Source organism: Mesorhizobium sp. B2-5-3, assembly GCF_006441005.1.
Lineage (GTDB): Bacteria > Pseudomonadota > Alphaproteobacteria > Rhizobiales > Rhizobiaceae > Mesorhizobium.
This window is the reverse complement of sequence record NZ_VFUS01000013.1, coordinates 1-114,318: the sequence shown is the minus strand read 5'-3', so window position 1 is coordinate 114,318 and position 114,318 is coordinate 1. Positions and strand designations below refer to the sequence as shown.

99 protein-coding genes and 1 pseudogene (1 of these 100 only partly in view) are annotated in these 114,318 nt (G+C 63.4%); 43 read left to right on the top strand and 57 right to left on the bottom strand.

Annotated elements, in window-relative coordinates:
• The 8 genes from FJ867_RS24650 to FJ867_RS24615 form a co-directional block, all read left to right on the top strand.
• Positions 1-80, top strand: partial view of an SRPBCC domain-containing protein gene (locus FJ867_RS24650; protein ID WP_140686315.1) — the 3' end only. The gene continues 424 nt to the left of window position 1, outside the view; the window shows 80 of its 504 coding nt (coding positions 425-504); its start codon lies beyond the left edge, outside the window; its stop codon occupies positions 78-80.
• Between the two features lie 31 nt (positions 81-111).
• Positions 112-717 (top strand): ATP-dependent Clp protease proteolytic subunit, encoded by a 606-nt coding sequence (locus tag FJ867_RS24645; protein ID WP_140818825.1) that lies wholly within the window; start codon positions 112-114, stop codon positions 715-717.
• Positions 718-812: 95 nt separating this feature from the next.
• The gene (locus tag FJ867_RS24640) at positions 813-1,094 is read left to right on the top strand and encodes a hypothetical protein (protein ID WP_140818833.1); all 282 of its coding nucleotides are present in this window, start codon (positions 813-815) and stop codon (positions 1,092-1,094) included.
• 709 nt (positions 1,095-1,803) lie between these two features.
• Positions 1,804-4,725 (top strand): excinuclease ABC subunit UvrA, encoded by a 2,922-nt coding sequence (gene uvrA / locus FJ867_RS24635; RefSeq protein WP_140515305.1) that lies wholly within the window; start codon positions 1,804-1,806, stop codon positions 4,723-4,725.
• Between the two features lie 28 nt (positions 4,726-4,753).
• Positions 4,754-5,224: a GNAT family N-acetyltransferase gene (locus tag FJ867_RS24630; RefSeq protein WP_140498852.1), complete on the top strand. Its 471-nt coding sequence runs from the start codon at positions 4,754-4,756 to the stop codon at positions 5,222-5,224.
• A 42-nt stretch (positions 5,225-5,266) separates the two neighbouring features.
• On the top strand, positions 5,267-6,079 hold the full coding sequence (locus tag FJ867_RS24625) for a DUF72 domain-containing protein (protein ID WP_140515303.1): 813 nt from the start codon (positions 5,267-5,269) through the stop codon (positions 6,077-6,079).
• A 138-nt stretch (positions 6,080-6,217) separates the two neighbouring features.
• Positions 6,218-6,475 carry a hypothetical protein gene (locus FJ867_RS29175; protein ID WP_140564488.1) on the top strand — a complete coding sequence of 86 codons (258 nt, stop codon included), beginning with the start codon at positions 6,218-6,220 and terminating at the stop codon, positions 6,473-6,475.
• A gap of 112 nt (positions 6,476-6,587) precedes the next feature.
• The gene (locus FJ867_RS24615; protein WP_140525359.1) at positions 6,588-7,739 is read left to right on the top strand and encodes a GGDEF domain-containing protein; all 1,152 of its coding nucleotides are present in this window, start codon (positions 6,588-6,590) and stop codon (positions 7,737-7,739) included.
• Positions 7,740-7,790: 51 nt separating this feature from the next.
• Here the strand turns inward: FJ867_RS24615 and FJ867_RS24610 are convergent, their stop codons facing one another.
• From FJ867_RS24610 to urtA, 6 genes are all read right to left on the bottom strand, one after another.
• Entirely contained in the window at positions 7,791-7,967 is a 177-nt protein-coding gene (locus FJ867_RS24610; protein ID WP_140818823.1) for a hypothetical protein, read from the bottom strand.
• Between the two features lie 230 nt (positions 7,968-8,197).
• Positions 8,198-8,893 carry an urea ABC transporter ATP-binding subunit UrtE gene (urtE, locus tag FJ867_RS24605; RefSeq protein WP_140818821.1) on the bottom strand — a complete coding sequence of 232 codons (696 nt, stop codon included), beginning with the start codon at positions 8,891-8,893 and terminating at the stop codon, positions 8,198-8,200.
• 69 nt (positions 8,894-8,962) lie between these two features.
• Complete coding sequence (gene urtD, locus FJ867_RS24600) at positions 8,963-9,709, bottom strand: urea ABC transporter ATP-binding protein UrtD (protein WP_140564487.1); 747 nt, start codon at positions 9,707-9,709, stop codon at positions 8,963-8,965.
• A 6-nt stretch (positions 9,710-9,715) separates the two neighbouring features.
• Positions 9,716-10,945 (bottom strand): urea ABC transporter permease subunit UrtC, encoded by a 1,230-nt coding sequence (gene urtC, locus FJ867_RS24595; RefSeq protein WP_140818819.1) that lies wholly within the window; start codon positions 10,943-10,945, stop codon positions 9,716-9,718.
• Positions 10,942-12,558 (bottom strand): urea ABC transporter permease subunit UrtB, encoded by a 1,617-nt coding sequence (gene urtB / locus FJ867_RS24590; RefSeq protein ID WP_140818817.1) that lies wholly within the window; start codon positions 12,556-12,558, stop codon positions 10,942-10,944. Before urtB ends, urtC begins: the two co-directional genes overlap by 4 nt.
• 106 nt (positions 12,559-12,664) lie before the next feature.
• Positions 12,665-13,975, bottom strand: a complete 1,311-nt coding sequence (gene urtA, locus FJ867_RS24585) for an urea ABC transporter substrate-binding protein (protein WP_140498870.1) — start codon at positions 13,973-13,975, stop codon at positions 12,665-12,667.
• A gap of 313 nt (positions 13,976-14,288) precedes the next feature.
• On the opposite strand from urtA, the gene FJ867_RS24580 reads away from it, so the two are divergent.
• Positions 14,289-14,687 carry a hypothetical protein gene (locus FJ867_RS24580; RefSeq protein WP_140498872.1) on the top strand — a complete coding sequence of 133 codons (399 nt, stop codon included), beginning with the start codon at positions 14,289-14,291 and terminating at the stop codon, positions 14,685-14,687.
• Between the two features lie 66 nt (positions 14,688-14,753).
• Here the strand turns inward: FJ867_RS24580 and FJ867_RS24575 are convergent, their stop codons facing one another.
• From FJ867_RS24575 to FJ867_RS24565, 3 genes are all read right to left on the bottom strand, one after another.
• A complete protein-coding gene (locus tag FJ867_RS24575; RefSeq protein ID WP_140656363.1) occupies positions 14,754-16,325 on the bottom strand; it encodes a GMC family oxidoreductase in 1,572 nt (523 codons plus the stop codon).
• Positions 16,326-16,373: 48 nt separating this feature from the next.
• Complete coding sequence (locus FJ867_RS24570; protein ID WP_140818815.1) at positions 16,374-16,904, bottom strand: gluconate 2-dehydrogenase subunit 3 family protein; 531 nt, start codon at positions 16,902-16,904, stop codon at positions 16,374-16,376.
• A gap of 72 nt (positions 16,905-16,976) precedes the next feature.
• Positions 16,977-17,372, bottom strand: coding sequence for a VOC family protein (locus FJ867_RS24565; RefSeq protein WP_140498876.1), 396 nt, complete (start codon positions 17,370-17,372; stop codon positions 16,977-16,979).
• A 246-nt stretch (positions 17,373-17,618) separates the two neighbouring features.
• On the opposite strand from FJ867_RS24565, the gene FJ867_RS24560 reads away from it, so the two are divergent.
• Positions 17,619-17,924 (top strand): ribbon-helix-helix domain-containing protein, encoded by a 306-nt coding sequence (locus FJ867_RS24560; protein ID WP_140498878.1) that lies wholly within the window; start codon positions 17,619-17,621, stop codon positions 17,922-17,924.
• Between the two features lie 70 nt (positions 17,925-17,994).
• On the opposite strand, the gene FJ867_RS24555 is transcribed toward FJ867_RS24560, so the two are convergent.
• The 3 genes and pseudogenes from FJ867_RS24555 to FJ867_RS24545 form a co-directional block, all read right to left on the bottom strand.
• The gene (locus FJ867_RS24555; protein ID WP_140557778.1) at positions 17,995-18,717 is read right to left on the bottom strand and encodes a DeoD-type purine-nucleoside phosphorylase; all 723 of its coding nucleotides are present in this window, start codon (positions 18,715-18,717) and stop codon (positions 17,995-17,997) included.
• A 143-nt stretch (positions 18,718-18,860) separates the two neighbouring features.
• Positions 18,861-19,073, bottom strand: a pseudogene (locus FJ867_RS24550) (transposase); the annotation flags it as partial.
• An 82-nt stretch (positions 19,074-19,155) separates the two neighbouring features.
• Complete coding sequence (locus FJ867_RS24545; RefSeq protein WP_140515294.1) at positions 19,156-19,998, bottom strand: oxidoreductase; 843 nt, start codon at positions 19,996-19,998, stop codon at positions 19,156-19,158.
• Positions 19,999-20,047: 49 nt separating this feature from the next.
• Between FJ867_RS24545 and FJ867_RS24540 the strand changes: the two genes are divergently transcribed.
• On the top strand, positions 20,048-20,674 hold the full coding sequence (locus FJ867_RS24540) for a TetR/AcrR family transcriptional regulator (protein WP_140498884.1): 627 nt from the start codon (positions 20,048-20,050) through the stop codon (positions 20,672-20,674).
• Between the two features lie 55 nt (positions 20,675-20,729).
• Here FJ867_RS24540 and FJ867_RS24535 read toward each other — a convergent pair whose 3' ends face one another.
• On the bottom strand, positions 20,730-23,306 hold the full coding sequence (locus tag FJ867_RS24535) for a response regulator (protein WP_140515292.1): 2,577 nt from the start codon (positions 23,304-23,306) through the stop codon (positions 20,730-20,732).
• A gap of 244 nt (positions 23,307-23,550) precedes the next feature.
• Between FJ867_RS24535 and FJ867_RS24530 the strand changes: the two genes are divergently transcribed.
• Positions 23,551-24,285 (top strand): flagellar biosynthetic protein FliO, encoded by a 735-nt coding sequence (locus FJ867_RS24530; protein ID WP_181168436.1) that lies wholly within the window; start codon positions 23,551-23,553, stop codon positions 24,283-24,285.
• A gap of 133 nt (positions 24,286-24,418) precedes the next feature.
• Here the strand turns inward: FJ867_RS24530 and dksA are convergent, their stop codons facing one another.
• Positions 24,419-24,835: an RNA polymerase-binding protein DksA gene (gene dksA / locus FJ867_RS24525; RefSeq protein WP_140498888.1), complete on the bottom strand. Its 417-nt coding sequence runs from the start codon at positions 24,833-24,835 to the stop codon at positions 24,419-24,421.
• Between the two features lie 271 nt (positions 24,836-25,106).
• Here dksA and FJ867_RS24520 point away from each other — a divergent pair, with 271 nt between their 5' ends.
• From FJ867_RS24520 to FJ867_RS24505, 4 genes are all read left to right on the top strand, one after another.
• Positions 25,107-25,610, top strand: coding sequence for a histidine phosphatase family protein (locus FJ867_RS24520; RefSeq protein WP_140498890.1), 504 nt, complete (start codon positions 25,107-25,109; stop codon positions 25,608-25,610).
• Between the two features lie 62 nt (positions 25,611-25,672).
• The gene (locus tag FJ867_RS24515; RefSeq protein WP_140818813.1) at positions 25,673-27,151 is read left to right on the top strand and encodes a YcjX family protein; all 1,479 of its coding nucleotides are present in this window, start codon (positions 25,673-25,675) and stop codon (positions 27,149-27,151) included.
• Positions 27,148-28,269 carry a YcjF family protein gene (locus FJ867_RS24510; protein WP_140498894.1) on the top strand — a complete coding sequence of 374 codons (1,122 nt, stop codon included), beginning with the start codon at positions 27,148-27,150 and terminating at the stop codon, positions 28,267-28,269. Before FJ867_RS24515 ends, FJ867_RS24510 begins: the two co-directional genes overlap by 4 nt.
• Positions 28,270-28,359: 90 nt before the next feature.
• Positions 28,360-28,911, top strand: coding sequence for a hypothetical protein (locus FJ867_RS24505; protein ID WP_140498896.1), 552 nt, complete (start codon positions 28,360-28,362; stop codon positions 28,909-28,911).
• Between the two features lie 86 nt (positions 28,912-28,997).
• On the opposite strand, the gene FJ867_RS24500 is transcribed toward FJ867_RS24505, so the two are convergent.
• Positions 28,998-29,264 (bottom strand): hypothetical protein, encoded by a 267-nt coding sequence (locus tag FJ867_RS24500; protein WP_140498898.1) that lies wholly within the window; start codon positions 29,262-29,264, stop codon positions 28,998-29,000.
• 263 nt (positions 29,265-29,527) lie between these two features.
• Between FJ867_RS24500 and FJ867_RS24495 the strand changes: the two genes are divergently transcribed.
• Positions 29,528-31,363 (top strand): monovalent cation:proton antiporter-2 (CPA2) family protein, encoded by a 1,836-nt coding sequence (locus tag FJ867_RS24495; RefSeq protein WP_140498900.1) that lies wholly within the window; start codon positions 29,528-29,530, stop codon positions 31,361-31,363.
• 12 nt (positions 31,364-31,375) lie between these two features.
• Positions 31,376-31,921, top strand: a complete 546-nt coding sequence (locus FJ867_RS24490) for a DUF924 family protein (protein WP_140498901.1) — start codon at positions 31,376-31,378, stop codon at positions 31,919-31,921.
• On the opposite strand, the gene folK is transcribed toward FJ867_RS24490, so the two are convergent.
• Genes folK through folP form a run of 3 tightly spaced genes read right to left on the bottom strand, consistent with a single transcriptional unit; the run spans position 31,913 to position 33,638 of the window.
• Positions 31,913-32,440 (bottom strand): 2-amino-4-hydroxy-6-hydroxymethyldihydropteridine diphosphokinase, encoded by a 528-nt coding sequence (gene folK, locus FJ867_RS24485; protein ID WP_140498903.1) that lies wholly within the window; start codon positions 32,438-32,440, stop codon positions 31,913-31,915. The genes FJ867_RS24490 and folK overlap by 9 nt on opposite strands.
• Complete coding sequence (gene folB / locus FJ867_RS24480) at positions 32,424-32,783, bottom strand: dihydroneopterin aldolase (RefSeq protein ID WP_140498905.1); 360 nt, start codon at positions 32,781-32,783, stop codon at positions 32,424-32,426. Before folB ends, folK begins: the two co-directional genes overlap by 17 nt.
• Before the next feature lie 3 nt (positions 32,784-32,786).
• Positions 32,787-33,638, bottom strand: coding sequence for a dihydropteroate synthase (gene folP, locus FJ867_RS24475; protein ID WP_140498907.1), 852 nt, complete (start codon positions 33,636-33,638; stop codon positions 32,787-32,789).
• Between the two features lie 103 nt (positions 33,639-33,741).
• Between folP and FJ867_RS24470 the strand changes: the two genes are divergently transcribed.
• The gene (locus tag FJ867_RS24470; RefSeq protein WP_181168435.1) at positions 33,742-34,359 is read left to right on the top strand and encodes a DUF922 domain-containing protein; all 618 of its coding nucleotides are present in this window, start codon (positions 33,742-33,744) and stop codon (positions 34,357-34,359) included.
• Between the two features lie 237 nt (positions 34,360-34,596).
• Complete coding sequence (locus tag FJ867_RS24465) at positions 34,597-36,072, top strand: MDR family MFS transporter (protein ID WP_140525375.1); 1,476 nt, start codon at positions 34,597-34,599, stop codon at positions 36,070-36,072.
• Positions 36,073-36,083: 11 nt separating this feature from the next.
• On the opposite strand, the gene FJ867_RS24460 is transcribed toward FJ867_RS24465, so the two are convergent.
• The 3 genes from FJ867_RS24460 to FJ867_RS24450 all read right to left on the bottom strand — a co-directional run bounded on the left by FJ867_RS24460 (position 36,084) and on the right by FJ867_RS24450 (position 38,239).
• Positions 36,084-37,118 (bottom strand): NAD(P)/FAD-dependent oxidoreductase, encoded by a 1,035-nt coding sequence (locus FJ867_RS24460; RefSeq protein WP_140525376.1) that lies wholly within the window; start codon positions 37,116-37,118, stop codon positions 36,084-36,086.
• A 333-nt stretch (positions 37,119-37,451) separates the two neighbouring features.
• Positions 37,452-37,772, bottom strand: a complete 321-nt coding sequence (locus tag FJ867_RS24455; RefSeq protein ID WP_137931040.1) for a 2Fe-2S iron-sulfur cluster-binding protein — start codon at positions 37,770-37,772, stop codon at positions 37,452-37,454.
• Between the two features lie 98 nt (positions 37,773-37,870).
• On the bottom strand, positions 37,871-38,239 hold the full coding sequence (locus FJ867_RS24450; protein WP_140525377.1) for an Hpt domain-containing protein: 369 nt from the start codon (positions 38,237-38,239) through the stop codon (positions 37,871-37,873).
• Between the two features lie 272 nt (positions 38,240-38,511).
• Between FJ867_RS24450 and FJ867_RS24445 the strand changes: the two genes are divergently transcribed.
• Both FJ867_RS24445 and FJ867_RS24440 read left to right on the top strand, forming a co-directional pair.
• Entirely contained in the window at positions 38,512-44,664 is a 6,153-nt protein-coding gene (locus FJ867_RS24445; RefSeq protein WP_140818811.1) for a kinesin, read from the top strand.
• A gap of 96 nt (positions 44,665-44,760) precedes the next feature.
• Positions 44,761-45,375: a 3'-5' exonuclease gene (locus FJ867_RS24440; protein WP_140818809.1), complete on the top strand. Its 615-nt coding sequence runs from the start codon at positions 44,761-44,763 to the stop codon at positions 45,373-45,375.
• Between the two features lie 32 nt (positions 45,376-45,407).
• Here the strand turns inward: FJ867_RS24440 and FJ867_RS24435 are convergent, their stop codons facing one another.
• From FJ867_RS24435 to FJ867_RS24420, 4 genes are all read right to left on the bottom strand, one after another.
• Entirely contained in the window at positions 45,408-46,007 is a 600-nt protein-coding gene (locus tag FJ867_RS24435) for an ABC-type transport auxiliary lipoprotein family protein (RefSeq protein WP_246675105.1), read from the bottom strand.
• Between the two features lie 94 nt (positions 46,008-46,101).
• A complete protein-coding gene (locus FJ867_RS24430; protein WP_140498920.1) occupies positions 46,102-47,475 on the bottom strand; it encodes an MlaD family protein in 1,374 nt (457 codons plus the stop codon).
• A 14-nt stretch (positions 47,476-47,489) separates the two neighbouring features.
• Positions 47,490-48,308 carry an ABC transporter ATP-binding protein gene (locus FJ867_RS24425; RefSeq protein WP_140498922.1) on the bottom strand — a complete coding sequence of 273 codons (819 nt, stop codon included), beginning with the start codon at positions 48,306-48,308 and terminating at the stop codon, positions 47,490-47,492.
• 1 nt (position 48,309) lies between these two features.
• The gene (locus tag FJ867_RS24420; protein ID WP_140633128.1) at positions 48,310-49,497 is read right to left on the bottom strand and encodes an ABC transporter permease; all 1,188 of its coding nucleotides are present in this window, start codon (positions 49,495-49,497) and stop codon (positions 48,310-48,312) included.
• 77 nt (positions 49,498-49,574) lie between these two features.
• On the opposite strand from FJ867_RS24420, the gene dgcA reads away from it, so the two are divergent.
• Entirely contained in the window at positions 49,575-50,558 is a 984-nt protein-coding gene (gene dgcA, locus FJ867_RS24415; RefSeq protein ID WP_140515276.1) for an N-acetyl-D-Glu racemase DgcA, read from the top strand.
• Here dgcA and FJ867_RS24410 read toward each other — a convergent pair.
• Both FJ867_RS24410 and FJ867_RS24405 read right to left on the bottom strand, forming a co-directional pair.
• Positions 50,529-51,743, bottom strand: coding sequence for an MFS transporter (locus FJ867_RS24410; protein WP_140515275.1), 1,215 nt, complete (start codon positions 51,741-51,743; stop codon positions 50,529-50,531). The two genes, dgcA and FJ867_RS24410, sit on opposite strands and share 30 nt — an antisense overlap.
• A gap of 129 nt (positions 51,744-51,872) precedes the next feature.
• Entirely contained in the window at positions 51,873-52,688 is an 816-nt protein-coding gene (locus tag FJ867_RS24405; protein WP_140818807.1) for a UDP-2,3-diacylglucosamine diphosphatase, read from the bottom strand.
• Between the two features lie 117 nt (positions 52,689-52,805).
• Here FJ867_RS24405 and FJ867_RS24400 point away from each other — a divergent pair, with 117 nt between their 5' ends.
• The 3 genes from FJ867_RS24400 to FJ867_RS24390 all read left to right on the top strand — a co-directional run bounded on the left by FJ867_RS24400 (position 52,806) and on the right by FJ867_RS24390 (position 57,345).
• A complete protein-coding gene (locus FJ867_RS24400) occupies positions 52,806-53,585 on the top strand; it encodes an SDR family oxidoreductase (protein ID WP_140557802.1) in 780 nt (259 codons plus the stop codon).
• Between the two features lie 161 nt (positions 53,586-53,746).
• Entirely contained in the window at positions 53,747-56,071 is a 2,325-nt protein-coding gene (locus FJ867_RS24395; RefSeq protein ID WP_140498933.1) for an NADP-dependent malic enzyme, read from the top strand.
• A 77-nt stretch (positions 56,072-56,148) separates the two neighbouring features.
• Positions 56,149-57,345 carry a DUF2865 domain-containing protein gene (locus tag FJ867_RS24390; protein WP_140525386.1) on the top strand — a complete coding sequence of 399 codons (1,197 nt, stop codon included), beginning with the start codon at positions 56,149-56,151 and terminating at the stop codon, positions 57,343-57,345.
• Here the strand turns inward: FJ867_RS24390 and gltX are convergent.
• Positions 57,263-58,636: a glutamate--tRNA ligase gene (gltX, locus tag FJ867_RS24385; protein WP_140525387.1), complete on the bottom strand. Its 1,374-nt coding sequence runs from the start codon at positions 58,634-58,636 to the stop codon at positions 57,263-57,265. The two genes, FJ867_RS24390 and gltX, sit on opposite strands and share 83 nt — an antisense overlap.
• A gap of 199 nt (positions 58,637-58,835) precedes the next feature.
• Entirely contained in the window at positions 58,836-60,539 is a 1,704-nt protein-coding gene (locus FJ867_RS24380; protein WP_224518947.1) for an ABC transporter ATP-binding protein, read from the bottom strand.
• Here FJ867_RS24380 and FJ867_RS29170 point away from each other — a divergent pair.
• Positions 60,538-60,690, top strand: a complete 153-nt coding sequence (locus tag FJ867_RS29170; RefSeq protein WP_224518946.1) for a hypothetical protein — start codon at positions 60,538-60,540, stop codon at positions 60,688-60,690. The genes FJ867_RS24380 and FJ867_RS29170 overlap by 2 nt on opposite strands.
• 328 nt (positions 60,691-61,018) lie before the next feature.
• On the opposite strand, the gene FJ867_RS24375 is transcribed toward FJ867_RS29170, so the two are convergent.
• From FJ867_RS24375 to FJ867_RS24365, 3 genes are all read right to left on the bottom strand, one after another.
• Positions 61,019-61,432, bottom strand: coding sequence for a GNAT family N-acetyltransferase (locus tag FJ867_RS24375; RefSeq protein ID WP_140525389.1), 414 nt, complete (start codon positions 61,430-61,432; stop codon positions 61,019-61,021).
• 49 nt (positions 61,433-61,481) lie between these two features.
• A complete protein-coding gene (locus FJ867_RS24370) occupies positions 61,482-63,158 on the bottom strand; it encodes an NAD+ synthase (protein WP_140525390.1) in 1,677 nt (558 codons plus the stop codon).
• A gap of 62 nt (positions 63,159-63,220) precedes the next feature.
• Complete coding sequence (locus FJ867_RS24365; RefSeq protein ID WP_140560905.1) at positions 63,221-63,937, bottom strand: DNA-3-methyladenine glycosylase I; 717 nt, start codon at positions 63,935-63,937, stop codon at positions 63,221-63,223.
• 89 nt (positions 63,938-64,026) lie between these two features.
• Between FJ867_RS24365 and FJ867_RS24360 the strand changes: the two genes are divergently transcribed.
• Positions 64,027-64,587 carry a DUF1003 domain-containing protein gene (locus FJ867_RS24360; protein WP_140498947.1) on the top strand — a complete coding sequence of 187 codons (561 nt, stop codon included), beginning with the start codon at positions 64,027-64,029 and terminating at the stop codon, positions 64,585-64,587.
• The gene (locus FJ867_RS24355) at positions 64,584-65,171 is read left to right on the top strand and encodes a DedA family protein (RefSeq protein WP_140498949.1); all 588 of its coding nucleotides are present in this window, start codon (positions 64,584-64,586) and stop codon (positions 65,169-65,171) included. Before FJ867_RS24360 ends, FJ867_RS24355 begins: the two co-directional genes overlap by 4 nt.
• A gap of 22 nt (positions 65,172-65,193) precedes the next feature.
• On the opposite strand, the gene FJ867_RS24350 is transcribed toward FJ867_RS24355, so the two are convergent.
• Positions 65,194-65,553 carry a diacylglycerol kinase gene (locus FJ867_RS24350; RefSeq protein ID WP_140498951.1) on the bottom strand — a complete coding sequence of 120 codons (360 nt, stop codon included), beginning with the start codon at positions 65,551-65,553 and terminating at the stop codon, positions 65,194-65,196.
• Positions 65,554-65,630: 77 nt separating this feature from the next.
• Positions 65,631-66,050, bottom strand: a complete 420-nt coding sequence (locus tag FJ867_RS24345; protein ID WP_140498953.1) for a GFA family protein — start codon at positions 66,048-66,050, stop codon at positions 65,631-65,633.
• 327 nt (positions 66,051-66,377) lie between these two features.
• Here FJ867_RS24345 and FJ867_RS24340 point away from each other — a divergent pair, with 327 nt between their 5' ends.
• Positions 66,378-67,448, top strand: a complete 1,071-nt coding sequence (locus tag FJ867_RS24340; protein WP_140498955.1) for a diguanylate cyclase — start codon at positions 66,378-66,380, stop codon at positions 67,446-67,448.
• A gap of 46 nt (positions 67,449-67,494) precedes the next feature.
• Here the strand turns inward: FJ867_RS24340 and FJ867_RS24335 are convergent, their stop codons facing one another.
• The 3 genes from FJ867_RS24335 to FJ867_RS24325 all read right to left on the bottom strand — a co-directional run bounded on the left by FJ867_RS24335 (position 67,495) and on the right by FJ867_RS24325 (position 72,801).
• Positions 67,495-68,868 carry a 3-deoxy-7-phosphoheptulonate synthase class II gene (locus FJ867_RS24335; RefSeq protein WP_140498994.1) on the bottom strand — a complete coding sequence of 458 codons (1,374 nt, stop codon included), beginning with the start codon at positions 68,866-68,868 and terminating at the stop codon, positions 67,495-67,497.
• Between the two features lie 136 nt (positions 68,869-69,004).
• Entirely contained in the window at positions 69,005-72,502 is a 3,498-nt protein-coding gene (mfd, locus tag FJ867_RS24330; protein ID WP_140818805.1) for a transcription-repair coupling factor, read from the bottom strand.
• 11 nt (positions 72,503-72,513) lie between these two features.
• The gene (locus FJ867_RS24325; RefSeq protein ID WP_140818829.1) at positions 72,514-72,801 is read right to left on the bottom strand and encodes a succinate dehydrogenase assembly factor 2; all 288 of its coding nucleotides are present in this window, start codon (positions 72,799-72,801) and stop codon (positions 72,514-72,516) included.
• 92 nt (positions 72,802-72,893) lie between these two features.
• Here FJ867_RS24325 and recG point away from each other — a divergent pair, with 92 nt between their 5' ends.
• Complete coding sequence (gene recG, locus FJ867_RS24320; protein WP_140818803.1) at positions 72,894-75,002, top strand: ATP-dependent DNA helicase RecG; 2,109 nt, start codon at positions 72,894-72,896, stop codon at positions 75,000-75,002.
• Here recG and FJ867_RS24315 read toward each other — a convergent pair.
• The 4 genes from FJ867_RS24315 to FJ867_RS24300 form a co-directional block, all read right to left on the bottom strand.
• Positions 74,954-75,706, bottom strand: coding sequence for a DUF502 domain-containing protein (locus FJ867_RS24315; RefSeq protein WP_140525397.1), 753 nt, complete (start codon positions 75,704-75,706; stop codon positions 74,954-74,956). The two genes, recG and FJ867_RS24315, sit on opposite strands and share 49 nt — an antisense overlap.
• 93 nt (positions 75,707-75,799) lie before the next feature.
• Positions 75,800-77,623, bottom strand: coding sequence for a glutamine--fructose-6-phosphate transaminase (isomerizing) (gene glmS / locus FJ867_RS24310; protein ID WP_140498965.1), 1,824 nt, complete (start codon positions 77,621-77,623; stop codon positions 75,800-75,802).
• Positions 77,624-77,797: 174 nt separating this feature from the next.
• Positions 77,798-79,156 (bottom strand): bifunctional UDP-N-acetylglucosamine diphosphorylase/glucosamine-1-phosphate N-acetyltransferase GlmU, encoded by a 1,359-nt coding sequence (glmU, locus tag FJ867_RS24305; protein WP_140557818.1) that lies wholly within the window; start codon positions 79,154-79,156, stop codon positions 77,798-77,800.
• Positions 79,157-79,313: 157 nt separating this feature from the next.
• Complete coding sequence (locus FJ867_RS24300; RefSeq protein WP_140498969.1) at positions 79,314-80,060, bottom strand: cytochrome c biogenesis CcdA family protein; 747 nt, start codon at positions 80,058-80,060, stop codon at positions 79,314-79,316.
• Between the two features lie 157 nt (positions 80,061-80,217).
• Here FJ867_RS24300 and FJ867_RS24295 point away from each other — a divergent pair, with 157 nt between their 5' ends.
• From FJ867_RS24295 to rpmG, 8 genes are all read left to right on the top strand, one after another.
• Positions 80,218-80,595 (top strand): hypothetical protein, encoded by a 378-nt coding sequence (locus tag FJ867_RS24295; RefSeq protein WP_140525400.1) that lies wholly within the window; start codon positions 80,218-80,220, stop codon positions 80,593-80,595.
• A 345-nt stretch (positions 80,596-80,940) separates the two neighbouring features.
• A complete protein-coding gene (gene topA / locus FJ867_RS24290) occupies positions 80,941-83,562 on the top strand; it encodes a type I DNA topoisomerase (RefSeq protein WP_140557820.1) in 2,622 nt (873 codons plus the stop codon).
• Between the two features lie 6 nt (positions 83,563-83,568).
• Positions 83,569-85,887 carry a ribonuclease R gene (gene rnr / locus FJ867_RS24285; RefSeq protein WP_140818801.1) on the top strand — a complete coding sequence of 773 codons (2,319 nt, stop codon included), beginning with the start codon at positions 83,569-83,571 and terminating at the stop codon, positions 85,885-85,887.
• Complete coding sequence (locus FJ867_RS24280; RefSeq protein WP_140501566.1) at positions 85,887-86,333, top strand: DUF983 domain-containing protein; 447 nt, start codon at positions 85,887-85,889, stop codon at positions 86,331-86,333. Before rnr ends, FJ867_RS24280 begins: the two co-directional genes overlap by 1 nt.
• A gap of 73 nt (positions 86,334-86,406) precedes the next feature.
• Positions 86,407-87,147 (top strand): NUDIX domain-containing protein, encoded by a 741-nt coding sequence (locus FJ867_RS24275; RefSeq protein ID WP_140518285.1) that lies wholly within the window; start codon positions 86,407-86,409, stop codon positions 87,145-87,147.
• A 23-nt stretch (positions 87,148-87,170) separates the two neighbouring features.
• On the top strand, positions 87,171-88,346 hold the full coding sequence (locus FJ867_RS24270; RefSeq protein ID WP_140501562.1) for an MFS transporter: 1,176 nt from the start codon (positions 87,171-87,173) through the stop codon (positions 88,344-88,346).
• 149 nt (positions 88,347-88,495) lie between these two features.
• Positions 88,496-88,954, top strand: coding sequence for a hypothetical protein (locus tag FJ867_RS24265; protein ID WP_140501560.1), 459 nt, complete (start codon positions 88,496-88,498; stop codon positions 88,952-88,954).
• Positions 88,955-89,106: 152 nt separating this feature from the next.
• On the top strand, positions 89,107-89,274 hold the full coding sequence (gene rpmG / locus FJ867_RS24260; RefSeq protein WP_006201775.1) for a 50S ribosomal protein L33: 168 nt from the start codon (positions 89,107-89,109) through the stop codon (positions 89,272-89,274).
• A 287-nt stretch (positions 89,275-89,561) separates the two neighbouring features.
• On the opposite strand, the gene FJ867_RS24255 is transcribed toward rpmG, so the two are convergent.
• The 10 genes from FJ867_RS24255 to FJ867_RS24205 form a co-directional block, all read right to left on the bottom strand.
• Positions 89,562-90,701: a hypothetical protein gene (locus tag FJ867_RS24255; protein ID WP_140729227.1), complete on the bottom strand. Its 1,140-nt coding sequence runs from the start codon at positions 90,699-90,701 to the stop codon at positions 89,562-89,564.
• Positions 90,702-91,274: 573 nt separating this feature from the next.
• A complete protein-coding gene (ugpC, locus tag FJ867_RS24250) occupies positions 91,275-92,342 on the bottom strand; it encodes a sn-glycerol-3-phosphate ABC transporter ATP-binding protein UgpC (protein WP_140623454.1) in 1,068 nt (355 codons plus the stop codon).
• A gap of 3 nt (positions 92,343-92,345) precedes the next feature.
• Positions 92,346-93,194, bottom strand: coding sequence for a carbohydrate ABC transporter permease (locus tag FJ867_RS24245; protein WP_140501552.1), 849 nt, complete (start codon positions 93,192-93,194; stop codon positions 92,346-92,348).
• Entirely contained in the window at positions 93,194-94,117 is a 924-nt protein-coding gene (locus tag FJ867_RS24240; protein WP_140623452.1) for a sugar ABC transporter permease, read from the bottom strand. Before FJ867_RS24240 ends, FJ867_RS24245 begins: the two co-directional genes overlap by 1 nt.
• A gap of 180 nt (positions 94,118-94,297) precedes the next feature.
• Positions 94,298-95,575, bottom strand: a complete 1,278-nt coding sequence (locus FJ867_RS24235; RefSeq protein ID WP_140818799.1) for a sugar ABC transporter substrate-binding protein — start codon at positions 95,573-95,575, stop codon at positions 94,298-94,300.
• 29 nt (positions 95,576-95,604) lie between these two features.
• Positions 95,605-96,792 (bottom strand): PLP-dependent transferase, encoded by a 1,188-nt coding sequence (locus FJ867_RS24230; protein WP_140672723.1) that lies wholly within the window; start codon positions 96,790-96,792, stop codon positions 95,605-95,607.
• The gene (locus FJ867_RS24225) at positions 96,789-97,523 is read right to left on the bottom strand and encodes a FadR/GntR family transcriptional regulator (RefSeq protein WP_140501544.1); all 735 of its coding nucleotides are present in this window, start codon (positions 97,521-97,523) and stop codon (positions 96,789-96,791) included. The genes FJ867_RS24230 and FJ867_RS24225 overlap by 4 nt, the downstream gene beginning before the upstream one ends.
• Before the next feature lie 150 nt (positions 97,524-97,673).
• Positions 97,674-99,167, bottom strand: coding sequence for an FAD-dependent monooxygenase (locus FJ867_RS24220; protein ID WP_140818797.1), 1,494 nt, complete (start codon positions 99,165-99,167; stop codon positions 97,674-97,676).
• Positions 99,168-99,695: 528 nt separating this feature from the next.
• Positions 99,696-101,069: a PleD family two-component system response regulator gene (locus FJ867_RS24210; protein WP_140818795.1), complete on the bottom strand. Its 1,374-nt coding sequence runs from the start codon at positions 101,067-101,069 to the stop codon at positions 99,696-99,698.
• A gap of 33 nt (positions 101,070-101,102) precedes the next feature.
• Positions 101,103-101,474, bottom strand: coding sequence for a response regulator (locus FJ867_RS24205; RefSeq protein WP_140501538.1), 372 nt, complete (start codon positions 101,472-101,474; stop codon positions 101,103-101,105).
• Between the two features lie 236 nt (positions 101,475-101,710).
• On the opposite strand from FJ867_RS24205, the gene FJ867_RS24200 reads away from it, so the two are divergent.
• Positions 101,711-102,010 (top strand): DUF3572 domain-containing protein, encoded by a 300-nt coding sequence (locus FJ867_RS24200; protein ID WP_140501536.1) that lies wholly within the window; start codon positions 101,711-101,713, stop codon positions 102,008-102,010.
• 146 nt (positions 102,011-102,156) lie between these two features.
• On the opposite strand, the gene FJ867_RS24195 is transcribed toward FJ867_RS24200, so the two are convergent.
• Positions 102,157-103,659: a hypothetical protein gene (locus tag FJ867_RS24195; RefSeq protein WP_140555407.1), complete on the bottom strand. Its 1,503-nt coding sequence runs from the start codon at positions 103,657-103,659 to the stop codon at positions 102,157-102,159.
• Between the two features lie 94 nt (positions 103,660-103,753).
• Positions 103,754-104,341: a GNAT family N-acetyltransferase gene (locus FJ867_RS24190; protein ID WP_140518294.1), complete on the bottom strand. Its 588-nt coding sequence runs from the start codon at positions 104,339-104,341 to the stop codon at positions 103,754-103,756.
• A 65-nt stretch (positions 104,342-104,406) separates the two neighbouring features.
• Between FJ867_RS24190 and FJ867_RS24185 the strand changes: the two genes are divergently transcribed.
• The gene (locus FJ867_RS24185) at positions 104,407-105,735 is read left to right on the top strand and encodes a DNA polymerase IV (RefSeq protein WP_140818793.1); all 1,329 of its coding nucleotides are present in this window, start codon (positions 104,407-104,409) and stop codon (positions 105,733-105,735) included.
• A 23-nt stretch (positions 105,736-105,758) separates the two neighbouring features.
• Here the strand turns inward: FJ867_RS24185 and FJ867_RS24180 are convergent, their stop codons facing one another.
• The gene (locus tag FJ867_RS24180) at positions 105,759-106,265 is read right to left on the bottom strand and encodes a hypothetical protein (RefSeq protein ID WP_140686691.1); all 507 of its coding nucleotides are present in this window, start codon (positions 106,263-106,265) and stop codon (positions 105,759-105,761) included.
• Between the two features lie 179 nt (positions 106,266-106,444).
• Here FJ867_RS24180 and FJ867_RS24175 point away from each other — a divergent pair, with 179 nt between their 5' ends.
• Positions 106,445-107,326, top strand: coding sequence for a DMT family transporter (locus tag FJ867_RS24175; RefSeq protein WP_140623444.1), 882 nt, complete (start codon positions 106,445-106,447; stop codon positions 107,324-107,326).
• Between the two features lie 17 nt (positions 107,327-107,343).
• Here the strand turns inward: FJ867_RS24175 and FJ867_RS24170 are convergent, their stop codons facing one another.
• The 3 genes from FJ867_RS24170 to FJ867_RS24160 all read right to left on the bottom strand — a co-directional run bounded on the left by FJ867_RS24170 (position 107,344) and on the right by FJ867_RS24160 (position 113,868).
• On the bottom strand, positions 107,344-108,147 hold the full coding sequence (locus FJ867_RS24170; RefSeq protein ID WP_140564038.1) for a potassium channel family protein: 804 nt from the start codon (positions 108,145-108,147) through the stop codon (positions 107,344-107,346).
• Between the two features lie 67 nt (positions 108,148-108,214).
• A complete protein-coding gene (dnaE, locus tag FJ867_RS24165) occupies positions 108,215-111,742 on the bottom strand; it encodes a DNA polymerase III subunit alpha (RefSeq protein WP_140818791.1) in 3,528 nt (1,175 codons plus the stop codon).
• A gap of 113 nt (positions 111,743-111,855) precedes the next feature.
• A complete protein-coding gene (locus tag FJ867_RS24160) occupies positions 111,856-113,868 on the bottom strand; it encodes an acetyl/propionyl/methylcrotonyl-CoA carboxylase subunit alpha (RefSeq protein ID WP_140818789.1) in 2,013 nt (670 codons plus the stop codon).
• Between the two features lie 202 nt (positions 113,869-114,070).
• Between FJ867_RS24160 and FJ867_RS24155 the strand changes: the two genes are divergently transcribed.
• On the top strand, positions 114,071-114,318 hold a 248-nt coding region (locus FJ867_RS24155; protein ID WP_181168433.1), incomplete at its 3' end, for an alcohol dehydrogenase catalytic domain-containing protein.

Below are 114,318 nucleotides of genomic sequence, written 5' to 3'. Positions count from 1 at the left end.
GCCGGCTTTCATTCGCTGCGAGCGCCTCCGGCCGTACGGCCGCCGCCAATTCATTTTGCCTTCTGCAGCGCGCCGCTTGAGTGGCCGACACATGAAAAACGGAGAGAGACGATGACCGGTTTTGCCAATCTGGTGCCGATGGTGATCGAGCAGTCGAGCCGCGGCGAGCGCGCCTTCGACATTTTCTCGCGGCTGCTGCGCGAGCGCATCGTCTTTATCAACGGCGAGATCAACGACGGCATGTCGGCGCTGGTCTGCGCCCAGCTTCTGTCGCTGGAATCGGATAATCCCGACAGGGAGATCTCGCTTTACATCAACTCGCCTGGCGGCGTGGTGACCAGCGGCTTCGCCATCTACGACACGATGCAATACGTCAGTTGTCCGGTGTCGACGGTGTGCATGGGCTTTGCCGCCTCGATGGCTTCGTTCCTGCTGATGGCTGGCACGCCGGGACGGCGCATCGCGCTGCCCAACGCCAGCCTCGTCCTGCACCAGCCGCTGGGCGGCTTCCAGGGTCAGGCATCGGACATCCAGCGTCACGCCGAAGGCATCCTGCGCACCAAGCGGCAGATGACCGAACTCTATGCGCGTCATTGCGGCCGCACCTATGAAGAGGTCGAGCGCACGCTCGACCGGGACTATTTCATGACCGCCAAGGAAGCGAAGGCATGGGGTCTCGTCGATCATGTCTACGATACCCGCAAAAAGGCGGCGTGACCGGCACAAGCACGATGAATTGCGACGCCCCGCCGTCCGGCGATTTGATGACCGCCGGTCTGGCCACCTCGGCGGGGCGGCGCTATAACCGCCCGATGATCGACAGCCGCTTATTCCGACCTTGGCGTCTTGCCGTCACTATTTTCGCCGGTGCGCTCATGCTGGCCGGCGGCGCCTTTGCCAACGACAGCCAGAAAGGCAGCCTGCCCGGTGTGGCCGGCGATTATCGCATCGCCAAGCCGGCCCCGCAGCCCGAACCCGATGACGCCTTCCCCGCCAACGGAAACGGCCAGTTCAAGATCGGCGATACCGATGTCAGGATTTCTGGCAGCATCACGGTCGATGTCGGCGCCGGCGGGATCAAACCGCCGCGGTAGCCGACATGTCGCGGGCCGTCAGTACCTGCGCGTTCCCCCAAAAGAGCAGCCCCGCCGTGCTTTTAGCAAACAGACGGGGCTTTTCTGGATCTATAATCCAATCTTTCGCCGGGAATGTTTTACCGGCTTTAGATTTCGGATGCTTCGCGGCGTTCAGCCGACGATCCGACCAGTAGTCTCTGATTTTGGTGCATCCGGCAGGGTCACGTCGGAAGGCGCTCGCGTCTCCCTGGCATTCATCCCTGCCGCGGCTCCAGTCACTGCTGGAGCCTCAAGGGACTGTCCGGTGGCGTCATGCTCCACTCCTGTGTCCGTTGCGACAATCGTCGTCAGAAGCACTGATCGCAGTAGCCCGCGGCGTCTCGCAGGCCGCCTTTGGGCGGCGAGGCCATCGAAAGACAGCCGGCTTCATTGACGTGTGGAGTCTGCTCCCCTCAGCCGGGGACGTCAACCGCTCGATGTCCGATCGGAAAAATTGTGATCGAGCGACATATCCCCTGATGGGAACCACGCCGCCTGCTCCACCGCTTTTGTCAGGAGCGTGTTCGGTCTTTGTTCTTTCCGCTTGCCCGTTCGTGCGAAAGACGGTTAAACGATTTGGTCGAGAATTGTGGCGTCTCTCGACGCGGCGGCAAAAATACCTACATAGGGGACGGCCGGGGAAAACCCGCCGATCCCACAAATTCCAGATCTGAGGCGGCGACCGGCAATGGCCGACCATAAATATCTTTCCATTCGCGGGGCGCGCGAACACAATCTGAAGAATGTCGATCTCGACCTGCCGCGTGACAGCCTGATCGTCATGACCGGCCTGTCGGGCTCCGGCAAATCGTCGCTTGCCTTCGACACCATCTATGCCGAAGGCCAGCGCCGCTATGTCGAGAGCCTGTCCGCCTATGCGCGGCAATTCCTCGAAATGATGCAGAAGCCGGATGTCGACCAGATCGACGGCCTTTCGCCGGCCATCTCCATCGAGCAGAAGACCACCTCGAAAAACCCGCGCTCGACGGTCGGCACCGTCACCGAGATATACGATTATATGCGGCTTCTGTTCGCGCGTGTCGGCGTACCCTATTCGCCGGCCACCGGGCTGCCGATCGAGAGCCAGACGGTGTCGCAGATGGTCGATCGCGTGCTGGCGGTCGAGGAAGGCACGCGCCTGTTCATCCTGGCGCCGATCGTGCGCGGCCGCAAAGGCGAGTACCGCAAGGAATTGCTCGAGCTGCAGAAAAAGGGATTTCAGCGCGTCAAGGTCGACGGCGTCTTCTACGAGATCGCGGACGTGCCGCCACTCGACAAGAAATACAAGCACGACATCGACGTGGTCGTGGATCGCATCGTCGTGCGTGGCGACCTCGCAACGCGCCTTGCCGATTCCATGGAGACCGCGCTGAAGCTCGCGGAGGGGCTGGCGGTGGCGGAGTTCGCCGATAAGCCGCTCGATGCCAGTCAGACGGGCGAGGATTCGGTCAACAAGTCGAAGAACGAGACGCATGAGCGCATCCTGTTCTCGGAAAAATTCGCCTGTCCGGTCTCCGGCTTCACCATTCCCGAGATCGAGCCCAGGCTGTTCTCGTTCAACAACCCGTTCGGCGCCTGCCCGACCTGCGACGGGCTGGGCAGCCAGCGCGCCATCGATCCCAATCTGGTCGTCCCCGACGAGAACGTCTCGCTGCGCGACGGCGCCGTCAGCCCATGGGCGAAATCGACTTCACCCTACTACGTGCAGACGCTGGAGGCTCTCGGCAAGGCTTACGGCTTCAAGCTCGGCGACAAGTTCAAGGATTTGACCGGGGAAGCCCAGGAAGCCATCCTGCGCGGCACAGGCGAGCGCGAGATCACCTTCCAGTATGATGACGGCCTGCGCTCCTACAAAACGACCAAGACCTTCGAGGGCGTCATCCCCAACCTCGAGCGGCGCTGGAAAGAGACCGAATCCGCCTGGATGCGCGAGGAAATCGAGCGCTTCATGTCGGCCACCCCCTGCCCGGCCTGTCGTGGCTACAGGCTGAAGCCGGAAGCGCTGGCGGTGAAGATCGCGGGCAAGCACATCGGCGAAGTGACCGAACAGTCGATCCGCAAGGCCGACCAGTGGTTCACCGACCTGCCGGCGCAGCTCAACGACAAGCAGAACGAGATCGCCGTGCGCGTGCTCAAGGAAATCCGCGAGCGGCTGCGCTTCCTCAACGACGTCGGCCTCGACTATCTCACTTTGTCGCGCAATTCCGGCACGCTGTCGGGCGGCGAGAGCCAGCGCATCCGGCTGGCATCGCAGATCGGCTCCGGCCTCACCGGCGTGCTCTACGTGCTGGACGAACCGTCGATCGGCCTGCACCAGCGCGATAATGCGCGCCTGCTCGACACGCTGAAGCACCTGCGCGACATCGGCAACACGGTCATCGTGGTCGAGCATGACGAGGACGCCATCCTGCATGCCGACTACGTCGTCGACATCGGCCCGGCCGCCGGCATCCATGGCGGCGAAATCATTGCCCAGGGCACGCCTCAGCAGGTGATGGCCAACCCGAATTCGATCACCGGCAAATACCTTTCGGGCGAGCTCGAAGTGGCGACACCAGCGGTTCGCCGCGAGGCGAAGAAGAACCGCCGCCTGAAAGTCGTCGGCGCGCGCGGCAACAATCTGAAGAACGTCACCGCCGAAATTCCGCTCGGCACCTTCACCGCCGTCACCGGCGTATCGGGCGGCGGCAAATCGACCTTCCTGATCGAAACGCTTTTCAAGGCGGCCTCGCGCCGCATCATGGGCTCGCGCGAGCATCCGGCCGAGCACGACCGCATCGAGGGCTTGGAGTTCCTCGACAAGGTCATCGACATCGATCAGTCGCCGATCGGACGGACCCCGCGCTCCAACCCCGCCACCTATACCGGCGCCTTCACGCCGATCCGCGATTGGTTCGCGGGCCTGCCCGAGGCCAAGGCGCGCGGCTACCAGCCGGGCCGCTTCTCCTTCAACGTCAAGGGCGGCCGCTGCGAGGCCTGCCAGGGCGACGGCGTTATCAAGATCGAGATGCACTTCCTGCCCGACGTCTACGTCACCTGCGACGTCTGCCACGGCAAGCGCTATAACAGAGAGACGCTCGACGTGCTGTTCAAGGGCAAGTCGATCGCCGACGTGCTCGACATGACGGTCGAGGAAGGCGTCGATTTTTTCGCCGCCGTGCCCGGCGTGCGCGACAAGCTCGACACGCTGAAGCAGGTCGGCCTCGGCTACATCCATATCGGCCAGCAGGCGACGACGCTGTCGGGCGGCGAGGCGCAGCGGATAAAACTCGCCAAGGAGCTGTCGCGCAAGGCGACCGGCAAGACGCTCTATATCCTGGACGAGCCGACCACTGGCCTGCACTTTCACGATGTCGCCAAGCTGCTGGAAGTGCTGCACGAACTGGTCGACCAGGGCAACACGGTGGTGGTGATCGAGCACAATCTCGAAGTGATCAAGACCGCCGACTGGGTGCTCGATCTCGGCCCCGAGGGTGGCGATGGCGGCGGCGAGCTGGTCGCCTCCGGCACGCCGGAAGCGATCGTGCGCGAAAAACGCAGCTACACCGGCCAATTCCTCAAGGAATTGCTGGAGCGACGCCCCGGAGGCAAGCGCGAAGCAGCGGAGTGATGGCGGGCTGGCGTTGGGAATCTCCGGAATGAAGATCAGGAAAGCCCTCGCCCCGGATGTCACCGCCGTCATGACTCTGACCACGGATGCCTACGCGCCCTACACCGCGCTGTTGGGCGCGCCGCCGATCCCGGTCACCGAAGACTATGCGCCGCGCATCGAACGCGGCGAGGCCTGGCTGCTGGAGAGCGGCGGCGACCTGGCCGGGCTGATCGTCCTGGAGCGGCACGAAGACCACGCGATGATCTTCTCCGTCGCGGTGGCGCCAGGATTTCAGGGCAAGGGCTTCGGCATCGCATTGTTGAAACATGCGGATCAGCAGGCGCGCCTGTGGGGCGTGCCGGAGGTGCGGCTCTACACCAATGCGAAAATGGAGCGCAACATCGCGCTCTATTTGGCCTACGGCTATCGCGAAACGGGTCGCCGGCCCAATCCCTACCGGCCAGGATGGGTGCTCGTCGACATGGCCAAGCCGGTCGACGAGGTCACGGCGGCCTGATTTTTCTGAACGCGGCCAGATTTCTGAAACGGGAGGACGACAATGAGCAAATCGGGAACAATCCGCGCCGGCATGGGCGGCTGGACCTTCGAGCCGTGGGACACGTCCTTCTACCCGGAAAAACTCCCCAAGGCCAAGCAGTTGCAATACGCCAGCCGGCAGGTACCGAGCATCGAGGTCAACGGCACCTACTATTCCAGCTTCAAGGAACCGACCTTCGTCAAATGGGCCAATGAGGCCCCCGACGGTTTCGTCTACTCGCTGAAGGGCAACCGCTTCGTCACCAACCGCCGCGTGCTGGGCGAAGCCGGTGAATCGATGATGCGTTTCCTTGGCTCCGGCGTCGCCGCGCTCGGCGATAAGCTTGGGCCGATCCTTTGGCAGTTCGCGCCGACAAAGAAATTCGATCCCGACGATTTCGAGGCTTTTCTGAAGTTGTTGCCGGAAAGCCAAGACGGTGTCGCGTTGCGCCACGCGCTTGAAGTTCGCAACGACAGTTTCATCGTGCCGGAATTCCCGGCGCTCGCGCGCAAATACAAGGCGGCCATCGTCTATGCCGATCACGCAAAATATCCTGATATCGCCGATATCACCGGCGATTTCATCTATGCGCGGCTGCAGACCGGCTCGGATGACAATCCCGACTGCTACACGCCAAAAGGCCTCGATGAATGGGCGGCGCGGGCCAAGGTCTGGGCGGAAGGCAAGCAGCCGGCCGATTTGCGGCGCGCCGACCCTGCTACCGACGCGCCGGTGCAACCGCGCGACGTGTTCGTCTACTTCATCACCGAGGGCAAGGTGCGCGCGCCCTTCGGCGCCATGGCGCTGATGAAGCGAGTGACAGAAACCAGCTAAGCGGCAAGCCTCTGCGGCTATTTCCATTTGCATGAATTGCCGGCGTCAACAGCCTCTGTCGGAACCTCAAGGCGTCATCGTCGTTTTGCCTTGGTGGCGGGTTCCCGCGCGGGAAAACCAGCAGAAAAGCGAGGAAGGATGGCTGTCATCCTTATCGGTGCGTTTCTCATCGTCGCCGGCGTTGTGTATATGGCGGGCGCAGCTCTCAGGCGTGGACGGCTCAGCGATCCGGCACCTGCAGCTTCGGATCGACGGATGCCAAATCTCGCAACGCAGGCCCCGACGCTTGAGCCACGCCGGCGCGGCCTCGGTTTCCTAGGCGTGTCACAGAATTGGCCGGGTCTGCTGATGATGGCGGTCGGTGCCGTTCTGCTCCTGTCGGCGGTAGTCCTCTAACGCCGTGCAAGCTTGGCTTTTTCGCCGCGATCGTAACCTTATCGACACTTCCTTGCGTCATGACTCCAGCAACGTCAGGCTGCAGGGTCGTCGCGGGCAAGGAACGAGGGGCATGTCGCTCGACTACAACTCACTTCTGCTGGCGGTCGGTTTCTCCGCTGCCTGCCTGAGCCTGACGTTGTTCGGCACATGGCTCACCGCCCGCACCGACAAGTTCCTGCTCACCTGGGCGCTCAGCGCCATGCTGGTGGTGGGCGAGGTCTTCACCTATGACGCCTATATCGACGCGCCCAGGCGCGGCCTCGGCATCGCCACCTTCACCTTGCTGCTGGTCGGCTTCTCCATGATGCTGGGCGCCGCATACCAATTCAGAAGCGGCGGCTCGCCGATCCCCAGAGTTTTGATCGGCAGCGGCATTTCGCTGGCGGTGGCGCTGCCGCCCATGGCTCTCGGCTATGACGGGCTCGGCTTCATGTTCGAGAACCTGTTCGCGGCCCTGCTCCTGTTCGCAACCGCCGCCGAATACTGGAAGGGCCGCGCCGAGGCCCCAGCGCTTACCATCGGCGCCGCCGCACTCTATTCGGCGACCGCCATGTCCTTCCTGCTCTGCGCGACGGTTTTGGCATGGGACGGCAAGCTGATCCTGAGCCATGCGCCAAGGAACTGGGCCGAGGATCTCAGCCTCATCGTCGTCATCGCCAGCATGACCGGCATCGGCGCCTTGTCGCTGGCCCTCAACCAGGGGCGTCTGGCGGGGCATCATCGCCGCAACGCGCTGACGGATCAGCTGACCGGGCTGCTCAACCGCCGCGCGCTGTTCGACCTCTTTGGCGATTCTCCCGTCGGCGCCTTCACCGCCGTGGTCGTGTTCGACCTCGATAGCTTCAAGGCCATCAACGACCAGTTCGGCCACGCGACGGGCGATGAGGTGCTGAAAGTGTTCGCCAAGGAGCTTGCCGGCAACCTTCGCCCCACCGATGTCGCCGCGCGCATGGGCGGCGAGGAGTTCGCGGTGGTGTTGAAGCGGACTTTGCCCGAAACAGTGGAAAACACGGCCGAGGCGATACGAACCTCATTCGCCGCGCGCCGCATCGACACCGAGAACGGTCCCCTGACGTGCACCGTCAGCGCCGGCTTTGCTTTCGGCACCAAAGAGGGCCTGAGCTTCGACAAGGTGCTCAGCGCCGCCGACAAGGCGCTCTATGCCGCCAAGCGCGGCGGCCGCAACCGCGTCACCGCCTCTCCATTCCGGCGCGCCAGCTGACCACGCGCATCAATGCCGTGCCCATCATTGTTGAATGGCCGAATGCGGCTTTTACGCCGCCATGACAATTTCATTGAAGGCATCAAGGTCGACATAGAAGACCTTGGTGATCTCCTCGATCAGCTCGTCGGGGTCATAGCCCTGGGACTTCAGGATGTTGATGGCTGTGATGATGTCGACGCGCTCTGTGAGCCGCCGCTTCTGGTAGTCCTCGACGTAACGTTCCATGGCTGCCCCTTGGCCTGTATGCCCAGACGCGTTGAACGACAGAGATCGCAGGGAGGATGCTAGGAACGCATGCTTGCGCGGAACTTGCCCGTCGCCCACCTCGATCTGCGACAAACCAGACTGATACGGAAGCGGCCGACTCACAAAGCCATCAGAAGACTAGCATGTAGTATTGAGCGTGCCAGCGGGTGTTGAAGAAAGATTGAGCAATCTTTCATCAGGAGATGGATTTACACCGTCAGGAACTTCCTGACATCCGCCCGGTCGAGATCTTCGGCAGGACCAGTATGGACGATCTGGCCGCGGTCCATGATGTTGACCTCGTCGGCGAGTTCGCGGCAGAAGTCGAGATATTGCTCCACGAGAAGAACCGCAATGCCGGCCTGGTCGCGCAAATAGCGGATGGCGCGGCCGATGTCCTTGATAACGGACGGCTGGATACCTTCCGTCGGCTCATCGAGCACCAGAAGCTTGGGCCGCATCACCAGCGCCCTGCTGATGGCGAGCTGCTGCTGCTGGCCGCCGGAGAGATCGCCGCCGCGGCGGCCAAGCATCTGCTTGAGCACCGGAAACAATTCGAAGACATGCGCCGGCACGTTGCGGTCGGTCCGTTTCAGGGGCGAGAATCCCGATTCGAGGTTTTCCCGCACGCTGAGCAGCGGAAAGATCTCCCTGCCCTGCGGCACGAATGCGATGCCCGACCGGGCGCGGTCATACGCCGCGCTCCGGTCGAGCGCCTTCCCCTCGAAGGCAACGCTTCCGCTCGTCAGCCTGTGGTGGCCGACGATCGATCTCATCAAACTGGTCTTGCCGACGCCATTGCGGCCGAGCACGCAAGTGATCTTGCCGGCGCCCGCCTTCAGCGACACGCCGCGCAGCGCCTGGGCGGCGCCGTAGTGGAGCGTGGCATCGGAAACTTCGAGCATGTCAGCGCCTTCTCCAGAACCGAAGGAAGGCAAGATCGAAGCGATGGAATTGCACCCGCCAAACCATGCTCATCTCCCCAGATAGACTTCGACGACGCGTTCATCGGCAGATACGAAATCGAGCGTGCCTTCTGAAAGCACCGAGCCCTCATGCAGGCAGGTGACCTTGACGCCGAGCTCGCGCACGAAATGCATGTCATGCTCGACGACGATCACTGAATGGTCGCGGGCGATCTCCTTGAGCAGGCGCGCGGTTTCCTCGGTTTCGGCGTCGGTCATGCCGGCGACCGGCTCGTCGACCAGCAGCAGCTTCGGGTCCTGCGCCAGGAGCATGCCGATCTCCAGCCACTGCTTCTGCCCATGGCTGAGATTGGCGGCGAGCTCGTCGCGTTTGTCGCCGAGCCGGATGGTCCCGAGGATGTCATCGATCCGCCGCGTCTCGGCGGGCGAGCGTCGATGGAACAGCGCCGGGAAGATCGAGCGCGGCCCCTTCAGCGCCAGCATCAAATTTTCCTCGATCGTATGGCTTTCGAAAACCGTCGGCTTCTGGAATTTGCGGCCGATGCCCATCATGGCGATCTCGGCCTCGTCATGGCAGGTGAGATCGACCTGGCCGTCGAAGAACACCTCGCCCTCGTCGGGCCGTGTCTTGCCGGTGACGATGTCCATCATCGTGGTCTTGCCGGCGCCGTTGGGGCCGATGATGGCGCGCATCTCGCCCTTGTCGAGCACCAGCGACAGATTGTTGATGGCGCGAAAGCCGTCGAAGGAAACCGAGACGCCGTCGAGATAGAGAATGGTGTTCGACTTCGACATCGCTCGTTACTCCGCAGGCTGTGGTTCGAGGCTGGACGAGGACCATTCGCCGGGTGTTCTGGCCGCCGCCTGCACGACTTTGGATGGCGCGATTTCACCATCGGCGCCGGCCTCCTCGGCCAACGATGCCGCACGCAGCGCCTTGGCGTTGCCGCGCCGGCTATCCCACATGCCGATGATGCCTTTCGGCAAGAGCAGCGTCACGGCGACGAACAGGCCTCCGAGTGCGAACAGCCACAGTTCAGGCAGCACGCCGGTGAACCAGGATTTTCCGGCGTTGACCAGCAGCGCGCCGATGATCGGCCCGATGATGGTGCCGCGCCCGCCGACCGCCGCCCAGATCACCACCTCGATCGAATTGGAGGGTTCGAATTCGCCCGGATTGATGATGCCGACCTGCGGCACGTAAAGCGCGCCCGCGACGCCGGCCATGACAGCTGAAACCGTGAAGGCGAACAACTTCACATTCTCAGCCCGCCAGCCGAGGAAGCGGGTGCGGCTTTCGGCATCGCGCACCGCCATCAGCAGCTTGCCGTATTTGGAGGCGACGATCGCCCAGGTGACGAAGACGCCGAGCGCAAGCATCACCGCGCTGGCCGCGAACAGCGCCGAGCGGGTCGCGTCGGCCTGGACGTTGAAGCCCAGAATGTCCTTGAAATCGGTCAGGCCGTTGTTGCCGCCGAAGCCCATGTCGTTGCGGAAGAAGGCGAGCAGCAGCGCATAGGTCATCGCCTGTGTGATGATCGAGAGATAGACGCCTGTGACGCGGCTGCGGAAGGCGAACCAGCCGAAGACGAAGGCGAGCAGGCCAGGCACCGCGAGCACCATGATCGCGGCGAACCAGAAATGGTCGAAGCCGGTCCAGAACCAGGGCAGTTCCTTGTAGTTCAGGAACACCATGAAATCAGGCAGGACCGGATTGCCATAGACGCCGCGCGAGCCGATCTGGCGCATCAGATACATGCCCATCGCGTAGCCGCCGAGCGCGAAGAAGGCGCCGTGGCCGAGCGAGAGGATGCCGCAATAGCCCCAGACAAGATCGAGCGCCAAGGCAAGCAGCGCGTAGCAGAGATATTTGCCGGTCAGCGCCACGATATAGGGCGGGACGTAGAAGGCGCTCGTCGGTGACACAGCAAGATTGAGCAGAGGGCCGACGATCGCGGCCCCGAGCAGGATGAAAATGGTGATGGCGATGCGGCGGTCCGCGCCCGCGGCGAAGAAGCGTCCCGACATCATGCTTCCACCGCCCTGCCCTTGAGCGCGAACAGGCCGCGCGGGCGCTTCTGGATGAACAGGATGATCAGCACCAGCACGACGATCTTGCCGAGCACGGCGCCGGCATAGGGTTCCAGGAACTTGTTGACGATGCCCAGCGAAAAGGCGCCGACCAGCGTGCCCCACAGATTGCCGACGCCGCCGAAGACGACGACCATGAAACTGTCGATGATGTAGCCGCGGCCGAGATTGGGCGAGACATTGTCGATCTGGCTGAGCGCCACGCCGGCAATGCCGGCAATGCCGGAGCCGAGCGCGAAGGTCAGCGCGTCGACCCATGGCGTCCTGATGCCCATGGAGGCGGCCATGCGGCGGTTGGCGGTGACGGCGCGCATCTGTAGGCCCCAAGGGGTGCGCTTCATCACATAGAGCAGCACGGCAAAGACGCTAAGCGCGAAGACCAGGATCCAGAGCCGGCTCCAGGTGATGGCAAGCTGGCCGACATCGAACGAACCCGACATCCAGGAGGGATTGCCGACCTCCTGGTTGGTCGGCCCGAAGATCGAGCGCACTGCCTGCTGCAGGATCAGCGAAACGCCCCATGTCGCCAGCAGCGTCTCCAGCGGCCGCCCGTAGAGGAAGCGGATAACGCCGCGCTCGATGGCGAGGCCGACAAGCCCCGCGACCAGGAAGGCGAGCGGCAGCGCGATCACCAGCGACCAGTCGAACAGGCCGGGAAAGGATGTACGGATCACCTGCTGGACGACGAAGGTAGTGTAGGCGCCGAGCATCACCATCTCGCCATGCGCCATGTTGATGACGCCCATGACGCCGAAGGTGATGGCAAGCCCGATCGCCGCCAGCAGCAGCACCGAGCCCAGCGAAATGCCGTACCAGATGTTCTGTCCGGCGTCCCACAGGGCCAGCGTCGAATTGATGTTGGCGATTGCCGCTGTCGCCGCTTCCTTCACTGCGCCCGAGGCATTGGCCCCTGCCGAGGTGAGCAGCGATACCGCATCGCGGTCGCCGCGCGCGCCGATCAGGGCGATTGCCGCGAGCTTGTCGGCATCAGGCCGATCCGAGCTCAGGATCGACGCGGCACGAGCCTGTTCCAGCAAGGTCTTGACACTGGGGACCGTCTCATTGGCGATCGCAGCGTCGAGCGGCTCGATGTTTGCGGCATCGGGCGTCTTGAACATGGTGTCGGCGGCGGCGAGCCGCAGGGCCGGATCCTTGGCGCCAAGCGTCAGCGTGCCCAGCGCATCGCGGATGGTGCGACGCAGCGTGTTGTTGACCTTGATCTTGGTGATGTCGTCCTTGGCCGCTTCACCGGATGGCTCACCGCTCAGCGGGTCGAAAAGCTGGACCAGTTCGCCGCCTTCCTTGCCGACGAAGACCAGGGAATCGATCTTGCGGATGTAAAGATTGCCATCGGCGAGTGCCGCAAGAGGCCGCTCCACTGCCGGATCGCCGGTCGCCGCCAGGTCGTGAACGACAGCTCCCGTCTCCGAAAAACCCTTGGCGGCGGCGAACTTGGCGATGATGCCACGCAGATCGGCTTCGCCGGCGTCCGATGACGACAGCGTCGCCAGCAAGAACAGCAGTGTCAGGCCAAGTGCGCGGAAAAGGTTCATCGGCGTCAGGCGACTCTTCAGGGTTGAGTTGGACGTCCGGACGGCGAAGGAACCGTCCGGACGCTCGCGGTCATGGGCATGGACCTGAAGGTCCAGCCCGGGAGGATCAGTTTGTGCCCTTGCCGCCGCATTTGCCGGTGGCGACATTGAAGTTGCCGCAGGACAGAGGCGCCCGCCAATCGGAGATCAGGTCCTTGGAATCGGGCAGGTAATCCGACCACTCGTCGCCCATCACCAGCCCCGGCGTGCGCGAGACCGTCTCGAACTGGCCGTCTGCCTGGATTTCACCGATCAGCACCGGCTTGGTGATGTGATGGTTCGGCATCATCGTCGAATAGCCGCCGGTCAGGTTCGGCACCGAGACGCCGACCATGGCGTCAATCACCTTGTCCGGATCGGTGGTGCCGGCCTTCTCGACCGCCTTCACCCACATGTTGAAGCCGATATAGTGGGCCTCCATCGGGTCGTTGGTGGTGCGCTTGTCGTTCTTGATGAACTTGTGCCAGTCGGCGATGAACTTCTTGTTCTCGGGCGTGTCGACGCTCTCGAAGTAGTTCCAGGCGGCGAGATGGCCGACCAGCGGCGCCGTGTCGAGACCGGCAAGCTCCTCCTCGCCGACCGAGAAGGCCATGACCGGGATGTCCTCGGCCTTGATGCCCTGGTTGCCCAGTTCCTTGTAGAACGGCACGTTGGCGTCGCCGTTGACGGTGGAGACGACGGCGGTCTTCTTGCCGGCCGAACCGAACTTCTTGATTGCCGAGACTTCGGTCTGCCAGTCCGAGAAACCGAACGGCGTGTAGTTGACCATGATGTCTTCCGCCGCGACGCCCTTGGCCTTCAGATAGGCCTCGAGGATCTTGTTGGTGGTGCGGGGATAGACATAGTCGGTGCCTTCCAGCACCCATCGCTTCACCGAGCCGCCATCCTCGCTCATCAGATAGTCGACGGCTGGAATGGCCTGCTGGTTCGGCGCCGCGCCCGTATAGAACACGTTGCGCTCGCTCTCCTCGCCCTCATACTGGACTGGATAGAACAGGATGTTGTCGAGTTCCGAGAACACCGGCAGCACCGATTTGCGCGACACCGAGGTCCAGCAGCCGAACACCGCCGCGACCTTGTCCTTGGAGATCAGCTCGCGCGCTTTCTCGGCGAAGAGCGGCCAGTTGGACGCCGGATCGACGACGACCGCTTCGAGCTTCTTGCCGAGCAGGCCGCCCTTGGCATTCTGCTCGTCGATGAGCATCAGCATGGCATCCTTCAGCGTCGTCTCCGAAATCGCCATCGTGCCGGACAGCGAATGGAGGATGCCGACCTTGATCGTGTCGTCGGCCGCCTTCGCGGGCGCCGACATCGACAGGCCGGCAGCGACCACGCCCGCCGAAAACATTTTTGTTATTGTCGAGAAATTACCCCTCATGCCTGACACTCCCAAGCTGATTGATTGCAACGCAACACTACGAAGCAACCCCCATGCCAATCGCCGAGGCGGTTTCGTGGAAGGAGTTAATGCTCAATATTATCAGTGGATTGACATATCGTGCTTAGAGAAAGCGTGAGGGCCGGTTAAAAATTGGTTGAGGGAAATTTGCGCAGCGCACACGGTTTTTGCCTAATTTTCGTCCAATTTCTCCAAATGCCTAGATTTTGATCTCCGGACGCGGGCCGCACGCGACAAATATTGCGGTACGGCACACAAATGGGGCAAGTTCGCCCCTCAACCGAGCGACGTCATGGCATCCGGAATTTCACGCATCTCTACCGGCCTATTGTTTCTGGCGGCGGCGACCGGGGCGGCGCGAGCCGACTTCAGCGACGGCAAGATGCCCGACGGCATTTATCATTGCGAGGTCTACCTGCTCGGCATGTTCCTCAACCTCGGCGACATCACCATCAAGGGAAACGTCTATACCGGCCCAGTCACCTTCGGGACCGCCCAGCAGGGCTACAATTACCAGATGGACGCAAACGGGGTGATCTCCTGGCTGGGACCGCTCGGCGGCTACACCGCCGGCGGCAACTCGTTGTCCCTCACTCAGGCAACTCTGGATGGTCAGGGCCCGCCCTCGTTCGACATCATCATGAGACAGCCCGACGGCGCCTTCACCGCCTCGACCTGCACCAAGGGCTGAAAGTCGAGAAAAATGGCGCGGAACCCCGGTCGGGGCTCCGCGCCAGCAGGCAGTCGGGAGGTGGAACTAGATGCTTCTCGCTGACATTTGGCTGGCGATGTAATCGGCCTGCCGGATCGCCAGCGAGACGATCGTCAGCGTAGGGTTCTCGGCCGCGCCTGTCGTGAACTGGCTGCCGTCGGAAACGAACAGGTTCTTGATGTCGTGCGTCTGGCCGTGCTTGTTGACGACACCGTCGGCCGCCTTCTCGCTCATCCGGTTGGTGCCGAGATTATGGGTGGAAGGATAGGGCGGCGTCGGGAAAGTCCGCGTCGCTCCAACCGCGTCGTAGAGCGCCATGGCCTGTTTGTAGGCATGATCGCGCATCGCCGTATCGTTGGGATGATCGTCGAAATGCACATCGGCGATCGGCATGCCGTGCTCGTCCTTTTCGTCGGCATGCAGCGTGATGCGGTTTTCTTCGCGCGGCATGTCCTCGCCGACGATCCACAGCCCTGCCATGTGGTCGTAATGGTCGAGCGCGGTGGTGAAGGAGCGGCCCCAAGCACCGGGATCGAGGAAGGCCGCCATGAACGGCAGGCCGAGCGAAAGCGTCTCGAATTCGTAGCCGCCGACGAAACCGCGCGATGGATCATGCCGCGCCTCGTCGCGGATGATGCCGGCCATGGTGGTGCCGCGATACATGTGCACCGGTTTGTCGAAGATGGCATAGACCGAGCCGGTGGTGTGGCGCATGTAGTTCTTGCCCACCTGCCCCGATGAATTGGCGAGCCCGTCAGGGAACTTGCTCGAAGCCGAATTGAGCAGCAGGCGCGGGCTTTCAATCGAATTGCCGGCGACGGCGACGATGCGGGCCTTCTGCTCCTGCAGCTTGCCGTCCTTGTCGGCATAGACGACGCCGGTCACCTTTCCCGAGGCGTCATGGTTGATCTTGACGGCCATGGCGTTCGGCCTCACCTCGAGATGGCCTGTCGCTTCGCCTTTCGGGATCTCGGTGTAGAGCGTCGACCATTTGGCGCCCCATTTGCAGCCCTGGAAGCAGAAGCCGGTCTGCTGGCAGGACATCCGGTCGTCACGCTCGACCGAATTGATCGCCATGTTGCCGGTGTGGCATTCCTTGTAGCCGAGCTTGTCGGCGCCAGCCTTCAACAGCTTGAAATTATTGTTGCCCGGCAGCCTCGGCCAGTCATTGGTGCCGGTGACGCCCATCTTGGCTTCGGCCTTGGCGTAATAGGGCTCCATCTCGGCCAGTGTCACCGGCCAATCGAGCAGGTTCGCGCCCTCCACCTTGCCGTAGGTCGAGGCGGTCTTGAACTCATGCTCCTGGAAGCGCAGCGAAGCGCCGGCCCAGTGCGTGGTCGAGCCGCCGACCGATTTCACGATCCAGGCCGGCAGGTTCGGAAAATCCCTGGCTACGCGCCAGTCGCCGGAGGTTGTGCGCTTGTCCTTCCAGGCGAGCTGGGCAAAGGAGTCCCACTCGTCATTGATGAAGTCGTCGAATTCGTGGCGTGCGCCGGCCTCCAGGATGACGACGTCGATGCCCTTCTGGGCGAGTTCATTGCCGAGTGTGCCGCCGCCGGCCCCCGAGCCGATGATGACGACCAAATTGTCGTTTTTCAGATCAAATGCTGCTGCCATGGTTTCCTCCCATGATTTCGATTTTGCTGGGTGGCGAGAGGAGCCGGCTCAGAGCCACTCGATGTCGTCGAAGCCGCGCGCGATATAGCCGCCCTTGGAATAGGATTCGCCCTCATAGCCAAAGACCGGCCAGACCTCCTTCTGGTTGTAGAGGCTGACGACGAGGCCCCCGCGCACCGCCTGGAAGAAAGGCGTGGCTTCGACCTGCTTCAGCACTGCGACACGCTGATCCTCCCAACCAAGGTTCCGGTAGCCGCCCTTGCCGGACCTCTTGTCGAGATCGGCGATGCCGTTCTCGATGAGATCCCTATGTGCGGCATCCTTGCCGGCCTGCTCGTCATGGCTCTTGACCGCGACGGCGTAATATTTGTCGGGAAGCTGATCGTGCGGGTAGACGTCCCGCGCCATCTGGATCAGCGTCGCCATCGTCTCCGGCTTCAGCGCCGACGTTTCGAGGCCCCAGGCATGTTCGGGGCTGATGACCGCGCTGCCGGAAATGACGAGCAAGGCTCCGACGCCGCCGCGCTTCAGAAGCTCGCGCCGCGAAAGCCCGGGCCTGCTTTCATAGATCGTGACCATATTTTCCTCCCTGCTTGCTGGTTGCATCCATGGGATGCCTTGGCTGGCGCCGCGCACACGCGGCCGCGATCTCTACTGGAACCTGCCTCCTCGTTGCAGAACCTCGATCCTGTAGCCGTCCGGATCCTCGATGAAGAAGAAGCGTGCGATCAGCGAACCGTCACGGTTGAATTCGACGATCTTCTTCGGGTTGAGGCCGAGCGCGCCGAGCCGGTCGTGCTCGCCGTCGAGATCGACGACCGAAACCGCGAGATGGCCGTAGCCATCGCCAAGCGCATAAGGCTCCTGCCGACCCTTGTTCACGGTCAGTTCGACTTCGAATTGCGTCTCGGCATTGCTGAGGTAGATGAGCGTGAACGTGTCGAAATCCAGCCTTTCGGCGACATCGAGGCCGAAGGCATTTCTGTAGAAATCGACGGAGCGGGTCTCGTCGAGAACCCGGATCATGGTGTGAATTGCCTTCGCCAAATCAGTCCTCGCCACTCGATGCTTCGAAGATGATTATGCGCGGCGACGGCAAAAGATGGTGGCAGCCGGTTACCACGCTTCGAAGATCGACTCGCCTGACAATCGCAAGGACGAAAGTCCGATTGCTGTTCAGCCGATTTTGCCGGAGAATGCTGTTGGGGACAAAGGCCGCGTCGCCTCTGGCGGCAAAAGCATCTGTCCACCCAAAATCAACGCCAAAAATCAACGAACGTGGGAGGTTGTCGGATGTGCAGGGTATTTGCGGCCCAGGACCCCGAAGGTTATCGCCAGATCAACCGGTCGATCCGCATCGACGGATATTCGACCAGCATCCAGCTTGAGGCGACGTTTTGGGCACTGCTCGACGAAATCGCCGAAAGCCAGGACCTGACGACGCCGAAATTCATCTCGAAACTCTATGACGAGGCCATCGAGATCAATGGCGAGATTCCCAACTTCGCCTCCATGCTGCGCACCACCTGCGCGCTCTATCTGCGCAGCCACCGGCCGGGCATGGAAGACCAGATGCCGCCGAAATGGGAAGCCGCCTGAAGATCCAGAAAAGTGCCCCCCGGCTTTGTGTTCGGAATGCATCAGGAACTGGGGCGGCTCGGCGGGCCTATCACGCACCGGGCCGATCGGCGGCGGCGATTTCCAGCGCCAGCCGCGTCATGTCGGTAAAAAGATCCTGGCGCTCTGCATATTGGGTCTGTTCGCCGCTGTCGATATCGTCGACCACCGTGCAGATCGATAGCGCACGGGCCCCGAAATGCCTGGAAATGCGATAGAGCGCACTGGTCTCCATGTCCACGGCCAGCGCGCCGGCTGCCTGCGCATCGGCAAAACGGGCGCGTCCCTCCGGATGGTGGAAGACGTCGCTGCATGCCGTCAACCCGGCACGATGGTCGATGCCGAGTTCGGCCGCCTTCGCCAATGCGCGAGCAAACAGCGCCGGGTCCGGCCCGGCTGCTGCGTCATAGAGGCCGAAAACCTGACCGCTTCGGGCGCTTTCGGGCCGCACCGATTGCGAGATGACGAGGCTGCGCAGTTTTACGTCAGCGGTCAGCCCGCCGCAGGTGCCAGTACGGATCAAGGTCCGCACGCCATAGCCGTCCAGCAGTTCATGCGCATAGATCAGAAAGGAGGACCCGCCGATGCCGGTCGCCTGGATGCTGATTGGCTGACCACGAAACAGGCCAGTGAAGCCAAGGGCCCCGCGCCGGCGGTTGATGCAGCGCGGGGCCTCCAGGAATGTCATGGCCATCCATTCGGCGCGCTGGGGGTCGCCCGGCAACAGCACAATGTCGGCGTAGTCACCCTCGCTGGCTTCGATGTGTGGCGTCAACAGCTCGTCCCTGCCGTTTCATCCACAATCATGGCCTTGTCGCGGTATTGCGCAAGAGGCATTCGGGAACGCTAATACACGGAAACTTCGTTTCAGGACGACAATATCACGAAAACAAAGAGTTAAACCGGTCGGCGACTCTATCAAAGCTGAACTGTTCTAGACTCGCAAGCGCGGAGCCACAGCCGCATTGAGGCGAGCTGGACCATGGCGAGGAAGTTGGCGGCGAGCTTGTCGTAGCGGGTGGCGACACGCCAGAAGTGCTTCAGCTCAGAGAAGAACCGCTCGATCAGGTTGCGCTCGCGATAGCCGCTGAAGCAAGGCTTCACTTGGTTGCTCTTCGGCGGGATGTTCGGCCGGCGGTCAGGCCGAGCCGCCCCAATTGCAGGCTGATGAAGACGCGCGGCGCGTCTTCATCAGCCGACGCACTCCAAGCGCTCATGATGCGAAGCTGGTTGATCGCGAAAGCTCCTCCCACGCGCTGATTTCGCTCCGCATCGCGTCGAGCTTCTGGTCGACCAGCCCCAGTGCGTCGTCGCCCAGGAACAGCCGTACCGGCGGGTTCGCGGCATCGACCAGCACGAGCAACGCCTGCGCGGCCTTGGCCGGATCGCCCGGTTGGTTGCCGCTCTTGGCCTGTCGCGCGGCGCGGATCGGGTCCATGACCGCGTCATAGTCGGCAATGCTGCGCGGCGTGCGATCCATCGAGCGTCCGGCCCAATCCGTGCGGAATTGGCCGGGAGCGAGCGCCGTCACCCGAATTCCAAAGCCTGCTACTTCCTTGCCGAGCGCTTCGGAAATGCCTTCGAGCGCGAATTTGCTTCCGCAATAGAAGGTGATCCCGGGCATGGTGATGAAGCCGCCCATGGACGTGACGTTGATGATATGGCCGCGACGCCGCTCGCGCATGCCCGGCAGCACCGCCTTGATCATCGCGACGGGCCCGAAGACGTTGGCGGCGAACTGGCGCTGGAGATCGTCCATGGAGGACTCCTCCAGCACGCCCTCATGGCCGTAACCGGCGTTGTTCACCAGCACGTCGATTGGACCCGCCTGCCGTTCCGCCGCGGTGACAGCCGCCGGGACCGTCTCGAAATCGGTCACGTCCAGCAAGAGCGGGTGGGCGCGATCGGGCGCGAGCGCGGCGAAGATCTCGGCGTCGGCTTCCCGCCGCACGGTGCCGATCACCCGATGGCCCGCTTCAAGCGCGCCTCTTGCAAATGCTCGCCCCAGCCCGGAGCTGACACCGGTGATGAGGAATGTCTTAGGGGTGGAAGTCATGGTTCACTCCGGGCTATGATTGAAACTATATCATGATATAGATCACAGCATGACACCAAACAAGACCAAGGTTGCTCCGACCGCCACGCGGGGTGAGCCGCTTCGCCGGCGTGTGATCGATGCGGCGGAGCGACTGCTCCGACAGGGTAAGGCCGATTTCTCGATGCGCGACCTCGCCACCGAAGCCGGAGTCAGTTTCGCGACGCCGTTCAATCAGTTCGGGAGCAAGGCCGCGATCATGCATGCCCTTTCGCGGCGGCGGATCGATACGATGGCCCAGCGCTTTGCCGGGATGTCACCGCCTGCCGATGCCGCCGGCCGCGTGCTGTTGGCCATCGATACCGCGGTCGAGGTGATGCTGGAGGAGCCGGAGATAAACCGGGCCGTGATGGGATGGATCGGCACGGCCGGCCCGTCCCCCGGAAAGGTCCTAGCGCACTCCACAACCTTGTGGTCGCTGGCCCTTGGAGCGGGCGAAGGCTTGATCGCGGCCGGCAGGCAGGAGGCGCTGCGCAGTCTGCCGGAACAGCTCGCATTTGCCTTTCGTGGGGTCCTGTCATTCTGGACCGCCGGCGAACTGCCGGATGAGGCGCTTGCCTCGAAGGCGCGAGAGATCGCAAAAACCTTGCTGCTCGGATTTGCTGAACGGCCGCTATTCGGCGATTCCGCCTCCTAAGCTGCCCTCCGGGAACCACCAATCTCGGCCATTTCCCGATCTATGGGTTCACGGCCTAAGACTCCAGCATGTCCTTGACGATCGTTGCCAACTGCTTGAGCGAAAACGGTTTCGGCAGGAATCCGAAATGCGCGTCCGCCGGCAGGTTCCTGGCGAATGCATCCTCGGCATAGCCGGACACGAAGACGAACTTGATGTCCGGCTGGCGCTTGCGCAACTCGCCGAGCAGCGTCGGCCCGTCCATCTCCGGCATCACCACATCCGAAACCACAATGTCGACCTTGCCGCCGAGCGCTTCGAACACTTCCAGCGCCTCGACCCCGGAGGACGCCTCGTGCACGGTATAGCCGCGCGAGGTCAGAGCCCGCATGCCGCCCATGCGCACCGCATCCTCGTCCTCGACCAGCAGCACCGTGGCCGACCCGGACAAATCCTTGCCTGTCTCGGCCGACTTGGCAGGCACCGCTGCCGGTGCTTCCCCAGGTTCGCCTGCCTTCTTTGCCTCGGCAATGTGGCGCGGCAGGAAGATGCGGAAGACCGAACCCTTGCCGACCTCGGAATCGCAGAAGATAAAGCCGCCGGTCTGCTTGATGATGCCGTAGACCATGGACAGGCCAAGGCCGGTGCCCTTGCCGACCTCCTTGGTGGTGAAGAACGGTTCGAATATCTTCTTGAGCACGTCGGGCGCGATGCCGCTGCCGGTGTCCTCGACCTCGGCCACCACATAGTCCGCCGGGGTGAGTTCGCGGTAGGGGAAGGTCTTGCACTCCTCGGCGGTCACATTGCGGGTGCGCACCGTGAGGTCGCCGCCCGCCGGCATTGCATCGCGCGCGTTGACCGCCAGGTTGACCACCACCTGCTCGAACTGGCCGATATCGACCTTGACCGGCCAGAGATCGCGACCGTGGTCGATCTTCAGCTTGATGTCGTTGCCGACCAGACGGGCGAGCAACATCCTGAGATCGGCGAGCACGTCGGTAAGGTTCAGCACTTCCGGCCGCAGCGTCTGCTTGCGCGAAAAGGCCAGCAACTGCCGCACCAGCGAGGCTGCCCGGTTGGCATTCTGCTTGATGTTCATGATGTCGGGGAAGGATGGGTCCGACGGCCGATGATTGGTCAGAAGCAGGTCCGACGCCATGATGATGGCGGTCAGCACATTGTTGAAGTCGTGTGCGATGCCGCCGGCAAGCTGGCCGACGGCCTGCATCTTCTGGCTTTGCGCCATCTGCCCTTCGAGCGCCTTCTGCTCCGTCGTCTCGACGGCGTAGACGATGGCCGACTCCTCGGCCCCCTCGCCGCCTGTGCCGTCGGCGACCGCATTGACGTAAAAACGGATGTGGCGCTCCTCATTGCCGGGCAGGAGCGTGTCGATCGGCTCGATATCGGCCTGCCGCTGCCGTGCCTTTTCGAAGGCCGCGGCAAAGGCCGGGCGGTCACGTTCGTGGATGACCGTGTCGAGCCGCATGCGGCGGTCGACGGCGTCCCGGTCGACGACCGATGAAAACAGCGAAAGGAATGGCGCATTGGTGCGCAGTATGCGCCCGCTGGCGTCGACGCCGGCGATCGCCATCGGCGTCGAGTTGAAGAAGCGGGTGAACCGCACTTCCGAAGCGCGCAGGTCCGCCGAGGCGTCCTCGCCTTGCGTGCGGTTGAGCACGATCGTGCGCGTCGGACCGTTGAGGCCTTCGCGGCTGGCTGAAACGCGATGCATGAAGCGCACCGGCAGCGCCTCGCCCGTCATTGTCGTGAGGTCGAGATCGATGACCGCGTTGCGCGTCGTACCGGGGTCGGCCTTGACCGAGCGCACCAGCGCCATGCCGTCGCCGGCGACGATCTCCGGCAGGGAGACGGCGCCGGGCGTGAAGCTGGCAAGGTCGATGCCCAGCCATTCGGCGAGCGTGGCGTTGATATAGGTGACGCGGCCTTCCTGGTCGGCGGAAAAGAAGCCGGCGGGCGCGTGGTCGAGATGATCGATCGCCTTCTGCAGGTCCAGGAAGAAACGCTCCTGCTCGGCGCGTTCCTGCGAAATGTCGGCAAGTTGCCAGGCGAGCATCGGCGGCCGCTGGCCCGGCACGCTGAAAGCGCGGGCGCGGGCGCGATACCAGCGCGCGCCTGGCTCAGCGCCAGGCTTGATCGACTGCGCGAGCCGGAACTCGCCGTCGCCCGGCTGGCCGTCACGCAGGCCGGAGGCCAGTCGGTAGATGGTGACCGAAGCTTCCGGAACATCCGAAAGCAGCCCTTCGACCGTCTTCAGGTCGGCCGCGGAAGAGGCTCCGGTCATGTCGGCATAGGCGCGGTTGGCATAGACCACGCGGCCCTTGGTGTCCGTGACCAGAAGACCCTGCGACATCGAATCGACGAATGCCTTCGACAGTTCGTCGCCCGTCGAGCGTGGAGTGATCTGCACGAAGCCGATCGCCGTGGCGAACAGGAAGCCAACGCCGATCATCGCCAGCACGCCGAGCATGCCCAGCAGGAAAGGGTCGCCGAGCCGCTCGCGAAACAGGCCGAAAACGATCGCGGCCCCCGTCAGGACGGCAATGAAGATGACGAGCCGGGTAACGGCGCCCGGCCGCGTGTTCTGATCGACGATCGGTACCGGATAGAAATCGCCGCGCGTTTCCTTGGCCATGTGCCCCCTGCTCTTGAAGTCCGGTGTTCCGATACTCGCCGCAATGTGTGCCGACGCCCGCCCCTGTCGGGTTGAATCATATTCTCCTGGTCCCGAAAAGGCCCGGGCGGCAAATGTCAGATAAAAATGATGTCGGCCGGCCCTCCAGTGTTTCAAGCTGTTCATGAAGCGTGAAAGGCAACTTGCGGTAGCCCGCCGCAACGGTCTAGTGTCGCGTCACTTCCAAACCGATCAGGGGGAACCAATGCTGCAATGGCTGGATAGCGTAGCGGGCCCCGGCTATGTAGCGGCACTGCTGTGGACCTTCGCGGCGCTGGTCCTGCTGGTCATCGTCCTCATCATCGTCAAACTCGTTCGCAACCTGACCTTCGGCACCTTTGTCGCGGGCGGCCGGAACCGCAAGACGCGGCTTGCGGTCATGGACGCCACCGCCGTCGACAGCCATCGCCGCCTGGTGCTGGTGCGCCGCGACGACATCGAGCATCTGCTTTTGATCGGCGGCCCGACCGATGTCGTCGTCGAGCGTGACATCCGCCTTTCTGCGCCACGCCGTCCCGCGCTGACCGGAGATGGCGGTTCGCAGCAGCCTGTCGCGGTGGCAAAGCCGCGTCCGCCTCAGCCCACCCCGGCGCCGGCGAGACAGGCACCTGCTCCGCAGCCGGTGAGCGCAGCGCCCGCCCGCCAGCGCGCTCCGGAGCCGGTGCCGAAGCCGGCGGCGCAGGGTTATCAGCCGACCAATGTCACGCCGCTGCCTTCCTACGGCTCCGCAAACGTCAATGCCGTCCGGCATGCCCCGCCGCCGGCTTCACCACCGCCGGGGCAGGAAAGCATCGATGAAACGCTGATGAAGGAACTCGAGGTTTCGCTCGACCAGCCCCGCTCGAGCAGTCCGGCGACCAAGCCGGTGGCAAAAACACCGCCGTCGCTCGACGATGAGATGACCAGGCTTCTGGGCGAACTCTCCAGCCAGAAAAGGTGAGCAGCGCTTGCGCCCGGCCCGAAAAACCGATCGGGGTTATGCGCATCGCCCGGGTTCTGAAAAAAGAAACGGCCGGAAAACCGGCCATTTCGAGAGCGATATCGCTGAAATCTTCTTGAATGCAGACCGCAGGCTAATCGTCGCGATAGACCTTCTCGCGGCGCTCGTGGCGCTCTTGCGCTTCGATCGACAAGGTTGCGATCGGGCGGGCATCCAGCCGCTTCAGCGCGATCGGTTCGCCGGTCTCCTCGCAATAGCCGTAAGTGCCTTCCTCGATGCGCTGCAAGGCCGAATCGATCTTTGCGATGAGTTTCCGCTGGCGGTCGCGCGCCCTGAGTTCGATGGCGCGGTCGGTTTCCGAAGAGGCGCGGTCGGCTAGATCGGGATGATTGGCGTTTTCCTGCTGTAGGATTTCGAGGGTTTCGCGCGCTTCGCGCAATATGTCGTTCTTCCAGGTGACGAGCTTTGAGCGGAAGTAGGATTTCTGCCGCTCGTTCATGAACGGCTCGTCTTCGGAGGGTACGTAATCGGCGGTAACGGCATCGTTCATTCGACTCACCCAAACAGCCCCAAATTTGGCGCCTATATATTCGCGGTCAAACGCCTGCACAAGCGCAATCGATTACCGATTCACGCAATTGTTAATCTGCCTCGATGAGCGCGATTGAGGTGATTCGGGCTGGTCTTAGGTACCGGATCCTTCGAACTGGCAGCCGCCGGCTGATGATTCGTCATGTCCGAAAAACGACTGCCATTGTGCGCCACGCCGTTCTTATGGCTAATCACAGCAAGGTTCGGGCTGTTGGCACGGTGGAGGTTGGGTGAGCAGGCTTTATCTGTTGAGGCACGCCAAAGCCGGATGGGCGCTGCCCGGCATGCGTGATTTCGATCGCCCGCTCGATGCGTCCGGCCGCGCTGATGCGGAGGCGATGGGCATCGCCATGCGGTCGCGCTCCTATGTGCCCGATCTGACGCTTTGCTCCACAGCCCGGCGCGCGAAGGAGACGCTGGAAGGCGTGGCCGGTCGGGCCGACACCGGCCGGGTTCTGTTCGTCGACGCGCTCTACAGCGAGGACGCGGCCGCGTACCTCAGCCTCATCCGGGACAATGGTGGGGTGGGTTCGATGCTGCTCGTCGGCCACAATCCGATGACGGAGGATCTCGCCATGGCGGTGTCCGGCGATGGCGAGGAAAGCGCCCGCGCCATGCTCAATCATGGTTTCCCGACCTCGGGCCTGGCGGTCGTGCGCTTCAGCGGCGATCTTGCCGGGGCCGCCCAGGGTGCCGGCTATCTCGAGGCATTCCTGACGCCGGCTGACCTCTGACGCCATTTCAAACCAGCACGGCAACGCCTATATCGGACCTGTCGCAGCATCGAGAGACAATTTTGGCGTCATCGCTGACCACTTTCACCGACGAGGCGAGAATTGCGCTCGACACGCTTTCGGGCCGCGCCAGCGGGCTATTTTCGCCGTCGCTGCGGCTGGGCGTCACGGGTCTTTCCAGGGCGGGCAAGACGGTTTTCATCTCGGCGCTGGTCCACAACCTTACTCATGGCGGACGCCTGCCGCTGTTCGAGGCGCAGAAATCCGGGCGCATCGCGCGCGCTTTCCTCGAAGAGCAGCCCGATGACGCGGTGCCGCGATTTCAGTACGAGGACCATATCGCTGCCTTGGTGAACGACCGCGTCTGGCCCGATTCGACACGCGCCATCTCCGAATTGCGGCTGACCATCGAATATCAATCGGCTTCCGGCTGGAACAGGATGTTTTCCTCCGGAAAACTGTCGGTCGACATCGTCGACTATCCCGGCGAATGGCTGCTCGACCTGCCGCTGCTCGGAAAATCCTTCGCCGATTTTTCGCGCGAAGCCCTTGAAATGGCTGCGTTGCCGGTGCGCGAGGATCTGTCGCGCGCCTGGCGGGCGCTATCGGCCGAGATCGACCCGAACGCCGATGCCGAGGAGATGACGGCGCGCCGCCTGGCCGAGGATTTCGCCGCTTATCTCAAAGCCTGCAAGCTCGACGAGCGGGCGCTTTCGACCTTGCCGCCGGGCCGTTTCCTGATGCCGGGCGATCTCGAAGGCTCGCCCGCATTGACCTTCGCGCCTCTGGCCGGCCTGGGCGACAAGCGCCCGCGCAACGGCTCGCTGCACGCCATGATGGAAAGGCGCTACGAGGCCTACAAGACCCATGTCGTCAAACCCTTCTTCCGCGAACACATCACCCGGCTCGACCGCCAGATCGTGCTGATCGACGCCATGCAGGCGCTGAACGCCGGCCCCGGAGCCATGGCCGACCTGGAGCGCGCGGTGACCGAGATCCTCGCCTGTTTCCGTCCTGGACGCGGCAGCTTCCTCACCGATCTTTTCTCGCGGCGCATCGATCGTATCCTGATCGCCGCCACCAAGGCCGACCACCTGCATCACGACAGCCATGACCGCTTGCAGGCGATCGTGCGGCGGCTGGCAGACCGCGCCGTGGCGCGGGCGAATTTCACCGGCGCCGGCGTCGACGTCGTCGCCATGGCGGCGGTGCGCGCAACACGGGAAGGCACCGTCAAACAGGGCCGCGAGACATTGCCGGTCATCATCGGCACACCGCTCGCGGGCGAGACAATCAATGGCGACACCTTTGACGGGAAAGCTGAAACAGCCATATTTCCCGGTGATTTACCGGAGAAAATTGATGCTGTCTTCGAAGCTCCCGGGGGAGCGCACAGGCAGGACAATACCGACCCGGCGATCCGCTTCGTGCGTTTTCGCCCGCCAAAACTCGAGCGCACGGCCGAGGGCGTCATGCTGTCACTGCCGCATATCCGGCTCGACCGTGCCTTGCAGTTCCTGATCGGAGACCATCTGGCATGACCGCGCCCCGCAAGCCGGCGGCATTCCGCATCGAACCGGAGGCCACATCGCAGCAGGACGCGGCGCAGGCGCGCCGTGCCCAGGCCGGGGCGCCGGAGGCGCGCCGTGTCCAGACCGACACACAGCGCAAGCCCCGCGCGGTGAAGAGCGATGTCGCGCTGGTCATCCCGTCGGAGATCGACGTGTTCGACGAGCCGGACATCGTCGCTGCCGAACCGCCGCCGGCGGTCGCTCGCAGGAAACGTTCATTGCTTGGCTCCATCTTCTTCGGCGCGTTCGGGGTGCTGGTTTCGCTGGCCATCGGCCTGTGGACCGATCAGCTCATTCGCGATCTGTTCGCGCGCGCCGAGTGGCTGGGTTGGCTGGCCGCCGGCATGGCTGCCGTCGCCGTGCTGGCGCTGGTGGTGATCCTGATTCGCGAGTTCCTGGCGATCGCCCGGCTTGCCGAGGTCGAAAAGCTGCAGAAGCGTGCGCTCGATGCGATTGCACGCGACGATCCCAAGGCGGCGCGATTGGTGGTCGACGAGCTGTCGGCCTTCGTCGCGGCCAAACCCGAAACGGCTGCGGGCAGGCGCGCGCTGGCCGATCTGCGCGACGAGATCATCGATGGCGCCAATCTGGTGCGTCTCGCTGAGGCGGAGATCCTTGGCCCTCTCGACGCCAGGGCCAAGATCATGATCCTGGAAGCCGCCAAACGCGTGTCGCTGGTGACGGCCGTCAGTCCGCGTGCGCTCGTCGACGTAGCCTATGTCGTGTTCGAGGCCGGGCGCCTCATCCGGCGCCTTTCGGAACTCTATGGCGGGCGGCCGGGAACACTGGGTTTCTTTCGCCTGGCGCGCAGCGTGCTGGCGCATCTGGCGGTCACCGGTTCGATCGCCGTCGGCGACAGTTTCGTCCAGCAGATCGTCGGCCACGGCCTGGCTGCGCGCCTCTCCGCCAAGCTCGGCGAAGGCGTCGTCAACGGCATGATGACGGCGCGCATCGGCATCGCCGCGATGGAGACGGCGCGCCCCCTGCCCTTCAGTGCGGCAAAACGGCCGGGACTGGGTGATTTCCTCTCCGCGCTGACATCGTTCGCAAGCAGGAAGGAAAGCGAGAACACCCCGCCTGGCAAGTGAACGACGACCTTGGCAGTGACGAAGCATTAACCAATCTTGTTCATGGTCGCACTGGTTCCAAAACAGCCTCTTTGTTGCCGGGTGTCGTCGATGAAAAGCGTAATTCTGTCCAGCCTGTTGCCCCTGGCGGTTGCGATCACCACTGTCGCCGGCATTGCCGCACAGGCGTCCGCGGCGGAGCCGGACAAGCAGTTCTTCCGGTCCGCCGAAGGCAAGTGGGTGGGCCCGGGCGAGATCGTCGCCGGCAAATACAAGGGCACGAAGTTCAATTGCAGCTTCACCGGCTCGACGCCCGACGGCAAGATGGGCATGACGCTCGACGGCGGCTGCCGTGTGGGCATGTTCACCCAGCCGATGTCGGCCAAGATCGAGCGCAAGGGGCGCGATTACAAGGGCTCCTTCATGGGCGGCGCGGCCGGTGCCGGCCTCGATATCATCGGCGGCAATGTGGTCGATGCCCGCAAGGTGGTGTTCACCATCAACCGCAACCAGCTGCGCGGCGTCATGCAGGCACGCATCCCCGACGACAATTCGATGACGGTGACGGTTGCAGTGCGCGTCGCGGACCAGCTGGTGCCGGTGATCGGCATGAGCCTGAAGCGGGTCGACGCGATCGAAGTCGGCTCCATCGCGCCGAACTGAGCGCGTATCAACCGCCTGTAACCAAACACAAAAAGAGACGGCGGCCCATCGCCACCGCCTCCTTTTGAAGACGTCGATAGGAACGATCAGCCCTTGATCGCCGCCGTCACCTCATCATAGGCCTTGCAGGCGTCGGCCAGGGTCGTGGTGCCCTGATATTTGGTCGTCACCTCTTGCACCTTGGCCGTCAGATCGGCCGCCTTGGACGGATCCTTGGTAAGGGCCTCCTGCAGCGCGGCGGCCATGTCCTGCGCCTTCTTGGTGGCGACCTCGGCCGTGCACTCAGGCGCCTTGGAGCAAGCCGAGCCGGCGAGCACCGCCAGGCCGACGGCAACGAGCAAAAACTTCTTCATGTCAGTCATCTCCTCAAAAAGGGCGCGGCTTGATCGCCACACCCTCCACTGGCCGAAGCCGAGCGTGCTTAACCTCCGATTGCAGCCAGACGCAACGCGGCCTCGCGCTCAACTTGTGTAACGTGCCTGCAACATTGCCCGCCGCAGGATTCGGGCTGTTACATGCCCGCCGAAGCCCCTATCCTTGGGGCGCTGGCGCCTGATCCGAGGCGTCTTGACCCGACCGCACAGGCTGCGGTCCTCAAACGAGCGGAATGGCGGGAATGGCGGCAGAGGCAGCGGGCAGCGAGCTTGTTCAGGTGGTGGCGCTGCTCGCCGCGGGTGTTGTCGCCGTTCCGATCTTCAAACGTATGGGCCTGGGTTCGATTCTCGGCTATCTGGCCGCGGGCGTGGTGATCGGCCCGTTCGGCATCGGTGTGTTTTCCGAATCGGGAGCCATCCTCCACGTCGCCGAGCTCGGCGTCGTGATGTTCCTGTTCATTATCGGGCTGGAGATGCAGCCGTCGCGGCTCTGGGGCTTGCGCCGCGAGATCTTCGGCCTGGGCGCGCTTCAGGTCGGGGTCTGCGCGGTCTTGCTGACCGGTGTGGGAATAGCCGGAGGCTTTTCCATCGCGCAATCCTTCGTCGCCGGAGCCGGCTTCGTGTTGACCTCGACGGCGATCGTCATGCAGCTTCTGGAAGAGCGCGGCGAAATCGCCTCGCCCAAGGGCCAGCGCATCGTCTCCATCCTGCTGCTGGAGGATCTGGCGATCGTGCCGCTGCTGGCCCTGATCGCGTTCCTGGCGCCAGGCGGCACCGACACCAGCCTGTCGGAGCGGCTGGCCGAGGTCGGTATCGGCCTTGCCGCGATCATCGGCCTGGTGCTGGCCGGACGTTTTCTGCTCAACCCTTTCTTCCGTATCCTGGCGGATGCCCGCGCTCGCGAGGTGATGACGGCGGCCGCCCTTCTGGTCGTTCTCGGATCCGCCCTTGCCATGCAGCTCAGCGGCCTGTCGATGGCGATGGGCGCGTTCCTGGCCGGCGTGCTGCTGTCCGAATCGACCTTCCGCCACCAGCTCGAAGCCGATATCGAACCGTTTCGCGGCATCCTGCTCGGCCTGTTCTTTCTCGCCGTGGGCATGTCGCTCGACCTGCATGTGGTGGTTCAGAACTGGCGGCTGATCGCCGTCTATGTCGTTGCCTACATGGTCATGAAGGCGCTCGGCATCTACATCGTCGCCCGCATCCTGAAGTCGGGCCATCGCGAGGCGCTGGAACGCGCCGTCTTCATGGCGCAAGGCGGCGAATTCGCCTTCGTCCTCTATTCGGCCGCCGCTTCCGTCGGCATCATCGACGGCCAAGCCAACGCGACGCTGACGGCCATCGTCATCATCTCCATGGTGCTGACGCCGCTGGCGATCGTCGCGTTGCGGTATCTGACGCCGCGCGACGAGCTGTCGCTGGATGGCGTCGACGTCGCCGAAGGGCTGACCGGCAGCGTGCTGATCATCGGATTCGGCCGCTTCGGCCAGATCGCCAGCCAGCCATTGCTGCTGCGCGGCATCGACGTGTCGATCATCGACAACGATGTCGAGATGATCCAGGCGGCGGCCGATTTCGGCTTCAAGGTCTACTACGGCGACGGCACGCGGCTGGACATCCTGCACGCTGCCGGTGCCGGGCGCGCACGCGCCGTGCTCATCTGCGTCGACAAACCCGATGCCGCCGTACGCATCGCCGAGCTCGTCAAAGCCGAGTTTCCCTTGCTCACCGTGCTGGCGCGCGCCTTCGACCGAGGCACCGCGCTACAGCTCATCCGCACAGGCGTCGACTATCAGCTGCGTGAAACATTCGAATCGGCGCTGGTTTTTGGCGGTTCGACGCTGGAGGCCCTGGGCGTAGACCCGGAAGACGTCGCCGAGGTGGTCGAAGACGTCCGCCGCCGCGACACCGCCCGCTTCGAGACGCAACTCGCCGAAGGCATCCGCTCCGGACAGCGCTTCCTGAAGGGCAATATCGGCACGCCGATCCCGACGCCGCTCTCCACGCCGCGCCGCCCCGGCCAGGCGCTCAACGAGGAAACGGCCGGCGTTCTGCACAAGTCCGAGGCGGCGGATTGATAGGAGAAAAGCATGGATTTGGACAGCAGAGCCCTGTCGGTCACCACATTCTGGCGTGATGCCGGAGCGGACGCATGGTTCGAGAAAAGCGATGTTTTCGACGGCGATTTCCGCAACCGCTTTCTTGAGCTGCACTACGCGGCCGCACGGCGCGAATGCGACGGCTGGTCGGAGCATGCCGAAGGCTCGCTGGCGCTGATGATCCTGCTCGACCAGTTTCCGCGCAACTGCTTTCGCGGCACCGGCCACATGTACGCCACCGACCCGCTGGCGAAGCATTTTGCCCAAAAAGCTGTGACGGCAGGCCAGGATCTGGTGCTCGAACCGGAATTGCGGGTGTTCCTGTATCTGCCGTTCGAACATTCGGAATTGCTCGCCGACCAGGAACGGTCGGTCGAGCTCACCGCGGCCAACGCGCCAGACTACCTCAAATACGCCGAAGAACACCTCGACATCATCCGGCGCTTCGGCCGTTTTCCGCACCGCAACAAGATGCTCGGCCGCGAAACCACGCCGGAGGAAAAAACCTTTCTGGACGATGGCGGGTTCTCAGGCTGACGCTGGTCTATCCAGCCACCAGTCGCGGCCCGACGGCAGGCGTTCGATACCGGCCGCATCGACGGCGGCCAGCCGCTCCGAGACGCTTCGCCCGCTTACCGCAAGATCGGGCGCGATCTCGGCCAGCGGCGCCAGCACGAAGGCACGTTCAAGCATGCGCGGATGCGGCACTTCCAAGCCGGTTTCGTGGATGACGCGGTCGCCGAAAACCAGGATGTCGATATCGATCAGGCGCGGCCCCCAGCGCTCCTCGCGCACGCGCTTCAGCTTGCGCTCTGCATCGAGGCACAGGTCGAGCAATGCCCGCGGCGAGAGCCGTGTCGAGAGTTCCGCGGCGGCGTTCAGGAAGTCGGGCTGGTCGAGCTTGCCCCAGGGCGGCGTGCGGTAGAGCGAGGACACCGCGGCCACGCGAGTGGCGGCATCGGCGTCGAGCAGGCGCAGCGCCGCCGCCATCGAACTCGCCGGATCGCCGAGATTGCCGCCAAGGCTGAGATAGACGGTGTTACTGCGGCCAGACAACGGTCACCTCGACGTAATCGAGCACGCCGGGCACCGGCGCATTCGGCTTGCGGACCGTGATTTCGGCTTTCCTGATCTGCGGGAAGCGTTCCGTCAGGGCTTTTGCGACTTCCAGGGCCAGCGCCTCGATCAGGAAGCGCCTGTGTCCGGTGATGATCTCCTCGATCACCGTGAAGGCAACGCCGTAGTTGACGGTTTCCCCGATGGCATCGTCGACCAGCGCGCGCCCGGGCTCCACGGTGAGCGAGGCGTCGACATAGAAGCGCTGGCCGAGCGCCTCCTCCTCGTCCAGCACCCCGTGCCGGGCAAAGAAGGCGCAATTCTTCAGGCGGATGACATACATGGTTCAGCGTTCCGAAACTGCGGTTTCGCGCGCCAGCATAGCATCCGCCACGGCCAGCGCGTCCACGTTGATTGCGACATCGTGGACGCGAAACAGGTCGGCGCCCTTCAATCTCAGTATGACGCTCGTCGCCGCAGTCCCAGCCCCTCTTTCGGCGGCATCGCGGCCCGTGACGGTGCCGATGAAGCGTTTTCGCGAGGTTCCGGCCATCAGCGGAAATCCGAGGGCGTTGAGCTCGGAAAACCGCGCCATCAGGTCGAGGTTATCCTCGGCCGTCTCCTTGGCGAAGCCGAAGCCGGCATCGAGAACGATATGATCGTCGGCGATGCCGTGTCGGCGGGCGATTTCCAGTGATTTTTCGAGGAACGCGAACTGGTCGGCGATGACGTCGGGCAGTTTTCGGCGATCCCGCCCGGTATGCATGATGATGAGCCCCGCGCCGGTTTCGGCTGCGATACGCGCAATGTCCGGCTCGCGCTGCAAGCCCCAGACGTCGTTGACGATATGCGCCCCGGCCGCGACGGCAAGCCGCGCGGTCTCGGCGCGATAGGTGTCGACCGAAATCAGCACCTCGCCGGAACCCGCCAGCGCCTCGATCACCGGCAGGATGCGCGCCTGCTCCTCGCCCGCCGTGATCGCGGACGCGCCCGGCCTTGTCGATTCACCGCCGACATCGACGACCCGGGCGCCTTCGCCCAGCATGCGGCGCGCCTGGACCAGCGCGGTCTCGGCGGCATCGAACAGACCGCCGTCGGAAAAACTGTCGGGCGTGACATTGAGAATGCCGACCACCACGGCCTTGTCGCCAAGGTCGAGATGGCGTCCGTGCGCCAACTGCCATCGCCTCGCCGTCATTGCTCATCAACCATGGGGCTCATCAACCATGTGTGATCCGCACCAGATCAATTCCGTTGCGCCGGCAGTGGCCGTAAAGCAAGGTAGGGCGAGAGGCAACCTGATGAAACGAACCCTGCTTTGCGCATTGCTGCTTGCCGCCACCGCCGTTCCGGCGGGCGCGGCCAATCTCGTCAAGACATATAGCTACTTCGCCGTCGGCGGCAGGACGCTAGAAGACATCGAGGCACAGCTTTCCAAACGTGGTCCGCAGGTGAAGAGCACGGGCTCGCGGCATCCCGGCGCCACACAGATGGCCTTCACCACGCGCATCAGCTATGCCGGGCAGTCCGGCTCCTGCCGGATCGCCGATGCCGCGGTGACCGTCAAGGTCAAGGTTATCCTTCCCGAATGGCGCCGTCCACGCAAGGCCGACGCGGATGTGCGGCTGTTCTGGGACACGCTGTCGGCCGACATCAAGCGCCATGAGGAACGCCATGTCGAGATCGCCAAGAATCACGCCCGCGAACTGGAAGACGCGCTGAAAGCCGCTTACCCGCAGAAGGACTGCGATGCGGCGAAGGCCAAGGCCGCCCAGATCACCGCCGCCATTCTCGCCAGACACGACCGTGCCCAGGTGCAGTTCGATCGTGTCGAAAGCGTCAATTTCGAAAGCCGCATCCTGCGGCTCCTGCGCTATCGCGTCGAGCGCATCGGCAACGGCCGGTTGCCGCCGACCTGAATGTCCTGATGCATGTCGCCTAAAGGGGCGGCGGTGCGAGCCAACCGGGCCGAAGCGTAGTGCCAGCTTCGAAAAATTTTCGGGCAACGGTCGAAATCGGCCTATACGGGACGACATATCAGGGGTTGGCAAGGGCACGAACTTTCAAACACGAGCATCACGACCGATCGCGCCGCGGATGCAACGGCTAGCCCGGCCGACGCACCGTACGGCGCGCAAGCATATGGACGAAAGACTATGGACCAGGCTGTCGACAAGCAGGCCGTGGCGGCCGCGAGCGCGCCGCTGACGGAAAGCGAAAAGAACGCCATTATCGGCGGCGTTCTCCTGTCGATGCTGCTGGCAGCACTTGACCAGACCATTGTGGCACCGGCCATGCCGACCATCGCGCGAGCGCTCGGCCACGCCGAGTACCTGCCCTGGATAGTGACCGGATATCTCCTGACCGCAACCGCCATGGCGCCGCTCTACGGCAAGATCTCCGACGTCTACGGCCGCCGGCCGACCGTCTATGGCGCGATCCTCATCTTCCTCGCCGGCTCGCTGGTCAGTGCGATGGCGCCCAACATGTTCGTGCTGGTGATCGGCCGCGCGATCCAGGGCGCCGGCGGCGGCGGGCTTTTTGCCCTGGCGCAGACCGTCATCGGCGACCTTGTGCCGCCACGCGAGCGGGCACGCTATGCGGCCTGGATCTCGGGCACATGGGCAGTCGCCAGCATCGCCGGGCCGTTGCTCGGCGGCACGTTCGCTGAACATCTCCATTGGTCGCTGATCTTCTGGATCAACATTCCGCTCGGCATCCTCGCCATGGCCATCATCAACAAGCCGCTGCGCAAGCTGCCGGTCGCGGCAAGACGGCACCGCATAGACGGGCTCGGCGCGCTGCTTCTCGTCGCCGCCACGGCCCTGCTGCTTCTGGCGTTGAACTGGGGCGGCAGCGAATACCCCTGGCTGTCGACGGAGATCCTCGGGCTGATCGCCAGTTCCCTGGTCCTGTGGGGCGCCTTTGCGCTGCGGCTGCTGCGCGCAACCGAGCCGCTGATTTCGCTCGAGGTGCTGAGCAACCCGATCGTCCTTGCCGGCACGCTCTCCATGTTCCTTCTGCAGGCGGCCAATATCGGCCTGTCTGTCTACCTGCCGGTCTATCTCCAGTCGGTCATCGGCCTGTCGGCGAGCGAATCCGGCACCGCCCTCCTGGGGCTGATGCTTGGCACGGTGGCCGGCGCGACATTCAGCGGGCGCACCATTCCGCGTTTCGTCCATTACAAGCGGATCGCCATGGTCGGATTGGGCTTCGCCGTTCTATGCCTCGGCGTCCTCAGCCTGGTGGCGGGGCACGCCTCGCTGCTGGTTGTCGAGATCCTGACGACGTGCGTCGGGCTCGGCAGCGGAACCACCTTTCCGGTGGCCACGGTGTCTGTCCAGAACGCCGTCGACCCCAGGCACCTTGGCGTCGCCACCGGCGTGCTGACGTTCCTGCGCTCGCTGGGCAGCGCGCTCGGCGTTGCTATCCTCGGTGCGGTCGCCTTGGGCAACGGGCTGCCGCTGGCGGGCGAAGGCGCGCAGGCGACCGGCGCCGGTGCCGAAGCTGCCGCCTTCGGGCTGATCTTCGTCGCCGCCGTGGTGATGTTGGTCATGGCGCTGCTGACGCTCAGCCTGATGCCCGAAAAACCGCTGCGCGGCCATCCCGAGGCCCCCGTGCTGGCGGACTGAAGCGATACGCGTCAGGAGGCATCCACCACACCGAGCTTCTTCTGCAGGCTGGTCGACGAGGTCGTGTATTGGAAGACGATGCGTTCGCCCGGGCTGACGATGCGCTTGGCGGCCTGGGCCATCAGCGCGACCTCGTGAAAGCCCGACAGGATGAGCTTCAGCTTGCCGGGATACCAATTGATGTCGCCGACCGCGAAGATGCCCGGGACCGACGTCTGGAACTTCTCGGTGTCGACCGGAATCAGGTTCTCGTGAAGGTTGATCCCCCATTCCGCGATCGGTCCGAGCTTCATGGTCAGACCGAAGAAGGGCAGCATCCGCGTGCAAGGAATTTCGATGTCGCCCTCCGGCCCCTTGATCAGGGCGGACGACAGTTGGCCGGCGGCGCCGGTCAAGCCGGTCACTTGCCCGACCTGGAAATCCAGCTGCTTCATCTCCTGCATGGCGTACATCTTGTTGACGCTGTCGGGCGCGGCGCGGAACTCCGGGCGCCGGTGGACCAGGGTCACGCTTTTTGCCACCGGCTGCAAATTGAGCGTCCAGTCCAGCGCCGAATCGCCGCCGCCAACGATAACGAGGTCGTGGCCGCGAAAGTCTTCCATCCGGCGCACCGAATAGAAGACGCTCTTGCCCTCATAGGGTTCGATGCCCGGGATGGGCGGGCGTTTCGGCTGGAACGAGCCGCCGCCGGCGGCGATCACCACCACCTTGGCCTCGAACACCTCGTTCTCGTCGGTGGTGACGCGAAAGCCGCCGTCCTCCAACCTCTCCAGGCTGGAGACCATGCGATTGTAGGTGAAATCAGGCTTGAACGGCGCGATCTGCTCGAGCAGCTTGTCGACCAGCCCTTGCGCCGAGATCGACGGCCAGCCGGGAATGTCATAGATCGGCTTTTCCGGATAGAGTTCCGCGCATTGGCCGCCGGGCCGGTCGAGGATGTCGATCAGGTGGCACTTCATGTCGAACAGGCCGAGCTCGAACACGGCGAACAGGCCGACCGGCCCTGCCCCGACAATGAGTACGTCTGTCCTGGTGATGCCGGTCATGGTGCGCGCCTCGCTGCTGGATTGGCGTGAGACTGCATGACCTCCGGCTTGCTGCCAAGCGGCAGCCGCAAAAATCAGAGCTGCGAACTCGGGTTGCAAGGGATGGACGACTGCCAGTCCGGCTGCCCCGCCACCTTTTCATGGCAGGGCAGCTTCTCACGATAGGAATTTTTTCTTGACGGAGTGCCCGCAACTATGGTAGATATTTGGTTATGGTGCTGAGTTGCGCCGGAGGCCCGCCGCACAGGCGGGTTTTCCATTCAAGGCGACGTCAACAGCCGGCCCCCAAGGAACCCCCTGCCCGGATTCATTGCCTCGGGCAAAAATCGGCTTTTAGCCTTGGCGCTCGGGCACCCGCACCACCAGTCCGTCGAGCGCGTCGCGCACCTTGATCTGGCACGATAGCCGCGAATTCGGCTGGACGTCGTAGGCGAAGTCCAGCATATCCTCTTCCATTGCCTCCGGCTCGCCGACTTCCGCCGTCCAGGCCTCGTCGACATAGACGTGGCAGGTTGCACAGGCGCAGGCGCCGCCGCACTCCGCTTCGATACCCGGCACGGCATTGCGGATGGCGTTCTCCATGACCGTCGAGCCGTTCTCGGCATCCACGTCGAAATGTGTGCCGTCATGGGCAATGAAGGTCAGTTTGGTCATTTGTCACCTGAGGGAGTTTCCGCCGAGATAATCACTCGGGCACACAAGTCAACTGCGGCGAGAAAGCGCCGCTCGGTGACGTTTTTCCACAAACCGGCCTAGCGGTTGATGGCGGCGATGAAATCGCGCACTTCGTCGATCAGCTTGCCGAGCCGCGTGAGCGTCTGGCTGTCTTCCGGCTGCCGTTCTATCTCGGTGGCGCAATCGGCAATGGCAAAAGCCCCGACACCGCGCGCCGAACCCTTCAGGCCGTGCGCCAGGAGCAGCCGGTCCTTGATGTCCGCATCGACTATCCTGTCGCGCACCGACAGCGCCTGTTGTACAAAGAGCGCCAGTACCTCCTGTTCGAGGCCGCGGTCGCCCATCGTCTGCCGCGCAAGGTGTGCCAAATCGACCGGTCGGGACCGCCTCGTTCCTGATACATCGCCCCCGGGCATTGAGAAGGCAATGCCGCTTTCGCCACGCATGAACTCGAACTCCGCTTCTTCGGCCGCCTGAAAAACTAGGCGAATCCAATGGACAACGGGTTAATGGATGGCCGGAAAAAATGTTGCGAACGCGGCGCCGGAATCACGCTTCCGTTAACCTTATATTTAAAGTTTTACGTATCCCGCGGAATGCATGTTTTCTTTACCCCCCTGTGTCATTACGATACGAGGGGTCCATTTTCAGCCTCCTGCGCGTGGGTGCGACAACCAAAATCATAAGCCCGCGGCAGCTAGTACAGGGTAGCGAAGGCATGGCGAAGAAAACAACGACGACCAGATCTCTGGACAACGATGTGGCCAGGGAACTCGAGAAGGCACTCGATCTCGACCTCAGCGGCGACACCGGCAGCGGCGACCTCGATATCGCGGCCTCGATGGAAGATCTGGAAGCGCAGATATCCCAGGCCGCCGACGAATTGGCGCGCGAGGGACGCAATCAGACGCAGGCACCCGTCGTCAACCAAGCCCAGGCCGCGAATCCCGCGCCAAAGACCAGACCCGCCGAACTGCGCCCCGTCGAAACACGCAATGGCGGTCAGCCCGCCGGCTTCTCGCCGGCCAATGACGATCGTCAGAAGGATTACAAGACGCTTCTGCACAGCCTCAACCGGCGCGCCTCGAACACGATCTACTGGGTTATCGCCTTCGTTTCGCTGGCCTGGATCGCCGGCGCGGGCGGATTGGCCAACCTCCTCTTCGGGCCGAGCATCTGGAGGATCCGCACGCTCGACCTGTTCTTCGCCCGTCCCGAACTGATCGGCCTTGCTGTCGCGGCCACCGTGCCGGTCATCCTGTTCTGGGCCTTCGCCGCCATGATTCGCCGCGCGCAGGACATGCGCATCGCCGCCCAGTCGATGACGGAAGTGGCCTTCCGCCTCACCGAGCCGGAAAACATGGCCCAGGATCGCGTCATGATGATCGGCCAGGCCGTCCGCCGCGAGGTGGCCGCCATGGGCGAAGGCATCGAACGCACGCTGGCCCGCGCCGTCGAACTGGAAACGCTGGTCCACAGCGAGGTCAACCAGATCGAGCGCTCCTATTCGGAAAACGAAACCCGCATCCGCTCGCTCGTCGACGGGCTCGGCAGCGAGCGTGAGGCGGTCGTCAGCCATGCGGAGCGGGTTCGCGCTTCGATCGCCGGCGCGCACGACACCCTCAAGGACGAAATCGGCGCTGCCAGCGACCTCATCCGCGACAGCATTCTCAATGCATCGACCAAACTGTCGATGACCATCACCAATTCCGGCGACACGCTTATCGACCGCATCAACGAAAGTTCGCTGTCGATCTTCGATTCGGTGGAAGGACGGCTCGACACCATAACCGACAAGCTTTCGACTTCCGGCGAGGCTTTCGCCAGCCTGCTCGACACGCGCATCGCCAAGCTGACGGACACGACAGACGGCCTGACCCGGTCGTTGACCGACCTGCTCGACGATCGCACCAACGGCATGGTGTCGCTGCTTGGTGGCGCCGCGCGCACACTCAATTCGGAATTCGAGGCCAGCCTCAACGGCATCGAGCGCACGCTCGCCGAGCGCGGCCAGGCGCTGATCAGCGAGTTCCAGACCCGCGCCGAGGCTCTCGACACCGGCACGCAGAAGCTCAACGCAGCACTCGAAGCCCGTGCCCGGCAGATCAACGAAACGCTGGTCGAACGCGCGCGCGAAATCGCCCACACCTTCGCCGAGAGCAAGGACACGCTGACGGCGATGATCGACCAGGGCAAGACCCAGATCGGCGCCGACATGGCCGATATCGTCACGTCGACCTCGTCCATGCTCGAAGCTCGCGCCAGCGATTTCGCCGGACGCATGGAAGCGGCGCGCCACGTCGTCTCGCGCTCGTTCGATGCCGATATCCAGCGGCTTGCCGATGCCCGCGTGGGCATAGAGGAAGCGGTCGAAAATCACAGCCGCAGCCTTTCCGAGAGCCGCGAGCGCATGGCGGCCGCGATGCAGGCCGATCTGGCCAAGTTCGCCGAGAGCCGTGCCGGCATCGATGCCGCGGTAACCGACCAGGTGCAGAAGCTGGCCGAAGGCCGCAGCCTGATCGCGCGCGCTCTCGAAGAAGATCTGCGCAAGGTCAACGAATCGCGCGCTGCCATCGACGCTTCGCTCGGCAGCCACCTCGAAAGGCTGGAAGAAGGCCGCAACCGGCTCTCCCAGGCTCTCAACGAAGACTCCGGAAAGCTGGTGCAAGCCCGTACAATCATTGACGAAATGGTTGCTGGACATGTTGGCAAGCTGGCCGAGGGCCGCAACATTCTCTCGCGCGCGCTCGAAACCGACCTCGGCAAGCTCGTGGACAAGCGCGCCGACATTGATGGCCTTGTCGCCGGTCAGGTCGAGAAGATCGCCGAGGGCCGCGCGGTACTCGCCAAGGCGCTGGAGAACGACATCGCCGGCATCAAGGACCTCATCGAGGCGCATTCGGCCAAACTGGCGGAAGACCGCTCGCAGCTCGGCCGTTCGCTGGAGGACGATCTGTCCAGCATACGCGGGCTGATCGAAGACCATTCGGGCCGCCTGGCCGAAGATCGCAGCCTGCTGTCGCAGACCCTTGAAGCCGACCTTGCCAAGCTCGCCGAGAGCCGCTCGAGCATCGACGGCCTGGTCGCCGGTCAGGTCGAGAAACTGGCCGAAGGCCGCGATATTCTCAGGCGGGCGCTGGAATCCGACCTCAACGCGATCAAGGGCGTCATATCGAGCCAGTCCGAGAGGCTGGCCGAGGACCGCGGGCAGCTGTCGCGGGTTCTCGAGGCGGACTTGCAGAACGTGAACAGCGTCATTGCCGACCACATGAACAAGCTGGTCCAGGACCGTTCGACCTTGTCGAAAGCGCTTGAGGAGGATCTCGCCAAGCTGGCCGAGAGCCGCTCGAGCATCGACGGGCTGGTGGCCGGCCAGGTCGAGAAGCTGGCCGAAGGCCGCGACATCCTGCGCCGTGCGCTGGAAGCCGATCTCAACACGATCAAGAGCACCGTCGCCGATCAGTCCCAGAAACTGGTCGAAGATCGGGGACAATTCGCCCGGGCGCTCGAAGCCGACCTCGAAAACGTCAACAGTCTCGTTAACAGCCACTCGGAAAGGCTTGTCCAGGACCGTTCGGCGCTGTCGAAGGCACTCGAAGACGATCTGGAAAACGTCAACGGACTGGTCAACAGCCACTCCGAGAGGCTTGTCCAGGAGCGTTCGGTGCTGTCGAAGGCGCTCGAAGACGATCTCGCCAAGCTGGCCGAAAGCCGCTCGAGCATCGATGGCCTTGTCGCCGGCCAGGTCGAAAAGCTGGCCGAAGGCCGCGACATCCTCAAGCGCGCGCTGGAGGCCGATCTGCAGAGGCTGTCGGAGAGCCGTGGCGATCTCGACGGCATCATCGCCGGACATGTCGGCAAGCTGGCCGAAGGCCGCGACGTGCTGAGCCGCGCGCTGGAAGACGATCTCGGCAGGCTCGCCGAGACCCGCAAGGACATCGATCGTTCGCTGTCGGGTCACATCGACCAGATCGCGGCGAGGAGCACCGACATCTCCGCTGCGATCGCCGCCGACGTGGACAAGATCGAGCAGGCGTTCAGCCGCCAGACCGGCATCATCGAGGAGCGTGCGGGCACCATGGAGCGTGCGCTGTCGACAGGCGTCGACAATGTGCGCAACGTGCTCGAGAAGAGCGCCGTCTTCGTGGCCGGCGCCTTGCGCGAGAAGGTCCTGGAAGTCACCAGCGTCCTGCATGAGCAGGCGGGCCAAGCCTTCTCCGATGCGGATCGCAAGATCGCCGAGCGCGCCGAGCAGACCTCGGCCGCCCTGCTGGCCCGGGCCGAAGACATCGCCCGCACCTTCGAGGAGGCGGATCGCCGTCTCCACGCCCGTGCGGAAGACACGTCGAGCGCCTTGCTTGCCCGCGCGGACGATGCGTCCAGTTCCTTGCTGGCGCGAGCCCATGAAACCGCCGATCAGCTTGCCGCCCGTGCGAGCGAAATCGCCGGCACGTTCGACGCGGCCGACCAGAAGCTGGCCGCCCGCGCCCAGGAGACCGCCGACCAGTTGGCGGCTCGGGTGAGCGAGATTGCCGGCACCTTCGACGCGGCCGACCAGAAGCTGGTTGCCCGGGCCGTCGAAACGGCACAGTCGCTGGCCGCCCGCGCCGGCGATATCCTGCGCAATTTCGAAGGCGCCGATCAGCGGCTCGGCATGCGCATCGGCGAATCGGCCGAAGCTCTTGCCGCGCGTGCAGCGGATCTCGGCCGCATCTTCGACGCCGCCGACCAGCACCTGGTCTCGCGCATCGCCGAAGGTTCGGAAGCGCTGTCAGGCCGCGCCTCCGAAATCGCCCGCATCTTCGATGATGCGGACAACCGACTGGTTTCCCGCATCGCCGCCAGCACCTCGACCATCGGCGAACATGCTGAGAGCATCGTCGGCGCCTTCACCAGCACCGAGCAGAGGGTCGCCGACCGTGCGCGCCAGACCGGCCAGGAGCTGGCCGCGCATGCCCGTGAAATCGAGCAGGCGCTCGCCGGCGCCGACGAGCGGCTCGCATCGACCGCGGCAACGGCTGCTGCCCGCGTCGAAGAGCAGATCGCCAGCGTCGAGAACCGGCTCGCCCACACCGCCGAGACGATGGGCCAGAAGCTCAACGAGCAGGTGTCGAGCGCCGAGGCGCAACTCGTGTCGCGCGCCAATGTCATCGCGGAGACCTTCACCGCGGTCGGCCAGCATATCGGCCAGAGCACCAACGACGCCGCCAAGACGATCGGCGCCAACACCCGCGAGCTCAACACCATGCTCGCGGCACGGTCGGCGGAGATGTCGAAGATCCTCGACGAGACCGCGCGGCCGCTGGTCGAGCGTTTCGCCCAGGGCGGCTCGGAACTGCAAAAGAGCATGGAAGAGGTCACCGAACGTGCCGCCGAGAAGCTGCGCAGCGAAAACGCAGCCCTCGTCAACGCGCTCGCCAGCCGCACCGCCGAGACCCTTTCGGCGGTCGAAGGTGCCCGCTCGTCGCTATCCGACAGTGTCGCCGACCTGATCGGCCGAATGACCACGTCGAGCGCGCAGCTCGGTCAGCTGATCGAACAGGCCGCGGCCAATCTCGGCCAGGTCGACGAACGCCTGACCGGCAGCACGCAAAGCTTCGCGGCAACCACCGAGAAAGCGGCGCAGACCTTCGCCAGCTCGGCAAGGCTGGTCGATTCGAACACGACCAGGCTGACGGAACTGTCGTCGTCGACCTTGCGCGAGGTCGCGTCGATCGCCACCAAGTTCGATGAACACAGCCGCCTGCTCGCCGGTGCTTCGGACCTCCTGAGCTCGGCCCAGAGCAACCTCGAACACACGCTAGAAAGGCAGTCTTCGCTCGAGGATCTCGCTGTCGGCCTGGTCAAGAAGTCGGAAGATCTCGAAAGGGTCATGCGCTCGTTCGAGAATCTGGTCGGCCAGACGCTGCAAAATGCGGAAGGCAGGACGCTGGAATCGGCCGACAAGATCCGCAACGCCATCACCGACGTCGTCGATTCGGCGACCAAGCGCTTCTCCGACGCGACCGAGGAGATGCGCCGCACCGCCGGCGCCATCAAGAGCGAGCTCGACCTCACCCGCGCCGAGCTCAAGAAGGGCGTCATCGAGATGCCGGAAGAGGCCAAGGAATCGACATCGGCCATCCGCCGCGCGGTTTCCGAGCAGATCAACGCCCTGAAGGAGCTTTCGGACATCGTTGCGAAGTCCGGCCGCAGTGGTGGAGAGCCCTCGGAATCTCGCAATTTGCGCCCGGCGCCGCAAGCCCCGGCAGCGCCCCGCGCGGCAGAGCCGCCGCGCCGCGCTCCCGCGCCACAGCCGGAACTTCGCGCGCCGCAGGCGCCGTCGGGCGGCACGGCGCTACGCGGCACGCTTGACCTGGAGCGCCCCGCCGACACGGCGCCGCGCCAGCGTTCCGACGCCGGCGCCCGCACGCAACAGGGCGGCTGGGTGCGCGATCTCCTGAGCGGGGCGTCACGCGAGGACGAAGCCAAGCCTGCAACACCCGCCGAAGCACCGCGCGCCGCCCCTGCCCAGCGTTCGCCGCTCCACGTCGTGGAGTCGCTGAACTCGCTGTCCGTCGACATCGCACGGGCCATCGATCACGATGCGTCGATCGAACTGTGGAACCGGTACCGGCGCGGCGAGCGTGACGTGTTCACGCGGCGGCTCTATACGCTGAAGGGCCAGCAGACGTTCGACGAGATCCGTCGCAAGTATCAGACGGAGGCAGAGTTCCGCGCCGCCGTCGACCGCTATTGCGATGATTTCGAGAAGCTGCTGAAGGACGTGTCGCGCAATGACCGCGACAACATCATGGCGCAGACCTACCTGACATCGGATACAGGCAAGGTCTACACCATGCTGGCCCACGCCAGCGGCCGCCTGCACTAGGCAGCGGGCAGACAGCCAATGAAAAAGGCGGGGGACTTGTCTCCCGCCTTTTGGCTTGGAGGGGTGGACGTCGCATCCGGAACTGGATCCTGACCTGTGAAGACGGCGATCATATTCGACTGCGAGTTTCTTTGCCTTGAGGGCTCGCAACGTCGATTCTGGTGCGCGGCCCACGATCCGGATCCGGTCATCGCGCAGATCGGCGCGGTCAGGCTTGGGCTCGAAGACGACTTTCCCGTCCTGGGCACGCACAAGGCCTATGTCAGACCGATCGACCGGTTTGGCAGGAGATACGCGCTCGACCCTTTCTTCACCGAGCTGACTGGCATCACAGAAGAAAAGCTGGAGATCGAGGGGGTCGCGCTAGGAGAAGCCCTTGTTGACGTCGATCGTTTCTCCAATGGGGCGCGATTTTGGTCCTGGGGCAAGGACGAACTGAACATGATGGCCATCAGCTGCTATATCGCAGGCATTCCTGCTTCCATCCCGGCCGCCCGTTTTGACAATGCCGTAAAGCTGCTGATCTCGGCCGGGATGCCGATCGAGGACCTGGCAAGGACGCCGAGCAACAAGCTTGCCGACTATTATGGCGTTCAACACCCGCCATTGCAGGGACACGATGCGCTCGATGACGCGCTGTCCGTAGCCTACACCCTGCAGCACCTGATGAAAGCCGGAAAGCTGCGGCCGGACGCCTTCGACCGCCTGTAGCCTGGTGGCTGGCGCCCGTCCGGCATCGCCGCTCAGATCGCCGAATCGGTCCAGCGCACGATCTGTTTGGCCGCGTCGCCGAAAGCAGCATCGAGCGCGCCGACATAGCCTTGGTTGCCGCTGCCCGAGACGGGCGCGGTCGCCGTAAAGCTCTTGGACGCACGCACCTCGCCATTGCGGTCGTTGAGGATGCGCACGAACAGGTCGACCTCGGCATGATCGCCGCCGTCGACACGGACTTCGAACGAACGGATCTCGACGATGACCTGGTAATCGATCGCCAGTCCCTCGCCCGGCTTGCCCACGCCGGCGAAGCTGCCCGAGCGCTGGAACGTCTCGGCCAGCCGTGCCTGCACCATCAGCGGCAGCCGGTCCGCCCATTGCGCGCCCTTGAGGTACTGGATCGAGCGTGGGGACGGTTTTATGACGATGTTCTGGCTGTCCAGCGCCTTGAGCGCGGACGGCTGGGCGATCAGGATCTGGCGGCGGCTGTGGCCATGCGCCTCGACCGAGGGCGCCGACAGTTCGAACGTGTCAAGCGGCGCAGGCCCGCCGCCCGGCAGCGCGGCACAACCGGCAAGGGTCAAGGCAAGCAAGGCCACGCCCGATCTGAACACAATCGTCGACTTCACGCGCGATCCCTGCTGTCCCCGGCCTCACTATCCCTGGATTGTAAAAACAACCCGCGGATGCAGACACTGTTTCTGGGGCGAGCCGAGACCGAAGTCAACGCCGCGCCCTGCCATCATACTGCCGAACCTCGCCCTCGCCGCCCGACAGGATGCGCTGCGGATTGCGGCTGAGGTCGGTAACCGCCTCCTCGATGCGGCTGATCGAACGGCGGCTGTCCTGAACCAGCGCTTCGACATTCGAAAGGCCCTGGCCGGAGAACCGGGCTATATTGTCGGTGATGACGCCAAGCCGCGAATTCAGCGTATCGGCAACCTGCTTGAACGACCTCAGCGTGTCCCTGGCGTCCGCCATCACGCCGTCCGCCTGCCCCGAACCGAGCAGCTTGTCGACTTTGGCCAGGATGCCGTCGACGCGCACCGAGGCGTCGTTGAGCCGCTGCGCGAGCTGCCTCGCATCCTTGATCGTCTCGTCTATGTCGTCCGCCCTGTTCGCGAATTTGCCGGTCACCTTGGCGATGTCCGAGGCCGCCTTGTCGGCGCTTTCGCTTGCCTTCTGGATGTTGGCCAGAGCCGTGCGCACTTGCGCCGGATCGATGCCGTCGAGCACGCCGTCGACCTTGGCCAGCGTACCTTGTGTCTGCTTGGCGAAATCATTGACCGATCCCACGGCCGTATCGACATTCCTGATCACGCCATCGAGCTGTTTGGACGTTTCCTTGAGGTTGCCGGTCACCGTATCGACATTGGCGACGATGCTCTTGATCTTGTCCTTGTCGACGGCATTGAGCAACCCTTCGGCCGCCTTCAGCGTGCCGTCGAGCTTGCCCGAGACGCCCTTCAGCTCATCGGACAGCGCGCTGACCGCGGACAGGAACTTGTCGACGCCATCGGAATTCCTGGCCAGCGCGTCGGAGAACGTCTGCACATTCTGCACGGTCTGCGTCAGCGGCCCGCGCACATCCTTGGTGAACCCCTCCAGCTGCGTCAGTACCGTGTCGGCGCGCGTGAAGATGTTCTGCGCCGTCTGCAAAAGATTGGTCACCGCCGACGGGTTGGCCACGATCTCGGCGACCTTGCCTTCCTTTTCGGCCTGGTCGAGAAGTTTTACTTCCTTGGGGTCGGCCCCTTTGAGTTCGATATTGGCCTGTCCGGTCAGGCCCGCCAGGCCGATATCGGCCTGCGTCGATTTGGTGATCGGCGTCATGCGGTCGATCTCGGTGTCGGCGATGGCGACCGTCGGATTGTCGACATCGATATAGACGCGCCTGACGTCGCCGACCTTGACGCCGTTGAACAGCACGAAGCTGCCGCGGCCAAGTCCGGAAGCCGAGCCAGGGATGCGCACGCGCAACAATGTGGTCTCGCCTTTGTCGCCGATCGCCGCCGTCCAATAGACGAAGCCGAACGCCGCGAGGATCGCCACCAGCGTGAAGATGCCGACAATAACGTAGTTGGCTCTGGTTTCCATTGCTTCACTTATGGCTATGCGCGCGCGGCAAGATCAAGTTGCCGGGCTCGTTTTCCGCGGAAATACGATTTTACCCACGGTTCTTCACTCTTCAGCATGTCGTCGATGGTGCCTTCGACCAGCACTTTCTTCTTGCCGAGCACGGCGACGCGGTCGCAGGCGGTGAAAAGCGTGTCGAGATCGTGGGTCACCATGTAGACGGTCAGGTCCATCGTATCGCGCAGCTTGACCACCAACTCGTCGAATTCCGCCGCGCTGATCGGATCGAGGCCCGAGGTCGGCTCGTCGAGGAAGACGATGTCGGGATCGAGCGCCAGCGCGCGAGCGAGTGCCGCGCGCTTGATCATGCCGCCCGACAGCTCGGACGGGAATTTCTGCGCCGCGTCCGGCGGCAGCCCGACCAGTTCGACCTTGAGCATCGCCAGTTCGTCCATCAGCTTGCGCGGCAGGTCGAGATATTCGCGCATCGGCACCTGGACGTTTTCCAGCACCGTCAGCGCCGAGAACAGCGCGCCGTGCTGGAACAGCACCCCAAGGCGCATGTCGATGCGCAGCCGTTCGGCATCGTCGGCCTTTTCGATATCCACGCCGAACAGCTTGATCGTGCCGGACTGCTTGCGCGTCAAACCAAGGATGGTGCGCAGCAGAACTGATTTGCCGGCGCCCGAAGCGCCGACGAAACCGAGGATCTCGCCGCGCCAGATATCGAGCGACAGTTTGTCGAGGATCAGGTTGTCGCCGAAGGAAACGGTGATGTCATGCGCCGAAAGCACGACCTCGCTGTCATCCGCGCCCTCCTTGGCCCTGGTCTCGATGCCGTTTCCCATCGCCATTTCAGAACTCGATCGCTGCATAGAACATGGCGAAAAGCCCGTCGAGGATGATGACGACGAAGATCGATTTCACCACCGAGGCGGTCACGTGCTGACCAAGCGATTCGGCGCTACCGCCGACCTTCATGCCCTCTACCGAGGCGATGGTGCCGATGATCATGGCCATGAACGGCGCCTTGATCAGGCCGGCGAAAATGGTGCTGAGGTCGATGGCGACGCGCAGCCGGTCGATGAAGGCGGCGGGTGCGATGTCGGAATAGAGCCAAGCCGCGAGAATACCGCCACCGAGTGCGGCAAAATTGGCGATGATGGTCAGGCAAGGCAGGGCGATCACCAGCGCAACCAGGCGCGGAAAGACCAGCACGCCGATGGGGTTGAGCCCGATGACCTTCAGCGCATCCACTTCCTCGCGCATCTTCATCGAGCCAATTTCGGCGGTGATGGCGCTGCCCGAGCGGCCGGCGATCATGATTGCCGTCATCAGCACGCCGAGTTCGCGCAGGATCAGCACGCCGACGAGGTCGACGACGAAGATGTCGGCGCCGAAATAGCTGAGCTGGTAGGCGCCCTGCTGGGCAACGATGGCGCCGACGATCGCCGACATCAGCACCACCACCGGAATGGCTCCGACGCCCATGCGGTCGATCTGGTTGAAGATCGCCGCCGGATTGACGGCATGGCCGCGGCCGAGCTTCATCTGCGCGCCACGGATCGTGGCGCCCAGTATGTTCATCGAGGCGAGAAAATCGTCGCGCATTTCGTAGACGCGGCGGCCAACCGCCTCCAGCGCGCGAATGACGATGTTGGGCGGCCCGACCGGCCCCGATTCGGGCTCGCGCCGCACCGCATCGCCGACCGCGCCGAGCAGGATCGAGGCGACGTCGCTCTGGCCCTGCAGCCTGACCTCGACACCTTTCTTCTCGAAAGCGCTGACCAGGCGGTCGATCAGCCACGCGCCGGCGGTGTCGATCTTCTCGATATGCGAAAGATCGAGCGCCAAGGTCTTGAAACCGCTCCGTTTCTCGATTTTGCGCATCTCTGCGTCGATCGCCGCCACGGTGCGCGTCGTCCAGATTCCCGAGAAGGCGCAGCCGAGAACGCCTGCTTCCTCACCGACCGACACGCGCGGTTCGTGGTCAGCCTCCGAGGCGGTCTTGCCGCTTGCGTCGCGCTTGCCGATGGTCAACATGGCGTCCTGTTTAGCCTGACGGGTCCGGCCTTGTCGATTTGCCGACGACCCTTCTCGCACAGCCGGAGCAGAAAATTATGGCGCGTGTCATTTCGGTCGAGGCCGAGCGTTTTCCAATCGCCGGCACCTTCACCATTTCGCGTGGTTCGAAGACCGAAGCCGAAGTGATCACCTGCACGATCAGCGAAGGCGATTACACGGGCCGTGGCGAATGCGTGCCGTACAAACGCTATGGCGAGACCATGGATGGGGTTCGCGCCGCGATAGAGGCCATGCGCGGGCAAATCTCTGCTGGCATGGACCGGACAGCCCTGCTCGGCGCCATGCCGGCAGGCGCGGCGCGCAACGCCATCGATTGCGCCTTGTGGGACCTGGAAGCCAAGATCAGCGGCAAGGCGGTGGCGGACGTAGTCTGGCCGGCTCCTTTGCATCAGCTCGAGACGGCCTACACGCTGTCGCTGGGCGAACCCGAGGCGATGGCGGCGCAGGCCCGTGCCAACGCGGCGCGCCCGCTGCTCAAAGTCAAGATCGGCGGCGACAACGACATCGCGCGCATCCGCGCCGTCCGGCAGGCCGCGCCCGACAGCCGCATCATCCTCGACGCCAACGAGGGCTGGAACGATGACACCATCGCCGCGAACCTCGCCTTTGCCGCCGAGCAAGGCATCGCGCTTATCGAACAGCCGCTGCCGGCGGGCCATGACGGCATCCTGCGCCACATCGCGCATCCGGTGCCGATCTGCGCGGACGAGAGCGTGCATGAGGCGGGGGATCTGGCCGCGCTCGCCGGTCTCTACGATGCCGTCAACATCAAGCTCGACAAGTCGGGCGGGCTGACGGCGGCGCTCGTGCTGCGCGACCGCGCCCGCGAACTGGGTTTCGGCGTCATGGTCGGCTGCATGGTCGGCACGTCGCTGGCGATGGCGCCGGCGGTGCTGCTCGCCCAGGACGCCGATTTCGTAGACCTCGACGGACCGCTGCTGCTTGCGCGGGATCGTGTGCCCGGCCTCGCCTATGAGGGATCCTTGGTTTCACCGCCCGATCCGGCGCTTTGGGGCTGAGCGCGCCGCGAGTCCGACCAGCACCAGGCCGATGATCGCGATCGGGATCATGGCCAGGAAGCCGTCGACCCCGAAACGGTCGTAGAGCGGGCCGGAGGCGAGCGTCACGGCGGCCATGAAGAAGCCGTTGAAGAAATAGGCGATGCCCTGTGCGGCACCGGTGCGCTCTTCCGAGACCGTTTCGCCGATCATTTTCTGCAGGCCGATCAGCACCATGGCCACCGACACCGAATGCAGGGTCTGGACGCCGAAAAACCCGGCGACGCCGAGGCCAAGCGGCCAGATCAGCGGAAAGGCGATCCAGCGCACGACCGCGCCGATGCCGGCAATCACCATCACCCTGACGACCGACACGGAGGCGAATATGCGGTTGAAAAACACGAACATGCAGACTTCGGCCACCACGCCCCACGCCCACAGAAGCCCGACGACGGTGTCGCCGATGCCGATCGACTTCCAGTAGATCGACACGAAGCCGTAAAGGAAGGCGTGGCTGGCGGTGAGGATGCCGACCCCGAGGGTGAAATAGACGAAATAGGCATTGAAGAGGCTCGGCGCCGAATGCTGGATCTCCGCGGCCGAAAGCGGTGAGGCAAGGCGCGGCCGCCCAAGGCGCGGCGCAAGCAGCGCGGCAACGAGCGCGGCACCCAGTGCCGCGAAAATGATCGCCGGGACGGCTTGCGCCCCTGCCGCGGTCAGGATGAAACCACCGGCCACGTTGGCGCAGAGATACGAGATCGAACCCCACTTGCGCATGCTGGTGTAGTTGGAGCCGAAGCGGCGCACGCCCGAAAGCGCGAGCGAATCGGCCATCGGCGAATGCGGTGTCCATACGATCGTCAGCGCCAGCGACACCGCAAGCACGACGGCGTAGGAGGCCGGCAGAAAATAGCCGGCGGAAATGATCATCGATGCCGCGACGAGCGCGATATAGACGTCGGCGCGGTCCCTCGCCCGGTCCGCGAGCGCGGTGAGCAGCGGCGTCGTCACGACGCGCAGGAACATCGGAGCCGCCAGGATGACGGCGATCTGCTCGGCGTGAAAACCTTTCGCCTGCAGCCACAGCGGGAAGTAAGGCAGATGCGTGCCCTGCGACACGAACAATGTCGCGAAGATCAGGCTCATGCGCAGTTCGAAATGGCGAGGCTTGACGAGCTGTTCGGGTGAAAGCGGCGGCAGCGGCATGAATCGATCCAATAACGCTGCCGTCCACGAACGGCGAGCAGTGTGGATTGACCCTTAACATGAGGAAAAACCGGACGAAACCGATTGGCCTAATCGATTAACACCGGAATCTGTGCCTGGCACCCGCAGTCAGGCGGCCTGCACCACCCGGTCCTCGATCAGCATCGGGATGAAGGGTTCGTCCGGCGCGTCGGGCAAGACATGCGCCCAGGTCAGGATTTCCATCCGGCCGTCGAAATGTTCGACCACCGCCGTGCAGCTTTCCACCCAGTCGCCGGTGTTGATGTACTGGACGTCGCCATAGCTTTCGATCGCGGCATGATGGATATGGCCGCATATGACGCCGTCGACATGCGAGCGCCGCGCCTCGTCGCTGAGCACCATCTGGAACGAGCCGATGAAGTTCACCGCCTTCTTGACCTTGACCTTGGCCCAGGACGAAAACGACCAGTAAGGCAGGCCGAGCAGCTGGCGCAGCCGGGTGATCACACGGTTGACCTGCATGGCGGCGTCGTAGGCGTGGTCGCCGAGATAGGCGAGCCAGCGCTGATTGTGCACGACCGTGTCGAACTGGTCGCCATGAATAACGAGCAGCCGCCTGCCGTCGGCGGTTTCGTGAATGGCGCGGTCGGCGACGACGATGCCGCCGAAATGCACGCCCTGGAACTGGCGGGCGAATTCGTCGTGGTTGCCGGCGATGTAGGTGACGGTGGCGCCCTTGCGCGCCTTGCGCAGCAATTTCTGCACGACGTCATTGTGGCTCTGCGGCCAGTGCCAGCTGCGTCTCAGGCGCCACCCATCGACGATATCGCCGACGAGATAAATGATGTCGGCATCGTGATGTCTAAGGAAATCGATCAGGAAATCGGCCTTTGCCGCCTTCGACCCGAGATGGACGTCGGAGATGAACATGCTGCGGAACGTGCGGGGCTCTTGGCCGGACATCGCGAATTCACCGTTGCTTTCGCGAGCCTATGCCCCGATTCATGCAACAACCGTATGACGGTTGCGATTGGTCCAGCCCAAGAGCTAGCCTGCCGGCGAATCACAGGAGAAATCGTCATGGATCTCGGCATCCGCGGAAAGAAGGCCATCGTCTGCGCTTCGAGCAAGGGGCTCGGAAAAGGCTGCGCCATGGCGCTGGCCGAGGCTGGTTGCGACGTCGTCGTCAACGGGCGCAACGCCGAGCTGGTGGCCAAAACCGCTGCGGAGCTGCGCGAGCGTTACGGCGTGACCGTCACGGAAGTCGTCGGCGATGTATCGAAGCCCGAGGTGCAGAAGGCGCTTCTCGCCGCTTGCCCCGAACCCGACATACTGGTCAACAATAATGGCGGCCCGCCGCTGCGCGATTTCCGCGAGCTCGATCGTGCCAAGATGCTCGAAGGCGTGACCCAGAACATGGTGACGCCGATCGAGCTGGTGCAGGCGGTGATCGACGGCATGGCCGTGCGCGGTTTTGGCCGCATCGTCAACATCACTTCGCTATCGGTCTATGTCCCCATCCCCGGCCTTGATCTGTCGTCCGGCGCGCGCGCCGGCCTGACCTCCTTTCTTGCCGGCGTGGCGCGCACGGTGATCGACCGCAACGTGACCATCAACAGCCTGCTGCCCGGCAAGCTGGATACCGACCGGCTGCGCGGTCCGCACGAGGCCGGCAGCGTTGAAGACCCGACCGCGGCAGCCGCCCGCAAGGCGCGCATCAGTGCCGACGTGCCGGCCAAGCGGCTCGGCACGCCGGAGGAGTTCGGCCAGATCTGTGCCTTCCTGTGCTCGGTCCATGCCGGCTACCTGACCGGCCAGAACATACCGGTGGACGGCGGCCTCTATGTCAGCGCCTTCTGAGACCCGGTAGCGCCGGCGCCGAAGAAATTCCGCTCAAACCGTTGAAATAGATCGCTTATCCCGGCTTCGTCGATGTGAATGGCGATTGCGTCATTTGGCGTCGCGAAAAATCTCGGCCGCATGCTAAGAAGGCGGCACGCAGGATCGCAGGGAGGCCCGGAATGAACGGCGAGAGCAAGAAAACGGCACGTTCGGACCTCGACGAAGCCGCGCTCTACTTCCACAAGCACCCGACGCCGGGCAAGCTCGAAATCCAGGCCACCAAGCCGCTTGGCAACCAGCGCGACCTGGCGCTCGCCTATTCGCCCGGCGTGGCGGCCCCTTGCCTCGAAATCCGCGACGATCCGGCGACCGCGGCCGACTACACGGCGCGCGCCAATCTGGTCGGCGTCGTTTCCAACGGCTCGGCCGTGCTCGGCCTGGGCAATATCGGCCCGCTCGCTTCCAAGCCGGTCATGGAAGGCAAGGCGGTCCTGTTCAAGAAATTCGCCGGCATCGACGTCTTCGACATCGAGATCGACGCGCCCGAGATCGAGCGCATGGTCGAAACGGTGGCGGCGCTGGAACCGACATTCGGCGGCATCAACCTCGAGGACATCAAGGCGCCGGAATGCTTCGAGGTCGAAGAGCGACTGAAGGCCCGGATGGGCATACCGGTTTTCCATGACGACCAGCACGGCACCGCCATCATCGTCGCCGCCGCAGTGCTCAACGGCCTGGAATTCGCCGGCAAAACCATTGCCGACATCAAGATCGTCACTTCGGGCGCGGGTGCGGCGGCATTGGCCTGCCTCAACCTGCTGGTCTCGCTCGGCGCCAAGGTCGAGAACATCTGGGTCACCGACCGTTTCGGCGTCGCCTATAAGGGGCGCACGGATGAGATGGACCGCTGGAAAGACCCTTATGTGAAGGACACGGAGGCGCGCACGCTGGCCGACGTCATATCGGGCGCAGACGTGTTCCTCGGGCTTTCGGCCGCCGGCGTGCTGAAGCCGGAATTGCTCCAGCACATGGCGCCGAAGCCATTGATCCTGGCGCTGGCCAATCCCAATCCGGAAATCATGCCGGAAGTGGCGCGGGCGGCGCGCCCCGACGCGATGATCTGCACGGGCCGGTCCGATTTTCCAAATCAGGTCAACAACGTACTGTGTTTTCCTTACATCTTCCGCGGCGCGCTGGACTGTGGCGCCAGCGCAATCAATGAGGAGATGAAGATGGCCGCGGTGCGGGCCATCGCCGCCCTTGCCCGCGAAGAACCTTCGGATGTCGCCGCGCGCGCCTATTCCGGCGAGACGCCGGTGTTCGGACCCGAATTCCTGATCCCCTCGCCCTTCGATCCGCGCCTCATCCTGCGCATCGCCCCGGCCGTCGCCAAGGCGGCCTGCGACACCGGTGTCGCGACAAGGCCGATCAGCGACTTCTCCGCCTATATCGACAAGCTCAACCGCTTCGTCTTCCGCTCCGGCCTGGTGATGAAGCCGGTGTTCTCGTCGGCCAAGGCGTCGAGCGCCAAGCGCGTCATCTATGCCGACGGCGAGGACGAGCGCGTGCTGCGCGCCGCGCAGGTGGTTTTGGAGGAAGGCATCGCCGAGCCGATCCTGATCGGCCGTCCGCACGTCATCGAGGTGCGATTGAAGCGCTACGGACTGCGCATCAAGCCCGGCGTCGACTTCGGCCTGATCAACCCGGAGGACGATCCGCGCTACCGCCATTACGTCGACCTCCTGATCGAGCTGGCCGGCCGGCGCGGCGTGACGACGGAGGCCGCGCGCACCATGGTGCGCACCGACAACACGGTGATCGCGGCCCTCGCATTGAAGCGCGGCGACGCCGACGCCATGGTCTGCGGCCTCGAAGGGCGTTTCGAGCGGCACCTGCGCAACGTCACGCTGATCATCGGGCCACGAACCGGCATCAAGGACCGGGATCTGTCGACGCTGTCCATGCTGATCTCGCAACGCGGCATCATCTTCCTGACCGACACCCATGTTTCTGTCGACCCCACCGCCGACGAGATCGCCGAAATGACCGTGCTGGCGGCCGAGGAGATCCAGCGCTTCGGCATCGAGCCCAAGGCGGCGCTGCTGTCGCATTCGGATTTCGGCTCGCGCGATTCGCCGAGTGCGCTCAAGATGCGGCAGGCGGCGGCGATCCTGGCGCGCATCGCGCCCGAGCTGCAATGCGACGGCGAGATGCATGCCGATTCCGCGCTGTCGGAACATCTGCGCCAGCGCGTCTATCCGCATTCGCGTCTGAAGGGCGAAGCCAATCTCCTGGTGTTCCCCAACCTCGATTCCGCCAACATCACGCTGACAGCGCTCAGGACCATGATGGATGCCCTGCATGTCGGCCCGATCCTGCTCGGCACCGACAAGCCGGCGCATATCCTGACGCCCTCGGTGACTTCGCGCGGCGTCGTCAACATGACAGCGCTGGCGGTGGTCGAGGCCGCCCACAAGGCGCAAGCTGTCGTCGATCTGGGCTGAACACCAATTCGGGGGTAAACTGCGGTTTAACCACGAGCACGTAGCGTGCGGCGAACAACCAAGCAGGGTTTCGGCGGATGATGGGCAAAGGGTGGAAGCAGGCGCATCTCGCCGTGCTGCTTGGCCTGCTGCTTTCGGGCGCCGCCGTCTCCGAGCCGCAGGCCGCCTCGCGTGTCTGCCGCCAGCTCGAGACCGATCTTGCCGCGACCTCGCGCGGCAGTGGCGGTCCGGCCCTGATCCGGAAATATGACGCCGCGATCGACCGGCAACGCGAGCAGATTTCAAAGGCGCGCGGCCAGTCCAGCAGCGCCGGCTGCGGCTTCTCTCTATTCAGCCGCAATGTCAGCCAATGCGCTGGGTTCAACGCCACCATCGAGCGCATGAACGCCAATCTCGATAGCTTGCAGGCCAAGCGCGCCCGCCTCGCCGGCGGCGGTTCGCGGCGCGATCGCGCACGCATCCTGGCCGCGCTCGACACCAATGGCTGCCGCGAGGACGCGGTGGCGCCCCGCCGCGAACTCTTGCGCGAAGCGAAACGGGAACAAGGCAACGGCAATCTGTTCGACCAGCTGTTCGGCGGCGACACACGCCGGCTCGATACGCTCGACCAGTCTGACGATCCCGACGAGGAGCGCAATATCCGCCGCGTGCCGGGCCGGTCCGGCATACCGGATTTTCCGGGCGTCGGCGGCGAGTTCCGTACCACCTGCGTGCGCACCTGCGACGGCTACTTCTTTCCGATGTCGAATGCCGCCTCGGTCGGCGATTTCGAGCGCGACCAGAAGAACTGCGAATCGAGCTGTCCCGGCACCGAGATCCAGGTCTTCTATTCGCGCGGCATGGGCGACGATTCAGCCGACATGACATCGTCGGTCACCGGCCGACCCTACAGCGAACTGCCGACGGCCTATCTTTACAAGCAGCCCAACCTGTCGCGGCCGCCGGCCTGCGGCTGCAACGCCGCGCAGAACTTCCAGATCATCGGCGGCAATCCGCCAAGCCAGCAACAGTCGCGGCCGCAAACGGAGGGCGCCCCGTTCATTCCGGTGCCTGCCTCCAAACCCGATCCAGGTGCCGATCCCGAGACGCTGGCAAACGCCGCAGGCGGGCTGGACCGCGACGCCATCAAGCGGCTTGCGGTCAAACCGGTCGCATCGCCGGTCTCGACGCTGCCGCCGGAACAGCGGAAGGTCAGGGTCGTCGGGCCAACGTTCCTTCCCGACCCATCAGCGGCAATAGATCTGCAAGCTCCGGTCCCGAAGTCAGTCCGGTAAGGGCGAGCCTCAGCGGCATGAACAGCGCCTTGCCCTTGCGGCCGGTCGCTTCCCTGATCTTGGCCGTCCAGTCCTTCCAGACGGTCCCGTTCCAAGGCTCCTCGGGCAGCAGATCGATGGCCTGGTGAAGAAAATCTCGATCGGCGTCGGAAAATTCCGGCTTCTCCTGCGGCCCTTCGCGCAGGATGCGCCACCAGCCGACAGCATCGGCCAGCCTGTCGAGATTACCGCGCACAGCCAGCCAGAACGGTTCCGCCTGCTCGCCCGATATGCCGAGCACCACCAGCCGATTCTGCGCTTCGGAGAACGGCATTTGGTGCAGCAGCGTCCGGTTGAGCACGAAAAGCTCGTCCGGGTCGAACTTTGCCGCCGACTTCGAAGTCGCAGCCGGGTCGAAACGGCTGGCGAGTTCGGCCAGGTCGTGCGCGGCGGCGACATTCTCCGACGTGCCGACGAGCACGGCCAGCGATGCGACCGCCATCGGCTCGATGCCGTCCTCGCGCAGGCTTTCGATGGAGAGTGCGCCGGTGCGCTTCGACAGCCCCTCGCCCGAAACGGTGGTCAGCAGATTGTGGTGGCCGAATTCCGGCGGCTCGGCACCCAGCGCCCGGAACAGCGCGATCTGCACGCCGGTGTTGGTGACGTGGTCGTCGCCGCGGATGACATGGCTGACGCCCATCTCGATATCGTCGACGACGGATGGCAGCGTATAGAGATAGGTGCCGTCCTCGCGCACCAGCACCGGGTCCGACAGCGAGGCGAGATCGACGGTTTCCTGCCCGCGCACCAGGTCGTTCCAATGGATTTCGGTGCGCTCCGGCTGCTGCGGATCGCCGGTGAAATTGGGCAGCAGGAAGCGCCAGTGCGGCCGGCGGCCATCGGCCTGATATTCGGCGATCTGTTCCGACGTCAGCGTCAGCGCTTCGCGGCCATAGACCGGCGGCAGGCCGCGCGTACGGCGCACCTTGCGCCTGAGGTCGAGCTCCTCCGGTGTTTCATAGCAGGCATAGAGAACGCCCGCCGCCTTCAGCCGCTCGACCGCCGCGTCATAGATCTCGAAGCGACGCGACTGGTATTCGGTGGTGTCGGGAAAGATGCCAAGCCAATGCAGGTCGTAAAGGATGGCGTCGGAAAATTCCTGCTTCGAGCGCGCGACATCGGTGTCGTCGAAGCGCTGGATGAAGCGCCCCTTATGGTTCATGGCGAACAGCCAGTTGAACAGGGCGGTGCGCGCATTGCCGATATGGATGCGGCCTGTCGGTGAAGGGGCGAAACGAACGGTAACTGTCATGAGCGGGGCGTACCGGATGCTTTTGTGATTGACAAGACGCGCCCCCGTGCCGTGCCGCAGACATAGAACATGGCGCAAGCAATGAAAAGACTTGGCGGACGCGGCTCCGCCCGCGATCACATGTCCCGCGCCGCCCGCCCGTCAAGCCGCCGGCGCCTGATGGGATGGCCTCCGGGCCAGAGCCGGAGGCCATCCCCGATCAGGTGACAAGTCCCTTGGTCAATTCGAGCGCCTGGCGCTCGAACAGGCGGCGGTAGATGCCGCCCGGCAGCCGGATCAGCGCGTCATGCGAGCCTTCCTCGGCGATCTTGCCGCGATCGAAGACCAACAGCCTGTCGAGCGCCCGCACCGTCGAAAGCCGGTGCGCGATGACCAGCGTGGTGCGGCCGACCATCAGCCGCTCCATCGCCTGCTGGATCAGCACCTCCGATTCTGAATCGAGGCTCGACGTCGCCTCGTCCAGGATCAGGATGCGCGCATCGGCGAGGAACGCGCGCGCGATCGCCACGCGCTGGCGCTCGCCGCCCGACAGCTTCACGCCGCGCTCGCCGACGAGCGTGCCGTAGCCCTTCGGCAGGTTGGCGATGAAGTCGTGCGCGCTCGCCAGCTTCGCGGCGTGCTCGATCTCGGCCTGCGTGGCGCCAGGCCGGGCATAGGCGATGTTTTCGGCCAGCGAGCGGTGGAACAGGATCGGCTCCTGCTGCACGATGGCGATCTGCGCGCGCAGCGACGCCTGCGTCACCTCCGAAATGTCCTGGCCGTCGATCAGGATCCGGCCGGCGTTCACGTCATAGAGCCTCTGGATCAGCTTGACGAAAGTCGTCTTGCCCGACCCGGAATGGCCGACCAGCCCGACCCGCTCGCCCGGCGCGATATCGACCGAGAAATCGCGATAGAGCGGCGAACGGTGACTGCCATAATGGAAGGTGACGTCGTCGAAGGCGATGCCCCCTTGCGTGATGCGGATCGGTCCGGCGCCGGGCCGATCCTCGATGCCGAGCGGTTCGGACTGGAAATCGACCAGTTCCTCCATGTCGTTGATCGAGCGCTGCAGGTTGCGGATATGCGTTCCGATATCCCTGAGATAGCCTTGCAGGACGAAGAAAGAAGTCAGCACGAAGGCGACGTCGCCGGCCGTTGCCTGCCCCCACGACCACAGCATCAGCGCCAGGCCGATGACCGCCGCTCTCATCACCAGCAGCAGCACCCCTTGCGTGGTACCGTTGATGGTGCCGCGCACCCAGGTGCGCCGCGTGCGGGCACGCCATTTGGCGACGACCTTCGCAAGCCGGTTCTCCTCGCGCTCCTCGGCGCCAAACCCCTTGACCACGGCGTTGCAGCTCACCGCGTCGGCCAGCGAGCCGCCAAGGCGCGTGTCCCAGGTGTTGGCGAGCCTGGCCGCCGGCGCGACATAACCAAGCGACAGCATCGCCGTGACAGCGATGAACAGCACCGAGCCGGCGGCGACAACCGCTCCCATCAGCGGCCAGAACCAGCCCAGCAGCAGCGTCGAGCCGACGAGCATGACGATCGACGGCAGCAGCGCGATCAGGATCGTGTCGTTGAGCAGGTCCAACGCCCACATGCCGCGCGTCACCTTGCGCACGGTCGATCCGGCGAAGCTGTTGGCGTGCCAGTCGGTGGAAAAGCGCTGGACACGGTGGAAGGCGGCGGCGGCGATGTCGGCCATCATCTTCAGCGTCAGTTCGACGATCCCCATGAAGGCCAAATTGCGCAGGACGACACCCGCCAGCGCCAACGCCATCAGCATGGAAAACGCGGTCATCGCGGCATTCCAGGCGATCTCGTCGGCGCCGGCGCTGCTGGCGACGGCATCGACCAGCCGGCCGGAATAGAGCGGCGTCAGCACATCGGCCAGCGTCGACAGCAGGAAACCAGCCATGATCAGCGAAAGCCGCCAGGGCTGGCGCCGCCAGTGGGTGAAAGTAAAGCCAAGAACGCTGCGAAAGGCGCTTGCGCGCAAATCGATTCGAAAACGAGCCATGATGTCATTCGGGCGCAAAAAGCCCGATCCCGGTAAGGTCGAAAATTGAAAAAACCGCGCAAGGGGCTCAATGCCCGGGAATGCGGAGGTTCGGTTATGAATGGCCACTTGCCCGAAGGCGGCGACCGGCATCGGCAAAGGCCTGTTCTCGATCCGGCTCCGTTCCGAGGGTGAAAACCCTGCGGCGCGCCGGTCGGGACCTAGGCTTCGCGGCCTCGCATAACGATGTCAAATCCTGGCATTCGGTCCTCCCTAAAGGGAATCGCGGAGAGGCCCTTATAGAGATGCCTCATCGCATCGCCAAGGCTGGCGGTCACCAAAAACGGCATCTGGTCCAAGCACTGGGATAAATTTGCAACAACGGCAAAGGCGCTTGGTCAGCGGATCGGCTTACGATCGAGGCGCATGTACCGGCCATCGGTCGATGCCTTGAATCCCAGTCTTTCATAAACCCCATGCGCGTCGCTGGTCGATAGGCTCCAGTGCGAAACGGTGCGGAGCTCGGGGTGATCGATCAGTGCCTGCACCAGCCGCGAGCCGATGCCCTGCCCGCGATGCTGCGGCCAGACGATGATATCGGCCAGATAGGCGAACACCGTGCGGTCGGTGATCGCCCGGCCGAAGCCGACCTGTTTGCCTTCGACATAAGCGCCGACGCAGAGCGAATTCGCGAAGGCGCGGCGGTGGGTCTCGTCACTGCGCCCGCCGCCCCAATAGCTTGCCATCAACAGGTCGGATGTCGCCCTGAAGTCGATCCGTGACAGGTCGAAGCTGATTTCACACTCGGGCATCGCTACCCCTCGCCTGCGGCATGACGCGAATTTTCGGTCGGTACGGTGTCTAGCCGCGATCCCTGAACCGGTTGGTGATGGGATAGCGACGGTCGCGGCCGAAATTCTTCCTGGTGATCTTCACGCCGGGCGCCGCCTGCCGGCGCTTGTATTCGGCGACGTAGAGCAGGTGCTCGATGCGCGTCACCGTCGCCCGGTCATGGCCGCGCGCGACGATGTCGTCGACGCCCATCTCGTTCTCGACCAGGCATTCGAGGATGTCGTCCAGCACCGGATAGGGCGGCAGCGAATCCTGATCGGTCTGGTTCTCGCGCAGTTCCGCCGACGGCGCCTTGTCGATGATGTTCTTCGGGATCACCTCGCCCGACGGTCCGAGCGCGCCCGGCGGCACGTGGCTGTTGCGCCAGCGCGACAGTGCATAGACCTGCATCTTGTACAGGTCCTTGATCGGATTGAAGCCCCCATTCATGTCGCCATAGAGCGTGGCATAGCCGACCGACATCTCGCTCTTATTGCCTGTCGTAACCACCATCGAGCCGAATTTGTTGGAAATCGCCATCAGGATGGTGCCGCGCGCGCGGCTCTGCAAGTTCTCCTCGGTGATGCCTTCCTTGGTGCCTTCGAAAAGCTGCGTCAGCGCATGAAGGAAACCTTCGACCGGCTCGAAGATCGGCACGATGTCATAGCGGCAGCCGAGTGCGCGGGCACAGTCTTCAGCATCCTTAAGCGAATCCTTCGACGTATAGCGGTAAGGCATCATCACCGCGCGCAGCCGCTCCTCGCCCAGCGCATCGACGGCAAGGGCCGCGCAGATGGCCGAATCGATGCCGCCCGACAGGCCGAGCACGACGTTCTTGAAACCGTTCTTGTTGACGTAGTCGCGCAAGCCCAGCATGCAGGCGCGGTAGTCGGCCTCCTCCCGTTCGGGGATCTTCGACATCGGTCCTTCCGAACAGACCCAGTTTTCGCCTTGTCTCCTCCAGGTGGTGATGTCGACCGCCTCCTCGAACTGGCTCATCTGGAAAGCAAGCCGCTTGTCGGCACCTATGGCAAACGACGCGCCGTCGAAGATCAGCTCGTCCTGGCCGCCGAGCTGGTTTGCATAGATCATCGGCAGCCCGCATTCGATAACCTGGCGGATGACGACCTGGTGGCGCACATCGATCTTGGCGCGGTAATAGGGCGAGCCGTTCGGCACCAGCAGGATTTCCGCGCCGCTCTCGGCCAGCGTCTCGCAGACGCCGATGTCGCCCCAGATGTCCTCGCAGATCGGGATTCCCAGACGCACGCCGCGGAAATTGACGGGCCCCTGGATCTCCGGTCCGGCCTGGAAGACGCGCTTCTCGTCGAACTCGCCATAATTCGGCAGATCGACCTTATAGCGCTCGGTGATGATCTTGCCGCCATCGGCGAAGACGATCGAGTTGTGGGTGCCGGTCTTGCGCTTCAGCGGCGTGCCGATGATGACGCCGGGACCGCCATCGGCGGTGTCGGCGGCAATCTCCTGCGCGGCCCGCTCGCAGGCCTTCAGGAAGGCCGGCTTCAGCACCAGATCCTCAGGCGGATAGCCGGCGAGGAAAAGCTCGGTGTAGAGCACGAGATCGGCGCCTTGACGCGCGGCATCCGCCCTCGCCTCGCGGGCCTTGGCGAGATTGCCGGCAACGTCGCCGACTGTCGGATTGAGCTGGGCAACGGCGATGCGCAGTATGTCGGGCTTCTTGGTCATGCTGCTGACTTAGCGCGGCAAAATTCGCCCCGCAATGGCGTTTGCTTGGGCCAATTTCGACATCAGTCGTTGCCCATATAGTCGCGCAGCGCCTGCGGCGAATGGTTCTCCCCGATCGACATCGCCAGGATGCGCGAAATGTGCCGGCGCGGCAGGCCGGTATCCGCAACCCAACGGTTGACCTGGGCCTGGATCTTGTCGAGATCCTTCTTCGACGTCGGGCTTTCGGCGATATCGAGCCCGGCATCGCGAAGGGCGGCCGCCATGTCGGCCGAAATGACGAAGGCGTCCCAACCCAGCCAGCGCAGGAAATACTGGCCGGTATTGCCGCCGAGCCGGCTGCCATGCTTGCCGAGATAGGCCATCAGCCCGACCTGGTCGTCGGCGGGCCACTCGGCGAGGAATGTGCCGAAGCCGCCATGCTCTTTTGACACGCGCTCGACGAAGGCAGCGTTGTCGCGAACGGATTTGATCTTCTGCGGATTGCGCACGATGCGCTGGTCGGATGCCAGTTCATGCCAGAAATCGTCAGGCTGGAACAGCAACCGCTTCGGCTCGAAGCGCAGGAACGCCTCTTCGAATCCGGGCCATTTCTGCTCGATGACGCGCCAGACGAAACCGGCGGCGAAGACGCGCTCGGCCATCGTCGACAGGATACGGTCATCGCCGATGTCGGCCACGGCGGCGTTGTCGGGAATCGGCCCGAGCAGCGAGACCAGTTCCTCCTCGCCGCCCTTGCGCTTTGCGGCGCGAGCGCGAATTTTCATGAAGTCGACCATAAGTCCCTCCGGTTCCCATCAAATCTAGCACTTCCCGCGCGGGCCGGCAGCCTCTACGTCTATCGCCAGCCAAGCCCTTGGAGACGGCCATGAACAAGACAATCGACGATCTGGCGAACCGCTGGCTGAGACGAAAGCCGGACGGTCTCAGCGCCCTGGAGAACCGGGTGCTGCAGTCGACGCTCGAGCGCACAACGATCTCCAGGGACACCAACAAGGCCGTCGCCTTCCACCAGACCTTTGGCGACCGCCTTGCCGATAGCATCGCCCGCATTGGCGGTTCCTGGTCGTTCATCCTTGGCTTCATTGCCTTCCTGATCGTCTGGACATCAGCCAATGCCTGGCTTCTGGCGCGCGACGCCTTCGACCCCTACCCGTTCATCTTCCTCAATCTCGTCCTGTCCATGGTCGCGGCGCTGCAGGCGCCGGTGATCATGATGGCGCAGAACCGCCAGACCGAGCGCGACCGCATCGATGCCGCCCACGACTACGAGGTCAATCTGAAGGCCGAGATCGAGATCATGGCGCTGCATGAAAAGCTGGACGAAATGCGCCACGGCCAGATCATCGGCATGCGCGACGAGATCGTGCGGCTGACCGAACTGGTCAAGCGGATCGACGAGAGGCTGTCGCAGCAATCGCCGTCATGAGCGACGCGATCCATCATTTCATCGAACAATACGGGCTGATCGCCGTTTTTCTGGGCTGTGTCGCCGAGGGCGAGAGTGCCGCCATACTCGGCGGCTTCTTCGCCCATCAGCATATCTTCGTCCTCTGGCAGACTGTCGTCGTGGCAGCGCTTGGGGCCTTCGCCGGCGACACCTGCTTCTTCATCCTGGGGAGAAGTTTCGCGGACCATCGCTATGTCGTCGGGTTGCGCAAGCGGCCCGGCTTCCGCCGCGCCTATCGTCTGCTCAACACCCATCCCAACATCTTCGTGCTGTCGAACCGCTACGTCTATGGCATGCGCCTGGTCGGTGGCATCGCGGCCGGCCTGTCGAACATCGCAGCACCCCGCTTCATCGTCTTGAACGCCATTTCCTCGGCGGTCTGGGCGGTGCTGTTCAGCACCATCGGCTATGTCTTCGGGTTGGGCGCCGAGCATTTCATCGGCCAGGCGCTGCTTCGCCATGAGCGGATATTGGTGGGCCTGGCTATCGGCCTGGCCGTGGCCGTACTCGCCTGGCTCATCGCCCGCCATTTCGCCCGAAAGGAACGTGCCAGGGAAAACTGACCGCCGGCCGGCGGTCGAAAGCTCAGATCGGCAGCCCGACGATACGCTCGATGATCGCGATGCCCCAGACGCCGGCGACGATCGCCACGGAGATCAGTACCGCCAGCGAACCGCAGTCCTTGGCCAGCTGGATGTCGACATTGAATTCGCGGCTAAAGGCATCGCAGGCCGCTTCGATGCCGGTGTTCAGCACCTCGACCATGATCAGGAGCAGCACCGCGCCGATCAGCAGCGCGTAGCCGCGCCACGACACCGAAACGAACCAGCCGATCGGAAGGGCAAGGGCGAGCAGCGCCAGCTCCTGCTGGAAAGCTTTTTCAGTTGCGGTCAGCTTGCGGAACGCCCGCAGCGAGTTGAAATAAGCGTCGATCAGCCGCTGCATGCCAAACCCCTTTGCGAATCACCGGCACGGGATAAAGCAATGGCCCGATCAATGGAATAAGCTGGCTCGCCCAAAATTCATTCGTCGGCGACCTTCACCGATGGGGTCGACTTCTCGAATTGAGGCAGCGCGTCGTCGATCGAATAATAATCGCCCTTGTCACCCACGAAAATGTGGCATTGGCCCTCGAGGCCTGTCGGTTCATCGAACGATCCCGCCAGAACCGAAACATAGGCGTTGTCCCGCGGTTTCCAGAAAAGCAGCGATCCGCATGTCTTGCAAAAACCGCGCCCGGCGAAGGCGGACGCCTCATACCAGGTGATGTTGTCGGCGCCGTCGATATCGATATTGGCGTCCCGGACATTGGTTGCGGCGTAGAAATGTCCACTCTGCTTGCGACATTGCGAGCAATGGCAATAGATGACGCCGCGCAACGGCCCTCGTGTCCTGAAGCGAACCGCTCCGCATAGACACGATCCCGTATGATTTTCACTCATCGCACCATCCCAAAAGAAATCGCTGCTGAGAGGATCCCAGCTTTTCGATGGCTGCGCGCAAGAAAATGCGACATGCATTTGGCACGCTCGGGAATTGTTTGTTCACGGATGAAAGGCCTGTCCAGCCGGAATCAGCGAAAAACAGGCCGGATTCAGCGGATTAAGGAAACTTTAGCGCTGCTGCATCTATGATCCTCGCAAGCGAAAGTCGTGAGTGGGGACGCGCCTTCTTCGCAAGATGGACTGGAATGGCCAGCGTTCCCCAGGTCGGCGACATTGGATGCCTGCGAATGTCGCAGCGTGTTCCCGGGGAAGAGTGAACAGAACATGCAGCCGGCAGCCGCCCAGAGCGAACGAAGCACCGATATTGCGAGCACCGTCCTCGCCACAATGCGCCAGCTCGGCGTGCTCGGCCTGCCACGCAATTACGAGATCTTCTACGAGGCCTTGAGCGGATCCAATCGCGAGCTCAGCCTTGCCGTCGTGTCGCTGAGCGGCCGACCGACACAGGACGACCTCGACCGGATCGGACGCGCCTTCTTTGCCCAGAACCATGGCTCCGGCATCGTCGAGCATGCCAGGGAAGTCATCGCCAACGAACTCGAGGACATCGCTTCGCTGCTGAGGAGCGAGCGCAGCCACATCGAGAAATACGGCAGGATCCTAAACGAAACGTCGAGCGGACTCGGCAGAAACAGCCTGCTGTCGCCGGATGTTCTGCAGAAGATCGTCAATGCCATGGCGGTCGCCACCAATTCGACGATCGATCATGGCCGGCAAGTTGCCTCGACGCTCAGCGACAAGACCGCGGAACTGGAAAGCGTCAAGTCGAAGCTCGAGGAATACAAGCGCCTGGCCGACACCGATCCCCTGACGCAAATCTGGAACCGTCGCGCCTTCGACAAGGAACTCACCAGGATCTACAACAGCAACAAAGGCATCCTGTTCAATGCATTGATCCTCGCCGACATCGATCGGTTCAAGGACATCAACGACAGGTACGGCCATCCCGTCGGCGACAAGATCCTCCAGATCATCGCCGATATATTCCAGACCAGCATTCGCGCCGACATGTTCGTCGCCCGCACCGGCGGCGAGGAATTCGCGCTGATCGTCGAGGGCGCAAGCGAGGACGCCACCTACGAAATCGCCGAACGCATTCGCGCGCTGATCGAGCAGTCGCCTTTCACCAGCAGCCAGACCGGCATGAATTACGGCACCGTCACCGTCTCGATGGGCATCTGCATGGCATCCGAAGCCGAGGGCCCTGAAGACCTCTACAGCAAGGCAGACCGGGCGCTTTACCGCTCAAAGGTCAGCGGACGTAACCGCGTGACCAGGCATTCGATGATGGCGGGCCGCGCCGGCAAGAGCTGGCTGCTCTACAAGCAAGACTGATTTTTCGGCAGGAAGCGCTTTTCCTGTGAACTGCTTTGGACGAGGTTCAGCCGTTGGCGACCTGCTTGTGTTGCACAGGGTGGCTTTTCTTGAGCAGGTCCGACACCAGGAACGCCAGTTCGATGGCCTGGTCGGCATTGAGGCGCGGGTCGCAATGGGTGTGATAGCGGTCCTGCAATTCCTCGGCGGTGATGGCGCGGGCACCGCCAGTGCATTCAGTCACGTTCTTGCCGGTCATCTCGACATGGATGCCGCCCGGATGCGTGCCTTCGGCGCGGTGCACCTCGAAGAAGGTCTGCACCTCCTTCAGGATGCGGTCGAACGGCCGCGTCTTGTAGCCGGCCGCCTCGATCGTGTTGCCGTGCATCGGGTCTGACGACCAGACGACGCTACGGCCTTCCTTCTGCACCGCCCGCACCAGCTTCGGCAGATGCTCGGCGACCTTGTCGGAACCGAAGCGCGCGATCAGCGTCAGCCTGCCTGGCTCGTTCTCGGGGTTGAGCAGGTCGATCAGTTCCAGCAAGCCGTCCGGCGTCAGCGACGGGCCGCATTTCAGGCCGAGCGGGTTCTTGATGCCGCGGCAATATTCGACATGCGCATGGTCCGGCTGGCGGGTGCGGTCGCCGATCCAGATCATGTGGCCAGACGTCGCGTACCAGTCGCCGGAGGTAGAATCGACACGCGTCAGCGCTTCCTCATAGCCGAGCAGCAGCGCCTCGTGGCTGGTATAGAAATCAGTCTCGCGCAGCGCGAAATTGGTTTCGGAGGTGATGCCGACCGCGCGCATGAAATCCATCGTCTCGGTGATGCGATTGGCGAGCGACTCGTATTTTTCGGCCTGCGGGCTGTCGGAGACGAAACCGAGCATCCAGCGATGCACATTCTCCAGGCTGGCATAGCCGCCCTGCGCGAAGGCGCGCAGAAGGTTGAGCGTCGCCGCCGACTGGCGGTACGCCATCTCCTGGCGGGCAGGATCGGGAATGCGCGACTTGGCGTCGAATTCAATGCCGTTGATGATGTCGCCGCGATAGCTCGGCAGCGTCACCTCGCCCTTGGTCTCGTTGTCGGACGAGCGCGGCTTGGCGAACTGGCCCGCAACGCGGCCGATCTTCACCACCGGCTGCGCACCGGCGAAGGTCAGCACCACCGACATTTGCAGGAACACGCGGAAGAAGTCGCGGATGTTGTCCGCGCCATGTTCGGCAAAGCTTTCGGCGCAATCGCCGCCCTGGAGCAGGAATGCCTCGCCGGCAGCGACGCTGGCCAGTTGCTTCTTCAGCTTGCGCGCCTCGCCGGCAAAAACCAGCGGCGGAAAGGTGGCGAGCTGGGCCTCCGTGTTCTTCAGCGCGGCAAGGTCCGGATAAGCAGGGACCTGCTTGATCGGCTTTGCCCTCCACGAATTCGGCGACCATTTCGTCATCGCTGCACCCAACGCTCTTTCCGGCAAGCACCCTCGCCCGCCATTTCCAGCCCCCATGTGGGGTGGCGGCTCCATACACGAAGCCGATTTCCTATTCTAGACCGGAATTTCAGCGCTGGCGAATGGGCCGGGCTGGCTACGCCGCCTTCTCCACCAGCCGCGCCAGTTGCGTCATCACCACCGCCGAGCCTGCCAGCCGCTTCTCGGCGGTTGGCCAGTCGCGGGTGAAGACGACGCTTTGGTCGGGTCGGATCTTGGCCAGCGAGCCCTGCTCGCCGATGAACTTGACCAGTCCGACCGGGTTGGGGAATTCGCGCTTGCGGAAATGGATGACGACGCCCTTCGGCCCGGCATCGAGCTTCTCGACATTGGCCTTGCGGCAGAGGGCTTTGATGAAGACGATCTTGAGCAGATGCTTCACCTCCTCCGGCAGCGGGCCGAAACGGTCGATCAGCTCGGCGCCGAAAGCATCGATTTCCTCGGTGCTCTCGAGGTCGCCGAGACGCCGATAGAGCGCCAGCCTGAGCTGCAGGTCCGGCACATAGCTCTCCGGGATCATCACCGCCGTGCCGACGGCGATCTGCGGCGACCAGCCGCCATCCAGCACCTCGCCGGAATCCTTCACCTCCGCGACCGCCTCCTCCAGCATCTGCTGGTAGAGCTCGAAGCCGACTTCCTTGATGTGGCCGGACTGCTCTTCGCCGAGCAGATTGCCTGCGCCTCTGATATCGAGATCGTGGCTGGCGAGCTGGAAGCCGGCGCCCAGCGTGTCGAGCGACTGCAGCACTTTCAGTCGACGTTCGGCGGTGTCGGTCAGCTTGCGGTTGGCCGGCAGTGTGAACAGCGCGTAGGCGCGCACCTTCGAGCGCCCGACACGGCCGCGCAACTGATAGAGCTGCGACAGGCCGAACATGTCGGCGCGATGGACGATCAGCGTGTTGGCGGTCGGGATGTCGAGGCCGGATTCGACGATGGTGGTCGACAAGAGAACGTCGTACTGGCCGTCGTAGAAGGCGTTCATGATGTCGTCGAGTTCGCCTGGCGGCATCTGGCCATGGGCCACCGCCACCTTCAGTTCCGGCACGGATTGGTTCAGGAAATCATGGATTTCCGCCAGATCGCTGATGCGCGGCACGACATAGAAGGAATGGCCGCCCCGATAACGCTCGCGCAACAACGTCTCGCGAATGACCAGCGGATCGAAGGGCGAGATGAAGGTGCGCACCGCCATGCGGTCGACCGGCGGCGTGGCGATCAGCGACAGTTCGCGCACGCCGGTCAATGCCAGTTGCAGCGTGCGCGGGATAGGCGTCGCCGACAGCGTCAGCACGTGGACGTCGGTCTTCAGGTCCTTCAGCCGTTCCTTGTGCTTGACGCCAAAATGCTGCTCTTCATCGATGATCAGTAGGCCGAGATTCTTGAACGAGATCGCGCTGCCGAGCAGCGCGTGGGTGCCGACCACGATATCCACCGTCCCTTCGGCAATGCCCTTCTTGGTCTCTGCCAGGTCCTTTGCGCCGACCAGCCGCGATGCCTGGGCGACGCGGATCGGCAGGCCGGAAAAGCGCTGCGAGAAGGTCTTGAAATGCTGGCGGGACAACAGGGTTGTCGGCACGACGACCGCCACCTGGAACCCTTCCATCGCCGCGATGAAGGCGGCGCGCAGCGCCACCTCGGTCTTGCCGAAACCGACATCGCCGCAGATCAGCCGGTCCATCGGCTTGCCGGCCGCCAGATCGTCCCTGACGGAATCGATCGCCGTCTGCTGGTCATCGGTCTCCTCATAGGGGAAGCGCGCGGCGAACTCGCCATAGAGGCCTTCCGCCGGCACCAGCGGGGGTGCAGCGCGCATCTGCCGTTCGGCGGCGATGCGGATCAACTGCTCGGCCATGTCCAGCAGGCGTTTCTTCAGCCGCGCCTTGCGCGATTGCCAGGCGCCGCCGCCGAGTTTGTCGAGCGTCGCCTCGGCCGTGTCAGAGCCGTAGCGCGACAGGAGCTCGATGTTTTCCACCGGCAGGAACAGTCGGTCGTCGCCGGCATAGTGGATTTCCAGGCAATCATGCGGCGCCCCGACGGCTTCGATTGTGCGCAGGCCGATGAAGCGGCCAATGCCGTGGTCGGCATGGACGACGATGTCGCCAGCCGACAGGGCCGAGGCTTCGGCAATGAAGTCGGACGCGCGCTTCTTGTGCTTGGAGCGCCGGATCAGCCGGTCGCCCAAAATGTCCTGTTCGGCGACGACGACCAGTCTTTCGGTCTCGAAACCGGATTCCAGCGGCAGCACGGCCAACGCCGCCTGCCCCGGCTCGAGTTTCTCCGCCTCCGCCAAGGTCGCCACCGGCGCAAGATTGCCCAGACGATGTTCGGCGAGAATTTGGCCGAGCCGGTCGAGCGAGCCCTCGGTCCAGCCGGCGACAATGACGCGGCGGCGTGCCGCGCGTTCGTCGGCGATGTGCTTTACCGCCACGTCGAAGACATTGACGTTGGGGTCGGCGCGCTCTTCCGCGAAGCTGCGGCCATGGCGCGAGCCGGCGTGGAAGACCTTTCTCGCTCCCGCATCCGGTGCGTCGAAGGCGGTGAAGTCGATCGCTTCGCGCGGTCCGAGAGAAGCGACGAGATTTTCCGGCGAGAGGTAAAGCAGGTCCGGCGCCACCGGCTTGTAGGGCACCGCGTCCTTCAGCGCACCTTCGGCCTGCTTTTTGCGCGCCTCGTAGTGATCGAGGATCAGCGTGTGGCGTTCGGCAAGCGCTTCATGCGCCAGATGGTCGAAAACGACAGGCGTGTCCGGCAGATAGTCGAACACGGTCTCCAACCGCTCGTAGAAGAACGGCAGCCAATGTTCCATGCCCGCGAAGCGCCGGCCTTCGCTGACCGCGGCGTAAAGCCCATCGTCCCGCGACGGCGCGCCGAACGCTTCGATATAGGCGCGGCGGAAGCGGCTGATCGTCTCCGGCGTCAGCGCCACCTCGCTCATCGCCTGGAGCGCCATGGACTTGCGCTGCCCGGTGGTGCGCTGCGTGGCCACGTCGAAGACGCGGATCGATTCCAGCGTATCGCCGAAGAAATCCAGCCTCAGCGCCTCGGCCCAGCCGGGTGCGAAAAGGTCGAGGATGCCGCCGCGCACGGCGAACTCGCCGATGCCGCGCACCGTCGGCACCCGGTCGAAGCCCGATGTCTCCAGCCGCGACACCAGCGCGTTCATATCGACCTGGTTGCCAGGTTTGGCGTGGAAGGTCTGCGCCTCGATGAGATCCGCGGGCGGAATGCGCTGGAGCAGCGCATTGGCGGTGGTGAGAATGACGGCGCGATGCGGCTTCCTCGCCAGCGCGATCATGGCGGCGAGCGCGTCGAGCCGCCGGGCGGCCGCATCCGAGCCGGGCGAGACGCGGTCATAGGGCAGGCAGTCCCAGGCGGGCAGTTCCAGCACGGGCAGGCCGGGAGCGGCAAAGGCCAGCGCCTCTGTGATTGCCGGCAGGCGCTGCCCGTCGCGCGCCACGAACAGCACCGGCTTGTCGGGCGCGATCTCGCGCGCCGCCTGCACCAGCGCGAAGGCTTCATAGCCGTCGGCGACGCCGTCGACGATGAACTGGCCGGCACGGCCTTTCGGCAAGCCGATGGTGGGAATGAGGCTCATGGAAGCGTTCTTCAAAAGGTCATTGTCCGGCGTGAAGCCATGATTTTTTGCAGGACCGCACAATCAATTTCGGCGGGAACAGGACGTTCGCCGGTGATCAAGGGCAGGAGCTCGGTGTCGGGAATATCGAGGAGCTTTTCATATTGGTCGATTTCATCGCCGGTCAAGGCGCCGATCTCAGCATCGGCGAAGGTGCCGAGGATAAGGTCCATCTCGCGCATGCCGCGGTGCCAGGAGCGGAACAAGAGCTTGCGGCGGCGGGCGTCGAGCCCCTCGCTTGATCGTTTCGTTCCCGTCATTGTGCCGCATCCTCGCTTGCTGCGGCGCATATAGCGTGGATAGAAGGGGCTGTCAGCCTTGCGCTGCAGCCGTCGCGACATAAGCTGACATCATGCGTCCTTCCATCCTTGACCCGCTTTTCGTCCCGATCACGTCGCTCGCCGGTGTCGGGCCGAAGGTCGGCGCGCTGATCGAAAAAGTCGTCGCGGCCGATCTCGGCGACCGAGCGGCGCGCGCCGGCGATCTTCTGTTCGTGCTGCCGCATACCGTCATCGACCGCCGCAACCGGCCGGGCATTGCCGGCTCGGCCGAAGGCGCCATCGTCACGCTCGACCTGCGCATCGACCGCCACCAGCCGCCGCCGCGCGGCAACAGGTCGGTGCCTTACCGGGTCTACGCCCATGACGATACCGGCGAAGTGGCGCTGACCTTCTTCCACGCCCATGCTGCCTATCTGGAAAAATCGATGCCTGTGGGCGAGCATGTCGTGGTCTCCGGACGCATGGAATGGTTCAACGGGCGCCCGACCATGGTCCACCCGGATCATATCGCCTTGGCCGGCGACGCCGAAAACCTGCCGCTGGTCGAGCCGGTCTATCCGCTCACGGCGGGGCTGTCCGCCAAGGTGCTGCGCCGCGCCATCGGCCAGGCGCTCGGCCGTCTGCCGGAACTGCCTGAGTGGCAGGATGGCGCTTTCATGCGCCGCCAGAGTTTCCCGTCTTTCGGTGACGCGCTGGCCCGCATCCATCATCCCGCGGACCCGATCGATGTCGCCATCGAAGGCGCCGCATGGCGGCGCCTCGCCTATGACGAGTTGCTGGCGGGCCAGGTGTCGCTCGCCCTGGTCCGGTCGAGGGTCCGCAGGCTGTCCGGCCGGCCGCTCACCGGCGACAGCCGGATCGTCGACAAGCTGCGCGCGGCCCTGCCCTACACATTGACCGCGTCCCAGGAATTCGCGCTCGCCGAAATCAATGCAGACCTCGCCGACCCCGAGCGCATGCTGCGCCTCCTGCAAGGCGACGTCGGCTCCGGCAAGACGGTCGTTGCGCTCCTGGCCATGGCGCGTGCCGTCGAGGCTGGCGGCCAGGCTGCCCTGATGGCGCCGACAGAGATCCTGGCGCGCCAGCACGTGGCGACGATCGCCCCTTTGGCGGAACGGGCAGGCATGCGCACGGCCATCCTCACCGGTCGCGAAAAGGGCCGCGAACGCACCGAAACGCTGGCGGGACTGGCCGGCGGCGAGATCGACATCGTCATCGGCACCCACGCGCTGTTCCAGGAAACGGTGGCGTTCCACGACCTCGTCCTTGCCGTCGTGGACGAGCAGCATCGCTTCGGCGTTCACCAGCGGCTTGCCATCACCGCCAAGGGCGACGCGCCAGACATGCTGGTGATGACAGCAACCCCCATTCCGCGCACGCTGGTGCTGACCGCCTTCGGCGACATGGACGTCTCCAAGCTGACGGAAAAGCCGGCCGGCCGGCAGCCGATCCGCACCGTCACGCTGCCGCTTGAGCGGCTGGACGAACTCGTCGATCGCATGGTGGAAGCGGTGGCCGGCGGCCAGAAAATCTACTGGATATGCCCGCTTGTGGAAGAATCCGAAGAGATAAAGCTGATGTCGGCCGAGGACCGCTTTGCTTCCCTGAAGCCGCTGTTCGGCGACCGGATCGGCCTCGTCCACGGCCGCATGAAGGGCGCCGAGAAGGACGAAGCGATGCGCGCCTTCAAGCAGGGCGAGACACGTATCCTGATTGCCACAACCGTCATCGAGGTCGGCGTCGACGTGCCGGACGCGACCATCATGGTCGTCGAACACGCCGAACGTTTCGGCCTCGCCCAGCTGCACCAGTTGCGCGGCCGCGTCGGGCGCGGCGACAAGCCTTCGTCCTGTGTATTGCTCTACAAGGATCCGCTCGGCGAAACGGCCAAGCGGCGCCTGTCGGTGATGCGCGAGACCGAGGATGGCTTCGTGATCGCCGAGGAGGACCTGAAGCTGCGCGGCGAAGGCGAATTGCTTGGCACCCGTCAGTCCGGCACGCCGGGCTTCCAGGTCGCGCGCATCGAGGCGCATGCGGACCTACTCGAAGCGGCCCGCGATGACGCAAGGCTGATCCTGTCACAGGATCCGGACCTGCAGACCGAGCGCGGCGAAGCGCTGCGCCTGCTGCTCTACTTGTTCGGCCGCGACGAGGCGGTGCGGCTCCTGCGGGCGGGATAAGGCCCGAGCGGCGGATTGGCCAGGGTGCCGGTGATCGGCTCGCCATTCAGTGTCACCAGCTTCGTTTTCACCTCCGGCGCCACCAGCCCGGCCGAGACGATCAGCTTGGCGCCATCCTCGATCGTCATGTCGAGCAGCACGATGTCCGACTTCGGCACATACATCAGGAAGCCCGTCGTCGGATTGGGCGTACAAGGCATGAAGACAGCGGTCAGCGGATCGCCTTCCTGGTCAAGCTTCTGGTTGATCTCGGTTTCCTTCTCGCTGGCCACGAACACCAGCGACCACACCCCCTTGCGCGGATATTCGACCAAGCCGACCTGGCGGAACATGTCACCTTTGTTCGACAGCACGGTTTCGAAAATCTGCTTCAGCGAGCGATAGATGCCCCGCACCAGCGGCATTCGGCCAAGCAGGCGCTCGCCGAAATTGACGATGGCGCGGCCGACGATATTGGCGGTCATGAATCCGATCAGCGTGATCAGGACAAGCGCCACGATCAGCCCGAACCCCGGAACCGGGAACGGCAGATAGGTATCGGGACTGTAGCGTGCCGGAATATAGGGTTTGACCCAGGAATCCACCCAACCGATGAAGGACCACGCGATATAGGCGGTGATCGCCAGCGGCGCGCAGACGACGAAGCCTGTGAGGAAATAGTTCCTCAGCCGGGTCATGCCGGAGGTCTTGAGAGCATCTGACATGGTTCACCGGGGCGCGAGTTGCAGCGCAAACATTAGTGAACCGGAAGGCGCTTTGGAACTGCGAAGTTTTTAAAGCACCTGTTTAAAAAACGCCTACTCCACCGTCACCGATTTCGCTAGATTGCGCGGCTGGTCGACATCGGTGCCCATGAAAACGGCGGCGAAATAGGCCAGCATCTGGATCGGCAGCGCGTAGATGATCGGCGAGATGATTTCCGGCACGTCCGGAAGGATGATCGTCTCCATCGTCTTCACGCTCGCCTGCGCGGCGCCCTTGGCGTCGGTGATCAGGATGATCTTGCCGCCGCGCGCCGCCACCTCCTGCATGTTGGACACAGTCTTCTCGAAGATGCGGTCATGCGGCGCGATGACGATGACCGGCATGTTCTCGTCGATAAGCGCGATCGGGCCATGCTTCAACTCGCCCGCGGCATAGCCTTCGGCGTGGATGTAGGAGATCTCCTTGAGCTTCAGCGCGCCTTCCATGGCGAGCGGGAAATTGGTGTCGCGTCCGAGATAGAGCACGTCCTTGTAGCGCGACAGTTCCCGCGCGATCCGTTCGATCTGCTCTTCGAGCTTGAGCACCTGGTTGGCATAGCGCGGCGCCTCGGAAAGCGCCCGCACCAGCGACTTTTCCTCGTCCCGCGAAATCGTGCCGCGCGCCACGCCTGCCCGGACGGCGAGCGAAGCCAGCACTGACAACTGGCAGGTGAAGGCCTTGGTCGAGGCGACACCGATCTCCGGCCCGGCCAGCGTCGGCAAGATAACGTCGGATTCGCGCGCCATGGTCGATTCCCGCACGTTGACGACGGCGCCGATCTTCATGCCGGCCTTGCGGCAATAGCGCAGCGAGGCCAGCGTGTCGGCGGTCTCGCCCGATTGCGAGATGAAGAAGGCGGCGTCGTTCTTCGACAGCGGCATTTCGCGGTAGCGAAATTCGGAGGCGACATCGATGTCGACCGGGAGCCGAGCGTAGCGCTCGAACCAGTATTTGCTGATCAGCCCGGCGAGATAGGCGGTACCGCAGGCCGAAATCGCCAGCCGGTTAATCGTAGCAAAGTCGAACGGCAGGTCGAGCGGCTTGGAGACGCCGGAAACAAAATCGACATAATGCGCCAGCGTGTGCGAGATCACCTCCGGCTGCTCATGGATTTCCTTCTCCATGAAGTGGCGGCGATTGCCCTTGTCGACCATGAAGCTGGTCGAGAGCGACTGCTGGCGCTTGCGGTCGACCTTTTCGCCGTCAATGTCGAAGATGGCGACACCGCTGCGGCGCACCACCGCCCAGTCGCCGTCTTCCAGATAGGTGATCGAATTGGTGAACGGGGCAAGCGCGATGGCGTCGGAGCCCAGGAACATCTCGCCGTCGCCATGGCCGACCGCCAGCGGCGGGCCGTTGCGGGCGCCGACGATGAGGTCCTCGTCGCCCGTGAACATGATCGCCAGCGCAAAGGCGCCTTCCAGCCGCTTGAGCGCCTTGTGCGCGGCATCGACCGGCTTCAAGCCTTTGGCGACTTCCCGCGCCACCAGATGCGCGACGACCTCGGTGTCGGTCTGCGACGAGAAGGAATAGCCGTCGCGGATCAGTTCGTCGCGCAGCTCGGCGAAATTTTCGATGATGCCGTTGTGGACGATGGCGACGCCATTGGAAAAATGCGGATGCGCGTTGGTCTCGTTCGGCACGCCATGCGTGGCCCAGCGGGTGTGACCGATGCCGATCGTGCCGTCGAGCGGCTCGTCCTTCAGCCTGCGCTCGAGATTGACCAGCTTGCCTTCGGCGCGGCGGCGGCCAAGCGCCCCCTTCTCTATGGTGGCGACGCCGGCCGAATCGTAGCCTCGATATTCAAGCCGCTTCAGCGCATCGACGATGAGCGGCGCAACCTGCGAATGGCCGACAATTCCAACGATACCGCACATGCAGACAGTCCCCAATCCCCGGCAGAACCCGGCGCTATCTACGGATTGCCGGGCTCTCGCGAAAGTTACTTTGCGTTTCGTTCCGTGTAATGGGAACAGTCTCGTACGCATGCATCATGACACAGCGCACTTGCAATCCAGTTACTGCAATCGTTCAGTTTTTGAAGACCGGTTTTACCTCTTTTTGGCAACCGCGGCCGACGCGAAGCGCTCGCGCAATTCCTTGCCTTTGCCGGGGATCGTCTTCTGGCGGGCACGCCCGAAGGCCAGCGCATCGTCGGGCACGCTTTCGGTGATGACGCTGCCCGAGGCGATATAGCCGCCCTTGCCAATGGTGACCGGCGCGACAAGCGAGGAATTCGATCCGACAAAGGCGCCCTCGCCGATATCGGTGAAGTGCTTCAGATAGCCGTCATAATTGCAGGTGATCGTGCCGGCGCCGATGTTGGCCCCGGCGCCCACCCGCGCGTCGCCGATATAGGTCAAATGGTTGACCTTGGCGCCCTCCTCGATGACGGCCTGCTTGACCTCGCAGAAATTGCCGACCTTGGCTTTCTGTTTGAGATCGGCGCCCGGCCGCAGCCGCGCGAAGGGGCCGACATCGCAATGAGCGGCGACGATAGCGCCTTCGATATGGCTGAAGGCGTGAATCCTGGCGCCGCCTGCAATCTTCACACCGGGCCCGAACCAGACGTTCGGCTCGACAATAGTATCGGCGCCGATCTCGGTGTCGTGCGAGAAATACACCGTTTCTGGTGCGATCAGCGTCACGCCCGAAAGCATCGCTTCCTGCCGGCGGCGTGCCTGCCAGATGCCTTCGGCCTGCGCCAGCTCGGCGCGGTTGTTGATGCCGAGCGCATTCTCGAAGCTGGCTTCGGTGGCGACGACATCGAGGCCCTGGTTGCTGGCAAGCTCGACGATATCGGTGAGATAGTATTCGCCCTTGGCGTTCCTGTTGCCGACGGCGTCGAGCAGTTTCATCGCCTGGCTGCCGGCAATCGCCATCAGCCCGCCATTGCAGAAGGTGATCTTCTTCTCCTCGTCGGAGCAGTCCTTTTCCTCGCGGATGGCGACGAGCTTGCCACCTTTTTCGATCAGGCGGCCATAGCCGGTGGGGTTCGCCGTGCGGAAGCCGATGACCACGACGGCAGCACCTTGCGCCAGCTTCAGGCGCGCGGCCGTGAGGGCGTCCGGATCGATCAGCGGCGTATCGCCGAACATGACGAGGATATCGTCGTAACCTTTTGATATAGCAGCGCGCGCGGCAAGCACCGCATGCGCAGTGCCGAGGCGCTTTTCCTGCACGAAAGCCTCTACCTCCGGCGCGAATTTCTGCGCCGCCTTGCGCATCTCCTCGGCGCCGTGGCCGATCACCAGCGCAAGGTCGCCGGCGCCCGCTGCCTCGGCCGCCTTGACCACATGCGCGACCATCGGCAGCCCGGCGATCTGGTGCAGCACCTTGGGCAGCGCGCTCTTCATGCGCGTGCCTTCGCCGGCGGCGAGGATGACGGATAGGCATGTTCTCTGGTTCATGGAAGGACAACCATAGGAAAAGCGTCGGGGATCAAATCATGCTAGCAGTGGGCGCCATGCTGCACCAATGCGGTTAAATTCCGGTGAGATGGTGAGCAGCCGACTCTTAATCAGCGGGTCACAGGTTCAATCTTGTGCGCACCCGATACCGACAGCCTTATCCCAGCCGGCCCAGCAGCGGAAAATTCTCCAGCAGCCAATACGACACGGCCTGCACCCCGCCGGTGAGGAAAAACACGCCGGCGACGACCAGCAATGCGCCGATCGCCTTCTCGACGCGGCCGAGATGGACGCGGAATTTGCCGAGGAAACGCATGAAGGCGCCGGAAAACAGTGCCGCGATCAGGAATGGGATACCGAGGCCGAGCGAATAGGCGGCGAGCAGCAATGCGCCTTCGCCCACTGTCTCGCGGCCGCCGGCCAGCGTCAGGATCGGCCCCAGCACCGGGCCGATGCACGGCGTCCAGCCGAAGGCGAAGGCCAGTCCCATGACATAGGCCGCAACCGCGCTTGCCGGTTTGCCCTGCGACTGGAAACGCGCCTCGCGCGACAAAAGCGGAATGCGCAGGATGCCGAGGAAATTCAGCCCCATCAGGATAATCAGCACGCCGGCGCCCATTGCCAGCGGCTCCTGCCAGACGCGCAGGAGGCGGCCGATGCTCGAGGCGCCGGCGCCCAGCGCGACGAACACGGTCGAGAAGCCGAGCACGAAGGCAATCGAGGAATAAAGCAGCGCGGTACGGGCGCCGGCTTTGGCGGCTGCCCCGGCATTGCCGCGAAAATCGTCGACCGACACGCCGGCCATGTAGCAGAGATAGGGCGGCACCAGCGGTAGCACGCAAGGCGACAGGAACGAGATCGCCCCTGCCCCGACCGCGCTGACATAGCCTATATCGAGTGCCATTCCAGAACTCCGACTTTACGGCGCCGATATAGCGACGCCCGGGCCCCTCTGCCAATCACCATTGTGTTGGCATGCCCGGGAATAAACGTCGGTACCTGCGCGTTGATCGAGCGAGGCCGCGATTGCCGCGCATCCTCGGATCAGCAGGGAGATTTCGATGAAAACCGTGACACTAGGGTTGGCCGCGCTTTTGCTCAGCACCGCCGCGTCTTTCGCAGCAGAGGCCTGGAAGGAGGCCGAGGTCGGCGGCACCAAGATCTACACTGATGCCAACGGCATGACGCTCTATACCTATGACAAGGACGAGAAGGGCAAGACCAACTGCTATGACAAATGCGCCACAAACTGGCCGCCGCTGAAGGCCGAGGCCGGCGCCAAGGCGGACGATGAATGGACCGTAGTCGACCGTACCGACGGCACCAAGATGTGGGCCTATGACGGCAAGCCCGTCTACACATTCATCAAGGACAAGAAGGCCGGCGATGTGTCGGGTGATGGCGTCGGCGGCGTCTGGCATATCGTCAAGGCCGACTAAGGCTGCCACCTTAACTTCGACGTTGCTGCCGGGCGTGCCTCCAACGCCTGGCAGCCCGCACCAGACGCGCTGGCGCGGCATTTGGCTCAATACACAGGGTCGCCGGCGACTCATCGGCGCCAATTTGAGCCGCTCCTCACCGCTCCAGCCATTTGTCTTAGTTACCCCTCAACAATGTGATCTTCTCCATACACTCTTAGAGTGTATTGCTGCCGGCACTCTTGCAATTTGGCCGCTTCCCCTTGACCGGATGCAAAAGCGCGGCCATGTGAGCGACGAACAGAACCGAGATTTCGTCGCGCGCAGCGGAATTCTTCTGCCGCATCACAGCTGATATGAGCCCTCATGGACGTCGTCGTCGTCGAATCGCCGGCCAAGGCGAAGACAATCAACAAATACCTCGGCAAGAACTACAAGGTCCTGGCCTCGTTCGGCCATGTCCGTGATTTGCCGGCCAAGGATGGCTCGGTGCGACCGGACGAGGATTTCGCCATGTCCTGGGCGGTCGACACGGCATCCGGCAAGCGCCTCGCCGACATCGCCAAGGCGGTCAAGGACGCCGACGGCCTGATCCTCGCCACCGACCCGGACCGCGAGGGCGAGGCCATTTCCTGGCACGTTCTGGAAGTCTTGCGGCAGAAGCGCGCGCTGAAGGACAAGCCGGTCAGCCGCGTCGTCTTCAACGCCATCACCAAGAGCTCGGTGCTCGAGGCGATGGCCAATCCGCGCCAGATCGATGCGCCGCTGGTCGACGCCTATCTCGCCCGCCGGGCGCTCGACTATCTCGTCGGCTTCACTCTCTCGCCGGTACTGTGGCGCAAGCTCCCCGGAGCCCGTTCCGCCGGCCGCGTGCAGTCGGTCGCCTTGCGGCTGGTCTGCGACCGCGAATCCGAGATCGAACGCTTCATCCGCGAGGAATACTGGCAGATCGCTGCCATCCTCGGCACGCCGCGCAACGAAAATTTCGAGGCGCGCCTGACCGCTTTCGAGCGCAAGAAATTGCAAAAGCTCGACATCGCCAACAAGGCGCAGGCCGACGACATCAAGGCCATGCTCGAGGGCGCGGCCTTCAAGGCGCTGTCCGTCGAGGCAAAACCCACCAAGCGCAATCCAGGCCCGCCCTTCACCACCTCGACATTGCAGCAGGCCGCCTCGTCGGGCCTCGGCTTTTCGGCCAACCGCACGATGCAGGTGGCGCAGCGCCTCTATGAAGGAATGGAGATCGGCGGCGAAACCACCGGCCTGATCACCTATATGCGAACCGACGGCGTGCAGATGGCGCCCGAGGCGATCGACGCCGCACGCGATGCCATCGCCAAGGAGTTCGGCCCGAAATACCTGCCGGAAAAGCCGCGCCTGTACACGACCAAGGCCAAGAATGCCCAGGAAGCGCACGAAGCGATCCGCCCGACAGATTTCATGCGCACGCCGGCATCGGTCAGGCAATATCTCGATGCCGACCAGATGCGGCTCTACGAATTGATCTGGAAGCGCGCCATCGCCAGCCAGATGCAGCCGGCCGAGATCGAGCGCACCACGGTCGAGATCGAGGCGGTCAACGGCGCGCGCACAGCCGAGTTGCGCGCCGTCGGTTCAGTCGTGCGCTTCGATGGTTTCATCGCTGCCTATACCGACCAGAAGGACGACGATTCCGAGGACGAGGAAAACCGCCGCTTGCCCGAAATCCGCGCCGGCGAGCAGCTTGCCCGCCAGGCGATCAACGCCACCCAGCACACGACCGAACCGCCGCCGCGTTATTCCGAAGCTTCGCTGATCAAGAAGCTGGAGGAGCTCGGCATCGGCCGGCCGTCGACCTACACGGCGATCCTAAAGACGCTCGAGGACCGCGACTATGTCACCATCGACAAGCGCCGGCTAGTGCCGCAGGCAAAGGGCCGGCTGCTGTCGGCCTTCCTGGAGAGCTTCTTCGAGCGTTATGTCGAATATGACTTCACCGCATCGCTCGAGGAAAAGCTCGACGAGATCTCCGACGGCAAGCTCGCCTGGAAGGACGTCCTGCGCGATTTCTGGAAGGATTTTTCCGGCGCGGTCGCCGACATCAAGGAACTGCGCGTCACCGACGTGCTCGATGCGCTGAACGAGGAACTGGCGCCGCTGGTTTTCCCTGCCCGGGAGGACGGCTCCAATCCGCGCATCTGCCCCAAATGCGGCACCGGCAATTTGTCGCTCAAGCTCGGCAAGTTCGGCGCCTTCGTCGGCTGCTCGAACTATCCCGAATGCTCCTTCACCCGCCAGCTCGGCGACGCCGCCAACCCCAATGGCGAGAATGGCGGCGGCGAAGACGGCACCAAAGTGCTCGGCAAGGATCCCTACACGGCTGAGGAGATCACGCTGCGCAGCGGCCGCTTCGGTCCCTATATCCAGCGCGGCGACGGCAAGGAAGCCAAGCGTTCCAGCTTGCCCAAGGGCTGGACGCCCGATTCGATCGACCATGAGAAGGCGCTTGCCCTGCTTTCCCTGCCGCGGGATGTCGGCAAGCACCCGGAAACCGGCAAGATGATCTCGGCCGGGCTTGGCCGCTACGGGCCTTTCGTGCTGCATGACGGCACCTACGCCAATCTCGACAGCATCGAGGATGTATTCTCGATCGGGCTCAACCGCGCTGTTTCGGTGATCGCCGAGAAGCAGTTGAAGGGCAAGGGCGGCCGCAATGGCGGCACTGCGGCAGCCCTCAAGGAGCTTGGCGATCATCCCGACGGCGGCGGCAAGATCGTCGTGCGCGACGGCAAATACGGGCCTTATGTCAATTTCGGCAAGGTCAATGCCACGCTGCCCAAGGGCAAGGATCCGCAATCGGTGACGATGGAGGATGCGCTGGCGCTGATCGCCGAGAAGGAAGCCAAGGGCGGCGGCGGCAAGAAGCCTTTCCGCAAAGCGGCGGCGGCCAAGGCCCCCGCTACCAAGAAGACGGCGGCCAAGAAGCCTGCCGCCAGGAAAAAGGGATAGAACGGCGTGGCGCGCAGGATCTCCGCAACAACCCACGGCGACCCGCGCACCGCCGACACAACGGCCAAGGTCAAGGGCGATTACAGGCCCTCGCGTGACGAAATCCTGCGCTACGTCGCCGAAAATCCGGATCGCGCTGGAAAACGCGACATCGCCAAGGCGTTCGCGCTGCGCGGCCCGGACCGCATTTGGCTGAAGGATCTCCTGCGCGACCTGCAGGACGAAGGCGTCCTGACCAAGGAGCGTAAGCGCCTGGCCCGCGTTGGCGCCCTGCCCCATGTCACGGTGCTCGATATTTTCGACCGCGACGCCAACGGCGTGCTGCTGGCGCGTCCCACCGAACACACCGCCAATGGACCGCCCCCCATCGTTTCCATCCGCCTGTCGCGCAGTGGCGGCGGACCGGCGCCTGGCATTGGCGATCGCGTGCTGGCCAAGACCTTTCCCGCCGACGACACGAATGTCGCCTTGGGCGGCCCGGCCTACACAGGGCGGGTGATGAAGATATTCGAGAAGCGCACGGATGCCGTTCTCGGCGTCTTTCGGGTGCTTCAGGACGGCAGCTTCCGCATCGAGCCGGTGGAGCGCCGGCAACCCGAACTGATCGTCGACAAGGAATTCCAGAACGGAGCCAAGAACGGCGATCTCGTCGAGGTCGAGCCCGCCCGGGCCTCGCGCTATGGCTTGCCGAGAGCAAAAGTGCTCAACGTGCTGGGCTCGCTGACCAGCGAAAAGGCGGTCTCGATGATCGCCATCCACGCACATGACATTCCGCATGTCTTCCCGGCCGACGTCATCGCCGAAGCCGAAGCCGTCAAGCCTGCGACGATGGCCAACCGCGAGGACTGGCGCGAACTGCCGCTGGTCACCATCGACCCGGCCGACGCCAAGGACCACGACGACGCGGTGTTCGCTACGCCCGATCTCGATGAGAAGAACCCCGGCGGCGTGGTCATCACGGTCGCCATCGCCGACGTGGCTGCTTACGTCCGCTACGGCACTCCACTCGACCGTGAAGCGCTGAAGCGCGGCAACTCGGTCTATTTCCCGGATCGCGTCGTGCCGATGCTGCCCGAGCGCATCTCCAACGATCTCTGCTCGCTGCGCGAAGGCCAGGATCGCCCGGCACTGGCCGTGCGCATGACCTTCTCGGCGGACGGGCGCAAGATCAGGCATTCCTTCCATCGCGTCATGATGAAGTCGGCGGCCAAGCTCGCCTACCCACAGGCGCAGGCGGCGATCGACGGCGTGCCGGACGACAAGACCGGGCCGATCCTCGACGCGGTGCTGAAGCCGCTATGGGATGCCTATGCGATCCTCAAGCGCGGACGCGATGGCCGCCAGCCGCTCGAACTCGACCTGCCCGAGCGCAAGATCCTGCTGAAGCCCGACGGCACGGTCGATCGCGTCGTCGTGCCGGAACGGCTCGATGCCCACAAGCTCATCGAAGAATTCATGATCCAGGCCAATGTCGCCGCCGCCGAGACACTCGAGGCGAAGAAGCAGGCGCTGGTGTACCGCACCCACGACGCGCCCTCGCTGGCCAAGCAGGAATCGCTGCGCGAATTTCTGCAAACCCTGGGCCTGTCGCTGGCGCGCGGTGCGCAGATGCGGCCCGCCCAGTTCAACGGCATTCTCGAGCGCGTGCGCGGCGCCGACAATGAAGGTCTGGTCAACGAGGTGGTGCTGCGCTCGCAGAGCCAGGCCGAATATTCACCCAAGAACATCGGCCATTTCGGCCTCAACCTGAACCGTTACGCGCATTTCACCTCGCCGATCCGCCGTTACGCCGACCTCATCGTGCACCGCGGGCTTATCGCCGCACTCGGCCTCGGCCCGGGAGGCCTGGCGCAGGAGGAGGAAGCGCGGCTCGAGGATGTTTCGGTGCTGATTTCCGGCACAGAACGCCGTGCAATGGCGGCCGAACGCGACACGGTCGACCGGCTGATCGCCGCTTATCTCGCCGAGCGCATCGACGACCGTTTCGACGCCCGCATTTCGGGCGTCACCAAATCGGGACTATTTGTCCAATTGCCGCAGTATGGCGCGGATGGTTTCATCCCCGTGTCAACTCTGGGCGGCGATTACTATATATATGACGAAACGGCCCGCTCGCTCTACGGAGAACGCTCGGGCAAGGGTTATCAGCTGGCGGACCGTGTCGAGGTCCGTCTCGTCGAAGTGGCGCCGATGGCCGGCGCGATGCGCTTTGAGATGTTGACCGACCCGAAGCCCCTGCCTGGCTCCGTCAGGTCGTTTCACAAGGCAAAAGGCCGCGCCCGTGCGTCACAATCGCGCCCAGGCTCGCGTGGCAGGAGACGATGATGGCAAGAGTCACGGAAGAACAGGTTTTCGGCGGTGAACATCACTCGGGCCGGGTCGCGCGTCCGCTGTGGACGGCGATGAAGCGCGGCATGCTCGGCCGCTGCCCGCATTGCGGCGAAGGCAAGCTGTTTCGCGGCTTCACCAAGACCGTCGAGACATGCAGCGTCTGCGGCGAGGAGATACACCATCACCGCGCCGACGACCTGCCCGCCTATCTGGTCATCGTCATCGTCGGCCACATCGTGCTCGGCGCCTTCATGGGCGTGGAGGCGACGTCGACCCTTTCCACCTGGCAGCACATCGCCATCTGGGTACCCTTGACGATCCTGCTGTCGGTTGCCCTACTGCAGCCGGTGAAGGGTGCCGTCATCGGATTGCAATGGGCATTCTATATGCACGGTTTTGCTGGCGAACACGACGTGGCCGAACCCCATCCCGGTGCTTGAGGTGCTGGCTGGCGCAACGTGCCAACCGTCAAGGCTACTTTCGCATGCAAGACGTTTCCGCTAGGTCCTGCGCATGGAAGGAATGACCAAGGCGGACGTCGACAGGATCGACAAGGGTCTGGCCACGCATGGCGGCCGGGCGATTCGTCCACGCGATGCCGCGACCCTGATCCTGCTCGACGGCAAGGGCAACGACGCGCGGGTCCTGATGGGTCGCCGTCATGCCCGTCACGCCTTCATGCCAGGCAAGTTCGTTTTTCCTGGCGGCCGTACCGACCCGGCGGACAGCCGCATCCCCACCGCCACCGCGCTGCATCCCGAGCAGGAAGCAAAGCTCATCGCCGGCCCCGGCCGCACGAGCGAGGCGCGTGCCCGCGCCATCGCCTTGTCGGCCATCCGCGAGACCTATGAGGAAGCCGGGCTGCTGATTGGTCGCAAAGGCGCCTTCGCCACGACAAGGTCTGATTGGCAAGGCTTTGCCGAACATGGGGTGCAACCTGCCCTGGACATGCTGCGCTTCATTGCGCGCGCCATCACGCCGCCCAACCGGGTGCGCCGCTTCGACACCCGCTTCTTCTGCGCCTGGCGCGATGATGTCGCCGTCGAACTGACGGGCGGCGGTCCGACCAACGAACTCGAGGAACTGGTCTGGCTGCCGCTTGCCAAGGCCAGGGAAGCCGACATTCCCGACATCACCCGGATGATCCTGGACGAGCTGGAAAGCCGCCTCGCCCATGATCCGCTGTTGCGTCCGGGCGGTCCCGTGCCCTTCTACCGGCTTGTCCGCAACCGCTTCACCCGCGAAATTCTGTAGAACATCGAGTATTCAGACATAACATGACGGTCGATACCCAACCAAAGGGCGACGAGCGCGTACACTGGCTGCCGATGGTGGCGGCGATCTCGTCGATCAGCGTCGTCGGCATCGCCATCGGCCTCGGCATGCCGCTGCTCAGCGTCATCCTGGAAACGCGCGGCCATTCGGCCTCGATGATCGGCCTCAACACAGCCGTCGCCGGCCTGGCCTCGATCGCCGGCGCCCCGTTGGCCACGCCGCTCGCCATGCGCTTCGGCGTTGCCTGGACGATGATCGCCATGATTGCCGCCGGTGCGCTGGCCTTCGTCGGCTTCCACTTCGCACCCGATTTCTGGATGTGGTTTCCGCTGCGCGTCGTGCTGCACATCGCGCTGACGGTGCTGTTCATCCTGTCGGAATTCTGGATCAGCACCTCGGCGCCGCCGCATCGGCGAGGTCTTGTGCTCGGCATCTACGCCACCGTGCTGTCGCTCGGCTTTGCCGCGGGGCCGTGGCTGTTCGCCCATCTCGGCAGTTCCGGCTTCAGGCCTTTCGGAGTCATCATCGCATTGGTGGCGCTGGCCGCGATCCCGGTGCTGGCGGCGCGTAACGAGAGCCCGACGATCGTATCTGACGGCGAGACCAGCAATTTCCTGCGTTATATCTGGCTGGTGCCGACCGCCACCGCCGCCGTACTGGTGTTTGGAGCCGTCGAAACGGGCGGTTTCGCCCTGTTTCCGGTCTATGGCAACCGCATCGGCTATTCCGAAGCCGACGCCGCCTTGCTGCTCACCATGATCGGCCTCGGCAACGTGCTCTTGCAGATCCCGATCGGCATGATCAGCGATCGCGTCTCGGACCGCCGCTATCTGCTTCTGGCCTGCGCCACTGTCGGACTCGCCGGTACGATCTTCATGCCGCATCTGGCCGGCAACTGGCACCTGATGGCGGGCCTTCTGTTCGTCTGGGGCGGCGTGGTCGCGGCCATGTACACGATCGGCCTCGCCCATCTCGGCTCGCAGCTTTCCGGCCATGAACTGGCTTCCGCCAATGCCGCCTTCGTGCTGTGCTACGGCGTCGGCATGGTGCTCGGCCCGCAGGCGATAGGCATCGGCATGGATGCGTTCGGTCCCTCTGGCTTCGGCTGGTCGCTCGGCCTGTTCTTCGCCGCCTACATGGTTCTTGCCAGCGTCAGGTTGGTCCGCAAGATCTTGTAAGCCGCCACCGGCGCAAACCGGATTCACGATCGCCCACTACCGGCTGGCCCATAACTGGCTACCCCCGGATGACTGGCTGCTGACAGAACCGTGTCAGCAGCCACGGTTTATACGGAGACCTCAAAACACCTGAAGTTGAGGAGACTCCGATGATCGACAGCGGCTTTGAAACCACATCATTGCGGATGACGCTGCTCCTGCTTGTCACTTTCCAGGCGCCGGCCGCGGATGTCGACCGCATCATGGACGCCGTGGTGGCGCTGGCGCCGCTGGCCATGGGTAAATATGACCGCAACGCCTACCAGTCGGCGCATGGCATCGAGCGCTACCGGCCACTTGACGGCGCAGCCGCCGGCGCCGAGACCGAATTGCGGCGGCGCCCCGGCACGGTCGAGGTTTCGTTCGAATTGCCCGATGACCAGGAATTGGCGGCGCGCGTCGTCGAAGCGATCTTCCAAGCGCACAGCTACCAGGAGCCGGTGATCCGCATTCAGCCGGTCCTTGCCAGCCGTTCCAAGGGGTTGGACGACCGCGCCAATCCGAATCGCTGGTGGAACACCACGGGAGATTGGAAGAAAACCATCGTTCTGGAGGCGGAACACGTATGAATGCCGACAGGCATTGGCGTCCGTGACGGCCGCAAGGCGCGTCGGGCTTGACTTTCCGGGCGCGTTCTTTATGTGTCGCGGCAAGTTTCCCGCGTCCGGGTGTTTTCCCGTGCTCCAGCGGCCAAAACCCCACGAACAAACGGACTGATACCATGGCCAAAGCCGCAAACATCAAGATTAAGCTTCTGTCGACCGCCGACACCGGTTTCTTCTACGTGACCAGCAAAAACAGTCGCACCAAGACGGACAAGCTGTCGTTCCGCAAATACGACCCGGTCGCCAAGAAGCACGTCGAGTTCAAGGAAACCAAGATCAAGTAATCTGGTTTTTCCAAGAGAATGCCGAAACGCCGCCCATCGGGCGGCGTTTTTTGTTCCTAAAGCATTGATTTCATTGGATGGTAGTCAAACCCAGCATAACGGCCAACATAATGGATCGCGCTACCGATAGGGCTGCTATAGTCACAAAGCCCGCGTGAGGCAGGGGCCTTGTCGAGCGGCTCTCATAAACCGCGAAGGCGTGCGCGTCGTCACCGCATAAATCTCCACGACAAAAGCCACGGCGCCTCAGCAAGGATCCAGAGAATTTGTCTCTACGCAGCTTTGCCCTAGCCACAAGAAAGTGGTTCCAAGTACCTTTTCATGACATGCAATGGCACGTAGTCACCCTCGACTAGATTTCCACCTTCCTCGTTCACAAGCACCATTAGAGCCTGAGTAGACTTTCTCATAAACACAGATAACTCAGATCGTATTGGTATATTACAAGAGAATCCTTTAATCATGATTAGAGAGAGTCGATTTTCGTCCATATTGAATTCGAGTTTAGACAAATCATCGTTAAACGGCCGACTGTGGAAAATGATAAGCTCTCCACGATCATTTATGGCTATTTCAATTTTAATAGGAAATTCAAATTGGATTCCACCAATTACGTAAGACTCACGTCTCTGAACTATTGCTAGGATTTTAGATATATCATCTTTAATATCAGATGTGTCGTTCTTTATCGAATTCGCTATCTGCAAAAATTGGTCAAATTTGGCTTCGAGTTTCGGTAGCGAATTGCGCAAATACCCAAGGCGAGACGCGATGAAGGCGACCTCCGCTTTGTGATTTTGCTTCAATGCCTCCCGCATGAAGGCAAGGAAAATAAGAGCCCAGCCCGGCTCATCATCTGTCGCCTTTCCACGAAAAAATGACGCGAAATCGGCAGGAACGGCCAGTTGGTCCTTTCCCTGCTCCGTTCCGGCGATGAGATCGCGCAGAACGCGCTTGCACGCTGCATCCAGACTCGCCTGGACCGCTGCAAAGTCGCGAGCCGATAGCGCGCCGTCCAAGTTTGTCTCTATTTCATCGACAACGTCCTTGTTGGATTCTAGCTTGAATGGCCCGCCCAATCCGATCTGCTTATGCAGATAGCGGCGCGCGGCACTAGCGAACTGAATCCTCGCGCGACGCTCCGGCGGCCGTCCGCCAAGCCGCAACTGGTCGGCCTCTTGCGTATCGACATACATGCGCACCATCACGAGTGAAGAGGTGAGTTCACTGAGTCGAATGGCGTGCTCCAAATCGTGGTTTGCTGGAACCGCGCCTGTATGAGCGCGCAGCTTGGATGCGACGTCCTCGTAGATCGCTTTATAACGTCCGCCAAACAGCGTCTCGCCGATCTTATCTAGGATGTCGCCGGCATTTTCGAGCGCCTTCCAACCGATCACCGCCCCGATGTATCCGCAAACCGAGATCATTCGTCTAGGTCCCTGATGATGGCCCAAAGTAGGGCGGCAGTTGACCAGAAATCAAGAATACCAAACGGCTGAGCCTAGCTCATATCCCGCCGCGGACGATGGAGTTCAAAGAGATTTAGGCTGCTTTGCCGGCCGCCCTGGGATAGAGCGTGGCTTGATACTGCTGCCCTCGCTGTCCGCTAGGCGTCAATTCGCGACTGAATCTGTTCCGTGATTTCGCTGCGTATGAAAGCAATTCTCCGGTCTCCGAGCGTGATGGCAGACGGAAGCCGTCTTCTGACATACCGGTTCACCGGCCTAGGCTGGTCATTCTCGCGGCATGGTTCAGTGATACGAGCGTCGGCGGAATTGTTATTCGCAGGCATTATAAATCTCCCCCCCGCCGCGTTGCGGCGATTCAAGAACCAAACTGATTGATGAAAGGACGCCACATGATGGCGGCAGGAGGAGGTTTCTATTAATGTGGCTCCGCAAAGCGGTTGGCCCGGGTCAAGCAAGTTTCGACTCGTCAAAAGGCCGTATGGTTAGAATGTGCCCAGCGGGCAACAGAGTGGCCGCTCGGCGGCGGCGCCCCTACCCTACCCGGTCGCCGCTTTTCGGGTCGAAAACATGCAGCGCCGCCGGATCGGCCGATAGCCGCACCGTCTCGCTAGGCTTCACGCCGGCGCGGCCCATGGCGAACACGCAAAGCTGCTGGCCGGCCAGCTTGACGTAGAACTGCGTCGAGAGGCCGAGCGGCTCGACCACCACCACTTCGCCTTGCAGCGGGCCGTCATCCGCCAGCCTTATATGCTCCGGCCGCAAGCCGACGGTAACCGCATCGCCTTCCCTGAGCGGCAGGCCATCCGGCAATCGCAGTTTCTGGCCATCGGACAGCACGGCATCCGCCTTGCCGCCCTTCTCAACACTCGCCGGCAGGAAATTCATGCCGGGCGAGCCAATGAATCCGGCGACGAACATGTTGGCCGGCCGGTCATAGAGGTCGAGCGGCGCGCCGACCTGCTGGACGACGCCGTCATGCATGACGACGATGCGATCGGCCATGGTCATGGCTTCGATCTGGTCATGCGTGACATAGACCGATGTGGTCTTCAGTTGCTGGTGAAGCGCCTTGATCTCGGCGCGCATGTGCACGCGCAGCTTGGCGTCGAGGTTCGAAAGCGGTTCGTCGAAAAGAAAGACCTTGGGATCGCGCACGATGGCCCGGCCCATGGCGACGCGCTGGCGCTGGCCGCCGGAAAGCTGGCGCGGCAGGCGTTGCAGAAAATTGTCCAGCCCAAGCCGCCTGGCGGCGCCGTCGACCCGCGCGTCGATCGCCTGCTTTTCTGCCTTCCTCAGCATCAGGCTGAAGCCCATATTCTTCGACACGTCCATATGCGGATAGAGCGCGTAGGACTGGAATACCATGGCGATGTCGCGGTCCTTCGGCGCGACGTCGTTGACCAGCCGCTCGCCGATACGGATCTCGCCATCGGAAACCTCCTCCAGACCGGCGATCATGCGCAGAAGCGTCGATTTCCCGCAGCCGGACGGACCGACGAGGACGACGAACTCGCCGTCGGCGATGTCGAGGTCGACCGCGTGCAGCACACGCACGGCGCCATAGTCTTTGCGGACTTTTTCCAGCGTAACGGAAGCCATCGATTATCCCTTCACGGCGCCGGCGGTGAGGCCGGTGACGAGATAGCGTTGCAGGAAGCCGAAGAAGATGCAGACCGGGATCAGCGCCAGGATCGACGCCGCCATCATCTGCCCCCAGTCGACGGCGAACTTGCCGATGAAGGTGAGCAGGCCGACGGCGAAGGTCTTCTTGTCATCGCTGGAGATCAGCATCAGCGCGAACAGGAGTTCGCTCCAGGCGGCGGTGAAGACAAAGCCGAGCGTGGCGCCCATGCCGGGTAGCGTCAGCGGCACGATCACCCGGCGCATCGCCTGCGCGCGTGTGCAGCCGTCGATCATCGCCGCCTCCTCCAGGTCCTTCGGTATGCCGTCGAAGAAGGACTGCATCAGGAAGGTTGCAAACGCGGTATTGAAGGCGGTGTAGATGATGATCAGCCCGGTCAGGCTGTTGATCAGGCCGATCTGGCCCATCACGCGATAGATCGGTGGAATGACCATGACTAGCGGGAAAGTCTGGGTCAAAAGCAGCATCAGCGCCAGTGCCGCCTTGCCGCGAAAGGTGAAGCGCGACATGGCATAGCCGGCAAGCGTCGCAATCACAGTCACCAGTGCAGCCGTCGAAACCGAGACGATGACGCTGTTGAGGAAATAGCGCGGAAAGTCGGTCGCCTCGAGCACGGTGACGAAGTTCTGCAACGTCATCTGCGACGGCCAGAAGGTGATGCCTTCGGAATAGAGAAGCCGTTCCGGTGTAACCGATATCTTCAGCGTCCAGAAGATCGGGAACAGGGCGAAGATCACATAGGCCGCGATGGCCGCGTAGAGCCCGACGCCGCCGAAGAAGCGCTGCGAAGATGAGCGTCCCGCAATCATCAGACGTGCCTCACCAGGGAGCGGCGGATGGCGATCAGCGCGATCGCATAGGCAATGAGCAGGACGAGCAGCAGCACGGCAACCGCCGATGCGTAGCCCTTGTCCAGCGACTTGAAGGCGCTGACATAGATATAGACCGGCACCGTGTTGGTCGACCCGGCCGGCCCGCCCTCGGTCATGACGAAGATTAGGTCGGCGAAAGTGGCGATCCAGATGGTACGCAGCATCACCGTGATGGCGATGGTCGGCGCCAGGAACGGCAGCGTCACCTTGGTGAAGCGTTGCCAGGGCGAGGCGCCGTCGATCGCTGCCGCCTCATGCAGTTCCGAGGGAATGGATTTCAGTGCCGCCAGCAACGTGATGGCAAAGAACGGGATGCCGAACCAGACATTGGCGACGATCGGCCCCCACATGGCGGTCGAGGGATCGGAGAGAACGTTGGTCGGCTCGGCCTTCAGCCCCAGCGCGAACAGCCAGTGCGGCAGCGGCCCGATGATCGGATTGAACAGCCATGCCCATGTCAGGCCCGACAGGAAGGACGGCACCGCCCAGGGCAGGAACACCAGCGCCTGCACCACCTTGCGGCCCCGAAACGGCTTGTCGAGCAGCAGCGCCAGGCCAAGGCCGAGGAAGAACTGGAAGAACAGGCTGGAGAGCGTCCACCACAACGTATTGACCAGCGCCTGGCCGAGCACGGCATCCGACAGCATCGCCTGGTACTGGCCGAGCCCGACATATTCCGACTTGAAGGCCGAAAACTTACGGAACGAATAGCTGATGCCGATGACCAGCGGCACCAAAAGCACCACGACCAGCAGGATGATCGCCGGGCTGAGATAAAACCAGGGTTCGGTGGCAGCGTGCGTCAGCCGCTTGCGGCGCGGCCTCCCGGCGGGTCGTATTTCGGAAACGGCATAGGTCATTTGGGCTCAACAGTGGTGAGTGGGTGCCGGCGAAGGCGACAGCACCCTTCTCCCCGTATACGGGGAGAAGATGCCGGCAGGCAGATGAGGGGCAGCGCCAGGCTGACAGAACGTAGCGCCGCCTCTCATCCGGCCCTATCGGGCCACCTTCTCCCCGTGAACGGGGAGAAGGAAGAAAAACTACTTCTTGTTCTTCGCCATCCAGTCCTGCTGTTCCTTGGTCAGGAAGGCGGCCCATTGGTCGGCAACCTCCTTGGCCGTCTTTTGGCCCAGCAGCACTTCCTGGAAATTCTTGATCGCCACCTGGTCGACGAAATTGCCGAGATTCTCCAGATGCGTCGGCGGCGTCACCATTTCATATTTGGCGCTGTCGCTGAGCTCCGTGAACCAGCCCTTGAACTGCTCGGTCTTGAAATGCGGATCCTGGTCGGCGCCGTTGTGGATCGGGACGACGCCGACTTCCTTGGCCCATTCCAGATTGTCCTTGGGCGAGAGCAGCGTCGCCATCAGCTTCCAGGCGTCGTCCTTGTGCTGCGAATTGGCGAACATTGCCCAGCCGGCATAGCCGAGCGTCGGATAGGACTTGCCGCTCGGCCCGACCGGCAGCGGCGCCACGGCGAAGTCGTCTGCGCTCATCTTGTCGGCTATACCCAGCAGCGCATCCGGATCCTGGTTGAGCATGGCGCAGGTGCCGGAATAGAAGCCGGTGACGGTTTCGTTGAAACCCCAGCTCACCGCGTCCTTGGGCGCCAGGCCCTGCTTGTACATGTCTGCCAGCATCTGCAGGCCCTTGACCGAGCCCTCCTCGTTTATGGTCGAGGTGCCGTCTTCGTTGAAGTAGCCGCCCTTGCCGGCGGCGATGTTCATGAACATGTGCATGCCGTTGAAGGCGCCGGGTCCGCCACGCAGGCAGTAGCCGTATTTGCCGGGCAACGCCGAGATCTTCTTGGAATCGGCGACGAACTCGTCGAGCGTGGCCGGCGGGCCGTCGAGGCCGGCTTCCCTGAACAGCTTCTTGTTCCAGAACAGCGCGTTCACATAGTAGCCGTAAGGGATCATGAACTGGGTGTTGTTGACGGTCGAGCCGAACTGCTTGGCGCGCTCCCCGAGCGTCTTGGCGTCGTCCCACTTGGCCATGTACGGGCCGAGATCCTCGAGCTGGGCGTTGTTGGCGTAGAGGCCCATCCAACGTTCCGGCATCTCGATCACGTCGGGCGTATCGCCGGCCTGCACCATGGTCAGGAACTTTTCGAAAGCCTGCCCCCAGGGCAGCGAGATCAGCTCGACCTTGATGCCGGGATTGGCCTTTTCGAATTCGGCGATCTGCTTCTTCAGGAACTCCGTGCGCGGCGGGCTGGTGATGACTTCGACCATTTTCAGGGTCGAATCGGCCAGCGCGTTTCCGGCGGAAATCGCCAATCCCGCGGCTGTGGCAAGCATGACGGTCAGTTTTTTCATCTTCAAGACTCCCATTTTGAAGCGGCTTGTTATTTTCTGGCTTTTTCGAAGGCCTGCGCCACGTCGGCCCACAGGTCCTCGACACTTTCCAATCCGACATTGAAGCGGATTGTTCGGGGGCTGACGCCGAAGCGCGCCATCGAATTCAGTCCCGGCGTCTGCTCCAGCGACGCCTTGGCCGGCACGACCAGGCTCTCATGGCCGCCCCAGCTCACGCCGATGCGGAAATATTTTAACGCATCGACGAAGACGGGGATGTCGATATCCTCGGTGACCTCGAAGGAGAACAACCCCGCGTAACCAGCAAGCGTCGCCTTGCCCGGATGGTTCGAATAGGCGGGGTGGTTCACGCGCTCGACATTGCCGTGCGCCTTCAGCCGCTCGGCGATGGTAAGCCCGCTCTTCATGTGATGCGGCAGGCGCAGCGGCAGCGTGCGCAGCCCGCGCAGCAAGAGCCAGGCCTCGAAGGGCGAAAGCTTGCCGCCGAGATAGGAATAGGTCTGCTCGTTGATGTGCTTGATGTGGGCGGCCGAGCCTGCCACCACGCCGGCGACCGTATCGCTATGGCCGCCGAGATATTTCGAAGCCGAATGCAGCACCAGATCGACGCCATGCGTGATCGGCTTCTGGAACACCGGTGTCGCCCAGGAATTGTCGATCGTGGTGACGATGCCCTGCTCCTTCGCCAGCCGGGTCAGGTGAGCCAAGTCCTGCAACTCGAACATCATCGAGGTCGGGCTCTCCAGATAGAGCAGCCTGGCGCCCGGAAGGGCCGCCGCCACCGCATCCGGATCGGAGCCGTCGACATAGTCGACCCTGATGTTGAGCCGCGGCAAAAGCCGCTCGAACAGCCGATAGGCATCACCATAGCAATTGCGCACCGCAACGATGCGCTCGCCGGCGCCGACGAAGGCGAGCACCGTGGCGCTGATCGCCGCCATGCCGCTGGAAAAGCCGCGCGCGGCCTCGGCGCCCTCGAGCGCGGCGACGCGTGCCTCGAACTCCATCACCGTCGGATTGTCGCCGCGCGAATAGATCGGCTGCTTCCGTTTGCCGGCAAAAGTATCCGCCATCTCGGCATAGTTGGCGAAGGTGAACAGCGATGTCTGGTAGATCGGCGGCACCACCGCCCCACCGGGGAAAGGTTCGTCATGCGCCAGAAGCGTCGCCGCCTCGGCAAGATAGTCGTGATCGAAACCTGAGGGATGCTCGTTCATGTCTGGCTCGAAAGTTTGAGTTTGGCGGCGCCGCGCTTCAGATCGTCCTCGACGGTGGCGATCAGCTTGAGCGCCTCGGCGCGGGCGCCGTGCGGGTCGCGCGCGGCGATGCGCTCGTAAATGGTCCGATGATAGGGAAAACTGGCGTGGCCGAAATCGCGCACGCCCAGCGGATGCTCCCAGAAGCGGTGGAACAATTCGTGCATGGCGGCGATGATCTGTTCGAACAGCGGGTTGCCGGAAACCCTGTAGATCGCCTGGTGGAACTCCCAGTCCTCTTCCGAAGACATGCCCTCGCGCGTGCGGAACGCCTGCTCCATGATGTCGAGCTTGCGCTCGATTTCGGCGATATCGGTCTGGCTCGCGCGTTCGGCGCAAAGGGCGGCGGCTTCCGCCTCCAGCGCGCGACGGATTTCAAGCGTCTGCATCAGGCTGGTGAAGTCGTTGCCGCCCGCAAGCGTCAGCGGCAGATGCAACATGTCCGGCGAAACGGCTGCCTTGAGATAGGTGCCGCTGCCTTGCCGGCGCTCGACCAGGCCGAGCCCTTCCCAGCGCGTCAGCGCCTCGCGCACCGTGTTGCGGCTGACCTTCAGCCGCTCGGCCAGGATGCGTTCCGTTGGCAGCCGCTCGCCCGGCTGGAGGGCCTCGGCACGAACAAAGCCTACCAACGCCTTCAGCACGGCGTCGTCACGCGCCGTCGTCTGAATAGGTGGCAGGCTGTTTTGATCCACGCGCGTTCCAAGTGGTCCAATGGTCCAACCAATTTCTGCACAGATGGTACCTCCTGTCAACGGGATGTCAGGAGACCTAGCACCGTAAAAGCTCGCAATGCATGACAAGCACGCGTTTGCGGGCGATGCGCCAGGCCGGCCTCGACCCTACTACGCCACAGCAGCGGGCGGCCCGAACCAGGTGGTCAGCGCATCGGCCAGTCCCTGTTGGCTTCCGGAACCAACCCATGCCACGTACCCGTCGGGGCGGATCAGCACCGCGTCGGGCCCGGCGACGGCCCCGAGAACTGGCAGCTCCCAGTCGCCGTCGTACACGGCGTCGACCTGCTGGACCCGATCCGCCCACGGCTTGATGTCAAGTCTGCCGGGCGTGCCGAGGTTGATCAGCACCGGCCGGGCATGGTGCAGCAAGGTAAACAGCCGCACCGGCCCGCTGGCGGTGAGCAGATCGAGGTCGGGTATTCGCCACCCAAGCAGCGCGTGCCCCTCCCCGAGGTCGTAGTGGACACCCAGGCCGGACATCTCTGCGGCGATTCGTTTGCGTGGTTCATCCATGGCGAGCAGTTCGGCGATGGTGTCGCCCAGGGCTTTGGTGCGGTCATCCATGCGGCGAAGCGCGACCTGCGCCATCGTGTTGCGCAACACGCGGGCGGCGACCGGATGGCGCTCGGCATGGTAGCTGTCGAGCAGGCTGTCCGGTGATGCCCGTTTGACGACCTGGCCCAGCTTCCATCCCAGGTTGACCGCGTCCTGCACGCCGATGTTGAGGCCCTGTCCGCCCATTGGGGGATGGATATGCGCAGCGTCGCCGGCCAGCAGGACACGTCTGTCGCGGTAAGCGGCAGCCTGGCGCGTCATATCGGTGAAACGAGAGAGCCAGGTCGGACTGTGGACGCCGAAATCGGTGCCATAGATAACGGTGAGCGCCTCGCGGAGATCGTCCAATGTCGGTTCACCACCGATGATCAGTCGTTTCTCGGTCAGCACGATCCCCAACCGGTCGCCGTCCTCGATCTTGCCTATCACATGGGTTCCGTGGGCGTCGCTGCGAAAGCCCAATGGCGGTTCTTCCGACATCTCGACCTCGGCGATCATCCAGCTCATCGTCGGATCCCATCCAGCGAATTCGATGCCCGCCGCCTTGCGCATCGTGCTGCGTCCACCGTCGCATCCGACGAGGTACTGCGCCTTCATCCCTCGGCCATCGGAAAGCCCCACATCCACGCCACTGTCGTCCTGCATGAAATCCGTGACTTCCTGTCCGCGATGGATCGGCACCCCCAATTCGCTGATCCAGTCGGCCAATATCCGCTCGATGTGGTTTTGCCGCAGCGCCAGCAGATAGTTGTGCCGGGTGGGAAAGTCGCTGATGTCCAAACGGATCATGTGGAAGCCGACGGTCGGGAAGCATCGCCCCTGGCAGAGGAACCGGTCGGCGATCCCGCGCTGGTCGAGCACCTCGATTGTGCGTGCGTGCAGGCCACCCGCGCGCAAGCCAATCAGCTGCTGGGTCGGGCGCCGCTCGACAATGGCGACGTCGATGCCCGCCAATGCGAGTTCGCCTGCCAGCATCAATCCTGTCGGGCCGCCCCCGGCGACAATCACCGCATGATTTCGATGCGATCCATCTGTCGGTGCACGCATTCCCGTCACTCCGCTCCCATTGGCTAGGGCCGCGGTTTTACGGGAGGAACCCGGGCTTGAAGCAAGCCCCTTGGGCGCCATATGTATGAAGTGAGGAGCAACGCCCTCCGCCGGATGGCAAGAGAGCGTGCGCCGCAGCTCTTCACATCGTGGCTCGCCTTTTACAGTCCAAATGCTGTCGATATCCTGTGCGCAAAAAGCTCCTCATATCCGGAGCTTGGCGCAGAATCCTGATGCTATTTTGAAAGGGGGCCGGTCGGCGTTTGGCAGCGGTACGAGGAGGCCACTATGTGCCAGCGCCGGCCGGCCGACCCCACGGACCCAGGAGATGCGGCGGACCTGAGCATCATGGGGTATTTTTTGATCGACCCGGCTGTCTGTCCTCGTGCCGGCGTCGCTCTGTCTGTGGCCGCACATTTGCGCAAGAGCTTATGAAAATCAACAGTTTCTTAACCAAGCCTCGTGAATCGCTTGGATTAAGGTAAATGGGTAACCTTGCCGGATTGACGGATACTCTTACCCGGTCCGTCAGGCAGCCTTGGCGACGACGCGGTTGCGGCCACCGCTCTTGGCTTCATAGAGCGCCAGATCGGCGCGTTTCATCAGCGCCGCCACCGTATCCACCCCCTTCAGCACCGACGACACGCCGACGCTGACGGTGACCTCGATGGCCTTGCCGTCAGGCCCGATGACGAACGGCATCTGGGCGATTTCGGCGCGGATGCGTTCGGCCACCTTTTCGGCGATCGCTCCATCGGTGTCAGGCATGACCACTACGAACTCCTCACCGCCGAACCGGCAGGCCAGATCGATGCCGCGCACGTTCTTGCGCAGCCGCCGCGCGAATTCCCGCAGCACCTCGTCGCCACCGTCATGGCCGTGCGTGTCGTTAATCGACTTGAAGCGATCGAGGTCGGTGATCATCACCGACAGCGGCCGACGCCGCGCCACGGCGCGGTCGAACAGCGTCTGGAGATGGCTGTCGAGATAGCGGCGGTTGTGCAGCCCGGTCAGCCCGTCGGTCACCGCCATTTCGATCGTCTGCGTCACGCTGGCGCGCAATTGGTCGTTGTAGCGCTTGCGGCGCACCTGGGTGCGCAACCGCGCCGTCAGTTCCTGCTGGTCGATAGGCCGCATCAGATAGTCGTTGATGCCGAGTTCGAGACCACGGATGATGCGCTCCTCCTCGTCCTCCTCCGCCAGCAGGATGATCGGCAGGAAGCGTGTGCGATCGAGCGAGCGCAGTTGCGAGCAGAGCCGAAGCGGATCGAAATCGGCGAAGCTCGTCGAGATCATCACGCATTCATAGGGCGTCTCCGCCGCCTGGAAGAAGCCGGCATGCGGATCGCTGGCGACATCCAGGTCAGCACAGTCGCGCAGCATCTTCTGGACGCGCTCGATCGACGATTTGCGCTCATCGATCAGAAGCACTTTCGGCGTCGTGTCCTCGGAGGCGAAATTGCGGCTGAGCAACTCTTCGATGCCGATGTTGCGCGTGGTCGAAGCGCGCAGCCGCAACTCGTCGGTCAGCGACTTCAGCCTGACGAGGCTCTTGACGCGCGTCATCAGTTGCAGGTCGTTGACGGGTTTGGTCAGGAAATCGTCGGCGCCGACCTCAAGCCCGCGCACCCTGTCGGAAACCTGGTCGAGTGCGGTGATCATTACCACTGGAATATGCGACGTCGCCGGATCGCTCTTCAGGCGGCGGCAGACCTCGAAGCCGTCCATGTCCGGCATCATGACGTCGAGCAGCACGACGTCGACCTTACCGTTCTCGCAGGTCTCGATCGCATCCGGGCCGTTGGTGGCGGTCAACACCTCGAAATATTCGGCCAGCAGCCGAACCTCCAGCAGCCTGACATTGGCAGGGATGTCGTCGACGACGAGAATCCGAGCGGTCATTTCACAAGGCTCCGGCTTTGGCGGCAAGGTGCATCAGGAATCACCCAGGTAAGACTTGATGGTTTCGATGAAGCGCGGCACCGAGATCGGCTTGGAGATATAAGCCTCGCAGCCGCCCTGGCGGATGCGCTCCTCGTCGCCCTTCATCGCGAAGGCGGTGACGGCAATGACCGGGATGACGTGCAGGTCGTCGTCTTCCTTCAGCCATTTCGTCACCTCCAGCCCAGACACTTCAGGCAACTGGATGTCCATCAAAATGAGATCCGGCCGGTGCTGACGCGCCAGATCGAGCGCTTCCAGACCGTTGCGGGTGCGAACTGTCTCGTAACCGCTTGCTTCGATGAGGTCCCGAAAGAGCTTCATGTTGAGCTCATTGTCCTCGACGATCATGACCTTCTTAGGCATCGATATCCCGTCCCGGCCGCTGTTCCGCTCGAAGGCGGCCGTTATGCGCCCTTCCGGGACGCACCAAACCCTAGTCGACTCTACGGCAATATGATTGACGAAACGGAAACCTGCGGCGAGAAAAGCTGCTCCGTTTCCACCTCGGGTCCCGCACTGAAGAGGTAACGACTTGCCGCAAGCGACGCTTGCCATTACTGCGGAAGAGACTCACATTCCGCATACCCTGAAAGGTAATGATGGCAAACGCAGCGTCAATGCGCGAAGAGGCCGAAACCATTGCCGTGAAGGCTCTGGCCTTCGTCGCCTCTGATCCCGAACTGCTGCCTCGCTTCCTGGCGATCACCGGCATCGAGGCGCATTCGATCCGCAAAGCTGCCGGCGAGCCGGGATTTCTGGCCGGTGTGCTGCAGTTCGTTCTCGCCCACGAACCCACATTGCTGCGTTTTGCCGAGGAAACCGGCACGCCACCGGCCTCCGTCGGCAAGGCGTTGCGCGCGCTGCCGCTGGGCGACGATAACCACGAGCATTCCATATGAGTGACGATCCCAAGGCGGCGCCCCGATCGCCAGGTCGAGCGAAGTCTGACTCTTGTCGCCCGGTTTGAGCGACAAGCATAAAACGAAGGCTTGAGGCGCGTCGCGCCAATCCGTTCGAAGGCGACGCGCTTTGGTGAGCCGAGTGGCTACGGTGTCGGATCCGCCTGGTCCGTCTCGTCGCCGCCATCGTCAATGCTGTCGTCCTCGGCAGGATCGGCCGGCTTCAGCATGACGCCATTGACAATGACCGAACCGTCCGGCTTGGCGTTGACGACCCATTCCATGCGGCCGTCCGTCAAGGTCTTGCCGAACCCTTTCACCATCAGGGCCACAGGCACGTACTGCGCCACCTCCGGTTCCGATTTCGCCGCTTCCTGCAAGCCCTCGACGATCTTGTCGAAGCCGGCCACGTCCACCGTCACATTGGCTTCCGGCTTCTCGCCAGGAAAAGTCATTTCGCCTTCCAAGGCAATTTCGGTATCCTTGTTCTTGATGGTGCTATGGCCAATGACGACCTTCGGCGTCTTGGCCATGAAGTCGGTTTTGAGCTGCTCTCCGAATTCGGCCGACAGCGGCGGGTTCTTGTTAAGATCAAAGGCTTCGATTGCCTTCTTCGCCATGCTGTCGAGATCGATATTGGCGCCGCCGAAGTTCAGGTCGATATCGGTCGGCAGCAGCGCCATGCTCCAGTTCGGCAGAAGCTGCTGCGGCACGGTCAACCCAGATGCCTTGATCCCGTAGCCGATCGTACCGCTCTGGGCGACGCCATCCATTCCGAAGGCGGTGCTGAGCTGCGCCGCACCGAACGTGCCGACCGGGCTCTCGACCGCGAAATTCTTGAACCCGTATGTCCCGTCGATGCGTTCCCACACAGGAAGCGCGGCGAGCAGAAGCGATTTGAGCTGCGCCTGGTTGGCTTTCAGCGTGGCTTCATTCTCATTGGCGACGGCAAATGCCAGGAGATCGAGCAGCGGCTTGGTCTGCACGCCCTTGCCTTTGGCATCCACCGACAGTTCCGGTGATTTGACGGTGACCGGGAATTTCAGTCCGCTTTCGGGATCGTCGAATTTGATCGCCTCGACAAAGTTCGACACTTTTTGCGACAACGCGAAATCGACCCCGCCATTGGCAGCCTTGGTGGCGGCCATGGTCGCGGTGCCGCCGTCGGCGCTGACTTCCATGTGCTGCTTGGCATCTTGCGACACCATCGTCATGCCCGCCATCGAACTGGTGCCGCTGGTAAAGGCCGCCAGATTGGGGTCGTAGACACCGGAACCCTTGCCGTCCTTGATAGAAAATTGCGTGCTCTGCAGCCCCTGCGGCCCGTTGAACTCGAAGGAGGCGCTGTGCGAAAGATCCATCGAGACATCCCAGGTCCCGTCGCTGCGCGGCTTGACCAGCAGGGCGTAGGGCGCAAAGTCGAATTTCAACAGCTTCTGGTCGGGCAAGGTGCCGGCGAGCGCCTTGAAATCGAACATGATCTTGTAGGCGCCGCCTTCGACCGAGACCTTCAGGATGCCCTTGTCGAGGGCCTGTTTGCCGACATAGCGGGACAGGTTCTCGGATAGCTGCTTCGCACCCTGGCTGTCGACGCTCTGGCCGAAAGCGGGCGCGCTGAGCAGAAGCGCGGTAAAGGCGATTGGCAACATCCGGTTCACGTAGAATTCTCCGTTTGGTCGAAAAGGCAAAATCGTCTCCTACTTCTGGTAGGGAAAGACCGTCACAACTGCAAGACGGCGAAGTTCAGGCGCTCGGCTCCAGCACCAGCCGCATCAACGGCCGGCCCGCCTTGCGTTCCAGGAGCCGCTCGAACCCGGCCTTCTCGAACACGCGCGACGAGCCCACGAACAGCCCGATGGAGCGTGAATCCTTCGACAGGTCTATCGGGCAGGCTTCCACCATTCGCGCGCCGTTCCTGCGGGCGAAATCGATGCCGCCTTCGACCAGGCGATGGCTGATGCCCCGGCCCCGTGCCTTGGCGCGGATGAAGAAACAGGAAATTGCCCAGACGCTCGGATCCGATGCGTCCGCGGGATCGACCGGAGCCGAGCCCCGGCCCCGGTTGTTCCACTCGGGCACGTCGGCGCGCGGCCCGATCTGCATCCAGCCGACTGCCTTGCCGTCCTCGAACGCCAGCATGCCCGGTGGCGGGCCTGCTTCGATGCGCGCCCTGATGTGGTCTTTGTTGCGTTCGCGGCTGCTTTCGCGACGAGCCGCCGGCGCCAGCCGGAAATGCGTGCACCAGCAGCCGTAGCAGGCGCCCTGCTTGCCGAAGAGATCTTCGAATTCAGGCCAGAGCTCAGGCGCCAGCGGCACTATGGTCGTGCTCATGCGTTCTCCCCAGGCCAAGCTTGTCGCTAGCCTTGCACTGTCGTACCATTGTGTTTGTTCTCTTTATGTTCGCAGCGATGGCGGCTCCTGTCAATAATCCTGATCACGGTTTCTGCCGCGACTGCCTGGCCTTTCAGCGCGGCGACGCCAGGCGCTGCGAGCGATGCGGCAGCCCCAGGCTTGCCCGTCATCCCGAGCTGTACCGGCTGCATCTGGCCCATATCGACTGCGACGCTTTCTATGCGGCAATCGAAAAACGCGACAACCCGGCGCTGAAGGACAAGCCGCTGATCATCGGCGGCGGCAAGCGCGGCGTCGTCTCCACCGCCTGCTACATCGCCCGGATAAGGGGCGTGCGTTCCGCCATGCCCATGTTCAAGGCGCTCGAGGCTTGCCCCGAAGCGGTGGTTATCCCGCCCAATATGGAAAAGTACGTGGTCGTCGGGCGCGAGGTGCGCGCCATGATGCAGGCGCTGACGCCGCTGGTCGAGCCGCTCTCGATCGACGAGGCGTTTCTCGACCTTGCCGGAACCGAACGGCTGCACGGCCTGCCGCCGGCGGTGGTGCTGGCCCGTTTCGCGCTGGCCGTCGAGAAGGAGATCGGCATCACCGTTTCGTCAGGTCTGTCCTACTGCAAGTTCCTGGCTAAGGTGGCGTCGGATTTCCGCAAACCGCGCGGCTTCTCGGTCATCGGCGAAGCGGAAGCCGTGGGTTTCCTCGCCGCACAGCCGGTGAGCATGATCTGGGGGGTCGGCAAGGCATTCAACGCCACGCTCGAACAGGACGGCATCCGCACCATCGGCCAGCTCCAGAAGATGGACCGTGGCGACCTCATGCGCCGCTATGGCGTGATGGGCGACCGGCTTTACCGGCTCTCGCGCGGCGAGGACGTCCGCCGCGTCGATCCCGACCAGGACGCCAAGAGCGTATCGGCCGAAACCACTTTCGACACCGATATCGCTTCGCTGGACGAGCTGGTCTCGGTGCTGCGGGGCCTTTCGGAAAAGGTCTCGGCGCGGCTGAAGAAATCCGGCATCGCCGGGCGCACGGTGGTGCTCAAGCTGAAGACGCAGGATTTCAAGATCCGCACCCGCAACCGCCAGCTCGGCGACCCGACCCGGCTCGCCGACCGTATCTTTTCGACCGGGGTCGAGCTGCTGCGCAAGGAAACCGACGGCACCAAATACCGGCTGCTCGGCATCGGCGTCAGCGATCTTTCCGCCGATGACAAGGCCGATCCGCCCGATCTGGTCGATATCCAATCGCGCAAGCGGGCCATGGCCGAAGGCGCCATCGACGCGCTGCGCGACAAGTTCGGCCGCAAGGCGGTGGAAACCGGCTATACGTTCGGCAAAGGCCGCGACACCCACCCGCCAGAGCCGCTGGAAGACTGATGCTGGATATCAGCTGTCGAGATTTAGGTGCGCTGCAGATCGATCCTGCTTGTCACCATGCTCTTGCCGGTTTTCGGATCAGTGTCGATGACCGTCAGCCGCATGCCGTTCTCGCCTCGTTTCTCGACCCTCATCTGCGCCTTTCGGTCACCATTGACCTCCTTGGCCCAACGGATGCCGAGATTGATCGCGTTGCCCGAACGGGTGCCGTTCAATTGCGCAGGCCCGGTACGAGACCCGACATAAGTGCCGCTATATTTCGCTCCGGCAGTCCTCAGGTCTGCGCTGATGGCGCGCGTCACCACGATAAGCCCTCGGCAGTTGCCATCGAGCGACAATGAGGTCGACGTCGCGTTTGACCTGAACGTGCAGGACACATTCACCGTCGGCGCGTCGGTAGTCACCTTGACGATGCCCTTGCCGGTGAAATTGCCCTTGAACGACTGGAGAAATCTGGACTCGTCGGCATGTGCCGCGCCTGCCGTGACCAACAGGCAGCCAGCAAGCGCAAATTGCGCAAATGATCTCATCGAAATTCTCCTATCGACATTGAAAGGCACCTGCGAAGCACTTCCGATATTCGGAACTCAACGCCCCCTGTCGTGCCAGGTTCCGCCTTCAACATGACTGTTTTGCAACATCCGGCTGGCCCAGAAGAATGCGGCTGCTAGCGGTTGCGGCAAAAGCCACGGCCTGCGACATAGCGGAAATGGCACCCACCCCTTCCATCCCCAAGGCCGCGTTCTGGATGGCGCTGTCGATCGCCTCGTTCCTGGCGATGTCGGTCGCGGGCCGCGCCACCACGGCCGAGCTCAACGTTTTCCAGGTGCTGGAGCTGCGCTCGGTGATCGGCTTTTTCATCCTGCTGCCGCTGGTCATGCAAAATGGCGGCTTTGCCGCCATGCGCACTGGGCGCCCCCTCGCCCATGTCACGCGCAACGTGGTTCACTATACCGGCCAGGCGGCGTGGCTCTACGCCCTGACGCTGATCCCTTTGGCGGTGCTGATCTCGATCGAATTCACGACGCCGATCTGGACGGCGATCCTTGCGGTCACCTTTCTCGGCGAAAGGCTCACCCGGCCGAAGCTCGGCGCCGTGGCGCTCGGGCTGATCGGTGTCGTGATCATCGTGCGCCCAGGCGTCGGCTCGGTCGATCCGGGACATCTGGTCGTGCTGGGCGCGGCAATGTGCTTCGGCATCTCGCTGGTCCTGGTCAAGTCGCTGACGCGGACCGACAGCGTTGTGCGAATCATCTTCTGGATGCTGATCATCCAGTCGGTGCTCGGCCTGATCCCGGCGCTCTACGAATGGCGCAACCCTTCGCTCGAGCTGTGGCCGTGGATCCTGCTGATCGCCTTCACTGGCATGTCGTCACATTTCTGCATGGCCTGGGCGCTGAGCTACGCCGATGCCACCGTCATTTCTCCGATGGATTTCCTGCGCGTGCCGCTGTCGGCATTGATCGGCTGGCTGCTCTACAAGGAGCAGATCGACGCTTTTACCGCAGGCGGGGCATTGCTGATCCTGATGGGCAATATGCTCAACCTGCAGCGCCGGCAGCCAAAGCCGGCGCAAGCGGCGGCATCGTAGCGCGCCTCAATCGCCCCTCAATCACCGCTGTCGGGTATGTTGAGGAGGTGGCCGCAGGCCTTGCAGTGAACGGCGTCCGGCTCGTGCCGTTGCAGGCCGCATTGCGGACAGGGAAAGAACACCTTGGCCGGTCGGAAGATCGCCTGCGCCAGCCTGACGAACAGCGATATGCCGATGATCATGGTCACGATCGCCGTCAGTTTCCCCGCCATTCCCGGCAGCACGATGTCGCCGAACCCGGTCGTGGTCACCGTCGCGACGGTGAAGTAAAGCGCGTCGATGTAGCTTTCCAGCCCCGCTCCGCTGCGGAAGAAGAAAGTGTAAACGAAACCGGTGATCACGAAGAGGAACGTCAAGAGGTTGATCACCGCGTGGCTCGCTTCGCGCCAGGGCCGCAGGCCCTGCATCTCGAAATGCCGCCAGAGCGAACCGCTGCGTGACAGCGACCACAGCCGCAGGATGCGCAGAAAGCCGAGATTGGCGAGCGCCGTCGGCATCAGCAGCGTCAAAAGGATGAAAATGTCCACCCAGGAGGTCGGCTGCTTCATCAGCCGCAGCATGTCGTTCGAGGCAAGCAGCCTGGCAGCCAGGTCGGCGGCGACCAGAGCCGCCACCGCATAGTCGAGCCACAGGAATGAGGCCGACTGCTGGATGATGGGCGTGGCGATGAAGAAGGCAATGATGGCCACGTCGATGATGACCGCAACCAGCTGAAAGCGAAAGGCCGCCGGCGTGCGGCCGTGGTAGAGCTTGCGCAACGTGTCGCGCAGCCGCGCCATTGTGGAACGGTCCTGCAATCCGTCGCTGTCTTTCGTCTTCATGGCAATTGCGGTGACTTGAGCGGCGGATGCCGCCCGGCGGATTGCCACCAGTCCCCGTAAGTGGCGATCACACCAGCTCCACTTCGACCACGCCTGGCACGGCGCGCATCGCCGAGGCGATTTGCGGCGAGACGCGGTAGCCCCCCTGCAGGGCAATCTCCACCTCGCCCTGCGCTTCTTCCTTGATAACGATGATGCTCACCTGACTTTCACCGCGCTGGGTAAGCTGCGACTGAATGATCGAGGCAGGCGCATCGTTTCTGACGAAGATGCGCAGCGCCTTCTGGATGCGGCTGGCCTCGTCCTCAAGCGACTGCACGGTCTGGATGCGCAGGTTGACGCCCTCCGGCCTGTCCTCCGCCGCCACGGTGATAACGACGGAGCGGCCCGGCTCCAGCATGTCGCGATACTGCGCCAGTCCTTCGGAAAACAGCACCGCCTCATACTGGCCGGACGTGTCCGAGAACTGCACCACGCCCATCTTGTTGCCGGTCCGCGTCTTGCGCTCCTGCTTGGTGGTCACGGTGCCGGCGAGGCGCCCTGCGGTGGCACCGCGCTTGACCGCGGCCGAAAACTCCGCCCAGTTCTGCACCCGCATCTTCTGCAGCGCCGCCTTGTACTCGTCCAGCGGATGGGCGGAGAGATAGAAACCGACCACCTGGAATTCGCGGTGCAGGCGGTCGGCGGCGAGCCACGGTTCCGTCACCGGCAGGTTGAGCGCCTGCGACTGCGCCCCGAGGGATGCGCCGAAGATATCGGCTTGACCGGAGACGGCGTTCTGCTGCGCCAGCGATGCCAGCCCCATCATCCGCTCGACGCCAGCCATCATCGCGGCGCGGTCATGGCCGAAACAGTCTAGCGCTCCGGCCATGATCAGGCTTTCGAAGACGCGCTTGCCGACGATTTTCGGATCGACCCTTTCGCAGAAATCGGCCAGGCTCTTGAACGGCTTCTCGCCGCGCATGGCGACGATATGCTCCACCGCCGCGTCGCCGACTCCCTTGAGCGCGGCCATCGAATAGTAGATGCGGTTCTCCCCGACCTCGAAGGAACGAAAGCTTGTCATCACGGACGGTGCCACCACCTCGATGCCGAGGCGCAGCGCATCCTGGCGGAAATCCGCGAGCTTGTCGGTGTTTCCCATGTCGAGCGTCATCGACGCCGCCAGGAACTCGACCGGATAATGCGCCTTGAGATAGGCGGTCTGGTACGAGACGACGGCGTATGCGGCCGCGTGCGATTTGTTGAAACCGTAGTCGGCGAACTTGGCTAGCAGGTCGAAGATGAAGTCGGCCTGCGGCTTGGCCACGCCGCGCTCGACCGCGCCCGAGACGAAGCGCTCACGTTGCTTGTCCATCTCGGCGCGGATCTTCTTGCCCATGGCGCGGCGCAAAAGATCGGCTTCGCCCAGCGAATAGCCGGACAATTCTTGCGCGATCTGCATCACCTGTTCCTGGTAGACGATGACGCCTTGCGTCTCCTTCACCAGATGGTCGATCTTGGGATGGATCGACGCCATCTCCTCCTCGCCGTGCTTCCTGGCGTTGTAGGTCGGGATGTTCTCCATCGGCCCCGGCCGGTACAGCGCCACCAGCGCGATGATGTCCTCGATGCAGTCGGGCCGCATGCCGATCAGCGCCTTGCGCATGCCGGCACTTTCCACCTGGAACACGCCGACCACTTCGCCGCGCGACAGCATGGCGTAGGTCTCGGGGTCGTCGAGCGGTATCGTCGCAAGATCGATGTCGATGCCGCGGCGGCGTATCAGCTTCACCGCCGTCTCCAGCACCGTCAGCGTCTTCAGGCCGAGAAAGTCGAACTTCACCAGCCCGGCCTGCTCGACATATTTCATGTTGAACTGGGTGACCGGCATGTCCGAACGAGGATCGCGGTACATCGGCACCAGCTCCGACAGCGGCCGGTCGCCGATGACGATGCCGGCGGCGTGCGTCGACGCATGGCGATAAAGCCCTTCCAGCTTCTGTGCCATGTCGAGCAGCGTCTGGACGATCGGCTCCTTTTCGGCCTCCTCGGCAAAACGCGGCTCGTTGGCGATGGCGTCCGCCAGTTTTACCGGATTGGCCGGGTTCTGCGGCACCATCTTGGACAGCTTGTCGACCTGGCCGTAAGGCATTTGCAGCACGCGACCGACGTCGCGCAGCACGGCGCGGGCTTGCAGCGTTCCAAAGGTGATGATCTGGCCGACCTGGTCGCGTCCATATTTCTGCTGGACATAGCGGATCACCTCTTCGCGGCGGTCCTGGCAGAAGTCGATGTCGAAATCGGGCATCGACACGCGGTCCGGATTGAGGAAGCGCTCGAACAGCAGCGAGAAACGCAGCGGATCGATGTCGGTGATGGTGGTGGAATAGGCGACCAGCGAGCCCGCACCCGAGCCGCGCCCCGGCCCGACTGGAATGCCTTGCGACTTGGCCCATTTGATGAAGTCGGCAACGATCAGGAAGTAGCCTGGGAATTTCATCTTCTCGATGATGCCGAGCTCGAACTCGAGCCTCTCGCGGTATTGCTCGACCGTATAGCCCGGCGTCGGTCCGTGCGCGGCAAGCCGGGCCTCCAGCCCTTCACGCGCCTGGCGGGCAAGTTCGGCGGCCTCGGCCTTCTCGGCTGCGTCCTTGTCCGACGCGTCGCCGCCGGTAAAGCGCGGCAGGATCGGGCTGCGGGTTTTCGGATAGTAGGAGCAGCGCAACGCGATCTCGACCGTGTTGTCGATCGCTTCCGGCAGATCGGCGAACAACGCTGCCATCTCAGCCTGGCTACGCAGGAAGTTATCCGGTGAAAGCCGGCGGCGATTGTCCACGGCGACGACCGAGCCCTCCGCTATGGCGATCAGCGCATCATGCGCGTCATAATCGTCGCGCGAGGAGAAGAACGCCTCGTTGGTGGCGACGAGCGGTAATTCGTGGGCATAGGCGAGATCGATCGTGGAATGTTCTATCAGCCGGTCGTAACCGGAAACTCGTTCCAGTTCGACATAGAGCCGATCGCCGAACAGGGCTTTCAGGGTCGACAGCCGGGTCTCCGCGAGATCGCGTCGATCCTCCTTCAGAGCCGCGCCGATAGGGCCGCGGGGACCGCCGCTGAGGCAGATCAGCCCGTCTGCCTGGCCCTCCAGCATCTCGCTGGTCAGATGCACCGCCTCGCCGGGCGGCGTCTCCAGATAGACGCGGCTCACCAGCCTGACCAGATTGGAATAGCCGGCCTCGGTCGCCGCGATAAGCACGACTGGCCGCATCTCGGGCCCCTGCCGCCGGCGGTCGCGCTGGCCGTCGACGTTCTCGCCGGAAAAGGCGAGCGCGATCTGGCAGCCGATGATCGGCTGGATGCCGTCCTTCACCGCCTTCTGCGCGAATTCGAGCGCGCCGAACAGATTGTTGGTGTCGGTGACCGCGATTGCCGGACACTCGTCCTTGACCGCATGGCCGACGATCTTGCCGAGTTGGAGCGCGCCTTCCAGCAGCGAATAGGCCGAGTGGACGCGAAGATGCACGAAAGGACGCGCCGGCGCTTCTGGCGCCGCCCCCTTCACTGCCGCTTCGCGCAGCAAGGGGTCGCGTGGAAGTCTGTCATCCGCCATGGTTTTTCGCGTTTCCCGAAGGACTTGAGTCGATCTCGATGTATTGTCCGGCACCGGGCGATGCCAGTCCAGCACAAACGAACATCGGCCACAGGCTTCCGCCCGCCCTCGCTTCAGGCGAATTCCATGATCACCGCGTCGACGGCCAGGCTGTCGCCCGGCTTGACGTTGAGTTTCGCCACCACGAGATCGCGCTCGGCGCGCAGCACGTTCTCCATCTTCATCGCCTCGACGACGGCCAGAGTCTCGCCGGCCTTGACCTCCTGGCCTTCGGCGACGGCGATCGAGACGACGAGGCCGGGCATGGGACATAGCAGCAGGTTGGACGTGTCGGGCTCCAGCTTTTCCGGCATCAGCCTTTCCAGCACGGCAATGCGCGGCAGCATGGCGCGCGCTGTCACCGAAAGCCCTTTCCAGGCGATGCGAAGGCCGTTTGGCGCAGGGCGCAGTTGCGCCACCATTTCGTGCCCGCCGACGCTGCCGCGCCAGACGAGTTCGCCCGGCCGCCAGGCCGACGAAACCGTCAGCGGCTTGCCGCCCTCGATGGACAAGTCGACTTCCATCGGAATGGAGATTATGCCCTCCAGGATGGACGCGGACAGATAGTCCTTGCCAATCTTCACCACCCAGTCGCGCTTGAGTGCTCCCGAATGCGGCGCCAAGCGCCCGCCCAGCCGGTCGAGTCGGTCGCGGCGCAGCAATTCGACCACGGTGGCGACCGCCGCCAACCCGGCCTTGTCGTCATGGTCGGGCAGGATCGGCGCAAAGCCGTCGGGATATTCCTCTGCGATGAATCCGGTCGAAATCCGCCCTTCCCGCCAGCGCGGATGCTGCATGAGCGCCGCCAGAAAAGGGATGTTGTGCTCGATGCCGTCGACGACAAAACTGTCCAACGCTTCGGACATCGCGTCGATTGCCTCCAGCCGGGTCGGCGCCCAGGTGCACAGCTTGGCAATCATCGGGTCGTAGAACATCGAAATCTCCGATCCCTCGGTGACGCCGGTGTCGTTGCGGATGACGACGTCGCCGACTTGCCCTTCCTGTGGCGGTCGATAGCGCGTCAGGCGGCCGATCGACGGCAGGAAGTTGCGATACGGATCCTCGGCATAGAGCCGGCTCTCCACCGCCCAGCCATTCAGTTTCACGTCGCTTTGCTTCAAGGCGAGCTTCTCGCCGGCTGCCACACGGATCATCTGCTCGACCAGATCGACACCGGTGACAAGCTCCGTCACCGGATGCTCGACCTGCAATCGTGTATTCATTTCAAGGAAATAGAAGTTTTTCTCAGCGTCGACGATGAATTCCACCGTGCCGGCGCTCTGGTAGTCGACGGCCCTGGCCAGCGCCACCGACTGCTCGCCCATGGCCTTGCGCGTCCTGGCATCGAGGAAAGGCGATGGCGCCTCCTCGGCCACCTTCTGGTTGCGGCGCTGGATCGAGCATTCGCGCTCGCCGAGATAGAGCGCGTTGCCATGCGCGTCGGCCAGCACCTGGATCTCGATGTGGCGTGGATCGACGATAAACTTCTCGATGAAGACGCGGTCGTCGCCGAACGAGCTCTTGGCCTCCGAGCGCGCCCGGTCGAAGCCGTCGCGCACCTCGGCCCGGTTCCAGGCGATGCGCATGCCCTTGCCGCCGCCACCGGCCGAGGCCTTGATCATCACGGGATAGCCGATCTCTCCGGCGATCTTCTCCGCGTGGTCGGCGTTCTCGATGACGCCGAGCCAGCCGGGAACCGTCGAAACATTGGCGGCGTTGGCGAATTTCTTCGATTCGATTTTGTCGCCCATGGCCTTGATGGCCTTCGGCTTCGGCCCGATGAAGACGATGCCCTCCTTCTCCAGCGCCTCGCAGAAGGATGCGCGCTCGGACAGGAAGCCATAGCCGGGATGCACGGCCTGAGCGCCGGTCGCCTTGCACGCCGCGATGATTTTCTCGGGCACGAGATAGCTCTGCGCGGCTGGCGACGGTCCGATATGCACCGCCTCGTCGGCCATCTCGACATGCACGGCATCGCGATCGGCGTCGGAATAGACGGCGACCGTGGCGATGCCCATCCTGCGCGCGGTCTTGATGACGCGGCAGGCGATCTCGCCACGGTTGGCGATCAGGATTTTGGTGAACATGCGGGCAAATTCCCCTCCGGCGGACGGTCCAGTTCTATGGATTATGTCGCCATGTCTCAAGTACCGTGTGCGTGGCGCGAACGCCTGCGGTCAAGGGTATGCTACCTGCGTCAAGAAAGCCGATATTTCGTCTCATCTGGCGGTTGATGAGCAGGCCAAAACCTGAAAGCCTGAGCGCAAAATTGCGATGGAGGATTGCCAGATGAAAACCCGCGCCGCTGTTGCCGTTGCTGCCGGAAAGCCGCTTGAGATCATGGAGGTCGACCTCGACGGCCCGCGCGAGGGCGAGGTGCTGGTCGAGATCAAGGCGACCGGCATCTGCCACACCGACGAGTTCACGCTGTCGGGTGCCGATCCCGAGGGCCTGTTTCCCGCCATTCTCGGCCATGAGGGCGCCGGCGTGGTGGTCGATGTCGGCAAGGGCGTCACCTCGGTCAAAAAGGGCGACCA

What these genes read in the sequence shown, in the direction of transcription:
- FJ867_RS24645 (WP_140818825.1), top strand. Translation starts at nt 112, where the DNA reads ATGACCGGTTTTGCCAATCTGGTGCCGATGGTGATCGAGCAGTCGAGC.
- FJ867_RS24640 (WP_140818833.1), top strand. Translation starts at nt 813, where the DNA reads ATGATCGACAGCCGCTTATTCCGACCTTGGCGTCTTGCCGTCACTATT.
- uvrA (WP_140515305.1), top strand. Translation starts at nt 1,804, where the DNA reads ATGGCCGACCATAAATATCTTTCCATTCGCGGGGCGCGCGAACACAAT.
- FJ867_RS24630 (WP_140498852.1), top strand. Translation starts at nt 4,754, where the DNA reads ATGAAGATCAGGAAAGCCCTCGCCCCGGATGTCACCGCCGTCATGACT.
- FJ867_RS24625 (WP_140515303.1), top strand. Translation starts at nt 5,267, where the DNA reads ATGAGCAAATCGGGAACAATCCGCGCCGGCATGGGCGGCTGGACCTTC.
- FJ867_RS29175 (WP_140564488.1), top strand. Translation starts at nt 6,218, where the DNA reads ATGGCTGTCATCCTTATCGGTGCGTTTCTCATCGTCGCCGGCGTTGTG.
- FJ867_RS24615 (WP_140525359.1), top strand. Translation starts at nt 6,588, where the DNA reads ATGTCGCTCGACTACAACTCACTTCTGCTGGCGGTCGGTTTCTCCGCT.
- FJ867_RS24610 (WP_140818823.1), bottom strand. Translation starts at nt 7,967, where the DNA reads ATGGAACGTTACGTCGAGGACTACCAGAAGCGGCGGCTCACAGAGCGC.
- urtE (WP_140818821.1), bottom strand. Translation starts at nt 8,893, where the DNA reads ATGCTCGAAGTTTCCGATGCCACGCTCCACTACGGCGCCGCCCAGGCG.
- urtD (WP_140564487.1), bottom strand. Translation starts at nt 9,709, where the DNA reads ATGTCGAAGTCGAACACCATTCTCTATCTCGACGGCGTCTCGGTTTCC.
- urtC (WP_140818819.1), bottom strand. Translation starts at nt 10,945, where the DNA reads ATGATGTCGGGACGCTTCTTCGCCGCGGGCGCGGACCGCCGCATCGCC.
- urtB (WP_140818817.1), bottom strand. Translation starts at nt 12,558, where the DNA reads ATGAACCTTTTCCGCGCACTTGGCCTGACACTGCTGTTCTTGCTGGCG.
- urtA (WP_140498870.1), bottom strand. Translation starts at nt 13,975, where the DNA reads ATGAGGGGTAATTTCTCGACAATAACAAAAATGTTTTCGGCGGGCGTG.
- FJ867_RS24580 (WP_140498872.1), top strand. Translation starts at nt 14,289, where the DNA reads ATGGCATCCGGAATTTCACGCATCTCTACCGGCCTATTGTTTCTGGCG.
- FJ867_RS24575 (WP_140656363.1), bottom strand. Translation starts at nt 16,325, where the DNA reads ATGGCAGCAGCATTTGATCTGAAAAACGACAATTTGGTCGTCATCATC.
- FJ867_RS24570 (WP_140818815.1), bottom strand. Translation starts at nt 16,904, where the DNA reads ATGGTCACGATCTATGAAAGCAGGCCCGGGCTTTCGCGGCGCGAGCTT.
- FJ867_RS24560 (WP_140498878.1), top strand. Translation starts at nt 17,619, where the DNA reads ATGTGCAGGGTATTTGCGGCCCAGGACCCCGAAGGTTATCGCCAGATC.
- FJ867_RS24545 (WP_140515294.1), bottom strand. Translation starts at nt 19,998, where the DNA reads ATGACTTCCACCCCTAAGACATTCCTCATCACCGGTGTCAGCTCCGGG.
- FJ867_RS24540 (WP_140498884.1), top strand. Translation starts at nt 20,048, where the DNA reads ATGACACCAAACAAGACCAAGGTTGCTCCGACCGCCACGCGGGGTGAG.
- FJ867_RS24535 (WP_140515292.1), bottom strand. Translation starts at nt 23,306, where the DNA reads ATGGCCAAGGAAACGCGCGGCGATTTCTATCCGGTACCGATCGTCGAT.
- FJ867_RS24530 (WP_181168436.1), top strand. Translation starts at nt 23,551, where the DNA reads ATGCTGCAATGGCTGGATAGCGTAGCGGGCCCCGGCTATGTAGCGGCA.
- dksA (WP_140498888.1), bottom strand. Translation starts at nt 24,835, where the DNA reads ATGAACGATGCCGTTACCGCCGATTACGTACCCTCCGAAGACGAGCCG.
- FJ867_RS24510 (WP_140498894.1), top strand. Translation starts at nt 27,148, where the DNA reads ATGACCGCGCCCCGCAAGCCGGCGGCATTCCGCATCGAACCGGAGGCC.
- FJ867_RS24505 (WP_140498896.1), top strand. Translation starts at nt 28,360, where the DNA reads ATGAAAAGCGTAATTCTGTCCAGCCTGTTGCCCCTGGCGGTTGCGATC.
- FJ867_RS24500 (WP_140498898.1), bottom strand. Translation starts at nt 29,264, where the DNA reads ATGAAGAAGTTTTTGCTCGTTGCCGTCGGCCTGGCGGTGCTCGCCGGC.
- FJ867_RS24495 (WP_140498900.1), top strand. Translation starts at nt 29,528, where the DNA reads ATGGCGGCAGAGGCAGCGGGCAGCGAGCTTGTTCAGGTGGTGGCGCTG.
- FJ867_RS24490 (WP_140498901.1), top strand. Translation starts at nt 31,376, where the DNA reads ATGGATTTGGACAGCAGAGCCCTGTCGGTCACCACATTCTGGCGTGAT.
- folB (WP_140498905.1), bottom strand. Translation starts at nt 32,783, where the DNA reads ATGTATGTCATCCGCCTGAAGAATTGCGCCTTCTTTGCCCGGCACGGG.
- folP (WP_140498907.1), bottom strand. Translation starts at nt 33,638, where the DNA reads ATGACGGCGAGGCGATGGCAGTTGGCGCACGGACGCCATCTCGACCTT.
- FJ867_RS24470 (WP_181168435.1), top strand. Translation starts at nt 33,742, where the DNA reads ATGAAACGAACCCTGCTTTGCGCATTGCTGCTTGCCGCCACCGCCGTT.
- FJ867_RS24465 (WP_140525375.1), top strand. Translation starts at nt 34,597, where the DNA reads ATGGACCAGGCTGTCGACAAGCAGGCCGTGGCGGCCGCGAGCGCGCCG.
- FJ867_RS24460 (WP_140525376.1), bottom strand. Translation starts at nt 37,118, where the DNA reads ATGACCGGCATCACCAGGACAGACGTACTCATTGTCGGGGCAGGGCCG.
- FJ867_RS24455 (WP_137931040.1), bottom strand. Translation starts at nt 37,772, where the DNA reads ATGACCAAACTGACCTTCATTGCCCATGACGGCACACATTTCGACGTG.
- FJ867_RS24450 (WP_140525377.1), bottom strand. Translation starts at nt 38,239, where the DNA reads ATGCGTGGCGAAAGCGGCATTGCCTTCTCAATGCCCGGGGGCGATGTA.
- FJ867_RS24445 (WP_140818811.1), top strand. Translation starts at nt 38,512, where the DNA reads ATGGCGAAGAAAACAACGACGACCAGATCTCTGGACAACGATGTGGCC.
- FJ867_RS24430 (WP_140498920.1), bottom strand. Translation starts at nt 47,475, where the DNA reads ATGGAAACCAGAGCCAACTACGTTATTGTCGGCATCTTCACGCTGGTG.
- FJ867_RS24425 (WP_140498922.1), bottom strand. Translation starts at nt 48,308, where the DNA reads ATGGCGATGGGAAACGGCATCGAGACCAGGGCCAAGGAGGGCGCGGAT.
- FJ867_RS24420 (WP_140633128.1), bottom strand. Translation starts at nt 49,497, where the DNA reads ATGTTGACCATCGGCAAGCGCGACGCAAGCGGCAAGACCGCCTCGGAG.
- dgcA (WP_140515276.1), top strand. Translation starts at nt 49,575, where the DNA reads ATGGCGCGTGTCATTTCGGTCGAGGCCGAGCGTTTTCCAATCGCCGGC.
- FJ867_RS24410 (WP_140515275.1), bottom strand. Translation starts at nt 51,743, where the DNA reads ATGCCGCTGCCGCCGCTTTCACCCGAACAGCTCGTCAAGCCTCGCCAT.
- FJ867_RS24405 (WP_140818807.1), bottom strand. Translation starts at nt 52,688, where the DNA reads ATGTCCGGCCAAGAGCCCCGCACGTTCCGCAGCATGTTCATCTCCGAC.
- FJ867_RS24400 (WP_140557802.1), top strand. Translation starts at nt 52,806, where the DNA reads ATGGATCTCGGCATCCGCGGAAAGAAGGCCATCGTCTGCGCTTCGAGC.
- FJ867_RS24395 (WP_140498933.1), top strand. Translation starts at nt 53,747, where the DNA reads ATGAACGGCGAGAGCAAGAAAACGGCACGTTCGGACCTCGACGAAGCC.
- FJ867_RS24390 (WP_140525386.1), top strand. Translation starts at nt 56,149, where the DNA reads ATGATGGGCAAAGGGTGGAAGCAGGCGCATCTCGCCGTGCTGCTTGGC.
- gltX (WP_140525387.1), bottom strand. Translation starts at nt 58,636, where the DNA reads ATGACAGTTACCGTTCGTTTCGCCCCTTCACCGACAGGCCGCATCCAT.
- FJ867_RS29170 (WP_224518946.1), top strand. Translation starts at nt 60,538, where the DNA reads ATGATCAGCGAAAGCCGCCAGGGCTGGCGCCGCCAGTGGGTGAAAGTA.
- FJ867_RS24380 (WP_224518947.1), bottom strand. Translation starts at nt 60,539, where the DNA reads ATGGCTGGTTTCCTGCTGTCGACGCTGGCCGATGTGCTGACGCCGCTC.
- FJ867_RS24375 (WP_140525389.1), bottom strand. Translation starts at nt 61,432, where the DNA reads ATGCCCGAGTGTGAAATCAGCTTCGACCTGTCACGGATCGACTTCAGG.
- FJ867_RS24370 (WP_140525390.1), bottom strand. Translation starts at nt 63,158, where the DNA reads ATGACCAAGAAGCCCGACATACTGCGCATCGCCGTTGCCCAGCTCAAT.
- FJ867_RS24365 (WP_140560905.1), bottom strand. Translation starts at nt 63,937, where the DNA reads ATGGTCGACTTCATGAAAATTCGCGCTCGCGCCGCAAAGCGCAAGGGC.
- FJ867_RS24360 (WP_140498947.1), top strand. Translation starts at nt 64,027, where the DNA reads ATGAACAAGACAATCGACGATCTGGCGAACCGCTGGCTGAGACGAAAG.
- FJ867_RS24355 (WP_140498949.1), top strand. Translation starts at nt 64,584, where the DNA reads ATGAGCGACGCGATCCATCATTTCATCGAACAATACGGGCTGATCGCC.
- FJ867_RS24350 (WP_140498951.1), bottom strand. Translation starts at nt 65,553, where the DNA reads ATGCAGCGGCTGATCGACGCTTATTTCAACTCGCTGCGGGCGTTCCGC.
- FJ867_RS24345 (WP_140498953.1), bottom strand. Translation starts at nt 66,050, where the DNA reads ATGAGTGAAAATCATACGGGATCGTGTCTATGCGGAGCGGTTCGCTTC.
- FJ867_RS24340 (WP_140498955.1), top strand. Translation starts at nt 66,378, where the DNA reads ATGCAGCCGGCAGCCGCCCAGAGCGAACGAAGCACCGATATTGCGAGC.
- FJ867_RS24335 (WP_140498994.1), bottom strand. Translation starts at nt 68,868, where the DNA reads ATGACGAAATGGTCGCCGAATTCGTGGAGGGCAAAGCCGATCAAGCAG.
- mfd (WP_140818805.1), bottom strand. Translation starts at nt 72,502, where the DNA reads ATGAGCCTCATTCCCACCATCGGCTTGCCGAAAGGCCGTGCCGGCCAG.
- FJ867_RS24325 (WP_140818829.1), bottom strand. Translation starts at nt 72,801, where the DNA reads ATGACGGGAACGAAACGATCAAGCGAGGGGCTCGACGCCCGCCGCCGC.
- recG (WP_140818803.1), top strand. Translation starts at nt 72,894, where the DNA reads ATGCGTCCTTCCATCCTTGACCCGCTTTTCGTCCCGATCACGTCGCTC.
- FJ867_RS24315 (WP_140525397.1), bottom strand. Translation starts at nt 75,706, where the DNA reads ATGTCAGATGCTCTCAAGACCTCCGGCATGACCCGGCTGAGGAACTAT.
- glmS (WP_140498965.1), bottom strand. Translation starts at nt 77,623, where the DNA reads ATGTGCGGTATCGTTGGAATTGTCGGCCATTCGCAGGTTGCGCCGCTC.
- glmU (WP_140557818.1), bottom strand. Translation starts at nt 79,156, where the DNA reads ATGAACCAGAGAACATGCCTATCCGTCATCCTCGCCGCCGGCGAAGGC.
- FJ867_RS24300 (WP_140498969.1), bottom strand. Translation starts at nt 80,060, where the DNA reads ATGGCACTCGATATAGGCTATGTCAGCGCGGTCGGGGCAGGGGCGATC.
- FJ867_RS24295 (WP_140525400.1), top strand. Translation starts at nt 80,218, where the DNA reads ATGAAAACCGTGACACTAGGGTTGGCCGCGCTTTTGCTCAGCACCGCC.
- topA (WP_140557820.1), top strand. Translation starts at nt 80,941, where the DNA reads ATGGACGTCGTCGTCGTCGAATCGCCGGCCAAGGCGAAGACAATCAAC.
- FJ867_RS24280 (WP_140501566.1), top strand. Translation starts at nt 85,887, where the DNA reads ATGGCAAGAGTCACGGAAGAACAGGTTTTCGGCGGTGAACATCACTCG.
- FJ867_RS24275 (WP_140518285.1), top strand. Translation starts at nt 86,407, where the DNA reads ATGGAAGGAATGACCAAGGCGGACGTCGACAGGATCGACAAGGGTCTG.
- FJ867_RS24270 (WP_140501562.1), top strand. Translation starts at nt 87,171, where the DNA reads ATGACGGTCGATACCCAACCAAAGGGCGACGAGCGCGTACACTGGCTG.
- FJ867_RS24265 (WP_140501560.1), top strand. Translation starts at nt 88,496, where the DNA reads ATGATCGACAGCGGCTTTGAAACCACATCATTGCGGATGACGCTGCTC.
- rpmG (WP_006201775.1), top strand. Translation starts at nt 89,107, where the DNA reads ATGGCCAAAGCCGCAAACATCAAGATTAAGCTTCTGTCGACCGCCGAC.
- FJ867_RS24255 (WP_140729227.1), bottom strand. Translation starts at nt 90,701, where the DNA reads ATGATCTCGGTTTGCGGATACATCGGGGCGGTGATCGGTTGGAAGGCG.
- ugpC (WP_140623454.1), bottom strand. Translation starts at nt 92,342, where the DNA reads ATGGCTTCCGTTACGCTGGAAAAAGTCCGCAAAGACTATGGCGCCGTG.
- FJ867_RS24245 (WP_140501552.1), bottom strand. Translation starts at nt 93,194, where the DNA reads ATGATTGCGGGACGCTCATCTTCGCAGCGCTTCTTCGGCGGCGTCGGG.
- FJ867_RS24240 (WP_140623452.1), bottom strand. Translation starts at nt 94,117, where the DNA reads ATGACCTATGCCGTTTCCGAAATACGACCCGCCGGGAGGCCGCGCCGC.
- FJ867_RS24235 (WP_140818799.1), bottom strand. Translation starts at nt 95,575, where the DNA reads ATGAAAAAACTGACCGTCATGCTTGCCACAGCCGCGGGATTGGCGATT.
- FJ867_RS24230 (WP_140672723.1), bottom strand. Translation starts at nt 96,792, where the DNA reads ATGAACGAGCATCCCTCAGGTTTCGATCACGACTATCTTGCCGAGGCG.
- FJ867_RS24220 (WP_140818797.1), bottom strand. Translation starts at nt 99,167, where the DNA reads ATGCGTGCACCGACAGATGGATCGCATCGAAATCATGCGGTGATTGTC.
- FJ867_RS24210 (WP_140818795.1), bottom strand. Translation starts at nt 101,069, where the DNA reads ATGACCGCTCGGATTCTCGTCGTCGACGACATCCCTGCCAATGTCAGG.
- FJ867_RS24205 (WP_140501538.1), bottom strand. Translation starts at nt 101,474, where the DNA reads ATGCCTAAGAAGGTCATGATCGTCGAGGACAATGAGCTCAACATGAAG.
- FJ867_RS24200 (WP_140501536.1), top strand. Translation starts at nt 101,711, where the DNA reads ATGGCAAACGCAGCGTCAATGCGCGAAGAGGCCGAAACCATTGCCGTG.
- FJ867_RS24195 (WP_140555407.1), bottom strand. Translation starts at nt 103,659, where the DNA reads ATGTTGCCAATCGCCTTTACCGCGCTTCTGCTCAGCGCGCCCGCTTTC.
- FJ867_RS24190 (WP_140518294.1), bottom strand. Translation starts at nt 104,341, where the DNA reads ATGAGCACGACCATAGTGCCGCTGGCGCCTGAGCTCTGGCCTGAATTC.
- FJ867_RS24185 (WP_140818793.1), top strand. Translation starts at nt 104,407, where the DNA reads ATGTTCGCAGCGATGGCGGCTCCTGTCAATAATCCTGATCACGGTTTC.
- FJ867_RS24180 (WP_140686691.1), bottom strand. Translation starts at nt 106,265, where the DNA reads ATGAGATCATTTGCGCAATTTGCGCTTGCTGGCTGCCTGTTGGTCACG.
- FJ867_RS24175 (WP_140623444.1), top strand. Translation starts at nt 106,445, where the DNA reads ATGGCACCCACCCCTTCCATCCCCAAGGCCGCGTTCTGGATGGCGCTG.
- FJ867_RS24170 (WP_140564038.1), bottom strand. Translation starts at nt 108,147, where the DNA reads ATGAAGACGAAAGACAGCGACGGATTGCAGGACCGTTCCACAATGGCG.
- dnaE (WP_140818791.1), bottom strand. Translation starts at nt 111,742, where the DNA reads ATGGCGGATGACAGACTTCCACGCGACCCCTTGCTGCGCGAAGCGGCA.
- FJ867_RS24160 (WP_140818789.1), bottom strand. Translation starts at nt 113,868, where the DNA reads ATGTTCACCAAAATCCTGATCGCCAACCGTGGCGAGATCGCCTGCCGC.